Raw genomic sequence first — 111,689 nt, 5'->3', positions numbered from 1 at the left:
GCTCGCCACCGAGGCCAGATTGTGGTGCTCGGCAAGCCAGTAGCGGACAAAGCCGAGGCCATCGACATGGCGGGCCAGATCGATGCTGTTCTGCAGCGCGTGGGCCGGCCGGGTGCCTGTGGTGACGACGGAGAGGTCGAGGACTGAAAGCGGGATCATCGCGCTAAACTAGTGCGACACGCGAGGGCTACAAAGGCCTGGTCGGCGCAGAGCAGGCCCGCGCCTGTTGGGAAAGGGAGCGGCAGAGCATACCCTTGAGTGGGACAAGATATAACAATTTCACTACACTCTCTTCTTGCCCACTAGCCACAACGCCACTTGCGGAAACCATTACACCACTAACTATATGAATAAAATTACAAAAATTACTAAAGCGCACCGCCCACCGCTATTCTTTTGAAGTCTATATTTCACACAATTTTGCACCTATTGGGCCATTTCCCACGGCCGATGGGCTGTTTGGCCGGCCCCGTTTGGCCTATTTTAGATCCTCGTTGCTAGGCCTGATGCCTGCCCCTCCTTTCGGAGCTTTGTGAAGTGCCATGACCGAAGTTACGCCCCCTGCCTTCGACGGCCATCGCGCGCTGCATTCACCCAGGATTTCCTTCGAGTTCTTTCCGCCCAAGACGGAAGAGATGGAGCGGAGCCTGTGGGAGACGATCAACCGGCTGGCGCCGCTGACGCCGAATTTCGTCTCCGTCACCTATGGCGCCGGGGGCTCGACCCGGGAACGTACTCATTCGACCATCGCCCGCATCCTGAGAGAGACAAGCCTGACACCGGCCGCGCATCTGACCTGCGTCGGCGCGCCGAAGGACGAGATCGACGACGTGGTGGCGCGCTATCACGAGATCGGCGTCCGCCACATCGTCGCGCTGCGCGGCGATCCCACCACCGGCATCGGCACCGCCTACCGCGCCCACCCGGACGGCTATCAGACCTCGCCCGACCTGATCGAAGGCATCAAGAAGCGCTATCCCGATATCGAAATCTCGGTCTCGGCCTATCCCGAGAAGCACCCCGAGAGCCCCGATCTGGATGCCGATATCGACACGCTGAAGGCCAAGGTCGATGCCGGCGCGACGCGTGCCATCACGCAGGTGTTCTTCGATAACGACCTCTACTTCCGCTACCTCGATCGTGTCCGTGCCCGTGGCATCGATATCCCGGTCGTCCCCGGCATCATGCCGATGCATAATTTCAAGCAGGCGCGGAACTTCGTGACCCGAGCCGGCACCACCGTGCCGACCTGGCTGGCGGACAAGTTCGACGGCCTCGACGACGACGCCGAGACGCGCAAGCTCGTCGCCGCGACCGTCGCGGCCGGCCAGGTGCAAAAGCTCGCCAAGCACGGCGTCGATACCTTTCATTTCTACACCATGAACCGCGCGGACCTCGTGTTCGCGATCAGCCATCTCCTGGGAATTCGTCCCAATGGCGCACAGAAAGCCGCCTGATCCGATGACCGCCAAGATTTCGCACAAGCGCACCGCGCTGCTCGCTGCCGCCCGCGAACGTATCCTGGTGCTCGACGGTGCCATGGGCACCATGATCCAGGGCCTGCAGTATGACGAAGCTGCGTTTCGGGGGCAGCGCTTTGCGGATTTCCATCGCGATGTCCGCGGCAACAACGATCTTTTGATCCTGACGCAGCCGAAGGCGATCGAGGACATCCACGCCGATTACCTGCGCGCCGGCGCCGACATCGTCGCGACCAACACGTTCTCCTCGACCTCGATCGCGCAAGCCGACTACGACATGTCGGACCTCGCTTACGAACTGAACCGCGACGGTGCAAAACTCGCCCGCGCCGCCGCCGAGCGTGTCAGCGCTGAAGACGGCAAACCGCGTTTCGTTGCAGGCGCGCTGGGCCCGACCAATCGGACGGCTTCGATCTCGCCCGACGTTTCCAACCCCGGCTATCGCGCCGTCACCTTCGACGATCTGCGTAAGTCCTATGGCGAACAGATCAACGGCCTGCTCGACGGCGGCGTCGACATGCTGCTGGTCGAAACCATTTTTGACACGCTGAACGCCAAGGCGGCGCTGTACGCGATTTCGGAAATCACCGAGGAACGCGGCATCGACGTGCCCGTGATGATCTCGGGCACCATCACCGACAAATCCGGCCGCCTGCTGTCGGGACAATTGCCGGAAGCGTTCTGGAATTCGGTGCGGCACGCCAAGCCGATCACCATCGGCTTCAACTGCGCACTCGGCGCCGAAGATTTGCGCGCCCACATCGCGGACATCGGCCGCGTCGCGGATACACTCGTTTGCGCCTATCCGAACGCCGGCCTGCCCAATGAGTTCGGCCAGTACGACGAGAGCCCGGAATACATGGCGCGCCTGATCGGCGAGTTTGCCGAGTCCGGCCTCGTCAATGTCGTCGGCGGTTGCTGCGGCACCACGCCGGACCATATCGCAGCGATCGCCGCCGCGGTCGCCCCGCACAAGCCGCGCGCGATTCCCACGATCGAGCCGCGCCTGCGACTGTCGGGGCTCGAGCCGTTCGAACTGACGCCGGCAATCCCGTTCGTGAACGTCGGCGAGCGCACCAACGTCACCGGCTCGGCGAGATTCCGCAAGCTGGTCACCGCAGGCGATTACACCGCAGCGTTGGCGGTGGCGCGCGACCAGGTCGAGAACGGCGCACAGATCATCGACGTCAACATGGACGAGGGCCTGCTCGACTCTGAAGCCGCGATGGTGACCTTCCTCAACCTCGTCGCTGCCGAACCCGACATCGCGCGCGTGCCCGTGATGGTCGATTCCTCGAAATTCAAGGTAATCGAAGCCGGCCTGAAATGCGTTCAGGGCAAGCCGGTGGTGAACTCGATCTCGATGAAGGAAGGCGTGGAGAAATTCATCCACGAGGCCCGCATCGCGCGCCGCCATGGCGCCGCTGTCGTCGTGATGGCGTTCGACGAGGTCGGACAGGCGGATACGTTTGCGCGCAAGACCGAGATCTGCAAGCGCGCCTACGACATCCTGGTCGACCAGGTCGGTTTTCCGCCTGAGGACATCATCTTCGATCCGAATATCTTTGCGATCGCGACCGGGCTGGAAGAGCACAATAATTACGGCGTCGACTTCATCGAGGCGACGCGCTGGATCCGCCAGAACCTGCCGCATGCGCACATCTCCGGCGGCGTCTCCAATCTCTCGTTCTCGTTCCGCGGCAACGAGCCGGTGCGCGAGGCGATGCATTCGGTGTTTCTCTATCATGCCATCAAGGCCGGCATGGACATGGGCATCGTCAATGCCGGGCAGATGATCGTCTATGACGACATCGACCCCGAGCTGCGGCAGGTGTGCGAAGACGTCATCCTCAACCGCGACCCCGGCGCATCCGAGCGGCTGCTGGCGCTGGCGGAAAAATTCCGCGGCAAGGAGAAGCAGACCAGGGAGCAGGATCTCGCCTGGCGCGAATGGCCGGTCGAAAAGCGACTCTCCCACGCGCTGGTGCACGGCATCACCGAATTCATCGAAGAGGACACCGAGGCCGTACGGCTGACGGTAGAGCGTCCGCTGAACGTGATCGAAGGCCCGCTGATGGCCGGCATGAACATCGTCGGCGACCTCTTCGGCGACGGCAAAATGTTCCTGCCGCAGGTGGTGAAGTCCGCCCGCGTGATGAAGCAGGCGGTCGCCTATCTGATGCCGTTCATGGAAGAAGAGAAGGCGCGCAACCTTGCCAATGGTACGGCTACCGACGGCCGCAACGCCGCCGGCAAGATCGTGCTCGCCACCGTGAAGGGCGACGTCCACGACATCGGCAAGAACATCGTCGGCATCGTGCTGCAATGTAACAATTTCGAGGTGATCGACCTCGGCGTCATGGTGCCCGCCAGCAAGATCATCGAGACCGCCAAAGCGGAAGGCGCTGACATCATCGGGCTATCCGGCCTGATCACCCCCTCGCTCGACGAGATGAGCTTTCTGGCTGGCGAAATGGAGCGGCAGGGCATGAACATGCCGCTGTTGATTGGCGGCGCTACGACGAGCCGCGTCCACACCGCCGTGAAGATCGACCCGAACTACAAGGGCGGGCCGGTGGTGCACGTCAACGACGCCAGCCGCGCCGTCGGCGTCGCGTCCTCGCTGCTCTCACCCGAGCGGCGCGAGGCCTATGCCGCCGACATCCGCGCCGAATACGCCAAGATCTCCGCGGCACATTTCCGCGCCCAGGCCGACAAGAAACGGCTGAAGCTGGCCGACGCCCGCGCCAACGCGGTGAAGGCCGACTTTGCGAAAACGCCGCCGAAGAAGCCGGCATTCCTCGGCATCAAGAGTTTTGACGCCTACGACCTGGCGGAATTGGCCGAATACATCGACTGGACACCGTTCTTCCAGACCTGGGAATTGACCGGACGTTTCCCGGCCATTCTCGACGATCCCAAGATCGGCGAAGTCGCGCGTTCGCTCTATGACGACGCGCGCAAGATGCTCGCTCTCATCGTCAAGGAAAAATGGTTCACCGCGCGAGCCACCGTCGGCTTCTGGCCGGCCAATGCCGATGGCGACGATATCGCCGTCTATGCCGACGACAGCCGCAAGAAGAAAATCGCGACCTTCCACACGCTGCGCCAGCAACTGGAGAAGCGCGAAGGCCGCTTCAACGCCGCGCTGTCGGATTTCATCGCGCCCGCGTCGTCCGGCGTGCCTGATTATATCGGCGCCTTCGTGGTCACGGCCGGGATCGGCGAGGACGTGGTCGCCGACCGTTTCAAGAACGCCAACGACGATTACTCCTCGATCCTGTGCAAGGCACTGGCCGATCGTCTCGCGGAAGCCTTCGCCGAGCGGATGCACCAGCGCGTCCGCAAGGAATTTTGGGGCTACGCGCCGGACGAGGCGTTTGTCCCGGATCAACTGATCCTCGAACAATATGCCGGCATCCGCCCGGCGCCCGGCTATCCCGCGCAGCCCGATCACACCGAGAAGGCGACGCTGTTCCGCCTGCTCGATGCCGAGAACACCGCGGGCGTTGTCCTGACCGAGAGCTTTGCGATGTGGCCGGGCTCGTCGGTGTCGGGGCTTTATTTCTCGCACCCCGAGAGCTTCTATTTCGGCGTCGGCAAGATCGAGCGCGACCAGGTCGAGGACTATGCCGCGCGCAAGGGCATGAGCGTCGCCGAGACCGAGCGCTGGCTGGCGCCGGTGCTGAATTATATTCCGGCGCAGGAACCGGTTGCGGCGAAGGCGCCGGTGGTGGTCGAGGTCGTACCGGCCAACGACGCCACCTCGCATCCGCCCGGTTGCACCTGCGCTGTGCACCTGGCCTGGCGCAAGAAGGCGGTGGGGGCGGGCTAGGTCTCGCCTCAATAAGCGTAGCCCGGATGAAGCAAAGCGTAATCCGGACTGCCGGCCAAATCTGAGTTATCCCGGATTGCGCTGCACTCCATCCGGGATACGAAGATGAGGCCGCCATCGTTCAGAAGCGATAGTTGACACCCACCCGGCCGATTTCGCCGCTGACCCGCGTATTCACATTCAAGAACGGCACACCGACAAATGCGAATGCCGGCGACGCCTCGATCGCCCTATAGGAGACACTGCCGAGATCGTAATGCAGATATTCGACCTTTACCGTCCAGTTGCCGGCAAATGCATGTTCAATGCCTGCGCCGGCAGTCCATCCGACGCGGGTGGCGGAGGCATTACCAACCGCACAAAGCGAATTGTTGGCGCAGCTTGAGACCCCCATCGGCGCGATATCTACCGATGTCTTGATTTCGCCCAGCGCAAGGCCGCCCGTTACGAACAGCAATGTTTGCGGAGCCGCGAGCATACCGATCCGGCCTCTCAAGGTGGCGAGCCAATCGGTGCGGGTTTCGGCCGTGGTTTTGATCGCCGGGAAGAAGCAGCACGGAGGGAGCGTCGTTACGCTGGTGGCCTTCAATCCCGTCCAGCTCCAATCGCCCTCGACGCCGATAACGATGTTGCTGCGCTGCCAATTATATCCAAGCGTCACCCCACCGAGCGCGCCCGCACTGTTCTGTGACGTCGACCTGGCCATCACCCCGAAGTCCAGCGCAAAACCAAAAACCGTGAAGCCAAGGCCGGGATCATAGTCTGTGTAGTCGTTGCGGGCTCGCTGCCATGCGCCGCCGGCCGTACCGCCGACATACAGGCCGGTCCAATTATAGACCGTCGCGACAGGCGACTTGGTGTAGGCCAAATCAGCCGCCGACACATTCAGCGCGGGTGCGGCGAGGAACGCCGCGGCCGCCGCCATCACAAACCTGATCCGTTTCATTTCGATTGCGCTCCAGGGTTCGGCACAGGGGCCTTTGTTCGATGCAATCTGGCCGATCCGCTTTTGACCGTCTTGGCCGCCGGGGAGCCCGGATTGAACCGAGCAGCGCCCAGCCATTTCTCCGCCCGGTTGTGTCCGGATCGACACAGTTCGATATTGGCGGAAGAGGCGGCGGGAGCGTAGCAGCCGCTTTCTTCCCTTCTCCCATCGAAGTCGGATTTATCCGACTTCGACAATTGAGATACCTAACTCGGGTAAACCCGAGTTAGGGTGGGAGAAGGTGCCTTGCCGAAGGCAAGGCGGATGGGGGGTTCTCTCCGCGGAGACAGACCTCTCATCCGTCTCAATCGTGCGTCGCACGATTGATCCACCCAAGAGCGAGCTTCGCTCGTCTCGCTCCCACAAGGGGAGAGGGGAAGAGAATGCGGGGGTGCCCATGAAATTCTTTTCGTTCTGGCGATCGCTGGCGAGTTTTCGCGTGCGCATCGCGCTCAATCTGAAAAATGTGCCGGCGGAGGTGATCTTCGTCGACCTCGACGCCAATGCGCATCGCGACCCCGCGTATCGCAAGATCAATCCGCAGATGGCGCTGCCGGCGCTGGTCGAGGATGACGGCACCACGCTGTTCCAGTCGCTCGCCATCCTCGAATATCTCGACGAGAAATACCCCTCCCCGCCGCTGCTGCCCGCCGACATCAACGGCCGCGCCCGCGTCCGCGCGCTGGCGCTGATGGTGGCCTGCGAGGGCCATCCGCTGCTGACGCCACGGGTGCGGCGCTATCTCGACCACGAACTCAATCTGCGCGACACGCAACAGGCGGCATGGCGGCGGCACTGGATCGTGGAAACGCTGGCCGCGCTGGAGGGACATCTGGCTGATAACAAGGACACCGGCCGGTTTTGTCATGGCGATACGCCGACGCTGGCAGATATCTGCATGGTGGGGCATGTCACAGTCGCGGTGACGCAGCAGATCGATTTGAAAATCTATCCCACCGTGAAGCGCATTTTCGAAACCGCGATGGCGCTGCCGGAATTTTCAAAAGCGCATCCGCTGGCGCAGCCGGATACGCCGGAGGCGATGCGCAAGAAGTAGGCTGGCCTCGTGGGTCGCCCGGTCCATCCGCGTCATTGCGAGCGAAGCGAAGCAATCCATCTCTCGGCACGAAGAAAGAATGGATTGCTTCGTCGCTGCGCTCCCTTGCGCAAACGCTTCGCGTTTGTCGCAGGCAATGACGGTGGGAGGCAGCAGCTCAGCCAGGCGTAGGGCGAGCAAAGGCGCGTTGGGCCGTGCCCACCATCTTTCTTCAATCATGCCGAACGGTGGGCACGCTTCCGCCTTCGCTCGTTGAGCTACGGCGAGACAAGTCGCTTTGCCCACCTTACGAAATCCCCTCACCCCTTCGGCGGCGCCAGCGGCTGCACGATTTCCTTGAACGGCGCCAGCGCCTCGCAAGCGGCGGAATGCGCCTTCAGTGCGGGATAGCCTGCGCCGAACAGCGCGGGATGCGCCTCGCCGGTGAAGCGCAGCACGCAGGCGACCGCAATATCGGCGTGACCGATGTTTTCACCGGACCAATAGGGCGTCTTGACCGCGGCGCGCTCCTTTTCCAGCACCTCCAGCACGCCCGCGATCTGCGACTTGCAGCGCTCGACCCACAGATCGAGCTGCTTCTCCTTGCGCAGCACGCGCTCGTAAAGCAGGCTGACGCCCTTGTCGCCGAGCCCCATCGCCAGCGCGCATATCCGCAAATGCCGCCGCCGCGCCTCGCCGCTCCGCGCAATCATCGCTGTTTCGGGGCCGACGACATCGTCGAGATAATCCAGGATCATGGCGCTCTCGATCAAGGCTTCACCATCGTCAAGCACCAGCGTCGGCACCCGCCGCAGCGGATTATAGGGCGCGATCTTGTCGGCATCGCCGAAGGTCGACCACGGTCTGTGCTCGAAGGCGATGTCATAGAGCCGCATGGCAATGGCGACGCGGCGGACGAAGGGGGAGTCGTATTGGCCGATCAGGATCATTTTAAAATCATCACTCTTCGAGGCGGACGGATCGTCAGTGTAACGGACTGTCATACTCCGCGAAAGCGGGGTATCCAGTACGCTGCGGCCTCTCGGTTTTATCACCGCTAGCTCTGGAATACTGGATCACCCGCTTTCGCGGGTGATGACGATGGGAGTCAAACGTATGCGACATCTGCTAATTCTCGTCGGATTGCTCATCACTTCACATCCGGCACACGCCCAATCCGGCCCGACCGGCTTCCAGTCGCCATCCAAAAACATCGCCTGCCAATATTTCGACTACGACAAGCAGAACGTGCTCCGCTGCGACATCAGCGCCATGGAAACAAAGCCGCGACGGCCCGCCGATTGCGAGCTCGACTACGGCGGCGCCTTCGAGATTAAGGCCAAGGGCCCCGCCACGCGCCTCTGCCATGGCGACACCGTGATGGATGGATCGCTGCCGGTGCTGAGCTATGGCGAGGTGTGGCAGCGTGGAGGGTTTACGTGCAAGTCGGAGCAGGCGGGCGTGACGTGCTTCAACGTGGATCGCCGCGGGTTCTCGCTGGCGCGCGGGAAGCAGGAGATTTTCTAGACAAGCTCACCAATTAGCGGCACATGCCTCGCGACACCACGCGGCACTGTGCCATCGAGCCGCGGATCGTTGACCACCTCGACCTGCCGCCGGAATGGACGAAAGCCTGAGCGCCGGTAGAACGCTAGCGCTGAAGGATGATCGAAGGTGCAGGTGTGCAGCCAGACGCGTGTCACCGGCCGCGACCAGGCGATTTCCAGCGCGCGGTTCATCAGCCAGCGGCCGGCGCCGGTTCCGACGAGTCTTTCGGTGACCCCGAAAGAGACGAGTTCGCATCGCCCGGGCTCGCGAAAATCCAACTCGAGCAAGCCTTCGTCGCGCCCCTCATGCGCCAGTGCGTAGATCTCCATCAGCGGCGATCGAATGATCGCGGCCAATTCCGCGTCGGGCATTCGTATCCTTGAAATCCACAGCCACTCCTCGCCGACGCGGCGATAGAGATCGCGAAACCAGTCGAGCGGCGGCATCTCAACCCGCCGCAGCGTCCATGCACCAGCGGGATCGGGACGCGGCGCGGGGCGCGCGGTCATCTCCAGGTGCGTGACGACGGCGGCGATCTTGCCGGCCGGGATGTCAGAATAACCGTCGGGGACGATCATCCGGCGCTATTCCCCTTCATCGCTCGCCAGCACGCCCTTCACTGCCCTCGCCCATCCGGCAAGCTTCCGCTCCCGTGTCGCCTTGCTCATGTTCGGCTTGAAGCGATGTTCCAGCCGCCAGTTGTCGGCGAACTTTGCGGGCTCGGGATAGACGCCGGCCTGCAGCCCCGCGAGATAGGCGGCGCCAAGTGCGGTGGTTTCCTGGATCATCGGGCGATCGACGGGGGCGTCGAGCAGGTCCGCGAGGCGCTGCATGGTCCAGTCCGACGCCGTCATGCCGCCGTCGACGCGCAGCACGTTGGCGGCCTTCTCTCCGGGCCAGTCGGCGCGCATCGCCTCGCGAAGATCTGATGTCTGGTAGCAGACGCTTTCCAGTGCGGCGTGCGCGAGTTCGGCGGGGCCGGTGTTGCGGGTGAGGCCGAACAGCGCGCCGCGGACGCGGGGATTCCAGTAGGGCGCGCCGAGGCCGACGAAGGCCGGCACCAGATAGACGCTCTGCATGGAATCGGATTTGTCGGCGAGCGGGCCGGTCTCGGAGGCCTGCTTGATGATGCCAAGGCCGTCGCGCAACCATTGCACGGCGGAACCTGCGACGAAGATCGAGCCTTCCAGCGCATAGGTGCGTTTGCCGTTCAATTGATAGGCGATGGTGGTGAGCAGCTTGTTTTTCGAGGCGACCGGCGTGGTGCCGGTGTTAAGGAGCGCGAAGCAGCCGGTGCCGTAGGTCGACTTGATCATGCCGGGCGTGAAGCAGGCCTGGCCGATGGTCGCGGCCTGCTGGTCGCCAGCGATTCCGGATATGGCGACCGGGCCGCCGAACAGGCTCGGGTCGCTGTCGCCGAACTTGGCGGAAGAGTCTTTTACCTCGGGCAGCATCGAGCGCGGCACGCGCAGGAGCTTCAGGAGTTCGTCGTCCCACTCGCCGGTGTGGATGTTGAACAGCAGCGTGCGCGAGGCGTTGGTGGCATCGGTGGCGTGCACACGGCCAGCGGTCAGCCGCCACAGCAGATAGCAATCGACGGTGCCGAACATCAGCTCGCCGCGGCCGGCGCGTTCGCGCGCGCCGGGCACGTGATCGAGGATCCATGCGACTTTGGTGCCGGAGAAATAAGGATCGATAATGAGGCCGGTCTTGGCCGAGATCGCCGGCTCGTGGCCTTCATTCTTCAGTTTGGCGCAGACGTCGGCGGTGCGGCGGTCCTGCCAGACGATGGCGCGGTGCACCGCCTGCCCCGTGGCGCGGTCCCACACCACGGTGGTCTCGCGCTGGTTGGTGATACCGATCGCGGCGATGTCCTTGGCCGTCAGGCCGGCTTTTTCCAGCGCCTCGCGGCAGACTGCGACCGTCGAGGTCCAAATGTCCTCGGGCTCGTGCTCGACCCAGCCCGAGGCCGGGAAATGCTGCGGGAATTCCTGCTGCGCCGTGGCAGCGATGGAAATGTCTGATCGGAACACGATGGCGCGCGAGGACGTGGTGCCCTGATCGATGGCCAGCACAAAGGACATTGGCGTTGCTTCCCCGGGAGGTTTTGGTTGCGGGAGAGGCAATCCGATTGGGGATGGTTCGTCAATATGAGACGCGATGCCTTCCTTACCCTCCCCTGGAGGGGAGGGTAAGAGATCACGTCGCTGCCGTCGTCACGCCGCCGTCGACCACAATCGTCTGACCGGTCATGAAGGTCGACGCGTCGGAGGCCAGGTACGCCACCGCGCCGGCGATTTCGTCGGGTTCGCCGATGCGGCGCAGCGGGGTGCCGGCGGTGCGGCGTTTGAGGTTTTCCGGATCTTCCCACAGCGCCTTGGCGAAATCGGTTTTCACCAGGCCCGGCGCCACGCAATTGACGCGGACACCTTTCGGGCCCCATTCGCCGGCGAGGCTGCGGCACAGCGCAAAGTCGGCGGCTTTCGAAATTCCGTAGGCGCCGATCACGGTGGAACCGCGCAGGCCGCCGATGGATGAGATGATCACCACCGAGCCGTTGCCGCGTTCGGCCATTTGCGGGATCGCCAGCGCACAGAGCCAGATGTTGCTCTTGACGTTGCTGCCCATGATCTTGTCGAAGGCTTCGTCCTTGATGTCGAGCAGCGGGCCATAATAGGGGTTCACCGCGGCGTTGCAGACGAGGATGTCGACCTTGCCGTAATGCTTCGTGGTGCCCGCGACCAGCGCCTCGACTTCCTCGCGGCGCGATATGTTGCAGGGAATGACATAGGCGTCGCCGCCGGCCTTCTTGATGCCTTCGGCCACTTCGTGACAGGCGTCGGCCTTGCGGCTGGAGATCACGACCTTTGCGCCGAGTTTGGCGAGCAGCTCCGCCGAAGAGCGGCCGATGCCGCGGCTGGAGCCGGTGATGATGGCGACTTTTCCGGTGAGATCGAACGGGGTGTTTTTCATTGTTGTTGGCTCCCTGTTTCCATTCATTCAGTCGTCATCGCCCGGCCTGACCGGGCGATCCAGTATTCCAGAGACGGATGAGCGAGAGCAGATAGGCCGCGGCGTACTGGATCCCCCGCTTTCGCGGGGGATGACAGTCAGCGGGTGTCAAACCAGCCCGCCCGCGTCGGTGACGCGGCGGAGGTGGTAGTCGGTGTCGCCAAAGGTGTTTTCGATCATGGTCAGCCGCTTGAAGTAGTGGCCGATCTTGGCTTCCTGGGTCATGCCGATGCCGCCGTGAAGCTGGATCGACTGCTGGCCGATGAACTTGCCGGATTTGCCGATCTGCACCTTGGCGGCGGCGACCGCGGTCGCGCGCTCCTTGGCGCTGTCGAAATCGGCAGCCATGGTCGCGAACATCGACATGCTGCGGGCCTGTTCGAGGGCAACAAACATGTCGGCGGCGCGGTGCTGCAGGGTCTGGAAGCTGCCGATCGGCACGCCGAACTGTTTTCGCGTCTTGAGATACTCGACCGTGCTCTTCAGCGATTCATCCATCGCGCCGACCGCTTCCGCGCACATCGCGGTGCGGGCTTCGTCCACCACGCGCTCGATCAGCGCAAGGCCGTTCTCGGGATCGCCGATCGCGGCATCGGCGCCGACCTCGACGCCGGTCAGCGTGATGTCGGCGGCATGCAGGCCGTCCTGGGTCGGATAGCCCTTGCGGGTGACGCCCTTGGCAGTCGCCGGGACGAGGAATACGCCGATGCCGGTCTTGTCACGCTGGCCGCCCTTGGTCCGCGCGGTCACGATCAAAGTGTCGGCGTTCTCGCCGTTGAGCACGACGAATTTTTCACCGTCGATGACCCACCCTGCGCCCTTCTTCTTGGCGGTAGTCGAGACATCGCCGAGATCGTAGCGCGAGTTCTTCTCGAGCTGCGCGAACGCAAACGTCTTGCTGCCGTCGATGATACCGGGGATGTGCTGGGCTTTCTGCTCGGCTGAGCCGCCATGGCGCAGGAAGCCGCCGCCGATCACGACTGTCGCCAGATATGGCTCCAGCATCAGCGCCTTGCCGAGCGCTTCCATCACGATCATGGTCTCGACCGCGCCGGCGCCAAAGCCGCCATCGGCTTCCGCGAACGGCAGGCCCAGCAAGCCCTGCTCGGCGAGCTTGCCCCAGACGGCCTTGCTCCAGCCGCCCTTCTCCTTCTGGTACTTCTTGCGCGCATCGAAATCGTAGGAATCCGTCAACAGACCGTCGATGCTTTCCTTGAGAAGGCGCTGCTCCTCGGACAAATCAAAATCCATGTTCTTTACTTTCTCCAGAATTCAATTCGGGCAACCCCGTTGCCGAGCTTTCAATCGTCATCCCCGCGTAGGCGGGGATCCAGTAATCGCAGGTGCGTCGTGAGCCATAACCGCCGCGGCGTACTGGGTCCCCCGCATTCGCGGGGGACGACAGGTGTTGTTGTGGCTACAACCCCAGCACCGCCTTGGTGATGATGTTGCGCTGGATCTCGTTGGAGCCGCCGTAGATCGAGACCTTGCGGTTGTTGAAGTAGCTCGGCGCGATCTGGGCGGTCCAGTCCATGGTCTCGTTGGAGCCGTCGTCGCCATGCACGTCGTAGGGCGCGGCGAACGGGCCGATTACTTCCATCAGAAGTTCGGTGGTGGTCTGCTGGATTTCCGAACCCTTGATCTTCAGCACGGAGGACGCCGGGTTGGGCTTGCCCTTGCCGTGCTTGCCTTCGTCGGCGACGACGCGGAGCTGGGTGAGTTCGAGCGCCTTCAACTCGATCTCGCAGGCCGCGAGCTTTTCGCGGAAACCCTGGTCCTCGATCACGGGCTTGCCGTTCTGTTCGACCTTGGAAGCGAGATCCTTGATGCGGCGCAGCCGCTCCTTGGAGACGCCGACACGGGCGATGCCGGTGCGCTCGTTACCGAGCAGGAATTTTGCGTAGTCCCAACCCTTGTTCTCCTCGCCGATCAAATTCTCGACCGGCACCTCGACATCATCGAAAAACACTTCGTTGACCTCACGGCCACCGTCGATGGTCTCGATCGGGCGCACGGTGACGCCCTTCGACTTCATGTCGAACACGATGAACGAGATGCCCATCTGCTTCTTCGCATTGGTGTCGGTGCGGCACAAGCAGAAGATCATGTCGGCGTGCTGCGCCAGCGTGGTCCAGGTCTTCTGGCCGTTGATGATGTACTTGTCGCCCTTGCGCTCGGCCTTGGTCTTCAGCGAGGCGAGGTCCGATCCCGAGCCGGGCTCAGAGAAGCCCTGGCACCACCAGTCGTCGACATTGGCGATGCGCGGCAGGTATTGCTGCTTCTGCTTCTCGTTGCCGAACGTATAGATGACCGGCCCGACCATGCTGACGCCGAAGGCGAGCGGCGCCGGCGCCGGATGCATCTGCAGTTCTTCGTTGAAAATGTAGTGCTGTACCGAGGTCCAGCCCGTGCCGCCATATTCCTTCGGCCAGTGCGAGACGCCCCAACCCTTCTTGTTGAGGATGCGCCACCAGGCGATCATCTCGTCCTTGGAGAGATGACGTCCCTCCACCAACTTGCGCCGGGTTTCCGGCGGCACGTTGTCACGGAAGAAGGCCCTGACCTCCTCACGAAACGCGATTTCTTCCTTGCTGAAAGCGAGATCCATCGGATCCTCCTGTGAGCGAATTAGATTCCAGGCTAAGCGACGTTCTTACCGTTGGCAGCTTGCGACGACTCCTGCTGCTTGCGCAATTCGTGGCGCGACAGCTTGCCGACCGGCGTGCGCGGCAATTCCTTGACGAACTCGACGGCGGTCGGCAGCTCGTGCTTGCCGAGCTTGCCCGCGAGGAAGCTGCGCAGCTCATCGATGGTGAACGGCTGAGCGCCCGCGCGCTGCGTGATGAAGGCTTTCGCCGACTCGCCGCGGTAATCGTCGGGGATACCGATCACGATGACTTCCTGCACCGTCGGATGGGTGTAGATCGCCTGCTCGATCATCTGCGGATAGACGTTGAAGCCGCCGGAGATGATCATGTCCTTCTTGCGGTCGACCAGGTAGAAATAGCCGTCGGGATCCATGTAGCCGACGTCGCCGGTCAGGAAGCGGTCGCCCACAAAGGACTCCGCGGTCTCCTTCGGCTTGTTCCAGTAACCCTTGGTGACGTTCGGGCCCCTGATGCGGAGTTCGCCGGACTCGCCGACCGGCAGCACCTTTGTCGGATCCTCCATCGATACGATGTCGATCTCGATGCCGGGCAGCATCACCCCGACCGAACCCGGCTTGTCCGGTCCGTTCTCCGGATGCGCCGTGCCAGCCGGGGACGTCTCGGTCATGCCCCAGCCGCTCCGCAGCTTCATGCCGACCTTGCGCTCAAAAATCCTCGCGACTTCCATCGGCAACGAGGCGCCGCCCGAGCCGGCGCTGCGCAACGATGAGAAATCCCGCTTGTCGAGATCGGGCAGCGCGGCGATGGCGATCCACATCGTGGGCACGCCGGGAAAAACGGTGGCGCGCTTCACCTCGATGTCGCGCATCACAGCCTCCACATCGAAACGCTGGTGCAGCGAGACCAGATGGCCGCGGCGCAGTGAGGAAAGCAGCACCACGGTCAGCGCGAAGATGTGAAACAACGGCAGTACGCAAATGACGCGCTCGATCGCATTGCGCTCCAGTCGCGCGTGCCTGCCCCAGACATCGTAGATCGACACGGCGGACGTGAAATTGCCGTGGGAGAGCATAGCGCCTTTCGGCAACCCGGTGGTTCCGCTGGTGTATTGCAGCAACGCGACGTCCTCGACGTCGATAGAAGGCCAGGTGGCCGGCCTGGTCACGCCATCGACGAACTGCTTGTAGGTGATGATCGCGGGGTTTCTGGGCAGCGGCGTTTGCGGCGCGCCGACCGCGCCCCAGTCGTCGTCCTCGCAGACGACCAACCTGTCGATCAGTCCCTTGTCGAGAAACTTCAGCGCGGTCGGAAGCAGCGCGGATAAATTACTCGTGACGACGATGCGCGCACCGGAATCGGTGAGCTTGTGCGTCAGGGCGATCTCGCCGTCGAGCGGCGACAGATGCGCGACGCGCGCACCCGCCTTCAGCGCGCCAAAGAAATTGACCGGGTGATCCGGCGAATTGCCGAGGAACAGGGCGACCGAACTGTTCTTGCCGTAGCCGGCGCGCAGGAAGGCACTGGCCGCTGTCTCCACCAGCGCTTCGAGTTCGCTGTAGCTGATCGGCCGGTCGCGGAATTCGATCGCGGGCCGCGATCCGAATTCGGCGGCCGCTGCCGACAACAGGTCGGGCAGCGTGCCGCGCGGAAGCGGATCGTCCCAGCGGACGCCTTCCGGATAGAACTGCTCTCCGGGATGCCGCATCAAGCCGCCTTCGACTGCGCGGCCAGCGACGCGAAGGTCTTGCCTTCGGCGGCGAGGCGCTTGAGCAGGGCTGACGGCTCCAGCGAGGGATCGTTGGTTTCCTTGGCGTAGTAGGACAGCCGGTCGGCGATGTGCTTGAGGCCGACCTGGTCGGCATAGAACATCGGGCCGCCGCGATAAATCGGCCAGCCGTAGCCATAGAGCCAGATCACGTCGATATCGCTCGGACGCGCCGCGATGTTCTCTTCGAGGATGCGCGCGCCCTCGTTGATCATCGGGTACATCATGCGCTCGAGGATCTCGTCGTCGCTGACGACGCGCTTCTTGCGTCCCAGGCGCAGCAACGTCTCGTCGATCAGCTTTTCGACTTCCGGATCGGGCAGCGCCGCGCGCGAGCCGGCCTCGTACTTGTAGTAGCCCTTGCCGGTCTTCTGGCCGAAGCGCCCGGCCTCGCACAGCGCGTCGGCGATTTCCGACTTGATGCCGCGGTCTTTCCGCGAACGCCAGCCGATGTCGAGGCCGGCGAGATCGCTCATCGCGAACGGGCCCATCGGCATGCCGAACTTCGTCACCACGGCGTCGACCTGCTGCGGCAATGCGCCCTCGAACAACAGCTTTTCGGACTGCTTACCGCGCTGCGCCAGCATGCGGTTGCCGACGAAGCCGTCGCAGACGCCGACCACGGCCGGCACCTTTGCAATCTTGCGCGCGATCGACACCGCCGTCGTCAGCGCATCCGGCGCGGTCTTGTCGGCGCGCACGATCTCGCACAGCTTCATGACGTTGGCCGGCGAGAAGAAGTGCATGCCGAGCACGTCCTGCGGACGCTTTGTCACCTTCGCGATCTCGTCGATGTTGAGATACGAGGTGTTGGAAGCCAGCACCGCGCCCGGCTTGGCGTGCTTGTCGAGCGCCTCGAACACTTCCTTCTTGACCGCCATGGTTTCGAACACGGCCTCGATCACAAGGTCAGCATCCCTAACGTTCTCCAGACCGACCACGCCCCTGATCAGCCCCATGCGCTTGGCCGGGGCATCCGCCGGGATACCGCCGCGCGCGGCAGTCGCCTCGTAGTTCTTCTGCATCACGCCGAGGCCGCGCTTGAGCTGCTCTTCGCCGGTCTCGATCAGCGTCACCGGAATACCGGCATTGGCGAACGACATTGCGATACCGCCGCCCATGGTGCCGGCGCCGATGATGGCGACGCGCTCGACGGGACGCGCCTTGGTGCCCTCAGGCACGCCGGCGATCTTGGCGGCTTCGCGCTCGGAGAAGAAGGCGTAGCGCTGCGCTTTCGACTGGTCGCTTGAGACCAGCTTGAGGAAACCTTCGCGCTCCTTCTTCAACCCTTCGTCGAACGGCAGCTCGATCGCGGCGCGAACGGCATCGGCGGCGGCAAAGGGCGCTTCGAGCCCACGCGCCTTCTTGGTCAGGGCTGCGACCGCATTGGTGAAGATCGAAATATCGGCCTTGGCCGCAGCGAGCTTGGCGTCGTCGTCGCGCAGCTTGCGCAAGGGGCGCTTCTCCGCCAGCACCTTGCGGGCGAAGGCCTCGCCGCCTGAGGCCGGGCCTTCGACGATTTCCTCGATCAGGCCGTTCTTGAGCGCGTCCGCCGCGCCGATCGGATCGCCGCTGACGATCATCTTGACCGCGAGTTCGGGGCCGACCGCGCGCGGGAGCCGCTGGGTACCGCCGGCGCCCGGCAGCAGGCCGAGCTTCACTTCGGGCAGGCCGAGCTTGGCTTCCTTGGTCGCGACGCGATAGTGGCATGCCAGAGCGACTTCGAGGCCGCCGCCGAGCGCCGTGCCGTGAATCGCGGCAATGATCGGCTTCGGCGAGTTCTCCATCAGGACAAGCACCTCGGCGAGCCCCGGGGGCTTCGGCGGCTTGCCGAATTCGGTGATGTCGGCGCCGGCGATGAAGGTTCGGCCTGCGCAGGTCAGCACGATTGCCTTAACTTCCGGGTCCGCAATCGCGCTCTTCATGCATTCGAAGATGCCGCCGCGCACCGCGGCGCTCAGCGCGTTGACGGGAGGACTGTTGACCGTGACGATGGCGATGACGTCATGACGCTCGAGTTTTACCACTTCGCTCACGGGACTCTCCCTGGATCGTTTGTTCTCTGGATCGTTTGTTCTTGGATGCCGCCCAACTTGCGTTGAGTAGCTAGGGTCGATTTTGTCAGTTTCGCACTGCGAAATTTAATTCCACATCTTGACACGGAGGGTTATTTTGAAGCACGTCCCTTGTCAACGAGCTCATCAGCAGTAGCGGGCAATGAAGCGTCCAGGGAAAAAGGTGGCGACTGATCGCAGCTTCGTCGTCGCGCTTTCCCGCGGACTTGATGTGTTGCGCGCATTCCATCCCAACGACGGGCTTCTCGGCAATCAAGAGATCGCCGCCCGTACTAATTTGCCGAAGCCAACCATTTCCCGGCTGACCTACACCTTGACCAAGCTGGGCTATCTTACACCCGTTCCGCGGTTCGAGAAGTATCAGCTCGCGCCATCAGCCATGGCGCTGGGGTATGCCGCGCTGGCAAATCTCGGCGTTCGGCATTTGTCCGAACCCTATCGTGAAGAACTGATGCGCGAGACCGGCGGCGCCGTCGCGGTCGGCGGACGTGACCGTCACAGCATGATCTATTTCGGGCAGAGCCGTAACGGGCTGACGCTCGGCGTACAGCTCGACGTCGGGTCGCGCGTACCGATTGCGACTTCGGCGATGGGACGGGCCTATATCTGGGCACTGCCCGACGACGAACGCGCCTCTTTGTTGCGCGACCTGCGCGACCATTACGGCAGCCGATGGGCACGGATGCGCGACGGCATCGAACGCTCGGGCGAAACGGTGGCGAAATACGGCTTCGCGATTTCCGCAGGTGAATGGCAGAACGACGTGCACGCGGTAGGTGTGGCGCTGAAGCTCAATGACGGAACCGGACCGTATGCCTTCAATTGCGGCGCGCCGGCATTCCGCTTCACGGAAGAACGCTTGATGAGCGACATTGGACCGCGCCTTGTGACGATGGTAAGGAACATCGAGGCAGCGCTGGGCGGCGCAGCACCGCAATCCAAAAAAGCAGACAACAAAAAACTAAAAGCAGGAGGGAAAGTTGCACGTTTGGCCGAGGGGATCAGATAGCCTTCACCATGACCGGCGAGAATTTTTGTCCGGTCATTCCCGCTCCGCGATCAGCGTGGGCGAGACGAGATGACGCAGGCACAGCTCGCGCAGGGAAATGCCCCCCTGCTCGCGGTTCGCGACGTCAGCGTCGTGTTCGGCGGCATCATCGCGCTGAATGGCGTATCCTTCGACATGCACAAAGGTGCAATCCTCGGCCTGATCGGACCGAACGGCGCCGGCAAGACCACGTTGTTCAACTGCCTCTCCAGACTCTATCAGCCGTCTTCCGGCGATATCCTGATGGAGGGCGCGAGCATCCTGACGCGTCCGCCGCACCGGATCGCGGAAATCGGCATCGGCCGAACCTTCCAGAACGTCGCGCTGTTTCCCAATCTTTCAGTGCTCGACAATGTTCGCGTGGGCACGCACTCCCGCACCTCCAGCGACATCGTCAGCGACTCGCTGAAGCTCGGCAAGGTCCGCCGCCTCGAGGCCGAAATCAACCAGAAGGTCCACGAGATTCTGGATTACCTGGATCTCAATGACGTCGCCCACACCGTGGTTTCCGGCCTGCCCTTCGGCACCCAGAAGCGCGTCGAACTGGCGCGTGCACTCGCCGCCGATCCGAAGATCCTGCTGCTCGACGAGCCCGCCGGCGGCCTCAACCACGAAGAAGTCTATGTGCTCGGCGACCTGATCCGCCGGATTCGTGACGAGCGTCACATGACGGTGCTGCTGGTCGAGCATCACATGGGTCTGGTGATGTCGATCGCCGACCACGTCGTCGCCCTCAACTTCGGCCGCAAGCTCGCCGAGGGAACCCCGGCCCAGGTCCAGGCCGACCCGGATGTCATCAAGGCCTATCTCGGGAGCAAGGACCAATGACCGCGATGCTCAACATCAAGGATCTCCGTGCCTATTACGGCCAGGTCCAGGCGCTTCACGGCCTGAGCTTCTCACTCAATGAGGGCTCGCTGACCACGCTGCTCGGCGCCAACGGCGCCGGCAAGACCACCACCTTGCGCGCGATCTGCAACATGGTGCGTTCGACGGGTGCGATCGAGTTCGAGGGCAAGCCGCTGTCCGGCAAGTCGACCGAAAACGTCGTCCGTCTCGGCATCGCGCATGTGCCGCAGGGCCGCGGCACCTTCACCACCATGACGGTGGAGGAAAACCTGCAGCTCGGCGCCATTACCCGCAGCGACAAGAAGAACATCGTTGCCGATATCGAGCGCATGTACGAGCACTTCCCGGTGCTGAAGGAACGGCATACCCAGCAGGCGGGCACGCTTTCAGGCGGCGAGCAGCAGATGCTCGCGGTCGCGCGTGCGCTGATGCTGCGGCCGCGCCTGATGCTGCTGGACGAGCCGTCGTTCGGCCTAGCGCCCCTGATCGTGCGCGAGCTGTTCAAGATTCTCGGCAAGATCAACCGCGAGGACAAGGTCACCATTCTGGTGGTCGAGCAGAACGCGCAACTGGCGCTGGAACTCGCCGACCAGGCCTATGTGATCGAAACCGGGAAGATCGTGATGTCGGGCAACGCCAAGGACATCGCGACCAACGAAGACGTCCGCAAATCCTATCTCGGCTACTGAGGAGCTGGCCATGGAACTGTTTACAAACCAAGTCCTGGCCGGCATCGCCACGGGCGCGATCTACGCCTGTATGGCGCTCGCGGTCGTGATGATCTACCAGGCGATCGACCATCTCAATTTCGCCCAGGGCGAAATGGCGATGTTCTCGACCTTCATTTCCTGGCAATTGATGCAGTGGGGCATCCCCTACTGGTGGGCCTTCCTGGCCACGCTTATCATCTCCTTTGCCGGCGGCATCCTCATCGAGCGGCTGCTGTTCAAGCCGCTCGCCAAGGCGCCGGTTCTGACCAACGTCGCCGGCTTCATCGCGCTATACGGGATCATCAACTCGGTCGCGGGCCTGATCTGGGACTTTACCATCAAGCAGTATCCGACGCCGTTCGGATCATCGCCGTTCCTCGGCAGCCAGCTGATCTCGACCCACCAGGCCGGCATGATCGGCGTTACCGTGCTGCTGCTGATCCTGCTGTTCCTGTTCTTCCAGTACACGCGGATCGGTCTTGCGATGCGCGCCGCCGCAGCACTCCCTGAATCGGCGCGGCTGGTCGGCATCAACACCTCCTGGATGATCGCGCTGGGCTGGGGCATGGCCTCGGCGATCGGCGCGATCGCCGGCATCCTGATAGCGCCCGTCGTGTTCCTGGAGCCGAACATGATGCTAGGCGTGCTGCTCTATGGCTTCGCGGCGGCCGTGCTCGGCGGCCTGACCTCACCGCTCGGCGCTGTCGTCGGCGGCTTCCTCGTCGGTATCTTTGAAAATCTCGCCGGGACCTACATTCCCGGTGTCGGTAACGAGTTGAAACTCCCGATCGCGCTTGCGCTGATCATCACCGTCCTGGTCTTCAAACCCGCTGGCCTGTTGGGCCGGCCCATCGTGAAGCGAGTTTGATCATGAGCGCTGTCGAAGACGTCGTCACAGAAGCACCGGCCGTCGAGGCCGTTCCGAAGCGCGCCATGACGCTCGGCCTGGGCACCTCGCTGGTAGTGCTCGCCGCGCTGGTCCTGGCTCCGCTGTTCGTCAAGAACTTCATCATCTTCCAGATGACGATGCTCCTGATCTACGGCCTGGCGGTTCTGGCGTTGAATATCCTGACCGGCGGAAGTGGCCAGTTCTCGCTGGGTCAGAGCGCGTTTTACGCGGTAGGCGCTTACACGTCGGCGATCCTGATGGAACATGTCGGGATGAACTACGCGCTGACGCTGCCAATCGCGGGGTTGATCTGCTTCGGCTTCGGATTCCTGTTCGGCCAGCCGGCGCTGCGGCTTTCCGGCGTCTATCTCGCGCTGGCGACGTTTGCGCTTGCCACCGCGATGCCGCAGTTGCTCAAGCTCGGCTTCTTCGAGCACTGGACCGGCGGCGTGCAGGGGTTGGTCGTGACCAAGCCCGACGCGCCGTTCGGCCTGCCGATGTCGCAGGACATGTGGCTGTATTACTTCACGCTCGTGATCACGATCGGCATCTACATCGCCTCGGTCAACCTGCTGCGGTCGCGCTCGGGCCGCGCCTTCATGGCGATCCGCGACAACGAGATCGCGGCGTCAGCGATGGGTGTCGACGTCGCGCTGTACAAGACGCTGGCGTTCGGCGTCTCGGCCGGCATCACCGGCATTGCCGGCGGTCTCGGCGCCATCGCGGTGCAGTTCGTGGCCCCCGACGGCTACACCATCGTGCTCTCGATCTCGCTGTTCCTCGGCATGGTCGTCGGCGGCGTCGGCTGGCTGCCGGGCTCGATCGTCGGAAGCGCCTTCATCATCTTCGTGCCGAATATCGCCGAGGGCATCTCCAAAGGCCTCTCCGGTGCCGTATTCGGTGTGCTTCTGTTCCTGGTCATCTTCCTCGTGCCACACGGCGCCAGGCAGGTCGCGATAGTCGCCCAGCAACTGATCGGCAAACTGAAGAAGTAACCTCAGGAGAAAAAATGCGTTCGGCAACAATAAGAAGCGCCGCCTTCTGGACGGCGCTCATCACTTTCGCTGCCACAAACGGCAGCGCACTCGCCCAAAAGAAGTACGACACCGGTGCGACCGATACCGAAATCAAGATCGGTCACATCGTGCCCTACAGCGGTCCCGCCTCCGCCTATGGCATCATCGGCAAGACCGAAGAAGCGTACTTCAAGATGATCAATGAGAACGGCGGTATCAACGGCCGGAAGATCAAGTTCATCTCGTATGACGACGCCTACAGCCCGCCGAAGGCCGTCGAACAGGTGCGCAAGCTCGTCGAGAGCGACGAGGTGCTGGTGGTATTCAATGCGCTCGGCACGCCATCCAACACCGCGATCCAGAAATATCTGAACTCCAAGAAGGTGCCGCAACTGTTCGTCGCCACCGGCGCTACCAAGTGGAACGATCCGACGCACTTTCCGTGGACCATCGGATGGCAGCCCAGCTATCAGAGCGAAGCGCGCATCTACGCCAAGGTCCTGATGAAGGAAAAGCCCGACGCCAAGATCGCCGTGCTCTACCAGAACGACGACTTCGGCAAGGACTACCTCAAGGGCCTGAAGGACGGCTTCGCCGGCAAGGCATCGACAATCATTGCCGAGGAAAGCTACGAGGTCTCGGAGCCGACGATCGACAACCATATCGTCAAGCTCAAGGCCAGCGGCGCGGACGTCCTGATCAGCATCACGACGCCGAAATTCGCGGCGCAGACCATCAAGAAGATGGCAGAAATCGACTGGAAGGCGCTCCAGATCGTGGCCAACGTCTCGACGTCGGTTGGCGCGGTCATGAAGCCGGCAGGCTTCGAGAACGGACAAGGTGTCCTTTCGGCGCACTACGCCAAGGACGCCGGCGATGCGCAATGGAAAGACGATCCCGGGATGAAGAATTTTCTCGCCTTCCTGGACAAGCACTATCCCGACGCCGACCGCTCGAACAGCCAGGTGATCTATGGTTATGGTGCAGCCCAGACCCTGACCAAGATCCTCGAGATGTGCGGCGACGACCTGACCCGCGCCAACATCATGAAGCAGGCCGCAAACCTGAAAGACTTCACGGCCGACACGCTGTTGCCAGGCGTCAAGATCAACACGTCCGCCACCGACTTCGCGCCGATTGAGCAGCTTCAGATGATGCGCTTCAAGGGTGAGAAGTGGGAGATGTTCGGCGACGTCATCAGCGGCGAGGCTGTAACTCATTAATATTCCGTCCCGCGGGCAGTTGCCCGCGGCATCCGACTAAATATCGCCCCCCGTGACGCCGTCGCGGGGGGCTTTTTGTTGCTGGACGGGGCTGAAAGGTATTCAATGCCCTCAAGAGCCGCCAAGCGCTCCAAACAAAAAGAAGATGACACATCCATCCTGATCCTAGGGAGATCAAAATGCCCGTTATCAACTTGCGATTGGGGGCCTTTGCGGCTGCCCTCGCACTGCTCGCCGCGACCAGCAGCGGCGCACTGGCACAAAAGAAATACGACACCGGCGCCACCGACACCGAAATCAAGATCGGCAACATCATGCCGTATAGCGGGCCGGCCTCCGCCTACGGTGTGATCGGAAAAACCGAAGAGGCCTATTTCAGGAAGATCAACGCCGAAGGCGGCATCAACGGCCGCAAGATCAACTTCGTCAGCTATGACGACGCCTACTCTCCGCCGAAGACGGTGGAGCAGGCCCGCAAGCTGGTAGAGAGTGACGAGGTGCTGATCGTCTTCAATTCGCTGGGCACGCCGCCGAACACGGCGATCCAGAAATACCTCAACTCCAAGAAGGTGCCGCAACTGTTCGTCGCCACCGGCGCCACCAAGTGGAACGACCCGAAGGAATTTCCCTGGACCATGGGCTGGCAACCCAACTACCAGAGCGAATCGCAGATTTACGCAAAGTACATTTTGAAGAACAACCCGAACGGCAAGATCGCCGTGCTTTATCAGAACGACGACTACGGCAAAGACTATCTGAAAGGCTTCAAGGACGGGCTCGGCGCCAAGGCGGCCTCGATGATCGTGATCGAGGAGAGCTACGAGGTTTCCGAACCGACGATCGATTCCCACATCGTCAAGATGAAGTCGACCGGCGCCGACATTTTCTTCAACATCACCACGCCCAAGTTCGCGGCGCAGGCGATCAAGAAGAACGCCGAGATCGGCTGGAAGCCGCTGCACTTCCTCAACAACGTCTCGGGCTCGATCGGCAGCGTGATGAAGCCGGCCGGTTTCGAGAACGGACAGGACATCATCTCGTCGCAATACTTCAAGGATCCGACCGACGCGCAATGGAAGGACGATGCCGGGATGAAGGGCTGGAACGAGTTTCTGGACAAGTATTATCCGGAAGCCAACCGCGCCGACGCATCGGTGATGTACGCCTACATCGTTTCCCAAGGCCTGGTGCATGTGCTGAAGGCCTGCGGCGACGACCTGACCCGCGCGAACGTCATGAAGCAGGCCGCCAGCATCAAGGACCTCGAACTCGGCGGCCTGTTGCCGGGGGTCAAGGTCAACACGTCAGCGACCGATTTTGCGCCTCTCTCGCAACTGCAGTTGATCAGGTTCAAGGGCGACACCTGGGAACGCTTCGGCGAGATTCTGAGCTCCGACACCGGCGGCTAGCGCTTCAAAGCCGCCTGCCAAGGATACCGCCCCTGCGGCTCTGCCGCAGGGGCTTTTTGTTGTGAGGCTTCCGGCAAAATGTTAATCACGACGCGGTCAAAGAGCTTCGCTAAAGGGGCCTGACGGATACAACTAACAAATGAAAAGGGAGAGACAGAAATGTCCAAAATGAAAAGACTTGCGGTCGTTTCGGCCGCGCTTGGATTACTCGCCGCAACTTCGAGCAGCGTTCTTGCACAGAAGAAATACGATCCCGGCGCGAGCGATACCGAAATCAAGATCGGCAATATCATGCCTTACAGCGGACCGGCTTCCGCCTATGGCGTGATCGGCAAGACCGAAGAGGCCTACTTCAAGAAGGTCAACGCGGAGGGCGGCATCAATGGCCGCAAGATCAACTTCATCAGCTATGACGACGCGTACTCTCCGCCGAAGACGGTGGAACAGGCGCGCAAGCTGGTCGAGAGCGATGAAGTGCTGCTGATCTTCAATCCGCTCGGCACGCCGCCGAACAGCGCGATCCAGAAGTACCTGAACACCAAGAAGGTGCCGCAACTGTTCGTCGCCACCGGCGCCACCAAGTGGAACGATCCGAAGAACTTCCCTTGGACGATGGGCTGGCAACCCAACTACCAGAGCGAAACCCAGATCTATGCGAAGTACATCCTGAAGGAGAAGCCGAACGCCAAGGTCGCGATCCTCTACCAGAACGACGACTACGGTAAGGACTACCTGAAGGGCTTCAAGGACGGGCTCGGCGCCAAGGCCGCGTCGATGATCGTTATGGAGGAAAGCTACGAGGTCTCCGAACCGACCATCGACTCCCACATCGTCAAGCTGAAGTCGACCGGCGCCGACGTGTTCATCAACATCACCACGCCGAAATTCGCGGCGCAGGCGATCAAGAAGAACGCCGAGATCGGCTGGAAGCCGCTGCACTTCCTCAACAACGTCTCGGCCTCGATCGGCAGCGTGATCAAGCCGGCCGGCACGGAAAACGCCCAGGACATCATCTCCTCGCAGTATCTGAAGGATCCGACGGATGCGCAGTGGAAGGATGACGAGGGCATGAAGGCCTGGAACGAGTTCCTGGACAAGTATTATCCGGAAGCCAACCGCGCCGACGCCTCTGTCATGTTCGGCTACACCGTCGCACAGGGTCTCGTGCATGTGCTGAAGGCCAGCGGCGACAATCTCACGCGCGAGAACGTCATGAAGCAGGCGGCCAGCATCAAGGACCTCGAACTCGGCGGTCTGCTGCCGGGCATCAAGGTCAACACATCGGCGACCGACTTTGCCCCGATCTCTTCGGTGCAACTGATCCGGTTCAAGGGCGAGACCTGGGAACGCTTCGGCGAAATCCTCTCCGGCGACGCCGGCGGCTAGTCTAGTCTCCAAAAACCAACAACCGCATCAGGCCCCCTGCAACACCGTCGCGGGGGGCCTTTTTCATGAGCCTTCTGCTATCGCCCGATCGGAAAACCCGATTGGCCAGCCAAACCGCTTACACTTCGGCGGATCATGCGCTAGGTATCGGCTTGGCACCCCCACAAGAAGCCGCAGCGCCTGTTCCCGTTGGGCGCGGAAGAACAAGGAGTTTTGCAAAATGCCCCTGCTGACCCGACGCCGTATCGCGACCACCCTGCTCGGCCTCGCGATGGCCACGAGCGCCACCGCCGCACTGGCGCAGAAGAAGTACGACACCGGCGCCAGCGACACTGAGATCAAGATCGGCAACATCGTGCCCTATAGCGGCCCGGCGTCGGCCTATGGTGTGGTCGGCAGGGCGATGGGCGCCGTGTTCAAGAAGGTCAACGACGAGGGCGGCATCAATGGCCGCAAGATCAATTTCATCTCCTATGACGACGCCTATTCGCCGCCGAAGGCCGTCGAGCAGGCGCGCAAGCTGGTCGAGAGCGACGAGGTTCTGCTGCTGTTCGGCACGCTCGGCACCCCCTCCAACACCGCGATCCAGAAATACGTCAACGGCAAGAAGGTGCCGCAGCTGTTCGTCGCCACCGGCGCCACCAAGTGGAACGACCCGAAGGCGTTTCCCTGGACCATGGGCTGGTTGCCGAGCTACCAGAGCGAGTCACGCATCTACGCGAAATATCTCACGAAGGAGAAGCCGGCGACCAAGATCGCCGTGCTCTACCAGAACGACGACATGGGCAAGGACTATCTGAAGGGCATCAAGGACGGCCTCGCCAAGGATACGTCCCGCATCGTTGCGGAGGAAAGTTACGAGGTGTCGGAGCCGACCATCGACTCGCATGTGGTGCGGATCAAGTCGTCCAATCCGGATGTCGTGGTGTTCTTCACCACTCCGAAGTTCGGTGCGCAGGCGATCAAGAAGCTCGGCGAGATGAGCTGGAAGCCGGTCACCATCATCTCCAATGTCAGCGCATCCACCGCGACCGTGATGCGGCCAGCGGGGCTGGAGAATTCGCAGGGCGTGATCTCGGCCGCCTACGCCAAGGACGCCAGCGATCCGCAGTGGGAGGGCGATGCCGGCATCAAGGCGTTCGACGCGCTGCTGGCGAAATATTTGCCGGATGTCAATCGCGTCGATTCCTCGGCCATGACCGGCTACAATATGGCGACCACCATGGTCGAAGTGTTGAAGCGTTGTGGCGACAATCTAACCCGCGACAACGTGATGAAGCAGGCTGCGAGCCTGAAGCAGTTTCCGCAAGGCGGGCTGCTGCCGGGCGTCACCATCTCCACCGGGCCGGACGACTTTCAGCCGATCGAGCAATTGCAATTGATGCAATTCAAGGACGGGCGCTGGCAGTTGTTCGGCGATGTCATCAGCGGCGAACTCGCTCACTAGGACAGGATTGCCATGACCGACCGACGCCCCTTCCTGCGTACGATCTTTGATGCGGCGGTTGCGGCCGCGCATCCCGACATCGTGCTATCGGCCCATCTGCGGCCCGCACCGAAAGGCCGCGTGATCTGCCTTGCCGCCGGCAAGGGCGCGGCAGCGATGGCGGCTGCAGCCGAACGGCACTACCTCGATACGCTGGGGCTCGATCCGTCGCGACTGCAAGGCCTTGCCACCACGCGCCACGGCCACGGCGTGCCGACGCGGCAGATCCGAGTAATCGAGGCCGGCCATCCCGTGCCCGACGAAGCCGGGCTGAAAGCCGCCGACGAAACGCTGCGTCTCGCCGCCGAGGCAACCGCTGATGATCTGCTGCTGGTGCTGTTGTCCGGCGGCGGTTCCGCGAACTGGATCGCACCGGCCGACGGCGTTTCGTTCGCACAGAAGCAGCAGGTGAACCGCGCATTGTTGCGTTCGGGTGCGCCGATCGGCGAGATGAATATCGTCCGCAAGCATCTGTCGCGGATCAAGGGCGGCCGGCTGGCCCGCGCCGGACAGCACGCCGCCGAAATCGTGACGCTGGCAATCTCCGACGTGCCGCATGACGATCCGTCCGCGATCGCATCGGGACCGACGGTGCCGGATCCGAGTACGCTGGCGGACGCCCGCGCGCTGGTGGCAAGGTATAATCTCACGGTCGACGATGCCGTCAGGCGCGCCCTCGAAGATCCCAGAAATGAGAGCTGCAAGCCCGGCGATGGCGCGTTTGCCCGCGCGCAATTCGAGATCATTGCGAAACCGAAGGCTTCGCTCGACGCGGCCATCAAGGTCGCAAAGGACGCCGGCTACGAGGTGATCGGCCTCGGCGCGGATCTCGAAGGCGAGGCGCGCGATGTTGCGGCCGACCATGCGCGCCTGGCGCTGAAGGCACAGAGCGAAGGCAAACGCATCGCAATCCTTTCGGGGGGCGAGCTCACGGTAACCGTGCGCGGCAATGGCCGTGGCGGCCCCAACCAGGAATATGCGCTGGCGCTGGCAGACCTTCTGAAGGACACGTCGGGCATTGTGGCGCTGGCCGCCGACACCGACGGGGCCGACGGCGGCGCCGGCAGCGCGACCGATCCGGCCGGCGCCGTGATCGACCAGACGACGTTTGCGAAGATGAAGTCACTCGGCCTCTCACCCGCGGCCTACCTCGCCAACAACGACGCCACCGCATTCTTTTCAGTCACCGGCGACCTCCTGCTGACCGGTCCGACGCTCACCAACGTCAATGACGTCAGGGTGATTTTGGTGGATCCCGCTTAGGTTTTCCGACCCGGTGCCGGCATTCTGTACGTGCTAAAACGGCGTTAACGCTTTGTTGAGCAAGTTGCGAAGAACCGGCACGCATCTGCCGGTGTCGAAGGGGCAATTCACCAGCTTGGGCGTTTAATGGCCGTTCTCCTGGGGGAGGAGAGCCGCCGATAGCGGCTGGGGAAACGCTATATGACGGATCACGGCCAGATCACCGCCCGGCGGTCAGCGCCCTCGAGTGCGCGGCTCGAAGAGGCGATCAACCATTTATCGCTCGGGATCGTCATTTTCGACGAGAAGCGCGAAGTCGTTTTCTGCAACGAGCGTTACAGGGAAATGTACGGGCTGTCGCCTGAGCAGGTGAAGCCGGGCACACCCACCAGTGAACTGATCCGGCATCGGCTGGATCTCGGCCTTAAGGTGCCGGTGGCGCCCGATGATTACATCCGCGAGCGCGTCGGCCGCAACATCGCACTCGACACCACCGTGCAGCAGTTCGCTGACGGCCGGATCATCGCCTACACCGTCTACCCGGTGCCCGGCGGCGGCGGGATGGCGACCCACGAGGACATTACCGAGCGTGAAGCGCTCAATGCCCGGCTGAAGAAGCAATACGAACTCGGCAGGGAGCAGGAAGAGACGCTGCGCGTCAGGAACTTCCAGTTCGACACCGCAATCAACAACATGTCGCAGGGGCTTTGCTTCTTCGATTCCGACCACCGCCTGATCGTGTGCAACGATCGCTTCGTCGAGATGTACGATATCGCGCCCGAGTGCGTCAGGCCCGGCATGTCGCTGATCGAGATCGTCGACCTCAGGTTCGAAGCCGGCAGCTTCCCCGCCATGACGCGCAATGAATATCTTCACTGGCGCACCAACGTGGCAGTTTCCAACGAGGCGAAAGACAGCATCGTCGAATTGATGAACGGGCGCACCTTCAAGATCCGGCACCGCCCGATGGCCGGCGGCGGCTGGGTCGCCACGCATGAAGACATCACCGAGCAGCGGCAATCGGAGGTCAAGATCGAATACATGGCGCACCACGATGCGCTGACGGATTTGGCCAACCGGGTGCTGTTGAACGATCGGCTCGAATACGTGCTGGGCCGGGTTCAGCACGGCGAAATGGTGGCCGTCCACCACCTCGACCTCGATCAGTTCAAGGCCGTGAACGATACGTTCGGCCATCCCTGCGGCGACAAGCTGCTCAGGATCGTCGCCGAGCGGTTGCGCGGACTCGTCGGCGAGGCCGACACGATCGCGCGGATGGGTGGCGATGAATTCGTGATCGTGCAGGCCACGATCGCGGACCCCGCCGACGCCACTTCACTGGCGCAGGCCGTCATCGACGCGTTGAGCGAGCCCTATGACATCATCGACGGCCAGCAGGCCGTGATCGGCGTCAGCATCGGCATTTCGGTCGGTCCCGGCGACGGATCTAGCCCCGACAAATTGTTGCGCAACGCCGACCTCGCGCTCTACCGCGCCAAGAGCGACGGCCGCGGCACGTTCCGCTTCTTCGAACCCGTGATGGACCTGCAGATGCAGACACGCCGCATCATGGAACAGGACCTGCGCAAGGCGCTGCCGGCAGGCGAATTCGAGCTGCACTATCAGCCAGTCGTCAACCTGGCGAGCAAGGAAATCAGCGGTTTCGAGGCCCTGATACGCTGGAATCATCCGGGCAAAGGGATGATCTCGCCGGCCGACTTCATTCCGCTGGCCGAGGAGATCGGCTTTATCGTCCCGATGGGCGAGTGGGTGATCCGGCAGGCCTGCGCCACCGCCGCGCAATGGCCCGACGACCTTCACGTCGCCGTCAACATTTCAGCGATCCAGTTTCGCAGTCCCGGCCTGATGCAGGTGATCGTCAGCGCGCTCGCCGCTTCCGGCCTCGCGCCCACGCGGCTGGAGATCGAAATCACCGAGAGCGTCCTGCTCCACAACAAGGAAGCGACGCTCGCGGTGCTGCATCAATTGCGGGCGCTCGGGATCCGGATCGCGATGGACGATTTCGGCACCGGATACTCGTCGCTGACTTACCTGCAGAGCTTTCCGTTCGACAAGATCAAGATCGACCGCTCGTTCGTCAAGAACATCACCGAGGATTCGAGCTCGCTCAACATCGTTCGGGCGGTTGCCGCGCTCGCTAATGGCATGGGCATGACGGCTACCGCCGAGGGTGTGGAAACCGCGGAGCAGCTCCACAGCATCGCTTCGGAAGGATGCACGGAGATGCAGGGCTTCCTGTTCTCCCGGCCGCTTCCCGTCGCCGAGATCGAGCGGCAATTCCTGTCGGGACGCCGGCCGCGTGAGGCTCAAGGCCGTATCGTCGCGGCCTGACCGCGCCGCTCAGAATTCGGCTGCGATCTTCGACAGCATTTCGAGCAGGGCTATACGGTTGGCGGGGCCCAGCAATTCGTTGAGCCGCGCCTCGTGCTTGCTGGCAACCAGCTTCTTGGCGCGCGCCAGCACCGCCCTTCCCTTGTCGGTCAGAACCAGGATGTGCGAGCGTCGGTCGTTGGTCGAGCGCATCCGTGTACAAAGCCCGCGGCTCTCCAGCGCATCCAGCATCGATACGAAATTCGGTCTGAGGATGCCGAGCGTGTTGGCGATTTCGGTCTGGTTGCGTCCGGGATTGCGGTCGAGCAGCAGCAGCACCGAAAATTGCGCCGGCGTCAGTTGCAGCGGCGCGACGCAGCGCAGGAAGTCCTCGAACACCTTGAGCTGCGCACGCTTGAGCGAATAGCCGAGCAGTTCAGCCAGCTCGCCCAGTTGCAGCCCGGCATTATCAGCCGCGCCGTCGCCAGGTTCCTTGCCGCCGGCGCGAGAAGGCTTGACGGCATCGGTTGCTGCCTTGGAAACTGTCATCGGATAAAGCTCGTCGTCCGGAAAGAAGGTCCCGCCGGTGGCCGGGCCTTGATGTTATATTTGATAATTGTTATGGAGTATATCAAATATCGACGTCTTTCAACTGCCGAGATGGGGACGACCGGCTGACCGCATGAGGTCCAGACCGGCGACGCTTTAGGGGGAGCGCCAGTCTTGAACACGACGATCATGCTGTTCCTGCTGCAGGACGGCATTACCAATGGCGCGATCTATGCGCTGCTCGGGCTTGCGCTGGTGCTGGTGTTTGCCGTCACCCGCGTCATCTTGATTCCGCAGGGCGAATTCGTCACTTTCGGCGCGCTCAGCTACGCCGTGCTGGCGACCGGCAAGGTGCCGGGCACCGCGTGGCTCGCAATGGCCATGGGCGTGGTGGCCTTTGCCCTCGACCTGTTCGACGCAAGGCGATCGCTGCGTCTGACGCGGGTCGCGCGCTCCTTTGCCCTCAACATCGTTCTGCCGGCCGGCATCCTGGCATTGGCTTTACGCGCTCGCAGGCCCCAAGACCCCGATCGCGGTCAACATCGCGCTGTCGCTCCTGATCGTCGCGGCGATCGGATTGTTCCTCTACCGCGTCGCGTTCCAGCCGCTTGCCCACACGTCGGTGCTGGTGCTGCTGATCGCCTCCGTCGGCTGCCATCTCGCTTTGCAGGGTTTGGGCCTGGTGTTCTTCGGCGCCGAGGGTCTGCGCGGACCGGCGCTGTCCAGCGCGGCGCTCACGATCGGTCCCCTGCGCTTCACCGGCCAGAGCCTTGCGGTCTACGGGCTGACGATTGCCTTCATCATTGCGCTGTGGCTGTTCTTCGGCTTCACGCTGATGGGCAAGGCGCTGCGCGCCACCGCCGTCAACCGGCTCGGCGCCCGCCTCGTCGGCATCCGCACCACGTTGTCGGGACAGATCGCCTTCCTGCTGGCGTCCCTGATCGGTGCGATTTCCGGCATCCTGATCGTGCCGATCACCACGCTCTATTACGACACCGGCTTCCTGATAGGCCTGAAAGGTTTCATCGCCGCGATCATCGGTGGTCTCGTGAGCTATCCGCTGACCGCAGTGGCGGCCTTGATCGTGGGCAGCGTCGAGGCCTTTTCCTCGTTCTACGCCAGTAATTTCAAGGAGGTCATCGTCTTTACGCTGATCCTTCCCGTGCTGGTGCTGCGTTCGCTCGCAGCGCCCGCGGTCGAGGAAGAGAAGGACTGACGGCAATGCATCAGCGGCTTCCTGTCCTCATCTTCGCACTCGTCATGGCGGCAATCCCGTTCATTCCGGGCGTTCCGCCGTTCTGGATCGTGCTGCTCAACAATATCGGCCTCGCCGCCCTGGTGGCGATGGGGCTGGTGCTGCTCACCGGCGTCGGCGGCCTCACGTCATTCGGCCAGGCAGCCTTCTGCGGCTTCGGCGCTTACACCACAGCGGTGCTGACCACTGCCTACGGTTTTTCGCCGTGGCTGACGTTGCCGCTCTCGCTGCTGGTCAGCGGCATCGCCGCCGTCCTGCTCGGGATCGTCACGGTGCGGCTATCCGGCCATTATCTGCCGCTCGGCACCATCGCCTGGGGCATCGGGCTGTTCTACCTGTTCAGCAAGCTGGAATTCCTCGGCCGCAATGACGGCATCTCGGGGATCCCGCCACTCTCGATCGGTAGCCTCCGGATGCTCGATCCCGGCTCGATCTATTTTGCGATCTGGATCGCGGTGCTGATTTCGGCGCTATTGACCATGAACCTTCTGGACTCCCGCACCGGTCGCGCGATCCGCGCGCTGCGGCGCGGGCATATTGCCGGCGAAGCGTTTGGCGTGCAGACGCCGCGCGCCAAGCTGCTGGTGTTCATCTATGCGGCGGTTCTCGCCGGCCTCTCCGGCTGGCTCTATGCGCATTTCCAGCGCGCCGCCAACCCGACGCCGTTCGGCGCGCAGGCCGGCATCGAGTATCTGTTCATCGCCGTGGTCGGCGGCGCCGGCTACGTCTGGGGCGCGGTGCTCGGCGCCGGAATTGTCGTCATCCTCAAAGAGGTGCTGCAGAGCTATCTGCCGTATGTCTTTGGCGGCCAGAGCCAGCTCGAAACCATCGTGTTCGGTATCCTGCTGGTCGTCTTGCTGCAACTGGCGCCGACCGGGGTCTGGCCCTGGCTGATGGCGCGTCTGCCGATCAAGCCGGGCCGCAAGGTGCCCGACACGTCGCTTCCCCTTGCCAAGCGCGAGCGCGCGCCAGCCTCGGCTGCCGTGCTGCTGCAGATCGAGAAGGCGCGAAAACAGTTCGGCGGCGTGATCGCCGTCAACGACGTTTCATTCGAGGTCCAGGCGCGCGAGATCGTCGCGCTTATTGGTCCCAACGGCGCCGGCAAGAGCACGACCTTCAACCTCATCACGGGCGTGCTGACGACGACCGGCGGCACCATCTCGGTGCTGGGCCACAAGGTCGACAACGCGCCGCCGCAGGAAGTCGTAAAACTCGGCGTCGCGCGCACCTTCCAGCACGTCAAGCTGGTGCCCGACATGACCGTGCTGGAGAACGTCGCAATCGGCGCGCATCTGCGCGGGTCTTCGGGCGCGATCTCAAGCATGTTCCGGCTGGACCGCGCCGACGAGGCGAAACTGCTGGCGGAAGCCGCGCGCCAGATCGAGCGCGTCGGCCTCGGCGACCAGATCGACCAGCTGGCGGGAAGCCTATCGCTCGGCCAGCAGCGCATCGTCGAGATTGCGCGTGCGCTGTGCGTCGACCCGTTGCTGCTGCTGCTCGATGAACCGGCCGCAGGCCTGCGCCACATGGAGAAGCAGCGGCTCGCCGCACTGCTCCGTCAATTGCGCGACGGCGGCATGTCGGTGCTGCTGGTCGAGCACGATATGGGTTTTGTGATGGATCTCGCCGACCGCATCGTGGTGCTGGATTTCGGCACCAAGATCGCCGAGGGCCCGCCGGCCGCGATCAAGACCAATCCCGACGTGATCAAGGCCTATCTCGGAGCCACCGCATGAGCGCGCTGTTATCGGTCTCCGACGCCCATGTTTCCTACGGCAAGGTCGAAGCCGTGCGTTCGGTTTCGCTCGATGTTGCCGACAACGAGATCGTCACCATCATCGGCGCCAACGGCGCCGGCAAGACCACGCTGCTGAACGCCATCATGGGCGTGCTGCCGCTCAAGGGCGTCACCGCCTTCGCAGGCCTGGACATGGCCCCGTTCGACATCGAGGACCGCGTCGCGGCGGGCTTGTGCCTCGTGCCCGAGCACCGCGAATTGTTCGGCACTATGAATGTCGAGGACAATCTGGAGCTCGGCGCCTTCCGGATTCCGAAGGCCACCGCAGCAAGATCGTTCGAAAAAGTCTACACGCTGTTTCCGCGGCTGAAGGAGCGGCGCAAACAACTGGCCGGCACGCTCTCCGGCGGCGAGCAGCAGATGCTCGCGATGGGCCGCGCTTTGATGGGCGCGCCAAAGCTGTTGATGCTGGACGAACCGAGCCTTGGCCTCGCGCCAATCATCGTCGCCGATATCTTCCGCACCATCGGCGAACTGCGCGCCGCCGGCGTCTCGGTGCTGCTGGTCGAGCAAAACGCGCAAGCCGCCCTGAAGATCGCCGACCGCGCCTATGTGATGGAGCTCGGCGAGTTCATTCTCTCCGGATCGGCAAAGGATATCGCCAGCAACCAGCGGGTCGCGGCGAGCTATCTCGGATTCCAGCACGAGGGCGCGAGCGAGATCTAGGTTCGGTCCGCTCCTTTGACTAACGAAATCTTAAGCATGATATGAATTCCGCCGGTTCCGTGTGAGTTGCACAACTACCTGAACACCCGCGGCCTTCTACTTTGCGCTACTGCGGCCACTTTGCGCCCGATGCCGGGCGCCGACGGTGGCTGCCGTTCACAAGGTCAGACGATGCGCGCTTCCGATTTCCCCACGATCGACACCACCGAGTTCTTGCTAGCCGCGCTCGAGCAGGCGAGCGAGGCGATCGTCATCGTCGATAGCGATCTGTGCATACGCCATTTCAACGCCGCTGCCGAAGCGATCTGGGGCGTGCGGCGCGCGGAGGTCCTCGGCTGCGATGCACGCTGTCTTGGCTTCAATGAATGGCACAATGGCGCCGATTCCGAGATCACGATCCGGCGCAGCGACAACAGCCGGATCCGGGCTCAGCTATCGGTGTCGGGTGTCGAGATCGGCGGCCGAGCCAACTACATGGTCTTCGTTCGTGACACCACCGCGGAGGTCGAACGACGTGAAAGGATCGCGCTGCTCAATCTGGTGGCCGACAAGACCAACCGCGCGGTCGTCGTCACCGATCGGAAGCTACGGATCATCTATACCAACGCTGCGTTCTCCGGACTGTTCGGATACTCACCTGAAGAAGCGCAAGGACGGCAGGCGCAGCACTTGCTTGGCGGCCGATTCACCGATCGCAAGACGCTGGGAAAGCTGCCCCGCCGAATCTTCGATGACAGCGGCGCTGAAGAGGAAATCCTGGCCTACGACAAGAACGGCGATGAAATCTGGGTCTCGGCCATGGTCAAGCCGTTCCGCAGCGCGCGGGGACGGGTCAAGTACATCTTCGCCCTGTTGACCGATATCAGCGAGAACAAGCAGCTGAGGTCGCTGCAGCAACTGATCATGGGCGCGCTGGCCGACGAACTCCCGATCACCGATATTGCCGACCAGCTTTGCCGGCGCGTCGAAGCCATTGCGCCTGATGTCGTCGCTTCGGTGCTGCATGTCGATTCCGACGGGCTGGTGCACCCTCTCGGTGGACCCAGCCTGCCTGACGACTACTCCCGCGCGCTTGAAGGCATCGCCATTGGTCCCGACGTCGGCTCTTGCGGGTCGGCGGCGTATTACGGCAAGCCTGTGCTGGCCGAAGATCTCGACACCGATCCGCGCTGGCAGCCGTACAAGGCGCGGCCGCTCGAGGTCGGCCTGAAAGCCTGCTGGTCGACGCCGATCAAGGCCAAGGACGGCCGCGTGATCGGGACCTTCGCCTTCTATTTCAGGGAGGCTCGGGCGCCGAGCCGCTGGCATCAGCGGATTGTCGACGCCTGCGTTCACCTCGGTGCGCTGGCGATCGAGCGAAAGGAAGCCCGGGCCCAGATCGCGCGGCTCGCCTACCATGACATGCTGACCGGGTTGCCGAACCGCGCGCAGTTGCGCCAGTTGGTCAACCAGGCGATCGACGATTGCAGGGGCGAGCAACTCGCGCTGATATTTCTCGATCTCGATCACTTCAAGGACGTCAACGACACGCTCGGACATTCGGCCGGCGACGCGCTGCTTGTTGAATTTGCAAAACGGCTGCGCGCCCGCATACAGCCGTCCGACCTGCTGGGACGCCTGAGCGGCGACGAGTTCGTCATCGTGCTGCCGAACTGCGATCCGGCCCGCGCCTCGCTGGTCGCCTCCAACATCACCGCAGCGCTGACGTCGCCGCTGTGGATCGACAACCGGCAGGTACCGATTTCCGCCAGCATGGGCATCAGCATCTATCCCGACAACGCCACCGATATCGATGCGCTGATGCAGCAGGCCGATGCGGCGATGTACAAGGCCAAGCAGGCGGGACGCTCCACCCATCGCTTCTTCAGCGCTGACATGAACCGGCTCGCCGAGCAGCGGCTCGTCTTCAGCGCGGCGCTCCGTCAGGCCATCGCCAATGACAAGTTGAAGCTCGTCTATCAGCCGCAGACCCGAACCGTCGACGGCGCCCTCTACGGCGTCGAAGCGCTGGCGCGCTGGAACGATCCTGATCTTGGCGAAGTCCCGCCTTCGAAATTCATCCCGCTGGCCGAGGAAGTCGGCCTGATCGAGCAGATCGGCCTATGGTCGATCCGCGAGGCGTGCCGGCAAATGGCCGCGTGGCGCCATGCCGGACTGGACATCCCCTGCGTGGCAGTCAATCTGTCGCCGCTCAATTTCCAGAACGCGAAGCTCGCCGCCGTGGTGGCGGAGACCATCGCGGCCAACGGCCTTCCGCCCCACACGTTGATGCTCGAGATCACCGAAGGCGTGCTCCTGAACGAACGTTCGGCGGCGATCGAGACCATGAATGCGATACGCAAGCTCGGCGTCGGCCTGTCGCTGGACGATTTCGGGACCGGCTATTCTAGCCTGAGCCGGCTGGCGCATCTGCCGATCCGCGAATTGAAGATCGATCGCAGTTTCATGCGCAATATCGAGCGCGACGCCAGCGCGCTCGCGATCGCCACCGCCGTCGTCCGCGTCGGCCAGAGCCTGAAAATGGCTGTGGTCGCCGAGGGCGTCGAGACCGAGGGACAACGCCAACTGCTGGCCGGGCTCGGCTGCGACGTCGTGCAGGGCTATCTCTGCGCGCCTGCGATGTCGCCCGAAGCGTTCGAGCGATGGCTGCCCGACCATGTTGCCAAGCAGGCGCGGATTCTGCTGCTGCGAAGCGTCGACGAGGCCCGTTCGCAACCGACGCCATCGTTCCTGATTGCGTCCACGGGCGGCTAGTGGCTGCGACCGACTTCCGCAAAAGTAGGGTGGGCAAAGGCGCGCTTGCGCCGTGCCCACCATCTCTCTTGTTCGCCGATCTATGGTGGGCACGCTGACGCTTTGCCCACCCTACCGACCTGCGCGGCGACCTTCCCCCTCCAGGGGAGGGTAAGAAAAAGCCGCCCCCCTAAGTGAGGACCGGCTTCCATTTATTGACAAGCGGAGAGGTTGGTTTCCTCACTTCGCCGGAACGTACTTGCCGTCCTTCACCGTCAGGATGATGCGCGAGCGGTCGTCGAGGCCGTAGCGATCCTTTTCGGTGAAGTTGTAGACGCCCTGACTGGCCGCGATCTCCTTCTCGGACATCAGCGCCAGGCGGATCGCCTCGCGGAATTCCGGCGTTCCCGGCTTCGCCGTCTTCAACGCCACCGGCACCACGCGCTTGAGCACTTCAAAGGCGTCGTAGGAATGGCCGGCGAACTGGCTGCGGCTGTTGGCACCGTACTTGGCTTCATAGGCGGTGTTGAGCGCCAGGCCCGGCTTCTTGGTCAGTGCGCTGTCGGGCTGGGTTTCCGGCGACATCACCGGACCCGACGCCATGATCACGCCTTCGGCCGAGGGACCTGCGATACGGATGAAGTCCATGCTCGCGGCGCCGTGGGTCTGGTAGATCAAGCCCTTGTAGCCGCGCTCGCGCAACGTGGTCTGCGGCAGCGCCGCGGCGGTGCCGGAGGCGCCGACCAGGATCGCGTCGGGATTGGCGGCGAGGAGCTTTAGAACCTGCCCCGCCACCGACGTATCCGGGCGTGCAAAGCGCTCTTCGGTCGCCAAGGTCATTCCCATCGGTACAGCCTGGGCCTTGAAGTCGTTGACCCAGAGGTCGCCGTAGGAATCGGAGTACCCGATGTAGCCGACGGACTTGATGGCGTGCGCCTTCATATGCTCGTACAGCACCTTGCCCATGATCGGGATCGGCTGCGGCATGGCGACCGACCATTTGGCGCGCGCTTCGTTGATCGGGAGCGGCGCCAGGGCGAAATGCGGGATCCCCGCCTCGTTCGCGACGGTTGAGACCGCAATGGTGGGAGGTGTCGTCGACGAGCCCATGATGATGTCGGCCTTGGATTCGGTCACGAACCGCCGCGCATTGGTCGTCGCTGCGGTCGGGTCGCCGCCGTCGTCGAGCACGATGACCTTGATGGGGACGCCGCCGATCTCTTTCGGTACGAAATCAAGCGCGTTGCGCTCGGGGATTCCGAGCGCCGCCGCGGGTCCAGTCGTAACGACCGTGATGCCGATCGTGATCTCGTTGGTCTGCGCCAGCGCCGGCGAGCCCGGCAGGGCGAGGACCGCTGCGAGAGCCGCAGCGGACAGAAAAGTCTTCTTCATTCATTCCTCCCTGGATTACCTATTTATGGTTTTAAGCAAGAACCTGCGGCCAGTTCAGCCCCTTCTTTAGTCATGCGGGAATGCAAGTCAGTCCCGCATGAATCGCTCGATGATCTCCGGCGGCATCGGTGCCGATTTCAGCTTCGCGGGGTCGTCCGGATGCTTGCCGACCAGCACGCGGGTCTCGAACGCCTCGATCGCCAGCGCCTCGCCCTTGAACACGTTGTGGACCACCTCGAAAGAGGATCGCTTGAAACTCTCGATCCGGCTTTCGATTCTGATCCAGTCCCCATGGGTGGAAGGGATGTGGAATTTCGCCCTTGTGTCGACCATGGGGATGCCGACCAGGCCATATTTGTGGATGATGTCCTGTTTCGAAAAGCCGGCGGCTTCGAACATGATCGAGGTCGAATCGTCGAACATTGCGAAATAACGCGGGTAGTAAACGATGTTGGCGGGGTCGCAGTCGCCCCACTGGATCTGAACGTCGCGCCGGTTGACGAACATGACCTGCAATATCCTAGCGCGGCGCCATGCGAAGCGCGGCATCGAGCCGCACCACTTCGCCGTTCAGATAAGGGTTGTCGATCATGTGCAGCGCCAGCGAGGCGAACTCGTCGGCCTGACCGAGCCGGCGCGGGAACGGGATCGAGGCCGCGAGCGAGTCCTGCGCTTCCTGCGGCAGGTTGGCGAGCAGCGGCGTCAGGAACAGGCCGGGCGCAATCGTCAGCACACGAATGCCGAACTGCGCCAGTTCGCGCGCGATCGGCAGCGTCATGGCGACGATGCCGCCCTTCGAGGCCGAATAGGCGGACTGCCCGATCTGGCCGTCATAGGCCGCAACCGAGGCGGTGGAAATCACAACGCCGCGCTCGCCGGTCGCCAGCGGCTCCAGCTTCGACATGCCAGCCGTCGCCAGCCGCAGCATGTTGAAGGAACCGATCAGGTTGACCTTGATTACCTTCTCGAAATCGCCGAGGCCCATCGGGCCTTCCTTGCCGATCACCCGCTTGGCGACGCCGATGCCGGCGCAATTCACCAGCACGCGCGCCGGTCCATGCGCCGCCGCGGCCTTGGCGATCGCGGCTTCGGCCGAGGCGGCATCGGAAACGTCGCAGATCACGGCGGTGCCGCCGATCTCGGCTGCAATGGTTTCCGCAAGTGTTGCGTTGAGATCGCAGACCGCGACCTTGGCGCCCTGCGCGGCGAGCCGCCGCGCGGTTGCGGCGCCCAATCCCGATGCGCCCCCGGTGACGATGGCGGCCTGGTCCTTCAACTGCATGGTGTTCTCCCTGACAACTCTTGTTCGAATTTACTAAAGCGTAATCACCTGCGCCGGTGGCGCGGGCGAATAAATTTCCTCGATCAGCGCGCTGCGATTTTCCAGCACTGCGCGCTGGTTGATCGAGCCCTTGTCGGTGACCTCGCCGCGATCGATCGACAGCGGTACATCGAGCAGCACCGCGCGCGTGATGCGGGTCGACGAGCCGGTTGCGCCAGCGACAACCGCCTGGAAGCGTTCGTGGAAGGCCGCAACGATCAGCGGATCGGACGCCGCAGCGGCCAGATCGTCTGATGGAAGCGTTGGATTGATCAGGCGGCAGCCGTCGAGGTCGAGCACCACCAGCGCCGATATTTCGTCGCGGTTGATGCCGGCAATGACGACGTCACGCACCAAGGGCGCACAGGCGGCAACGAAGCGCGCGCGCAACGGGCCAACGCTGACCCAGGTTCCGCTGGCGAGCTTGAAATCCTCGCCGGTGCGGCCGTCGAAGTCGAACCCGGCGTCGAAATTATCGGGGTCGACCGGTTTCAGCGCATCGCCCATCTTGTAGAAGCCCTCCTCATCGAAGGCCTTCGCGGTCATGTCAGGTTGACGCCAATAGCCGGGCATCACGTTCGGTCCCTTGGCGCGAACCTCCAGCTTGCCGTTGTTGGGCACGAGTTTCGCATCATTGCCCAGCACCGGCAGCCCGACATGGCCGGAGCGGCTGGTCTTCGGATTGACCGACATGAAGAACGGCGCGGTCTCGGTGGCGCCGAGGCCGGTCAGCATCGGCACCCGATAACCGGTTTCCCGAACCGAAAGTTCGTCGAGGCTGTTCCAGACGAAGGCCGACAGCGCGGCACCCGAGAAGAACATCGCATGGAGGCGCGCAAAGAATTTCTTCCGCAAGGCCCCATCGTCGCGCAGATAGGGCAGCAGCGATTCATAGCCCTTGGGCACGTTGAAATAGACCGTCGGCGAAATCTCCTGGAGATTGCGCACGGTCTCTTCGATGCCGCCGGGCATCGGCTTGCCCTCGTCGAGATACATCGAGCCGCCATTGTACAGCGTCAGCCCGATATTGTGATTGCCGCCGAACGTGTGATTCCACGGCAGCCAGTCGACGATGACAGGCGGCTCGTCCTTCAGGAACGCCAGCGTTTCACGGAGCATCACCTGGTTGGCGCAGATCATGCGCTGGGTATTGATGACCGCCTTCGGGTTTCCGGTCGAACCCGACGTCAGCAGGAATTTTGCGATCGTGTCCGGGCCGATCGCCGCGTGCACCGCGTCGAGGCGCGGGTGCAACGGCGCAGCCATCAGATCCGCCAGCGTGGTGATGTCGCGGCCGGGCACGGCGCCGCGCGACGCCGCGATTTCGGTGCCAAAGGAGACGTTGGCAGCCAGCGCATCGGCGAATTTCGTGGCGTCGTCGGCGAACACGAGGCCGGGCGTCAGCAGCTTCATCAGATAGCCGAGCTTGCCGTAGTCGCGCGACACCAGCGAATAGGCCGGCGATACCGGACAGAAGGGAATGCCGGCATAGAGTGCGCCGAACGCGATCAGCACATGATCGATCGAGTTGCCGGAGAGAATGACGACCGGCTTCTCGGCCGAAAGGCCGCGCGCCAGCAGCGCAGATGCGATGTGCCGCGACGACGCAAGCAGCTCCGCATAGGTGATCTGCCGCCAGCCCCGTGCCGCGTTCCGCTCCGCCATGAAGACCCGATCGGGCACAGCCGCGGCCCAATGATGCAGGCGGTCGGTGATGCGCACGGGATAGTCGCGCAACTGCGCTTTCGGGCGCAGATAGATGGTGCCGTCGCCGCGGCGCTCGACATGCACCGCGGGCGTGCCGAACGAGATCGGGCGCAGCGGATGATCGGCGCGCGCGGCTTTGTCGGTCGAGGCGGACATGTTGGGCTTTGCGCTCATGTCAGGTCGGCTTCACCTTTGCGGTCTTGTGATCGAGAAACGCGCGAATCCGGCGCTTTGCCTCTTTGTCGCTCTGCGCCACCGTCGCCATCAGGGATTCCATCAACAGGCCGGCCTGCGGGTTGGCCTCCGCGATCATCGGCAACGCCTGCAGCACGGCGAAATTGGTCAGCGGCGCGTTCGCAGCCACTCTTTCGGCCAGTTCCAGCGCCTTCGGCAGCGCGCCGTCGGCCTCCGTGAGATATTGCGAGAAGCCATAGGCCGAGCCTTCGGTCGCCGAATAGACCCGGCCCGTCAGCATCATATCGATCATCCGCGCCACGCCGATCAGCCGCGGCAGCCGCACCGATCCGCCGCCGCCGACGAAAATGCCGCGCTGGCCCTCAGGCAGCGCGAAATAGGCTGACGGTTCGGCGACGCGGATGTGAGCCGCGCAGGCCAGTTCCAGGCCCCCGCCGATAACCGCGCCCTTCAGCGCCGCGATCACGGGGACGCGGCTATATTGGATTCGGTCAAACACCCGGTGCCACATCTGGGAGTGCCGCAGGCCCTCGGTGGCGTCGTGCTCGGTCAGTTCGGACAGGTCGAGGCCGGAGGAGAAATGGTCGCCGACGCCATGGATGACCACGGCGCCTGTTCCCTCGGGCAGATTGGAAAAGCAGTCCTGGATTGCCAGGATGATGCCGTCGTTCAGGGCATTGCGCTTGGCCGGGCGGTTGAGGCCCACGGTCAGCACCGCGCCCTTCTGCTCGATCTTGAGCAGGTCGGATTGACCCGCGGCGGCGGTGGAGGCGTTTCCCATGGGCGTATATTACTTCCTGTGCAGAATAGTTATATTTTATAACGATTTTGGGCGGAGTCAATATGGATCTGTGGGCCCCTGCCGGCGCCACCGTCATTGCGAGCGAAGCGAAGCAAGCCATCTTTCCGTGCGCGAGGTGACAATGGGTTGCTTCGCGGAGCCTGTCATCACTGTGCGAGCGCAGTTGCGCTCGTCGCGGGGCGGGCATTCGCGACCCGTTGGCTCGCAATGACGTGGCTCCGACCGAACATGACCTCTCGTTCCCCTGACTGGACATGCCGCAGAGATGTCAAACTCGACGCGATTGACTGACTCACAACGGACATCAGGACTTGCGACAAGCGACTCGAAGCCAGCCCCTATCAATGCACTCAGTTGGCCTGATACGATGCCCCGCTGGGGATTGACCGTCCACCGGCGCTGACCGAAGGCGTCATCCTGCAAGGAGGGCCCCTGGAATGAAGAGGACATTTGCTGCCTTGGTCGCGGTGGCTACGATCGTGGGTTCGCTCGCCGCGACGCCCGCAAGCGCGCAGCGTGGCGGCGCCGCGGCTCCGGACCGCTATTCCTGGCCCGCCCCTTACGGAGCAGGTCGCGGGCCATACGACGATTTTGGCAGTTGCGAATGGGTGACCCAGCGTTTCTGGGACGGCCATGGCTGGCGGGTCCGCCGGGTGCGGGTCTGCGGCTGATCCGCGATTTTGGCGAGACTGAACGGCTCGTAGCGGCCATCGACGTCGAGCGGGGGCCGTCGGATCCGTCGGGGGACTTCGGCGCTATCAAGTCGCGCGCCTGGATGTCGATTGACCTGACACCCTCTTGAACGCTGAGTAGATGGACGGTTCACGAGCCATGGAAGAGTCTGAAAAGGTTACCAAGTTAAATCGATAAGGTATTCTGCGCTTCGGCGACCCGAGAGATGCTTCGATTCGGAGCGGTTTGGCATCAGCAGGAGAAATTGAAATGCGCAAGTCCATTGGAGCCGCAGCGTTTGTAGCCATGGTGTTCGCAGCGCTATCGGCATCTGCTCAACCCAGCGATCCCTACGATTATCCCTATTGCCTGCAAGGCAGAGATTACGGCTACCCGGGTTTGTGTCGGTATACGAGCTACCAGCAGTGCCAGGCTTCGGCCTCCGGAACATTTTCGTATTGTGGCGTGAATCCTCGATTTGCATACGGGTCGCAGCAGCGCGGCTGGCGACCTTACCAAGCGCGATGATGTCAGTTGTAACATGCCGAGGTCATTTCAGAATTCGCGCACGTAGCAAAAGTCCATTTCGATTCAATGATAGCTGCGCGCCCCTGCAGGGCCGGAAAGTCACAGCACCTGGTGCACGTCGATCACGACGCGATCGGCGTGGCGGGCGGCGGAGCCGATGAACAGATTTTCCATCAGCCAGCGGTATTTTTCACTACCGGTCTCGAACCGCGGCACGGTGCGGAAATAGATCAGCTTTGGATCGACCGGCTCGCCACGCTTCAGCTTTTGCAGCAAGTCGACCGGACCGAAGCGCAGGCCCTTGTTCTCGACATAAACCACCGCGCCGTCATCGGTCTCGAAGGCGTATTTGGCCTCCAGCTCGATCAGTTCGTTGGGCCGGATGATCTGGAAGTCGGCGCCGAACGGGCAGACCTTGCCATTGATCCCCTCGCCTTTCACCTCCCCGCCGATGATGGGAATGATCCGGCGCACGCCGGTGCCGATCTCGCCCGCTGAAGTCACGTCGCCGATCCGCGCGGTGATCGTGAAAACATACTTCGTCGCAAGCTGCGGGGTCATCGGGCCATCCTATCCGGCCATGCGTTGCGGCAGCCACAGCGCCAGGATCGGAAATGCGATCAGGATCACCAGCCGGACCAGGTCCGTGACCACGAACGGAATCACGCCGCGGAAGATGGTCGAGAACGACACGTCCTTCACCACGCTCTTGATAACGAACACGTTCATGCCAACAGGCGGATGGATCAGGCCGAGTTCGACCGTCATCACGATGATCACGCCAAACCAGATCGGATCAAAGCCCAGGTGCATGATGACCGGGAAGATGATCGGCACGGTGAGGATGATCATCGCCATCGCATCCATCAGGCAGCCCAGCACCAGATACATCACCATGATCAAAGCGAGGACGCCGTAGGGGCCGAGACCGAGGCCGGTGAGAAGCTCCGTGACCTTCTGCGGGGTCTGCGTCACGGTCAGGAAATAGCCGAAGATCAGCGCGCCGATCAGCACGGTGAACACCGCGGCCGCGGTGCGGGTCGCCTGCAGCAGCGAGTTCAGGATTTTTTCCTTGTCGAGCCGCCCGGTGAGCACGCCGATCAGGAACGCGCCGGTGGCGCCGACGCCGCCCGCCTCGGTCGGCGTAAAGCGCGGCAGGAACGGCAGGCCGTAGAGCCCGCCGATCACGAAGATGAACAGCAGCACCGGCGCCCAGATGTTCTTCAAGCCGCCGAAGCGCTCGCGCCAGGTGGTCTGGGGTCCGGTCGGCAGGAAGTTCGGACGGAACCAGCCGATCAGCGCGATGGTGATCATGTACATGGTCATCGCCAGCAGACCCGGAATGATGCCGGCGATGAACAGCTTTCCGATGTCCTGCTCGGTGATGATGCCGTAGACCGCAAGCACCGTCGACGGCGGCAGCATGGCGCCCAGCGTGCCGCCGGCCGCGATCACGCCGGTGGCGAAGGATTGCGGATAGCCGAAGCGGCGCATTTCCGGATAGGCGACCGCAGAGAAGGTCGCAGCTGTCGCCACCGACGAGCCGCAGATCGCGGCAAAGCCGCCGCAGGCTGCCACGGTGGCAATGCCGAGCCCGCCACGCAGATGGCCGACAAAGCCGTTGGCGGCGCGGAACAATTCACGGCTCATGCCGGAATTGCTGACGAACGTTCCCATCAAAAGGAACATCGGGATCACGCCGAAGGTGTAGTCGGTGACCGTGCGCATCGAGGTCTGCCCGACCAGTTTCAGCGCCGGCGCGAAGCCGACGAGATAACCGAAGCCGCAGACGCCGACGAGGCCCATCGCCATGCCGACGGGCACGCGCAGCAGCATCAACGCAAACAGCGCGACAAATCCGAGGACGGCGACGGCGTCGGTACCCATGCGACCTACTCCACCGTCTTCACTTTGGCATCATGGATGTCTTCGGGATGGAAGATCAGCCGATAGGTGCGGATTGCGATCAGGAGCACCGCGGCGCCGTCGCCGGCCCAGGCGATGGCGAAGAACGGCCAGGTCGGCATGTGCATGTCGAAGGTGAGGACGTTGTCGTTGTAGGTGGTGCGCACCTTGTCGAACAGCGTCCAGGTCTGCACCGACACCACGAACAGCAGCACCAGGGTAGCGAACACGTCGATCATGCGCTGGTACTTTGGACCGACATTGGCCCAGATCAGGTCGACCGTGATGTGGCCGCCGCGATAGCTGGTGGCGGCGATGCCCCAGAAGATCAGGATGCCGAGCAGCATGCGCCCGATGTCGAACGAATCCGGGATCGCATAGTTGAGCGTGTTGCGCAGCAGGACGCCGATGAAGATGTTCAGCGCCACGATGCCGACGAAGCCGGCGGCGATCCATTCGATGGTGTCGATGAAACGATCCATCCACGCACGATTCATGTCCGCTCCGAACGGCTGGCGATAGGAAAGAGAGGAACGGCGGCAGGAGATCCCTGCCGCCGGAGGATGTTTACGCGTCTACTGCGCGAGCGCGTTGTACTTGGTGAGCGAAGCCTTGAGTTCGGCCAGCGCCGCGTCTGGGTCGCCGCCGTTCTTCTTGACGCCCTCGCCCCAGGTCTTGACCAGCGGCTCGGCCGCCTTCTTCCAAAGTCCGATCTGCTCGGGCGTGAGCTTGTAGACCTCGTGGCCGGACTCCGCCTTGATCTTCTCGATCCCGGCGTCCTCCATCTTGCCCCAGTGCTCGCCGACCTTGCCGGCGGTCTCGGTGTTGCAGTTGTTGTCGATCGCCTTCTTCTGCTTGTCGGACATCTGGTTGTATTTGTCCTTGTTGATCACGAAGGCGAAGGTCGTGACATAGAGCGGCGCCTCCATGTCGTACTTCGTCACCTTGTCGATGCCGAACAGCAAGAGCGAGCCCCACGGAAAGGTGACGGCGTCGGCGACACCGCGCTCGATGATGTCACGGACCTCAGGCGCGGACGATTGCACGTTGGTGCCGCCGAGCTGGGTGACGAAATTGGCCATGGTGGCATGGGCGGGACGGATCTTCATGCCCTTGATGTCGTCGGGCACGACGATCTTCTTGGTCCGCGAATGAAACGACGATGGCGAATGGACGAAGGCGAGACAGAACTTGATGTCCTTCATCTCCTTCTCGGCATATTTCCGGTACCAGGCGTCGAGCCCCATCGAGCCGCCCTTGGCGTCCGACATCAAGAATGGCAGCTCACCGGCGCCGATCAGCGGGAAGCGCCCGGGCTGGTAGCCGGGGTTGACATAGGTGACGTCGGCAATACCGTCGCGCGCCATGTCGTAATGATCGAACGCCTTGCCGAGCTGCTGGGCCGGAAACACCTTCGACTTGATGGTGCCGCCGGAATCCTTTTCGACCGCGGCCGCCCAGTCCTCCAGCGACTTCTGCAGGGGATGCGAAGCCGGCACCCAGTGCGAAATCTTCAGGTCGACGTTTTTTTCCTGCGCCAGCGCAGGCGTCACACCAGCTGCCAGCAGCAGCGCCAACAACGCTCTTCTCATGGACATTCTCTCCCTTGAAAGTTCTTTTGGCATGACAGGCCTTTTTAAATGGGCGGCCCCGTTAGTTAACATGTTATCTAGTCCGCCCGCTTTTTCAAGACGGACATGCCGCCGCACCTTTTTTGCGGTGCGGCGAAATGCGTTTTGCGGTTTTTCCCGCAACGCGCTTTGCCAAGACTGTTATATGATATAATCATCAAGGCAAGTTCGCGGGCCGCGACCCGCAGACTACAGCAATCATGGAGCCGGTCTTGAGGACAAAAGTAGCAATCATAGGCGCAGGTCCGGCAGGATTGTTGCTTGGGCAACTATTACGCCTTTACGGCATCGAAAACATCATTCTCGAGCGCCAGACGCCGGAATATGTGCTCGGCCGCATCCGCGCCGGCCTGCTCGAGGAAGGCACGGTGGCGTTGCTCGACGAGGTCGGCGCCGGCGAGCGCGCCCACGTCGAGGGGCTGGTCCACCATGGCGTCGAACTCGCGTTCGGCGGCGCACGGCACCGCATCAATATGCATGCCGCCACCGGCAAGACCGTCATGATCTATGGCCAGACCGAGGTGACGCTCGACCTGATGAATGCGCGCAAGGCGGCAGGCCTCGTCACCGTCTATCAGGCCGCCGACGTCAAACCGCTCGATTTCGATACCGACCGACCGCGCGTCAGCTACGTCAAGGATGGGGTCAGCCACGAGATCGAATGCGACTTCATCGCCGGCTGCGACGGCTTTCACGGCGTCAGCCGCGCCAGCGTCAAGCCGTCGGCGATCCAGACCTACGAGCGGATCTATCCGTTCGGCTGGCTCGGCATCCTGTCGGAAACCCCGCCGGTCAGCCCGGAGCTGATCTATTCCAACCACGCCCGCGGATTTGCGCTCTGCACCATGCGTTCGACCCGGCGCAGCCGCTATTACGTGCAGTGCCCGCTCGACGACGATATCGCGCAGTGGCCGGATGAGCGGTTCTGGGACGAACTGAAGCGCCGGATCGACCAGAAGGCGGCCGACGAACTCGTCACCGGCCCCTCGATCGAAAAGAGCATCGCGCCGCTGCGCAGCTTCGTCGCCGAGCCGATGCGCTTTGGCCGGATGTTTTTGGCCGGCGACGCCTCCCACATCGTGCCGCCGACCGGCGCCAAGGGGCTGAACCTCGCCGCCAGCGACGTGCATTATCTCTCGCAGGCATTCCGCGAATATTACGATGAGAAATCATCTGCCGGCATCGACGGCTATTCGGCGACGGCGCTGGCGCGGGTCTGGAAGGCGGTGCGCTTCTCCTGGTGGATGACCTCGATGCTGCACAAATTCCCCGACGAGGGCGAGTTCGGCGCGCGCATTCAGCTCGCCGAGCTGGATTATGTCGTCAACTCGAAGGCGGCTTCGGCGTCATTGTCGGAGAATTATGTCGGGTTGCCGTTTTAGGTGGGCCGTAGGGTGGGCAAAGGAGCGAAGCGACGCGCCCACCATCTATCATCGAGCACGCCGAGAGATGGTGGGCACGCTTCGCTTTGCCCACCCTACGAAGTCTGAGCGCGCCAGCGTCATCCCATTTCAAACACCCAAGCAAATCCCGTTTAAAACTTTGTAGGCGGTGACTTCGCGCAGCCTGTTGCGTTCAATGACGACAAACATCATTGCAATGCGAGCCGCACATGACCGCCCCCGACATCCCCGAAGGTTTTGAGCGCCACACCCGCAAGAGCCCACTCACCGATCCCTGGGAGCCGCTGTATTCAAAGCGGACCGACAAGGCCGTCATCCTCGGGCTGCGTCTTGCAAAACCGCACACCAACGGCCGCGGCCTGATCCATGGCGGGCTGATTGCAGCGCTTGCCGACAACGCCATGGGCCATAGTTGCGGCCACGTCATGGGCGGGGTGTCGTCGCTGGTGACGATCGGACTCGCGGTCGATTTCGTCGGTACCGCCGAAGTCGGGCAATGGCTCGCGGTGGAGAGCGACGTCGTCAAAACCGGCAGAACGATCTGCTTCGCGCAAAGCCTGATCAAGGCCGATGGCGTCGTGATCGCACGCGCCAACGCAACGTTTCGCGTGGTGCCGAAGAAAGCGCCGGTGTCCTAACCAAAATGCCAGTCGGCCATCTCGGTCACGAGATCGATGAAGGTCCGCACCTTGGCCGACAAGAGCCGCGACGTCGGATAGACAAGGTGGATCGGCATCGCCGGCTGTTCGAACGACGCCAATACGATCCTAAGCCGCCCCGCCTTGAGCGATTCGGCGGCCTGATAGGCCATCACCCGCGTCAGCCCGCCATCCGCTTCCGCATACTGAATCGCGGCATCCGAGCTGTTGGTGGCGAATCGCGGCGTGCTGCCGACGCGGATCTCGCGGCCGTCCTCGACGAATCGCCAGTCGAGCGCCGCCGTCATGGCGCCGAACTGGATGGTGTCATGCGCGGAAACTTCCTGTGGCTGTTTTGGCTCGCCGCGTGCCTTGAGATATCCTGATGAGGCCACCACGATCCGCCGCATCTCCCCGACATGGCGCGCCACCAGGGTCGAGTCGGGCAGATGGCCGATCCGGACCGCGAGATCGACACCGTCCTCGACGAGGTTGATCATACGATCCGACAAGCGGAGGTCGACGCCGACATCGCCATAGCGCTTCAGGTAGGCGGTCACGAGTCTGCTGACATGCAGCCGGCCGAACCCGACCGGCGCCGAGATGACAAGCTGTCCCTCCGGCCGCGTACGCTCGCCCTCAACGGCGTCTTCAGCCTCCCCGACATCGGCCAAAATCCGCCGCGCCCGCTCCAGGTAGCGTGAGCCAGCGTCGGTCAGCATCACCTGCCGCGTGGTCCGTTGCAAAAGCCGCGCGCCGAGACGGTCCTCCAGCGCCGCAATCAGCCGCGTGACACCCGAAGGCGACAGCCCAAGCTTGCGCGCCGCGGGGGCAAAGCCCCGCAGGTCGGCCACGGCAACGAAGGCCTGCATGGCATCGATCCGGTCCATCGGACTATTGCATAGTCTGCAATAGTGAAGTGTCAATACCTCTGATTGTTCAAGATATAGAAATATCTATTTTGGAGGGGCGAGGACGACCATTTTGGCGCCCCGTGACGGAGGCTCAGATGTCTGACGTTCACACCTATTCCAGCGATGTCGCCTTCACCCCGGCGGTGAAGGCGATCCAGACCCGCAAGGGCTCGCGCGAGGCCTATGCCCATGTCGAGGAGCGCGGCGGCTGGCGCACCGAGATCGACGAGAATCTCGCCGGCTTCCTCGCGGAGACCAACAGTTTCTTTCTCGCTACGGCTGCCGCGGACGGCCAGCCCTACATCCAGCACCGCGGCGGACCCAAGGGTTTTGTCAAAGTTCTCGACAAGAACACCATCGCGTTTGCCGATTACAGCGGCAATCGGCAGTACATCACCCAAGGCAATCTGTCGGAGAATCCAAGAGCGCATATTTTCGTGATGGACTATGCGCATCGCCGCCGCGTCAAGATCTGGGGCGAGGCGCGCGTGGTGGAGGACGATCCCGCTCTGACCAAATCGCTGATGCCGCAAGGCTACAAGGCGCGGCCGGAACAGGTCGTCCTGTTCAAGATCTCCGCGTGGGATACCAATTGCCCGCAGCACATCCCGCAAAAATTCGACGCCGCTGACGTCGCGCAGGCGCTTGCCGTGCGCGATGCCCGCATCGCCGAACTCGAAGCGGAGCTTGCCGCTTTGCAGGGCCAGTCCGCGCCATAATCAGGCGGCAGCTTGTTGCTGCACCGGCGTCCAGGCGAATTCCGGATAGTACAACAGCATCATCCGGTCGACATAGGCGGTGAGATTGGCGAACTGCTCCGTTCGCTGTCGCAGCGCCGATTCGAAGAACGGCGTGAGGATTCCGGCGAGGGCGCCAAAGGCGGTGGCGTCCATGCCGCACGGCGTTTCACCCATCAGAAAGGGCTTGTCGCCAAGCTGCACCGACAATGCAAACAGTGAGCGAACGGCAAGATCGACATCCTCTTCGGGTGCGTGGCGGCCGAGGCCGCTGAGCAGGTAATTCTCGGCGACGCGGAACTGGGCGTCCTCACGCAGTTTTTCGCGCAAATGCAACGGCGCGCTGTCAAAGAAATGCGCAGGTCCCTTGGCAAAATTGTCGCCATCGACCCAGCGCGCGCCGACCAGCGCCCAATAGACATGGTGCTCGATCATCCGCTCGAAGGCCCAGGCCTGCGCCCGGGCCTGCAGGCTGAGCGGCGCGTCGAAGTCGAAGCCGTATTTGGCCTCCAGATGCGCGCGAATGAAGGTTGAATCGGCGATCGTCTCGGCGTCATCGACGATGTAGGGCAACTGCCCCTTCGGCGAGGCCGGCGGCTTGGCCTTCTCCTTGCGGTAGGCAAGACCGGCCATCTTCAGCTGGACCTCGGTTTTGGCCACAAAGGGGCTGATCTCCGGCAGGCCGAAACCGGCGCCGAAGCCATAAAGGGTAATCATGCAGGTCTCCCGATCTTCCTAAACGTGCCCGAGGCTAGCGGCCCCCCTGCTGCCACCATGGTGTCAGCAGCAGCAATGCTGGCCGCGGCCCTCTTCGGGCCGCGGCGTGCGGGCCTTGCGCGCCCACGAGACAAGCCGCCCTTGCGCAAAGGCGCACATTGCTGTGAATGAACGCCACGCCAGTTCGACCATCGCCCAGCGCAGGTCTGACGTGACGCACTGGATGGAGACCAGCTGTTCCAACGCAAATCCCTGGGCATTCACGAGAGGTTCGCGGCTTCCTAGGGTGCCGAGTTCGCTAAAAATCGTCATGGACAAATTCCCTTCACTTGAGGTGTTGTCCCGATATACCCACCCCCTGCTGCCAACATGCTGTCAGCATCGGGCAGGTGCTTTTAGAAAAGAGAACGAGCCATGCGACGGGCCGACCGGCTGTTCCAGATCATTCAGGTGCTTCGGCGCACCCGGAAGCCCATGACGGCGGACGCGATTGCGGCCGAACTGGAGACCTCGAAGCGCACCATCTACCGCGATATAACGACCCTGATCGAACAGCGGGTGCCGATCCGCGGCGAAGCCGGCGTGGGCTACATCCTGGAAAAGGGATTCGACCTGCCGCCGTTGATGCTCACCCCCGATGAAATCGAGGCCTGCGTGCTTGGCGCGCAATGGGTGGTCGGCCATGCCGATCCCGCGCTGGCGCGCGCCGCGCAGGACCTGATGGCCAAGGTCGCCGAAACCGTGCCCGAGCGCCTGCGGCCCTTTGTGCTGGAGCCGGCCAGCCGCGCCCGATCGGCATGGAACAGGGAGCCCGACCGCATCGACATGGTGCGGACACGGACGCAAATCCACGAAGGCAAGAAAATCACGCTGAACTATCGCGATGAGCACGGCCGCGGCAGCCAGCGCACCATCTGGCCGATCGCGGTCGGCTATCACGAGGCCGTGCGGATACTCGCGGCGTGGTGCGAGCTGCGCAAGGATTTCCGTAGTTTTCGCACCGACCGCGTCGTCGACGCGGTCTACCACGACGAAAAATATCCCGAGCGGCGCGACATCCTGCGGGCGAAATGGCGGCGCAGCCTGGTCTGGGAAGCGCCCAAGGATACATGAGGGCTGGCCGCGACCGTCATTTGGAGCTAAACGCAGGCATGCCGCAAATCGTCGCCGATAACGAAAGCCCCTGCCAGGCCTGCGGTGCCTGCTGCAGCTATTCGGCCAATTGGCCGCGTTTCACGATCGAGGACGATGCGGCGCTCGACCTGATCCCGGAAAGATTCGTCAACGAAAGACTGTCGGGAATGCGCTGCGACGGCGACCGCTGTTCGGCGCTGTCAGGCAAGGTCGGCGAGGCGACGGCGTGCCTGATCTATGCGGTGCGGCCGGAAGTGTGCCGCACCTGCATGCCCGGCGACGTCGAATGTGCGATGGCGCGGAAGCGGCACGGACTGCCGGTGCTGGGTTAACACCGGTGTCGTTCCTGCGAACGCAGGAACCCCCGCGTGAGCGTCCAGCGCTCATCTCGATACCGCGCGATCTATCGATAAGGCAGAGTGGCTGACGCCTTCCATAACCTCCAGGCCGGTGGCTATGGGTCCCTGCGTTCGCAGGGACGACGGGAGAGTCGAACCAGCTTACGCTGTCACCGCTTCAGCCAAATCTTCGTCGTCGATCTCGTCCTCGATCGGCTTGAAGGTCGAGAGCGGCTTGGTCGAGAGCGTGATCGGCTTGCGGCCACCGTGGGATGACGACGAGGCGGAACGCGCGGCGGGCTCGCGCGACAGCGCGTAGAGCGTGGAACCCACCCGGCCGCCCAAATGGACCAGATCGCGTTCGGTGCAGCTCGCTGCGATGGCAACCGCCAGCGCGTGCAGGTGGCTGCGCCGATAGCAGAATAGCGCCAACATGGCGCGGACCTCGGACGAAACGCTCTCCACCAGAAGCGGCAGGCCGTTTGCATTGGCGCGATACATCTCGCCAAGCAGCTCGTCGCGGACCGGACAGAAATCGTTCTCGAAGGCGTCGCGGCTTGAAAACATTGCGGGTTCTCCCTTTCCGGAAGATGCAGTGCAATACTCTAATGAAAGGTTAACCACGCCTATCAGTAGTGTTCCGGGGAGACTTGCCAGCCACGACTGAATTGGAACCAGGACGTGATTCGCATCAGCCCGGATGCGCGGCATCCGATCTCGGAGGAAAATTGAAACAGGCAGGCCGATTGGCGCTGGTCGCGCGGGGTCAGTTCGCCGCCATGAAGATCGACAGGCCGAAACCGGTGAGATGGTGCAGCGCCTGGTCGACGCCGATCAGCGTCCAGAACCACGGATGCTCGTTCTCCATCGTCACGCCGAAGCGGGAAGCGAAGATCCCCTTGATACGGTCGACGGTGATGTGAATGGCGAAGTCGATGAAGGCGACGAACCAGAATCGCGGCGCGACGATCACGATCAACGCCATCGCGACCGCGAAGTGGACGAGGCAATGCGCCAATAGCGGCAAGGCCCAGCCGGTCTTTTGATCCTTGCCGATCGCCATCCAGGAATTCTGCAGCATGAAATCGGCAATGATGTGCTTCACCGTGAGAAGCAGCATCCATCCTATCAGCGCACCAACCGGGACCGAGGACGACATCGAAGGAAACAACAAAGCTGACGCCCTTTTCTGGGACTGGAGAGTTAGCGAAAAAACCGGGACCTAGGCTGTCAGCGCAATGTTCTTGTCAAACCCGGACTTGTTCGAACGTTGTCTTTATTTATGACATCTCCCGGGCCGGAATGCACCTGTGGGTAGTCTGAAAATCGCACGGTGTGGCGGAACTGCGATACTGCGGCAGCTTGGTACGCGGGGGTAAGGTTACCGGCCGGCGCGGTTTGCAATCCCATAGGAGCGGGCTATCATCGGCCGGCGGGCAAAATTATCGTTCTTTTGTAGGCATTTACGAATTCATTTGGACGGCCTGCGGCCTGCTTGGCGGCGACGCGTCCCTGACCTCCGGGTACGAGCCATGAGTGCTGAAGCCCCAACGCCGCATTCGGAAATGCCGCATCGCCGTTCGCGGGTCGTCAAAAGCAACCGGACCCAGATCCTGCTGTTTTCCGTCCTGACCCTGATCCTGACCGCCGCCGTGGTGTGGGGTGGCCGGACCTGGGTGCGCAATTCGGAGACGCTGGTGTTCGCCGTCGGCGAGGCCAACGGCCCCGAGGCGCGCTTCGCCGCCCGGCTGGCGACAGTGCTGAAGAATAATTCCTCGCGGCTGCGGCTCAAGATCGTGCCCAACGGCGACAATGCCAAGGCGTTGTCGCAGTTCGATCGCAAGGAGGCAAACCTGGCGATTTTGCGCACCGACGCCAGGATCCCGCCTCGCGCCCGCTCGCTCGCCATTCTCGATCATGACCTGTTCCTGCTGATCAGCCCCGGCGGCAAGAAGATCAAGACCATTGCAGACCTGAAGAAAAAGAAGATCGCGGTCATAGCCGACAGTGAGAGCAGCGTCGTGCTGGTACGCAACATTCTCGAACTCTCGGACACCCCGGAGGCGGCGGCCCGGATCCAGATGGCCCCGCCCGGCTCGACCTTCGACAAGCTGTTCGCCTCGGGCTTCGGCGCCGTGATCAAGGTCGCGCATGCCTCGCACATCGTGAAGGACAAGAGCTACGAGCAAATCGCCGGGCGCGGCGGCTTCACCCTCAATGCGATCGATTCGGCGAAAGCAATTGCCAGGAAGAATCCGGCCATTTCCGAGGAAACGGTGGCGACCGGCATGCTGTCCGCTTCGCCCGCCCTGCCTGAGGAAGACGTCGACACGATCGGGCTGGAATGGTTGCTGGTGGCGCAATCCAGGCTCTCGACCACGACCGTGAGCGACCTCGCGCGGATCATCTACGAGAACAAGGCCGAGCTTGCGCTTGCCGACGGCTTCGCCTCCAAGATCGAGCCGGCAGCGACCGACAAGGACGCCTTCATCGTGGCACATCCGGGCGCCGCCGAATACATCAACGACGAGATCAAGTCCTTTGTCGAACGCTACAGCGACCTGATGTATGTTGCGCTCGCCGCGCTCAGCATCATCGGCTCGATCTTCGCCGCCATCTACACCAAGGTCACCCGGACCGCGCCGGAAAAGGCCAGCCAGCTCGCGACCGCCATTCTCGATATCGGCGAGCGCATGGAATACGCCAAATCGCTGGACGCTCTCGACGAACTTCAGGATGAACTGGAAACGGTCCTGCGCGGCGTGGTGATCGGGTTGCGCGACGGCACCATTTCAAGCGACGGACTGGACACCTTCAAGCTGGGCTATGAATTCGTGCGTGACGAGATCGGCTTGCGCCGCGAACATCTCAAGCGGCACCCGCCGTCCCAGGACGACAAGGTAGTGGCCGTGAAGACCGCGCAGAGCGCCTGACGCCCTCATGGTGAGGACTGGCTTCGGGCCACATACGAGGCAGCAGTCGCCCGCGCGCGGATTTCGGCGATCTTGCGCTTGAGCGCGGACTGCCGCGGGTCGGGCAATGCGGCCGCTCGCGCCTCGGTCACCGCGCTTCCGAGATCAGGCAGCGCCAGCACGCCGTCGAAGGTCGGCTTGACCAGGCCGTCGATGATCGCGTTCCAGTCCGCCAGGCCCTGACGATAGACCTCGCCATATCCCTCGATCATGGTCGCGGTCTGCACGATCGCGGGCGCCGCCTGGGGCTGCTTGGTCAGGCTGCGGTCGATCATGTGCAGCCAGCGCTCGACCAGGACCCGCTCCTTGGTGTAACGCACCGAAAGCAGCCGCCATCGCCGCAGTCCCGCCTCGATCTTGAGGCGGCGGACGCCGAACCGGCTTGCCGTGCTGAAACGGATGGAAACCCGTTTGTTCTTCCAGCCTGCCCAATCGAGTGCATCGAGCAAATACTCGGCGATGACAGCGGGAAGCGCGCCGATCAATTCATCGAGCGTGAATTTCCTGACATCGACGGCAGGCCTGGCAGGGTTGCCGGACGCCTGATCCAGTTCGGCAAGCTTCAGTTGCGCGATCCGGATCGGATCTTCGTAGGCCATGCGCACCGCCATCAGGCGGGCAATTTCAGTCAGCATGGCGTCGTCGACGCCTTTTTTGCCGACGAACCGCTGCAGCCGCTGGACGTAAAGTTCGGCGTAGCTGGTTCCTTGATAGTCGATCAGGAAATGGATGGCGTCGCTCGCCGTCGCCATGACCGGCGCCGGCAGCCCTTCGGGCAGGAACGGCGGCGTGACGTCATCCTCGCCGATGAAATCCGCGAACAGATAACGCAACGACGACAGGATACCGCGGTCTGACACTCCCTTGGGCTCCGGCCTCTATGCGGGCTTCGGCGCCGCGGCGGCCGCCGTTTGCTGGTTCAACTGCTGCTGCAGCGTCTCGAGGTTCTGAAACAGCCGCGAGCTGGAGAGGCGAAGGTAATAGAAGCCGAAAGCCGGATTCTGCACGTAGAGCTCCTCGACCTTGCTGTAACTGACGCTCAGGACGAGGCCGGCTTCCACGCATTCCAGCGTCTGGGTTCGCTGGTTCGACGGCGACAGCATGCCGAGTTCACCGACGATGGCGCCGACCGGCAGCACGATACCCGACTCGACCAGCTTGAACTTGCCGCTGACGATATAGAGCATGTCCTCGGCTTTTTCGTCCTTGTAGAACAGGATCTCGCCGGCCGCGCATTGACGCTCGGTCATGAACGGCTTCAGCCATTCCATCGAGAGGTCGCTGTTGACGGATTTCTTCACGTCACGCACCAGCTGCAGCATCTGGTGCAGGCGATAGGAGTTGACGAACAGCATGACCAGTTGCACCCCCATCACCAGGAAATTGTGGGTCGGGATCGCGGTCACGATCAGAACGACGTTGGCGAGGATGCCGAACACCCGCAACGGGATCATGGTCTTCATCGTGGTGGTGGCGACCACGAAGATCGATGCGAACAGCGCGCCCGCGGTTCCTGCATGTTCTGCCAGATGAGACGTATCCATCGGAAACCAACCAATATCTAAACGTGTGCGTTTTCACGATTCTGTTGCAGCGCCCGCTAGCGTAATGTCCGCGGGGCCATTTTGATATACGAGGAAAGAACGACGATTTGTCGGGATTCTCACCATTCCCGGGTTAAATTCGGGCTCACCCGGCCGGCCCGGCCGCCCCAAAGACGCGTCGCGCCGTGTGAAGGCCGCCGTTGACGGCCTCCCCGCAGGCAGGCACTTTGCGGCATCGGTCACGCTGCGGCTTGACCGTTATCCCAGCTTTTATTGCACCCATCAGGCCCCTTCTTATCCGATGTCCAAGCGGCTCGTTCTCTCGGCACTGGCTCAGTTCACCGCCAAGACGGCCGGCCGCAACATGACCAAGGCGGCCTATGCCGCGGTGGCGGCCGGCGTCGCTGCGATGGTGGTGCTCACCACGCCCCCTGCCTACGAGGTGGCGCACCATTGGGTCGACGCGGTGCTGTGGATGTGCCTGGTCTATTTCGTGTTCGAATGGCTGGTGCGGCTGCGCCACATGGCAAGCCAAGGGCGGCTGTCGCTCTACGCGCTTTCCGCCAGCGGGGTCGTCGACGCGATCGGCGCCCTCGCCGTGCCGGTCGCGCTGCTGTTGGGCATCGAGCCCAGGACGGCGTGGCTGCTCGGCATCCTCTGGGTGCTCAAGGTCGTTCCGGGCATCCCGGGGCTGCGGCAGTTGCGGCGCGTGCTGGTGCTGGAATCGGGGCCGCTGCTCAGCGTGCTCGTGATCTTCCTGATGGTGGTGTTTCTGGCGTCGGTCGCGGAATATTTCCTGGAACGCGACGTGCAGCCGGGAACCTTCGGCAGCGTGCCGGCGGCGCTGTGGTGGGCGGTGGTGACGCTGACCACGACCGGCTATGGCGACGTGGTGCCGATCACGCCGCTCGGCCGCATGGTCGCGGCGCTGGTCATGATCTGCGGTCTCGGCGTGTTCGGGCTCTGGACCGGTATTCTGGCGACCGGCTTTGCCGCCGAGACGCGCCGCGACAATTTCCTGAAGACGTGGGAGACCGTCAGCAAGGTGCCGTTCTTCGCAACCCTCGGCCCGGCCGCGATCGCCGACGTCACGCATATGCTGCGAACCATGGACCTGCCGGCGCGCACCATGATCATCCGCAAGGGCCAGCAGGGCGACTGCATGTATTTCATCGCCGCCGGTGAAGCCGAGGTTGAATTGCCCGGCAAGAAGGTCGCGCTCGGCGAGGGCGCGTTCTTCGGCGAGATGGCGCTGCTCGGCAACAATGTGCGCGGCGCCAATGTCACGACTACGAAGGTGACGCGGCTGCTGGTGCTCGATCTCGTGGATTTTCGCCTGCTGATGGCCCGGCATCCCGATCTGGCCGAGACCATCGATGCCGAGGCCCAGCGGCGCGCGCAAGAAAACAAATAGAACAAACAAGAACAATGGAGAACAACATGCGTGAAGCAGCCGAGGCGGCAAGCGCGCCGATACTCGAGATCAGCGGCGCACGCGCCACCATCCGCCTCAACCGGCCGAAGCATCTGAACCGGCTGCAAAGCGAAGATCTCGGCGATCTCATAAAACTGTTCGACCGGATCGAGGCTGATCCTGCGATCCGCGTGCTGGTGCTGACCGGCACCGGCCGCGCCTTCAGCGCCGGCTACGATCTCAACTCGGTGGCGGACCGCGCCACCAGCGCGACCGCGCAACCGAGCGCGGGATCGGCGTTCGAAGCGGTGGTCGACCGCCTGGAGGACCTTGGCGTGCCGACGATCTGCCGGCTCAATGGCGGCGTCTATGGCGGCTCGACCGACCTGGCGCTGGCCTGCGACTTCCGCATCGGCGTCGATACCGCTGAAATGTTCATGCCGGCGGCGCGGCTCGGCCTGCACTATTACAAGAGCGGCATCGGCCGCTATGTGTCGCGGCTCGGCGTCGACAACGCAAAAATGCTGTTTCTCACCGCGCAGAAAATCACGGCGCCCGAAATGCTGCGGATCGGCTACCTCACCGCGATGGTGCCGGAGGAAGCCCTCGACGAAGAGGTCGACCGCCTCGCCAACATCCTGGCCGGCAACGCGCCGCTTGCGATGCGCGGCATGAAACGTGCCATCAACGAATTCGCCCGCGGCAAATTCGACGAGGAAGCCGCCGATCTCCGCCACCGCGAGAGCATGCGCAGCGCCGAGATCAAGGAAGGCATCAAGGCGTTTGCGGAAAAGCGCCCGCCGAAATTCTAACCGGAAAAACTCAAGCCCGCTTCGTTCGCATCGCCCGGACCTGCTTGATACCGGGATCTCGCGCCAGCGCCTGGTAGCGCTTGCTGTCGATCGGATAGATCGCGACGAGCCCCTCGGCATCGGCATGCACGCCCCAGCCGAAGCGCTTGCCAAGCCCCGATGCTCTCAAACACGCCTGCCCTTTGGAGAAAAATTCGTCGCGGGCAAGACTTCGCTCCTTCTTCGTCGCCTTCTCATCGAGCTGCCGGCCCTGGGTGGAGGTTGCGAATATCACGTCGTCCGACGTGTACTTGTAGGGCGCCTCCGCAATCATCTTGTATTGCAGGCCGGCTACCGTCGGATTCCCCGCGCGCGGCGGCGGTTCCTCGCCGGTGCGCGCGGGACAATCCTCCGCGACCTGGATGAAGGTGTCGAAGCAGTTGGTCGTGTGAACTGTCTTTGTCATCCAGCAATCCAATGCTCGTGGCGCCTCACCCGCCGCAGGCTGCGGCATGCTGCGCGGCCATTTCGTCATCGGCAGCGTTGATCCGCTGGAAGGCCGGACGCGACGTGATGCGCTCGGCATAGGCCGCAAATACGTCCGTTCGCGGCACGAGGCCAAACATCATCGTCCAACTGAACGCCACGCCCCAGAGAATGTCGGCTGCCGTGATGCGTTCTCCGAGCAGATAAGGCCCCTTGGAAAGCTGCGCCTCCAATGCACCAAGCATGGTCTCGTAATCGGAATATGGCGAATGCGACACAGGCGTCGGCTCGCGCTTCATGAACTTGTCGATCAGGGCGGGCTCGAAGGAGGAACCGTAATAGGCGATCCAGCGCAGATACGGGCCGCGGCTGGGATCGTCGAGCGCGGGAGTCAGCCCGGCTCCCGGAAACAGGTCGGCGAGATGGATGTAGATCGCCACCTGCTCGGTCACCAGCGCCTCACCGTGGCGGATCGCCGGCACCTTGCCCAGCGGGTTGATGGCGAGATAGGCCGGTTGGCGCTGCTCGCCCGCCTTCATGTTCAGGACATGGAGATCGTAGGGGGCTCCCAGCTCCTCCAGCAGCACCCGCGTGCCGGTCGCACGGCTCTGCGGCGAATAATAAAGCGTGATGCGGTCGTTGCTGGTCATTGGCAGTCTCCTTTTGAACCCGCTGCTTTGAACCCCGCGGGCAACCGGACCTTGTATGCCCGACCATACCTGACATCCTGTGTCAGGTATGGTTTAAAGGATCATGCGCGCGAGCCGGCTGCTTTCGATCCTCACCACCCTGCAGGCGCGGGGACAGGTCACCGCGCCCGAACTCGCGGAAGCCTGCGAGGTTTCGGTGCGCACCATCTATCGCGACATCGATGCGCTCGCCGCGGCCGGCATTCCGGTCTATGCCGATCGCGGCGCGGAAGGCGGCTATCGCCTGCTCGACGGCTATCGCGTGCGGTTGAACGGACTGTCGCAGCCGGAGGCCGAGGCGCTGTTCATGACGGGACTGCCGGGGCCTGCAGCCGCGCTTGGCCTCGACGCTGCGATGCTGGCGGCGCAGACCAAGCTGATGGCGGCATTGCCGGCCAGTCTGCGCCCGAACGCCGGCCGGATGCAGGAACGCTTTCATCTCGACGCCCCAAGCTGGTTCGGGGAAGCCGAGCATCCGAAGCATCTGCGCGCCATTGCCAGCGCGCTCTTGCGCGAGAGTCTGGTCGAAATCCGCTACCAAAGCTGGAGGGCGGAGAAACGCCGCCGCGTCGCGCCGCTCGGTCTCGTGCTGAAGGGCGGCAGCTGGTATCTCGCAGGGCACGTCGATGGCAGCGTGCGCACCTATCGGGTTGCGCGCGTGCTCGACTGCAACGTTCTGGAGGAGCGCTGCGTCCGGCCCGCCGATTTCGATCTCGCCGCCTATTGGCAAGCCGCAACGATCCGGCTCGAAGCCGAGATGCATCCGAACTTCGCCACCGTGCGGCTGTCGCCGTTTGGCGTAAAACTGCTTAACGCATTGAGCCAGCCTTATGTCAGGACGCGCACCCGCATCGAGGAGACCGCGGATGCCGCGGGCTGGCGGATCGCGGTTGTGCCGATCGGAAAAACAGTGTGGCACGCGGCGGCCGAACTGCTGCGCCTTGGCGCGGAGGCCGAGGTGCTGGCGCCGGCCGAGCTGCGCGACAGGATGGCTGAACTCACCCGGGCCATGGCCGCACGCTACCGGACAGCGCGGGATGGTTACCAGGATGACAAGGATATCCGCCGATCTCGCACCACGAAACATTTCTGAAACACGATTCTCCCCGACGCGCATGAACGCAAGACGTCGTCGGCCCGACTGATGGGCAGGGACGAAACAACGGCCTCGTGCCCATCAACTGGAGAATATTTACGATGTTTCGCAAGATGACCCTCGGACTGATCGCCGCCGCCTCGCTCACCATTGCCGCTGCAGCGCCCGCTTCCGCCGGCGGCTTTTACCACGGCCATCATCACTGGGGACATGGATATGGCTGGGGTCCCGCCATCGGCGTCGGCTTCGGCGGCGTCTACCTCGACACCGGTTTGAACGGTTGCCTGCAACAGCGCTGGGTCGAAACCCGCCGCGGCATGCGTCTGCGCACCGTGAACGTCTGCGCCTACTGATCGAACATTCCTGCAATAATCCCGGCCGCGGCAAGCGGCCGGGATTTTCTTGGTCGGAATCGCGAGGTATCCGGCCAATTTGACCATCGCCTGCGCTGGCCATATTGTAGGACTTGCGGTGCAAGCCGTTCCCGGGCCCGCGGGAAGGGTTGAACCCACTTGCAGCTTTCGAGCGACATCTAGAGCCTTTGTGCAGCCGGTATTGCGGGCCGTCGGCGATGTCATGCACGGAGGTGTTTGATGAACCCGCTCCCCGATCGATTGAATCTCGATCATCTGAAGAAGCAAGCCAAGCAATTGATCCGCCTCTATCGAGCCCGCGATGCGGTGGCGATGGCGCGGTTTCGCAGCACGCTGCCGGCAACGGCGGGCCTCAGCGATGAGGACCTTTCGTCCCGGGGACTGCGCCTGCACGATGCGCAATCATGCATCGCGCGCGAACACGGTTTTGCATCCTGGCCCGACTTGAAGCGTTACGTCGAGGTGCAGGCGGTCGCGCAGAAGGAGCGCGCCGTTCGCGTCCTGCAGTGGGCGCAGCTGGTTTATTCCGGCGACGTCAGCGGCACGGTCAACCGCGCGAACCCGCGCGTCGCGTTGCGGATTCTGGCCGATGATCCCGACCTGATCGCGGGCGACCCCTATCTTGCCTGCGCGATCGGCGACGAACGCGCGCTGCGGCAGGCGATGCAGGCCGACCCGGCATGGGTCAACACGTCGGGTGGTCCGCTGCGGTTGCCGCCGCTCTTCGCGATTGCGCATTCGAGCCTGCTGCGCGTGGAAGAATTTCGCGAGCGGCTGCATCGCTGCGCGGCATTGCTGATCGCTGATGGCGCCGACGTGAACCAGCACATTCACAGCCGCTGGCAGCCGGGATCGCTGAGCGAGCCCGATCAGCGCTATCCGCTCTCGACGCTCTACGGCGCGGCCGGAAGCAACCATGATCCCGCCTTGACGAAATTGCTGCTCGAAGCCGGCGCGAACCCCAATGACGGCGAGTCGCTTTATCACTCGCTGGAGAATCCGGCATGCACGCGCCTGCTGCTGGAGCACGGCGCGCGTATCGCAGAAAGCAATGCGATCTATCGCGCCATGGATCTCGACGACGATACCGCGCTGAAACTGTTGCTGGCGCACGGCGGCGATCCGAACGAACCGGCGCGAAATCCACCGCTGACCGATTGGGGTTCGCCGCTGGCATGGGCGATTCGGCGCCGACGGCCACGGCATGCGAAGGCCCTCCTGGATGCCGGCGCGGATGTTTCGCGGCCCGCCTCCGACGGTGCCAGCCCCTATCGGCTGGCGCTCCGGTTCGGGCTTCCTGACATTGCCGCTCTGCTGCGTGCGCGAATCGAGGTGCCTGATGTCCCGGACGAGGAACGCTTCGTGGCAGCCTGCGCGCGCGGCGACGAGGCCGAAGCGCGGATGATCCGCGCCAGCCGGCCCGATCTGCCGGCCTCGCTGTCGCCGGCGCAATTGCGATTGCTTCCGGACATGGCGGCGGAGGGCGCCGACCACGTCGTGCGGCTGATGGTCCGTCTCGGCTGGCCGATCGCCGTGCGCGGCGGCGACTGGGATGGGTCCGCGCTCAATCACGCAATCTTTCGCGGCGACGCCGGCCTGACGCGCTTTCTGCTCGAGCACGGCGCCAAATGGACGGAGCAGCATGGCTTCGGCGACAACGCCTGCGGCTCGCTGTCCTGGGCGTCCCTCAACGAGCCGGTCGACGGCGGCGACTGGGTTGGTTGCGCGCGCGCCCTGCTCGATCACGGCATGCCGGGCGCCACGATCATCCCTGACGATCCCGAGCGGGTGCTGATTGCCGGCAAACGAAAGCGGTTCTCCGACGAGGTCACCGAAGAGTTGCTGGGCTAGCCGACGCGCGCGCCGGTCGGATCATGGCCGGCGCAGGCAATTGGATTAAGCCCGCCCCTACACCCTGCCCTTCAGCGCGTCGCCGATTTCATCGAGCACCTTGGGGTCCTCGATGGTAGCCGGCATGCTCCAGCTCTCGCCGTCGGCGATCTTCTTGATGGTGCCGCGCAGGATTTTTCCCGAGCGCGTCTTCGGCAATCGCCCAACCGTGATCGCGAGCTTGAACGCTGCGACGGGCCCGAGCTTGTCGCGCACCAGCGCCACGATCTCGTTCTCGATCTCGGCAGGCTGGCGCGTGACGCCGGCCTTCAGCACCAGGAAACCGCAGGGCACCTCGCCCTTGATCGCGTCCTTGATGCCGAGCACCGCGCATTCGGCGACGTCGGAATGCGAAGCCAGGATTTCCTCCATGCCGCCGGTGGAGAGCCGGTGGCCGGCGACATTGATGATGTCGTCGGTGCGGCCCATCACCCAGACATAGCCGTCGTCATCCTTGTAGCCGGCGTCCGAGGTCTTGTAGTAGCCGGGAAACTCCGTGAGGTAGGCTTCCCTGAAACGCGCATCCTGCTCCCACAATGTCGGCAGGCAGGCCGGCGGCATCGGCAGCTTGATCACGATCGAGCCCATGGTGCCCGCAGGCACCGGCCTGGACGCCTCGTCCACCACGTCGACCTGATAGCCCGGCATCGGCACTGTCGGCGAGCCGTGCTTGACCGGCAGCTGGCCTAGCCCCACCGGATTGCCGGCGATGCACCAGCCGGTTTCGGTCTGCCACCAGTGATCGATCACCGGCACCTTCAACTGCGCTTCCGCCCATTCCACCGTCGGCGGATCGGCGCGCTCGCCGGCCAGGAACAGCGTGCGGAATTTCGACAGATCGTATTTGCGGATGAACGCGCCGTCGGGATCCTCCTTGCGGATGGCGCGGAACGCGGTCGGCGCGGTGAAGAGGGCCACCGCCTTGTGCTCTGAAATCACGCGCCAGAACGCGCCGGCGTCCGGCGTGCCGATCGGCTTGCCCTCATACATGATCGAGGTGGCGCCATGAATCAGCGGGCCGTAGACGATGTAGCTGTGGCCGACGACCCAGCCGATGTCGGAGCCGCACCACCAGACTTCGCCGGGTTTGACGCCGTAGAGGTTGAACATCGACCATTTCAGCGCGACCAGATGCCCGCCATTGTCGCGCACGACGCCCTTCGGGATTCCCGTGGTGCCCGACGTGTAGAGAATGTAGAGCGGATCGGTCGCGAGCACCGGCGTGCACGGTGCGGCCTTGCCGGCAGCGAGCGCCGCGCTGCGGAGCGCCGCCCAATCGTGATCGCGGCCGGGGGTAAGTTCGCAAGCCTGCTGCGGCCGCTGCAGGATGACGCAACCCTGCGGCTTGACGCTGGAAAGCCTGATCGCCTCGTCGAGCAGCGGCTTGTACTGCACGAGGCGGCCAGGCTCGATGCCGCAGCTCGCCGAAAAAATCAGCTTCGGCTTGGCGTCCTCGATGCGCGTCGCGAGCTCTTTCGCGGCAAAACCGCCGAACACCACCGAATGCACCGCGCCGATCCGCGCGCAGGCCAGCATCGCAAACACCGCTTCCGGCACCAGCGGCATATAGAGGATGACGCGGTCGCCCTTGGCAACGCCGAAATCGACCATCACCGCGGCGAGCGTCTGCACCTCCTTGAGCATCTCCGCATAGGTGAATTTCGAGATCGAATTGGTGAGCGGCGAATCGTGGATCAGCGCCACCTGGTCGGCCCGGCCGTTCGCGACGTGGCGGTCGAGCGCGTTATAGCAGGTGTTGACCACGGCGCCGGCGAACCAGCGGCCATACGCGCCCATCGAGGGATCGAAGATTTTCTTTGCGGGCTCGATCCAGTCGATCTCGCGCGCCGCCTCGGCCCAGAATCCTTCCGGGTCTCTCAGCGAGCGGGCATGGACCTCGTGATAGCGGCTTTTGTTCTGAACGTTCATGGCGCACTCCCGCTCGTTCGCCTGATATCGTCATGCCCGGCCTTGTGCCGGGTATCCACGTGCTTGCTTTGCTTTTAGAACAAGGCGTGGATGGCCGGGACAAGCCCGGCCATGACGGCTGGGCAAGCATCTTGTTTCAGGCATTGTCACGGGAAGTTGCGCCAGATCAAGCCGAGAATGGCTCGTCCGTTCGGCTAAAATCCTACTGCCGGGCGATCGTATTGAGCTTCTCCAGCCGGTCCTCCATCGCCTGACGGAGGTCATAACCACGCTTGCCGAACGAGCTGTTGCGCTTTTCGATGAAGTCGCGCTGCTGCCGAGTCAGCGCCAGCGCGGCGCGATGGCTGTCGGATTCCGCACTCGCGATCACCCGCAGGAACACGTCGTTGATGTTGCGGTCGAGCTGGGCGAGGCCGGGGTCGGCGCAGATGGCCTTTTCGACCTGGCGTTTTGCGGTGGCGCAATTGAAGCTCGGCAAATTCTTCTGGTACGAAAGCGAGCCCAGCCGTTCGATCTCCTGCGCGATGTCCTTGTAATTGACGGCGGCGGTGCTGTCGGACGGATTGAGACGGACGGCTTCCGCATAGTCCTGCAGCGCACGGCCGCGGTCGCCCTTCTTGACCCAGGCCGCGCCGCGGTTGTTGTAGGCGCGCTGGAACTTTGGATCGATCTTCAACGCCGCGTCGTAGTCCGCGATGGCACGATCGTAATCCTTCCGCGCCTGATAGGCGTCGCCGCGGTTGGTCAGGAATTTCGGCTCGGGGCGGATCTTGATCGCTTCGTCATAGTCGGCAATCGCGCGGGCATAATCGCCATTGCCGGCAAGGTCGAGGCCGCGATTGTCGAAGAATTCCGGCTGCGTCGGATCGATCCGGATCGCCGTGGTGACATCCTCGATCGCTTTTTCCGTTCGGCCCAGCTTGCGGTAAGCCGCGGAACGGTTGCTGTAGGTGCGCGCGCGGTGCGGCTCGAGACGAAGTGCCTCGTCGTAATCGGCGATCGCCTTCTGATACTCACCCATGAAATACCAGGCGGCGCCGCGGTCGGAAAACACCTGCGCAAGATCAGGCTTCAGCCGCAGCGCCTCGTTATAGTCTTCGATGGCCCGATCGTATTTTTTGGCGTTGTTGAACGCGTTGCCGCGGTTGGCGTAACCATTGGCATTGTCCGGCTCGAGCCGAATGGCCTGATTCAACGCCTCGAACGCGCCTTCCATCTTGCCGGTCTGGCGAAGGATTTCGCCGCGGGCGCGGAAGGCGCGGGCACGATTCGGGTCCTTGGATATGACGGTATCGATTTCCGCCAGAGCCTTGCCGGTCTGACCGCTGTTATGCAGTGCGGCGGCGCGGGTAATCGTGGCGTCAAGACGATCGCTTTCCGGCGTCGCCGGATTGTCGATCAGCGCGGTGCAAACCTCGATCAGCTTCGCCGGCTCGGCGGCCGAAAGCGCCGCGCAGGTCACCGGCGGTTCGGCGGCCGGCTGGGCCAGGGCGCCGAAGGAGGTCAGGATTGCAATGGCAAAGGCCGCACTTGCGGCAAATGGCGAAACAAAGGATCGCATAACCGGCTCTTCAAAATGACTGAAGGACGCGCGGCAACGCCGCGCCCGATCACTTGGTCGCCGCTGATCTTCCCAAGGTTCGAAGGCGCGGGCATCTCCCCCTTATCGGGCCAATACGGCCCAGGCTCAGGACATTAATAGATCGGGGTCCGAGCATCTTGTCGTCATTCACGCGGCGCTATGTGTTGACCTGCATCCGTCCATAGCCTAGGGAGATTTCCATGAAACGCACGATGATCATTGTCAAACTTTGGTGGCTGGCCTTCTGACAGGGCGGCCGGACGTTTCATCGCATCTGGGGCCGCCGCAAGGGCGGCCTTTTGTTTTGATGATCCCCCATGCGGTGTTCCCCCTCAGCTCACGAGGACACCTCATGACCAGACCCGTTATTCTGACAGGCGACCGCACCACCGGCCCGCTGCACATCGGCCACTATGCCGGATCGTTGCGCAACCGTCTGCGATTTCAGGACAGCCACGAGCAGTTCCTGCTCCTGGCTGATACGCAAGCCCTGACTGACAATGCTCACGCTCCCGACAAGGTGCGGCTCAATGTGATGGAGGTGGCGCTCGACTATCTTGCCGTCGGGATCGACCCGGCCAAGACCACTATCTGCCTGCAATCCCACCTGCCCGCGCTGGCCGAACTGTCGATGCTCTATTTGAACTTCGTGACCGTTGCGAGGTTGGAGCGCAACCCCACGATCAAGGATGAGATCCGCGGCCGCGGCTTCGGGCGCGACATCCCGGCAGGCTTCCTGTGCTATCCCGCGGCGCAGGCGGCGGACATTACCGCGTTCAAGGCAACCGTCGTACCGGTGGGCGAGGATCAGGCGCCGCTGATCGAACAGACCAACGAGATCGTGCGCCGTATCAACACCACCGCCGGACGGGCCATCCTGCCGGAAGCGCAGGCCGTCATTCCGCAGTCGGGGCGACTGCCGGGCGTGGACGGGAAAGCGAAAATGTCGAAATCCGCCGGCAATGCCATCGCCCTTTCGGCCTCGCCGGACGAGATCGCGGCGGCGGTGAAGGCGATGTTCACCGACCCGAATCATCTGCGGGTCCAAGATCCCGGGCGAGTGGAAGGCAATGTCGTCTTCACCTATCTGGATGCCTTCGAGGAGGACCGCACCACGCTGGAAGAACTGAAGGCGCAGTATCGGCGGGGAGGTGTCGGCGACAGCAAGATCAAGCGCCGCCTCGAAGACATCTTGCAGGCGCTGATTGGACCTATGCGAGAACGAAGGACGCAACTCGCCAAAGATCCGATCTATGTGCTCGACGTGATCCGCCGCGGTACGGAAAAGGCGCGTGGCCGGACCGAAGCAACGAAGCGGGAAGTCGTCGAAGGCCTCGGGCTGTTCATGTTGTAAACTAGTACCCGTCGATCCCGTTGATCTGTTGCAGACGGTCGCGCATCGCCTTTTTCAGATCGTAGCCGGGCCGGCCGTATTCCGCCTTGCGGCGGGAGATATATTCTTCCTGTTCGCGACGCAGAATGCGCGCCTGGCGCGGGGTCATTTTCTCAGCGGCTGCCCTGACATAGGAGCCGTGGACCTCGCGATCGAGATCGGCAAGCTCGGGGTTGGCGCAGATCGCCTTCTCCACCTTGCGGCGGGCGGTCGCGCAATCGAAGCTCGGCTTGCCGGCGACCGCCTTCAGCGCGCCCAACCGCTCCAGCTCCAGCGCCAACGCACGGTGGTTGGCTCTGGCCGCAACGTGGTCCGGGTTCAGCTTGATCGCCGCAGCAAAATCGGCCACCGCCTTCGGCAGGTCGCCCTTCTTGCGCCAGAGTTCGCCGCGCGTGTTGTGGATATCGGCGAGTGAGGGATCGAGCCGCAGCACGCCGTCATAGTCGGCAATGGCGCGCTCGGCCATGTCCTTGCGCTCATAGGCGGCGCCGCGCGCGATCAGCGCCTTGATGCGGTCGGCCTTTTCGGTCTTTGCGTTGTCGATCAACGCGCCGCAGGCCGCAACCGTCTTGTCGTCGTCACGCGCCAGCGCGGCGGCCAGACAGAGCGCGGGATCGACGCGCAAATCCTTGGCCGGTTCGACACCGGTCGCCGATACGCCCTGCACGAACGCGATCCATAGCAAGGAAGCCGCGACCAGCTTTCGGATGTCGGAATAGAATCGCATCAATTGATCCGGGAAGCCTTGTGTCCGGGAAGCGTTGGATTGTCGCGCGATCCTAGCAAGCCGTCCGCTTTTTCGACAACGCTCGCGTGCGCGTATCCGTTTTCATACGGGGACAGATTCTGGCCGAAACGTGACACGCGCGAAAACACCGTCGTCCGCACGCAAACGGATAGGCTTGGTCACAAAATTTGTCGTGAACCTTTTACAGGTCTCGCGGACTCAATATCCATGACCGCATTGACCGACTTCAATCCGCCGCGCGCCATCGCGCAATCCCAAACAGGTTACTTCTATTTCTACATGGCGCTGGCCTGCACGGCTGTCGCCTTTCTCGGCTTCGCGCCGACCTACTGGCTGCCACTGGCGAAGCGATCGTTCTCAGCCTCGCCTGTCGTCCATTTTCACGGCCTGTTGTTCTTCGCCTGGTCACTCTATTTCGCATTCCAGAGCTGGCTCGCCGCTTCCGGCAAGGTCGCCCCGGCACCGCACCATCGGCATGATCGGAGTATCGCTGGCGACCGCGATGACGATTTTCGGCTTCCTGGTGGCTGTCAATGCGATGAAGCGCTCCGCCGCGGCAGGATTGGCCGATGACGGAATTGCGTTCGCGATCGTTCCGCTAAGCGGAATTCTGTTCTTCGCCGTGGTGTTCGCGCTGGCGATTGCCGCCATCCGCAAGCCTGAGACGCACAAGCGGCTGATGCTGCTGGCCGGCATCTCGCTGCTGGACGCCGCGGTCGCGCGCTGGTTTCTGACCTTCCTGGCCCCTCCCGGCCCCGTCGGTCCACCGCCGGTCCCGGTGACCATCCCGCCGGCCTTCGTCGCCTACCTCCTGCTGGTTGCCGCCATCGTCTACGACTGGCGCACGCGCGGCCGGCCGCATCCGGTTTATGTCTATGGCGGCATTGCGCTGATCGCCGTCAAGCTGCTGAACTGGCCGATCAGCACCACGCCGCTCTGGCATTCCTTCGCCGGCGGCATATTGGCGATGGCGCAATAGACTTGCCGGTTTTGGTGCTAGATTGATGGCGACATCGATCTCGACCGGCAGGAATCCCAGATTTGCTAGCATTCGAATGGATTATCGGGCTGCTGCTTGGCGCGGTGGTGCTGTCCGCGCTGGCGCGGCGGCTCAAGGTGCCCTATCCGACTTTTCTTGCGATCGGCGGCATGTTGCTCGCCTTCGCGCCAGGAAGCCCCTCGTGGACGCTGGAGCCGGAACTGGCGCTGGCGCTGTTCGTGGCGCCGGTATTGCTCGATGCGGCTTTCGATACCTCGCTGCGCGACCTTCGCAACAACTGGCTGCCGGTCTCGACACTGGTGCTGGTCGCGGTCGGCGTCACGACCACCGCCGTGGCTGTCGTCGCGCACTGGCTGCGCCCGGACATGCCATGGGCGGTGGCGATCGCGCTCGGCGCCATCGTGGCGCCGCCCGACGCCGCGGCGGCCACCGCGATCCTGCGTCAGGTCAACCTGCCTTACCGCATCCAGAAGATCCTCGAGGGCGAAAGCCTGCTCAACGATGCCAGCGCACTCCTGATCTACCGCGTCTGCGTCGGCCTGGTTGCCGCCGAGCACATGAAGGTGCACGAGTTCGTGCCATCCGTTGCGCTGGCGCTGTTCGGAAGTCTCATTGCCGGCTTCCTGTTCGCGCGGGTCTGGACGCAGATCACGCGCCGCATCACCGAGGCGCCGAGCGCGATCATCACGCAATTCGCCGGCACCTTCATGGTGTGGATCGTCGCCGAGCATATCGGGCTGTCCGGCATTCTCACCATCGTCGCCTATGCGATCACGATCGCCCGCACCGCGCCCGAGCGTACCCCGGCGCGGCTGCGTGTGGCCTCCTATGCGGTGTGGGAAACCGTCGTGTTCGTGCTCAACGTGCTGGCGTTCATTATGATCGGCATGCAGCTCAATCCGATCTGGTCCGGGCTCGATGACGAGGTACGGTTCAAATATTGCAGCTTTGCCGCCACCATCCTCGCCGTCGTGGTCTTCGCCCGCATCGCCTGGGTGATGCCATATGGCGCCTTCCTGCGCGCCTTGAACGCCCGCGGCCTGCTTCCTTCGCATGTGTCTCCCGCAGTACCGACTTTGGAACGCGGCATCATCGTGTCCTGGTGCGGGATGCGCGGCATCGTAACGCTGGCGGCCGCCTTCGCCTTGCCCGAGAGCTTTCCGTACCGCGATTTAATCCTGCTGACGGCCTTTGCCGTGGTGCTGGGGACGCTCGTGGTCCAGGGCCTGACGCTGCGGCCGGTGATCCTCGCGCTGAAATTCGAGGAGGACGATCCGGTTGCGCGCGAGGCCGCTCAAGCCCGCTGCATCGCCTATCGCGCCGCGCTCGAGGCGATCGAGTCCGATCCGTCCGAGGAGGCCGAGATCCTGCGGCTGGAATACCGCGCCGTGCTGCTGCGCGCTGAAACCGAACCCGAACTCGGCATCGCGAGCAGCGAGTTGCCGGCCGATCCGCTGCGCCGCCGCGCCATCGGCGCGGCACGCGAGGCATTGTTGAGGATGCGTCATCTCGAGGAGATCAGCGACGACGCCTTCCACCAGGTTGAAGAAGAGCTCGACCGCGCCGAATTGAGCGCACAGGCATAACGGGATTCACGCGCCCGACTTCACCGTAATCCCGCCGTCGACGATCAACTCGATCCCGGTGACGTATTTCGATTCATCGGACGCCAAAAACAGCGCGGCGTTGGCGACGTCCCAGGCGTCGCCCATGTGGCCCATCGGCACCTGCGCGTCGCGCGCCCGCCACATCGCCTCGACATCGCCGGCCGAATAGCTCGCCGCCAGCCCCGTCGAGTGCTCAACCATCGGGGTCTTCATCAGGCCAGGCAAAATGCAGTTGACCCGAACATGGTCGCGCGCGAATTGCACGGCGGTCGTCTTCGTCATCTGGTTCATCGCCGCCTTGGAGGCGCCGTAAGTGACGTAGGAAATCCCGAGATGGCGGATCGAGGCGATCGACGAGATGTTGATGACCGAGCCGCCACGCTGCTTCTGCATCACCGGAATGACGTGCTTCATGGCGAAATAAGCGCTCTTGAGATTGACCGCGAAGACGTGGTCCCAGCTCGCCTCGTTCACCTCCACGACATTTCCCATTTCCGCGATGCCGACATTGTTGTCGAGCACGTCGATGCGGCCATAGGCCTTCAGGCACGCCGAAACCATCGCCTCGACCTCGGCTTCACGCGAAACGTCGGCGGTGAAAGCTACCGCCTTGCCGCCCTCGCCCGTGATGATGTCGACGGTCTCCTTGGCTGCCGCCGCATTGCGATCGACGCAAAACACCTGCGCGCCCTCGCGTGCAAAGGTGGCAGCGGTCGCCTTGCCGTTGCCCCAGCCAGGACCGATCGAGCCTGCGCCCACCACCATTGCCGTCTTGCCCTTGAGCCGTTCCATCGACTTCTTCTCCCAGTGAGTTTCTCATTTGCTTGTAGCCCGGGTGAAGCGAAGCGCAACCCGGGAATCCCGGTCGGCGGTTTCCCGGATTTCGCTTCACGCCATGCGGGCTGCGGTCAACCTATCCGATAAGCTAAAAAGAGACCCCCGGCATGCGCCCACAAGGCCCTTGCCACGGTTACCCAAATTGGACTGAATGCGCCCGCGAAGGGCCCGGGGGACACCGGGTCTGGGAGTTAACGGGGCCCCGGGGAAAGCATGGCAGAAGACAAGACAACGCCGCCCAATGACGAGGTCGTCGCGGTATCGGACGAAGCCCTGCAAAAGGCAGAATCCTTCGTCGAGGCAGAGGAAGGCGCGGCTAACCGCCTGATGGGATGGGCGGGGAAAATCTCGACCACGATTGCCGTGGTGATGAGCCTGTTTCACCTCTACGCGGCCTACGCCATCGTTCCGACCCAGGAACTGCGCTACACCCATGTCGCGTTCACGCTGGTCCTGAGCTTCCTGCTGTTTCCGCTGGCGACACGCTTTCGCAACCGGGTGCGCTGGTGGGACATCGTTCCCGGCATCGTCGCGGTCGCGACCATCGTCTATGCACTGTGGGGCGGCGAGGATTTCACCGATCGCGCCACCACCCCCGACCGCTGGGACGTGATCGTCGGCATCGTCTTCATCGTGCTGCTGCTGGAGGCGACGCGGCGCACCACCGGCGCGATCATGCCCGTGGTGTCGCTGCTGTTCATCGCCTACGCCATGCTCGGCCCGTATCTGCCCGCCCCTTGGACCCATCGCGGCTACGATGTGGCCCGGCTGGTCGGTCACCTCTTCATTACGCTGGAGGGTATTTTCGGCGTAGCCGTCGACGTATCGGCGACGCTGATCATCCTGTTCACCATCTATGGCGCGTTCCTGCAGCAATCCGGCGCGGGAAAATTCTTCATCGATTTCTCGCTGGCTTTGATGGGCGGAAAGCCGAACAGCGCCGGCCGCACGGTGGTGCTGTCGTCGTTCCTGCTCGGCGGTCCCTCCGGATCGGGCGTCGCCACGACCGTCATGATCGGCACCGTGGCCTATCCGATGATGGCCAAGGCGGGCTTCGAGAAGAACGCCGCGGGTGGCTTGCTCGCGGCCGGCGGACTGGGCGCGATCCTGTCGCCGCCGGTGCTTGGCGCCGCTGCGTTCCTGATCGCCGAGTTTCTCAAGATCAGCTATCTCGACGTGATCTGGATGGCGACCATCCCGACCTGTCTCTACTACATGTCGCTGTTGTTCATGGTCGAACTGGATGCCAAGAAGTTCGGCGCGAAGGACGTCAACTTCAAGCCGGAAATGACGCTCGGCCAGATGACGATGCGCTATGGCTTCCACTTCGTCTCGCTGCTCGCCGTTGTCGTCTTCATGGTGATCGGCTACTCGCCGACGCTGTCGGTGTTCTATGCCACGGTCGTCACCTTTGCATTGAGCTTCCTGCGCAGGGAGACCGCGCTGATGCCGACCAAGCTGGTGAAGGCACTGGCCGACGGCTCGATCGGCGCGCTCAATGCCGCGACCACCTGCGCCTGCGCCGGCATCGTCGTCGGCGTCGTGACGCTGACGGGCCTTGGCCTGAAGTTCTCGGCGATCGTCATCAGCTATGCCGGCGGCAGCCTGCTGCTGACCGCGATCTATACCTCGCTGATCGTCTGGATCATCGGCCTCGCGGTGCCGGTAACGGCTTCCTACATCATCTGCGCGGTCATCGCAGCGCCGGCGCTGATCAAGCTCGGCGTGCCCGATTACGCCGCGCACATGTTTATCTTCTATTATGCAGTGCTGTCGGAAGTTTCGCCGCCGACGGCGCTTTCACCGTTCGCAGCCGCCGCCATCACCGGCGGCGATCCCTACAAGACCACGCTGCAATCCTGGAAATACACGCTGCCGGCGTTCCTGGTTCCGTTCGTGTTCGTGCTCGACCCGCAGGGCGTGGGGCTCTTGCTGTCGATCCCGAAGGGCGGGTCTTGGGTCGATATTGTCGAGATCACGATCAAGACGACCTTCGGGCTGCTCGCGCTGGCCGCCTTTGCCCAGAACTGGGCGCTGCGACAAAATACGCCGGTGGAACGCGGCCTGCTTCTGCTATCGGGGTTGCTGCTGGTGTTCCCAAGCCTGATCGAGGCGATCGTCGAATGGATCATCGGCCGCGATATCAGCTACACCTATGTGCCGGGCCTGATTATCGGTCTCGGCGTGGTGTTGTGGCAGGCCAGAACGCGGGCGCCAACGCGACCGGCGCTCACAACTTAGTCAGGAAGCGATTGAGGATGAAAAAAATGAAGAAGACCGTAGCCATACTGGCCATGACGATTTCCGCGTGCCTCGCCTTCGCGGGCGCGGCCCACGCCCAGCAGAAGACCATGTCGATCGGAACCGGCGGCACAGGCGGCGTCTACTACCCGCTCGGCGGCGCCGTCGCCAACGTGCTGTCGAAGAACCTTCCCAACGTACAGGCCACCGCCGAGGTCACCGGCGGCTCGGTCGACAATCTCAAGCTGATCGGCGCAGGCAAGAGCGAGCTTGGCTTCACCATGGCCGACGCCGCGCTCGATGCGCTCAAGGGCGAGGACAAGTTCAAGAGCGGCAAGCTGCCGTTACAGGCATTGCTCGTGGTCTATCCCAACCGCATGCATGTGGTGACGGTGGAAGGCGCCGGCATCCAGACCATGGCCGACCTGAAGGGCAAGCGCGTTTCGACCGGGTCGCCCGGCAGCGCCACCGAAGTGATGGCGTTCCGCGTCATCGAGGCCGCCGGCCTCGACAAGGACAAGGACATGAAGCGCGAGCGGCTCGGTGTTTCCGAATCCGTCAACGCGGTCAAGGACCGCAAGATCGACGCGTTCTTCTGGGTCGGCGGCATCCCGACTGCCGCCGTGACCGATCTTGCGGCGACGCCCGGCATCAAGATGAAGCTGATCGACCATGGCGACCTGGCCGAGAAGATGAACGCCAAATACGGCAAGCTCTATGCGCCGAGCAAGATCAAGGCGGGCTCGTATCCCGGCTACGACAAGGACAATTCCATCACCGAGGTCTGGAACCTGATCGTCACCGGCGACAAGATGAGTAACGAGGATGCCTACAGCATCGTCAAGACGCTGGTGGAGAAAAAGGCCGACATCGTCGCCGTGCACAAGGAAGCCGAGAGTTTTTCGCTCGATAACCAGGTGCAGGAACGTTCGCCAATCCCGTTCCATCCCGGCGCGCTGAAATACTTCAAGGAGAAGGGTATCGGCGGCTGAAGCAGAGCCACCGGGTCGCGCGAATGCGCGCCCGACGACGAGCGCAATTGCGCTCGCGCCGTGATGACAGGCTCAGCGTGCCCACCATTTGCATGATATCGATGGAGATGGTGGGCACGGCGCTGACGCGCCTTTGCCCACCCTGCGGGAACCGAACAGTTCGAATAAAGTTGCCTCACGGCCACAACTGCGCGTGAGACAGATTTGATCAATGGCAAGAAACCAGGCGTCGAGCGGGCACTGGATGCGCTGAATTTCTTTCTCGCCGACGTACGGGACGGCCTCGGCCCCTATCTCGCGATCTACCTGCTGACAGAACAGAAATGGGACGAGGCCTCGATCGGCATCGTGATGTCGGTGGCCGCGCTCGCCGGCATCATCGCCCAGACGCCCGCGGGCGCGCTGATCGACCGCTCGACGGCCAAGCGTGCGCTGATGGTGACGGCGGCTATCCTGGTCACCCTTTCCTGCGTCGCCTTGCCTCTGGTCAACCAGTTTGAACTGGTCGCGGCAACGCAGGCGATCGCCGCCGCCGCGGGTGCGATTTTTGCTCCTGCGATTGCGGCCGTGACGCTCGGCATTGTCGGCCCGCGCGCCTTTGCCCGCCGCACCGGCCGCAACGAAGCCTTCAACCATGCCGGCAATGCGGTGGCCGCCGCCATTGCCGGCGTCACCGCCTACTCGTTCGGGCCCATCGTGGTGTTCTGGCTCCTGGCCTTGATGGCGGTCGCGAGCATCTTCGCCACGCTGTCGATCCCATCGGACGCGATCGACCATCATGTCGCGCGTGGTCTCGACGGCACGGTGGAGAACGGTGGCGGCCGGCACGACACGCCGTCCGGCTTTCAGGTGTTGCTGGCCAGCAGGCCGCTGCTGATTTTTTCCGTTGCGACGGTCGCGTTTCACTTCTCGAACGCAGCGATGCTGCCGCTGGTCGGGCAGAAGCTGGCGCTCGTCAACCGCGACCTCGGCACCACGCTGATGTCGGTCTGCATCATCGCCGCCCAAATGGTGATGGTGCCGGTCGCGATGCTGGTCGGACGCAAGGCGGACGTTTGGGGACGCAAGCCGATCTTCACCTTCGCGTTGGCCGTGCTGATGCTGCGCGGCATGCTTTATCCGCTCTCCGACAACCCCTACTGGCTGGTGTCGGTCCAGTTGCTCGACGGCGTCGGTGCCGGGATTTTTGGGGCGCTGTTTCCCCTCGTCGTCGCCGATCTCACGCGCGGTACCGGACATTTCAATATCAGCCAGGGCGCGATTGCGACCGCCGCCAGTCTTGGCGGCGCACTCAGCACGGCGGCCGCGGGCCTGATCATCGTCAAGGCCGGCTACAGTGCGGCATTCCTGTTTCTGGCGGCGGTGGCCGGTGCGGGGCTGATCGGATTTGCAACCATGATGCCGGAGACATTGCGAAATGCGCCGCGAGGCGACGCGTAGACGACGACGCGCTCAAGCCGCGAACATCGCGGCGCCGGCAAGCGACCACAGGCGTTAACAGGCCGTGCTGTTCAAGTATTGAACGGGCGCGGCATCAGTGCACTGCAGCAACCGTTGCACCCAGTGAAAAGTCAACGGATTGGCTTGTCGACCACGGCGGCGTGCCCTGAAGCCTGAGATTTCTCTAAAATTTTATTCGTGTCGGCGGCTTTAACCCTACTGAAGTAATCATGTGAGCTCCCGAAAAATTCCATCATTGCGACCTCAAGGCGGATGTACCAATGGCGTCGGGGTATCTGTCGGAGGGGCGGCCATGGAGCAGATCAACTTTAGTGAGCACTCACGCGCAGCGCACTTCGGGCATCGGAAGCTGACGCCCAGAGCCTGCGTGGTCGATAGCAAAAAGCACCTTCGTTTGTTCCTTTCCGACGCTCTCGAGGATCTCGGCTTCGTGACCTGCGAATGCGGTCAGGCTGGCGATTTGGCAGGCGTGCTGCAGGCGGAGCAGCCGGGCCTGATCGTGCTCAGCGTATGTGTCGACGGCATCAATGTGGGCGAAATTCTCGAGGTCATTGTCCGCAAGAATTTCGGCGGCAAGGTCCTCGTCATCGGTCAACCCGACTCGATTATGGTAAAGGCGGTCAGGCAAATTGGCGACGAATACGGCATTGCCATGCTGCCCTCGCTGCAGACGCCGTTCGGCGCGGCGAGCCTGCGCGCCAGCGTGGCGGAGCTGCTGCCAGCCGAGCCGGCGCCAAGCCCCGCCGTCGATGTCGCCGAGGCATTGAAGGCCGGCTGGCTGGAATTGTGGTACCAGCAGAAGATCAACACCCGCACGCTGGTGCCGAGCGGAGCGGAGGCGCTGGTCCGGATGCGGCATCCCGCCTGGGGCGTGGTCCCGCCGGCCTATTTCATTCCCGACGACAAGGATCCGCATTTTCGCAAGCTCTCCGAATTCGTGGTCGGCCGCGCCATCGAGGACTGGCGCTATCTGCTGGAGAGCCAGGGCCCGGTCGACCTCTCGATCAACCTGCCGGTATCGTTCTTCGGCAATGCCGCGGGGGTGCGCGATTTGTGCCGCGCCATGCCGGCCCACCCGGCCTTTGGCGGACTTTTAATAGAAATCAACAGCAGTGAGGTGATCGACCATCCGGACCTGGCGGTGGACGCCGCAAGACGTCTGCGCCTGCACAATATCGCGATCGCCATCGACAATGTCGGCGCCGAATGGCCGTCTCTGCTGGAGCTTCGGAGTTTTCCGTTCGCCGAGCTGAAGGTCGACCAGCAATATATCAACGGCTGCGCGGATGACCGGCTGAAGCAGACGGTATGCCGGCGCATTGTCGAGCTGGCCCGGGACAACGGCGCCCGCGCCATCGCTCAGGGCGTGGAGACCCGCGCCGACTTTCTCGCCACGCTCGACATGGGGTTCGATCAGGTTCAGGGCTACCTGTTCGGCAAGCCGGTGGCGGTGCGGAAATTTGCCCGCTCCCGCCCTCAGCTCGCATCCGGCACCGACAAGCCGTCCTGAGCCAGGCTCACTCGAACTTCATATCGATGCATTTGGCGATGTCGGAGCCGAGGCCGGACGAGATGATGATGCAGCCGCGCACCTTCGGCGCATTGTTGTCGCTGGCCCACACCGCATAGCCGCCGGGTCCGAAGAACGAATTGGTGTTCGGCGCTTCGGTCTCGGTGGCATCGAACGAATAGTTCGAATCGGTATCGAAGATACGCGGCTTCTTGGTGCAGCCGCCGTCGGCCTGCACGTTGATGACTTCCTTGTTGTCCCGCGTCAGCGCCAGCGAGACCTGACAGCGGAAATATTCCGAGGTCTTGACGTTGAACACGTAAGCATAGGATTTGCAGGTCGAGGTGTTGAGCTTGCCCGCGCTCAATCCCCGACTACAGGCAATCCGCTGGTTGTTGGAGAGCCTGAAATCGTCGGCCTGTGCCGCCTGGGCCAGCGTCATGAATGACAGCGCAACACCAAGACCGATCTTCATGACGTGGTTCATCCGAATCATCCCCATGACGTTTTTCGCAATGCATGCTTGTAGCCGGAAAGCCGAACATAGTCGCGAAGTCGAACGCGGGAAATCACAAAGTCTCAAGGGTGGCGTGATGCGTCGAAGGTGCCAATTGACGGGATAATACCGTTCGTGATTTGTTCAAAGGGCAAGAGGCCGGATGGCTGCGGGGAGGATGGATGATGACGAGCATTTCAACGAAGACGGTTTTGACGGTGGCCGTCCTGGCGGGGTTTTCGACTTGCGCGTTTGCCCAAGGCGCTGCGGATCCCTGGGAGCTGAAGCCGGACATGGGTTATGCCTATGGCAAGGACGGCAAGACGCTCTCCTACAAGATGGGCACCAATAATGCCGGCACGCTGCTCAAGGGCGCCAAGAAGGTGCCGAGGGGGACGTTGTTCTTCGTCGGCGAGAATGGACAGCTCTACATGCGGACCGGCCCCTATCTCGAGGACGACGGCAGGTTCAAGTTCGGGTCGAATTGAGGGGCGATCAGCCACAGGCAGGATGTCATCATCCGCGAAAGCGGATGATCCAGTACGCCGCGCCGTCCGCGATTTCACTCTGAAAGTGCCGATTACTGGATGCCCCGCCTTCGCGGGGCATGACGGTTCGGGGTCGCGGCTCAACTAAAACGCCGACGCCAGCTCTTTCGCGCCGGGCTTGCCGGAGTTGAAATCCATGCGCTCGTCGGTCACCGCCAGCAGCTTCGCCACCGTGTTGTGGCGGATCGCGACCGGGTTGCGCTCATAGCCGCCGCGCTGGAAGAAATTCGAGGTCGGCACCTGCTCGCGCATCGCCTGGGGCATGGTCACCATGTCGAGGCCGGTGCCGTCGCCCGTCAGGTTCATCATTTCGAGTTCGGCGGCCGAGAGCGGGCGATTGTAGCCCTTCGCGCGCGCGAAGATCACCGACGTCAGGAGCTTGTGGGTCTGCAGCATCGGCCCGACGTCGATATCGAGAACCATGGCGTGCACGGCCCAGCCCTGCGCCGTATTGGCGAGCTTCTCATGCTCGGACCACGTGTCCGGCACGCTGCGCGCGAACGCCACCATCTTTTTCAGCACCGCAAGCTTCTGGTCCATCGCCTTGCGCGGCGCGCCTGACAATGTCGCGGCCCTCGCCGCCAACTCCTTGATGAATTCGTGGCCCTGTTCGGCAAACAATTCGACGCTGTTGGTGGTGAGCAACTGGTTGTAGCCGATCGCGGTCGAGATCGCGCGGGAGCCCGGCCGCGAGGCGCTCAAGCCCGACTGCATGTCGTAATTGCCGTTGCCGCCGGTCTCGAACGAATAGACCCGCACCGCCTGCTCGCGCGTCAGGCCTGCGGCCAGCGCGTAGCGGGCATAGGCGCGCTTGAAATCGACTTCGGCGGCCGGTCGCTGCGGCGTGAACTGGAACTGCTCGGCGGCGGCTTTCAGGAAATCCGCGACCACCGGCAGCGGCTTGCGCTCGCGCGGGGGCTTCTCTTCCTCCGGCTCCGGATTCGCCGGTCGTTTCGGACCGCTGTAGACCGGTGGCTGCGTCAGCACATAATCGTCGAGCGCAATGGTCTGGCGTTCCCGCCGCTTGGCGTTGCGGCCCTTTCGTTTCTCCGAGATCGAAGACCAATAGGCGTCCGCTTCCTCTTCGAACGCGGCGCGCACTTCCTGGTATTCTTTCAGCTTGCGGCGATATTCGGCGATCGCCTGCGGCGAGGCTGCTTGCGCCATCGCATCGGCGGTTGAGGGAGGGAGTATGTCCGCATCCATCGCCATTGCAGGCGTGCCCGCGAACAGCGCGAGCGCAACAAATCCGGAACCCATGCGAATCAATGGCAGGCGCATGGCTCCGTTGTAGCAAGCATGCCCGCGAAGTCAGCCCCGAAAGGATGTGACTTTTTTTCCTTCTCCCCTTGTGGGAGAAGGAAAACGGTACGCCCTACTCCTGCTCGACGCCACTCGCTTTCACGAGCTGCGACCACTTCTTCTCATCCTTGTCGATGAAGTCGGCATAGTCTTCCGGCGTGCCGGGCGTGATTTCGGTGCCGTCATTGCCCAACTGCTTCTTCACCTCGTCGGAGGCGAGCGCGTCGCGCAGCGCCTTGTTGAGCTTGTCGATGATCGGCCGCGGCGTGCCTGATGGCGCGACGAGGCCGTAATAGAGCGATGCGTCGAAGCTGGACAGGCCCGCTTCGATCATCGTCGGAACGTCGGGCAACAGGCCCGAGCGGGTGATGCTGGTCACCGCGAGCGCGCGCAGCTTGCCGGCGGACACGTTGGGATGCGAGGCCGGGATCGGTGCGAATGCCATCGGGATGTGGCCGCCGAGGAGATCGGTCAGGGCCGGCCCAGTGCCCTTGTAGGGGATGTGCACCAGCTTGATGCCGGCGGCGCGGGCGAAATATTCGCCGGTGATATGGCTGGCCGTGCCGGCGCCGGCCGAGCCAAAATTGACCTTGTCGGGATTGGCCTTCGCATAGGCGATCAGTTCGGCGACGCTCTTCGCGGGGAACGACGGATGCACCACCAGCGAATTCGGCGCATTGCCGATCAGGCCGATCGGCGCAAAATCCTTGCGCGGATCGTAGCCGGGATTCTTGTAGAGCGAGGGACCGATTGCGAGCGTGCCGGTGTAACCCAGCAGCAGCGTGTAGCCGTCGGGATCGCTTCTGGCGACCGCCTTGGTGCCGACCGTACCGCCGGCGCCGGGGCGATTGTCGACCACCACCTTCTCGCCGAGCAGTTCGCTCATCTTGTCGGCAATGGCGCGGCCGACGATCGAGGTGCTGCCGCCGGGCGCGAATGGAATCACAAGCGTGATCGCGCGGGCGGGATAGTTTTGCGCTTGAGCTGAATCGACGGCTACGCTCGCACCGAGCAGTGCGGCGACGACACAAAAGCTCTTGATCCACGTGGACATGATGCGCGCGCTCCCAGGACTGTTCTTATTGTCGGCGCAGCCATGGTCGCTGAAACGATCCGCATTCGCAAGCTGACTTCCGAATGAGGCGTCCACGTCGGCACTGCACCGCATCTCACATCGTGAGATGGATGCGCGATCCTACCTCCACGCAAATACCGGCTGTTCCAGTTCCGCCACGCGGGTGTTTCTTCCCGCCAGCACTTCGGCGAATTGATAGATCAGCGCCGCGGTCGGCGCATGGATATGCTGACCGGCATGGCGGAAGCGGATCACGCGCCGCGTGCTTTCAGGAATTGTGGTGAAGCTGAAGGCCTCGCTTCGTTCGATATCGGCGAGCGCGACGCGATGCACCGAGGCGACCTCCGCGGGGTTGGGCACGAGATCGGCGCTGGTGCTGACCCAGACCACGACAGGCGTGATGAGATAGCCTGACCGCGTCGGGTAATCGTCGAGCAGGCCGAGCACATCGCCCTCGCCCAGTCCGACGCCGAGTTCTTCGTGAAGCTCGCGCAACGCGGCCTGCGCCTGCGTCTCGCCATGGTCGCAGCGCCCGCCCGGCAGCGCCCATTGGGCGGCGTGGGAACGCAAGGTCGCAGCGCGGCGGGTCAGCAGAAACGTCGTCCCCCCGCCGGCCTCGGCTTCCGTCAGCGCGATGGCCACGGCGGCGCGTTTCAGCTCAGGCCCCGTGTCGCGCGAGGGCGTCCGCGTGAACGCCTCGCAGAGGCTTGCAATATTCCGCCGGGTGGTATCGTCAAATGACCGGACCATCCCGCTTGACTACAACACAAGCGCATCAGATGAAATGACCCGGATCGCATGACAACCCGCAGAAAACGGAAAGCACGACATGACAGCCAAGGCCGCGGACAAACTCAAATCCGACGGCTGGAAGATCGTCGAAACGTCAGGTTTCCTGCACCTGATCGGCCCGCTATGGCAACGCGTGGTCGACGGCACGCACGAATACGCGCTTGCCACCGAGGACAAGCACCACAACCGCCGCGGCCTGGTGCAGGGCGGCGTGATCATGACCTTCGCCGACCGCACCTGCGGTATGACCGCCCGCTTTGTCTCGGGCAAGCCGACGCTGGCCACGGTGCAGCTCGATACGCACTTCGTGGAAGCCGGCAAGATCGGCGAGGTTTTGGTGTCGAAGCCGCACGTGGTGCGCTCCACCCGTAGCCTCATTTTCATCACGACGGAAGTGACAGTCGACAAACGCTGTATCGCGATGGCGAGCGGTGTGTTCAAGATATTGAAGAACGAGACGTAGGCCGTCATTGCGGCCGTCATTGCGAGGACCCACCCGATGCAATACCGTAACCTCGGCCGCAGCGGCCTGAAGATTTCGCCGATCTGCCTGGGCACCATGATGTTCGGCGGGCCTACCGACGAGGCGACGTCGGCGCGCATCGTCGCAAGGGCGCGCGAGGCCGGCATCAACTTCATCGACTCTGCGGACGCCTATAATGGCGGGCAGTCCGAGCAGGTGGTCGGCCGCGCCATCTCGAACAACCGACACAACTGGATTCTCGCCACCAAGCTCGCCAACCAGATCGGCGACGATCCCAATCGCGGCGGGCTGTCGCGGCGCTGGGTGCTGCAGGCCGCCGACGAGAGCCTGAAGCGGCTCGGCACCGATCACATCGACATCTACTATCTGCACAAGGAGGACCACGCGACGCCGCTGGAGGAGACGGTGCGCGCGATCGGCGACCTGATGCGCCAGGGCAAGATCCGCTATTTCGGCGTTTCGAACTACCGCGCCTGGCGCGTCGCCGAGATCTGCAACATCTGCGACAACAACGGCATCGACCGCCCGATCGTCAGCCAGCCCTATTACAACGCCATGAACCGCATGCCCGAGGTCGAGCACTTCCCGGCCTGCGGCTATTACGGCCTCGGCATCGTGCCCTATAGCCCGTTGGCGCGCGGCGTGCTGACCGGCAAGTACAAGCCGGATGCGGCGCCCGACAAGGAGACACGCGCCGGCCGCGCCGACAAGCGCATGATGCAGACCGAATGGCGGCCGGAATCGCTGCAGCTCGCGCAGGAGATCAAGCAGCACGCCGAGGCCCGCGGCATCACCGCCGGGCAGTTCGCGGTGTCATGGGTGCTGAATTCGTCGTTCGTCTCGGCGGTGATCGCAGGTCCCCGCACCGAGCAACAATGGGACGATTACCTGAAGGCGCTCGACTATCGCTTCACGGCGGAGGACGAGGCGCTGATCGACCGGCTGGTGGTGAGCGGCCATCCCTCGACGCCGGGGTTCAACGACCCGGCCTATCCCATCGAAGGGCGGCGGGCACGGACGGACGGCCAGACCCGATGAGCTGACGGGCGGCCCTGCGGCAATTTACCACTTAGCGTTGAGCTGGATCTGGTACGTTACAGTAACAGGATAGTAACCTCGCGGGCCGAAAACCTCCCTGTTCAGGCGGAGATCCAGGTGGTGGACGAGCACCGAATAGCACCACGGCGGCGGTTCTTGAAGGCGGGCAGGATTTCGTTTGGCGGCGGCGCTGCCTTCGACTGCACGGTCCGCAATCTTTCCGAAACCGGCGCTGCGCTCGAGGTGACCTCCCCTGTCGGCATTCCCGAACGCTTCACGCTGGTGATCGAAGCCGATGACCTCCATGTGCCGTGCCGCGTCGTCTGGCGAACAGAAAAGCGGATCGGGGTTCATTTCGAAACCTGACGCCGCCGCCCCACAGGTGGACTATAGATCGCAGCGGATCCGGCCTCATCGTGACCGGCCCCGCCGCGAATGATCGCTCCCGCGAGCCCAAAGCGTCAGTGTTTGGATTCGAGGCTGACGATAACGCCGGTGGGCTCGGGCTCGTGCGGCGACAGTTTCGTCAGCGTCTCATCGCTCCAATAGGCCAGGTTTACGATCATGCCGACGGGCGCTTCCGGCTTGGAGGCCCCGGTCGGCTCCAGGACATTGAGCCCGCCGCTGTCGATGAAGAACGTGTGATCGCCAAACATGCTGGCGAGTTGCGGGACCACCGGATGATCGTCGGGAAGCGCCTGGGCCTCGAATTGCATCAGCGCGCGTTCCACCTGTGCCGAGTTCAATTTCATGCACGACTCCTTACATGGCTTCTGGGTTGGTTGAGGGCCGCGTGGGTGGTTAAAGCCGCACGCGGCTGCTTCCTGCGAGGGATACGAAAGACATCAAGGTTGTCGGATCCTGATCGCTCGTCCCACCAGCACAGCGCGCTGGTTCGCAAGTTCGCCTTCAATCCGCGAGCGCCGCGAATTGAACACGGGACAGTGGTGTCTCTTTGCGCCCGTTCAAGCCGGCAACGAAGTTAAGTTCGCAATGTTCCGCAGAAAGCCATGCTCGAATCTGCCGCGCGGAACCCTGCGGAACACGCCAGGCAACGGCGCGGCCTGCTATCTCCCGTCGGGAATCGGATGCCGCCTCGCCAATTCGTCGAGCGGCAGATGCGCCTCCGCATCATCAAGCGTGAAACGGACAATGACGTCCTGACGGCCGACCTGCCCCCAGAGCCCGTCCGACGACCATTTCTGCGGCACGGGCCCGCGCAGACCTTCGACCCAGACAAAATACCATTCCGTCATCGAACACCTCCTGGCCCGGAACCAGATGCGTGATTGCCGGCAAGTGCGCGCACCAGCATACACCACTGCGATCCCTGGGGCGGAAGTTCACGCCGATCGCGTCATGCGAATTGCGCGAGGCCGTGACCGACGGACCAGTTCTCTTTCGCGGATTCGAGAACGTTCACGAACACGTTCTCCGGCCGGATACCGGGGTTTTCGCCGAGCAGTTCCGCGGTGCGCCGGAACAGCGCTTTCTTCTGTTCGGCGGTGCGGGTGTCGAACACGGTGATCTGGATGTACACGACATCTTCGCTCCGGCTGACTCCATAGCAGGACGCGCTGTAGCGGAAGTTCGCAGCGTCATGCTCGGTGATGGTCATGAACTGGTCGTCTTCGGGCACGCTGAGCGTGTCGCGCATCGCGCGGTAAAGGCTGTCGAAGATCGCCTGCCGGTAGGCTTCCGGCTTTCCGGCGCGCAGTGAGATGCGAATGAGCGGCATCGCGGATCCTTGTCTGAAACCGGTGAGGCGGACGCCATGGCGGCGCCTGCACGGGTGGTTCACCCCGTTGACGAATTGGGCTATCAATAGTTTTTGACACGTTGTCGAAATTGATATCTGCCATTCTTGACGCCATGTCAAATACTTTTTGGCCGGCGCTAGGCGGCGTTGGACATGTCGCACCCAGGAGGGAAACGTGAGGCCGCGAGAGTTTGACAACGACGACGTCCTGCGCATCGCGTTCGATCAATTCTGGCGCAAGGGCGTGCGGGGCACGTCGCTCTCGGACATCGCGCGTGACGCGGGCGTCCAGCGCGGCAGTCTCTACAATGCCTTTGGCAGCAAGGAAGCGCTGTTTCTCTGCGCCTACGAGCGCTATGCGAGCGACTATGTGAGCTCCCTTCAAAAGGCGCTCGGCGCGGGCACGTTGCGAGAGCGCCTCACGGCGTTTTTCGAACTGACAATCAAGAATTTTCGTTCCGGCTCGCCGCCCCGGGGATGTCCGACCACGCGGGGACTGATGGAGCTGACGTCGGTCGAAGGCGAAGGGCTGGACGAAAACGCGCGCAAAACCTTCGCGGATCTGGTGGCGCGCATCGCTGGTCTGGTTCAGGAAGCTTTGTCAGAGGGTGCTGCGCGAGGCGAGTTCAAGGCAGACCCCGAGAGCGCTGCATTGCACATCGTCACCGTGACCCGCGGATTGGCCGTGCTCGAACGCGCCTTCGGTGATGAGGCCCAGCTTCGGAAGATTGCCGCTCACACGGTCGATCTCATCCTCGGCAAGGAAAGCCGCTAGGCAAAGCCGCGCTTGTTCCTTTCATCCTCCCTGCAAGCAGACGTCACGGAGCATTGCGAAGGTTCGGCTCGAACCCTTTCCGCTCCCGCGACGACAAAATCCGCATCATCGCTTAGGGAATTGCCCGTCATGAATTCGCCACAGCCAGCCGTCCGGCCAGCATCGAACAACAGCCCTGCCCGCCGCGTCGCCGTGGCGGTCCTCCTGAGCGGGCTGGTGTTTACCGTGCTGTGGATCATGGTGTTCAGCATGGTCACGTCGCTATTGATCGGCGCCGGTTGCTGCGTCGTGATCGTTGCCGCCAGCTCCCTGTCGGATCTGGTCGATATGCTGCTCGATGCGGTGGCTACCGTGATCTTCGGTGTGCTGGCTGTCATCGCGGCGATCTTCGGGGCGATCGTCAGCGTGTTCGGGTTTTAAGTCCGCCGCGCAGATCGTGCGACGACCGAAGGATGTGGGCGGCCATGGAGCATGCCTCAACCGATCGAAAGGGACCATGCCATTGCTTTTCGTATGGGCCCCCATATAGTTCCAGGGCCCTGTTGAAGGGTGACTACGAGATTTTGATTTTTGATTGCTGTTTCGTTGGGCGCCTGTCGAACGTTGCGATAGCTCAACGGATGTGACGACCACTCAGGGGGGGCCCAGCTGTGAAAAAATCGTTGATTCTGGCGGCGTTCATGATCGTTGCCGCCACGTCCACCTCGTTCGCGGTTTCCTGCACCGCGCAGGGACAGACTTGCCAGGCGTGGGCACGCGGGCAAGGCAACGAGGCGGCCGGCTACATCGCTGCATGCAAGGCCGAAGTGCCGGCCTGCATCAGCCGGTGCAAGGGCGGCACGAAGGCTTTCATCGGCGTGAGCCGGGGTGCCGGCGGTGGCCAACATTACCCGATTGACGAGTGCAAGTAGCGCACGGATGCGATCGCCGCACTGCCTCTGCGGATAGCGATTTGTCCGGGACGAGCCCTTGCTCGGCAAGGTGCCCGCAATAGCGTTGGCTGCAAGCGACTAAAAACCTCGGGAGACACCATGGCGAAATTCATTTTCAGCCTGTTGGCGACTTTCGCGATCATTATTGCAACCTCACTGCCATCGTTCGCACAATCGAATAGCTCAGGGGTGCGACGCATGCCGACCGGCGTCATGTGCGCTCGCTGCACCATGCAGTGCACTATGTGCGGCTTGGGCGACAAGTGCAAAGCCACCTGCAACGCCAACGGCAACGGGTGGGTAAAGTACGGCAGGAACTACTGCACCAATTGGTTTGACGGTTGCAACGACGGCAAGTGAGCCTGTCCAGTTACGGTGACAGTTCACATATTCATTGATTTAACATTCGACAAACATGCGACCCGTTTTCGCGACGTTCTGACAGCAAGTAGCCCGTATGAGCGACTTGTCCGCCGTAGCTCAACGAGCGTAGGCGGACGCGACATGCGGGAAGCGGCACCAACCAAAACCCGGATATCGCCTCGCTCATCCGGGCTACGCCTGCTGGATTTAGCCCTGGCGAGAGGTTAGGATTAGAACGGCCCGCGCCTTTATCAGGAGGTCCGATCATGACACGGCACCTTTTTTTCGCGATTGCGCTCATAGGCACCGGAGTGCTCCTCAACTCACCTTCCGAAGCACAGCATTGGCGATGTGAAGACAGAGCCGCGAATTGCTTGGGCAGGTGTACCGACAGGCTAGCGGGGATAAGCGACTGGGGACGCCTGGACAAATGTTGGCGCTGCGACCGCCAAGTGATCAAATGCATGATCAACGCGAACATGCGCCGGTATAGTTATTACTGAATCCGATGGCTTGCCCGTGCGGGCGCGCTTGGAGGCGGTATGAGACCCTGGACCGCAAGTCTCCTCGCAGTCTTGCTGGTGGCCTCGCCTGCCGTTGCGGACGCGCAACCGAGTTGCGAGGCGATACCTCGCGGACCGGCACGCACCGATTGCTACCTCGCCCTAAGTCAGTACTACCGTGCGCAATCAAATCTTGCCGCTGACAGAGCGCTCGCGCAATCAGACGCCGCGTGGTATCGGGCCATTACCGGAACAGACCCTCCGCAACCCAAACCACGTCGGCGACGATAAAACAGCAGGTAGCCCGCATGAGCGAAGCGACATGCGGGAATGGGCCCCAACCAAAGCCCGGATATCGCTTAAGGCTGCGCTTGCCTGTTTGGGAGGGACCATTTCCAGTATGCTTGGATCGTACGCCAACAGAGCAGATGCGGTCAGCGAATGCAGTGGTATGTGATCTTGATTTCGGTCGCCACGACCGGCGCATTTGGGTGGTTTGCGCTCGAACTCATTGGTCGGCCGATTCGAAATTTCGTCGATCTAAGACGGTCCGTGCGCCATCAATTGCCGTTTCTGGCGAACGTCGCAGCACCACAACCTCGCGAGACCTGCGTTACATCCGAGCAGATACGGCAATACGATACAGACTTGAAAAATGCGCGCGAGGCACAACGCATTCTGCGCGATTTGGCCTCTCAAATGCTGGCCTTCGCCGAGAGTGAAAGGGCGGCTTGTATTGCAATCAGGCCGTTTGGTTTTGATCCCTCGTCGGCTGGCAGCGGCCTGATCGGACTTTCGAACACGCTCGACCGTCGTGGCACCGACCGCGCCGGCTTTCGCAAAAATGTCGAACGGGCGCTGCGGTTTCGCTAGGCCGCCTGCTAATCCTATTTCTTCTCTGCGCGATCTTTCAGGATGACAGCTAACGGATTCGGTGTCGCCGCCCCAACAAGCTTCAAGGTGTTGGTGTCGTGATGATTGAACGGGAGGTCTCTTCCCTTCACCAGAAGCTCGGTTTCAAGGACATAGGTCCAGCTTCCGTCGTCGTTGAAGGTGATGTCGCATCGATAACTCTCCGTGCGGAAAGCCTCTTCCAGGAAATCCGTTGAGCAGATTCCGTAGCGCGTATCGCCACGCTTCGCCGTGACGGATATCCGCTTGTCACCCGGCTTCGCGTGGCCCGCTGCGAGCAAAACCTGGCCTCGCGGAATTGTCACGCTTTGCATGATCAAGCCGGTTGCCGGCTCCCAAAGCCAATAGCCGACCTGATCGTGGAAGGTGATGTCTTCCTCAGGGGTGTTGATGTGGATGTGATAACGCAAACCATAAAAGAGCTGCGGTCCATTAGCCTGCGGATCGATCGGGTCCATCCGGATATGCTCTCGAAAAATCCGACGCTCCGGGCCCTGGGCTTTAGGGTTGACATCCACGCCCTTGTCCGCCTGCCAAACACCCGCCAGATGACGCAGGGGTCCGAGATTAGCCAGGCCGTCGGGGGATACGTTGTCGGGCTCGGTGAAGATGTCGGCGGGTATGGGCAGCATACGAAAACCTCGCGTGATCGCGGTATCGGCAATCCTATGCTGACTGACAGCGGGGAGTCACCTCAATCATGCGACTTGTGCGGCGTTCTGTTTGAGTTGGGCGTCCTCAAGAGTTGGGTAGCAAGTAGCCCGGAAGCTTTGGTTGATACCGATCCCCGCGAGCTTTCTAAAAAGCGCGATGGTGTACCGTGGAGGCCTTCATTGAACTAAGAAACGGCAGCGAATTGCAGCGAGTGAGTTGACGGCGCGCAGGGGCGAAATTTCGCGCCAGTAAAATCATTGAATAAAGCCCGGTCTGGTGAATGTCCTACCCAGATTGGTACCCGCAAATTCGTCGACTGCGGTGAAGCACCATAGATGGCATGCTTCTTGGGTCGATCAAATGCGCCGTATGAACGGCTTTGGTGCCGGCGGAGCTTCCTCTTTCTTTTCAGGCGCAACTGCGATGCTTGCGAGGTCGCCGATCGTCAGATCCGCCAGCTTGATCTCCCCAAGCATCTTCTTCTTCAACTCCGGCGCGATGATGAAGTCGTACTTTTCGATAATCTCCGGTGTCAGTTCGCGCCCGATTGCGTTTTGAAAGAGCTCCGCGACGTCCTCTTTTGTGAAATTCACTTCGATCCGGTAGTCGCCCGTCAGCTTCAATTTCTTGTGCCAGTGAATGCCAATACCGTCGTGCAGCTTAAAAACGGCCGAGCCTTCATATCTGAGATATTGGTTAGGATCAGAGCTCGGGATGTACTCCTTGAGGTCGTACTCCGCGAGTATCCACGCGCCCATATTCCTACTCCAACCACGGGCAGTCACTTTCATCGCAATCTCCCTAAGCTGTTTATGAGGGGAATATTGACCCAGAATGAGCCGAATTTTGGACACCTTCGCAGCCTAAGAAGATTTTGTTTGAAATATTATTTCTAGAATCACGAGAGTGGGTCCAGAATAACGGTGCGGCCCGCTGGAGTACTATTAGCGAGGGTTGTTGCAGGAAGTTGGAAACCCTATAGTTGCAAGCATTTTCCGATTCATGGATGGTCTTAATGAGTACGGATTTGAAAGCGCTGGTGACTGGACTCTACGATCTACTTGAGCCAGCAGAACCCGGTGAACGAAAGAAGGCAATCAAGGCTGCGCTCACGATGTTGGGCGACGACACGTCGGTTGCAAATGAGAAGGGTGAGAAAAGCAACCCAAATAGCGACGAAGACGTCGTTGAAGGCGACTTCAACGCTAAGACGCGAACGTGGATGACGCGCAACAAGGTCACTGCTGAGCAGCTCAACCAAGTATTTCACATCGACGGCGAGACGGTGGACATCATAGTCGATAGCGCGCCGGGCAAGAACCAGAAGCAGCAGACGATCAACGCGTACTTGCTTACTGGCATCCGCGAGTTCATCAAGACAGGCGAACCCAAGCTCGACGATAAATCCGGCAGAGAATCTTGCGAGAGAATGGGTTGCTACGGCCCAACCAACCACGCGACCTACATGGGTAAGCCAGGCAACGTGCTGAGCGGTTCGAAGGACGGCGGCTGGTCGCTGACAGGTCCGGGCATGAAGGCTGGCGCGGATCTTATTAAAGAGATGACGACGGGTGAGCCTTGATCCCAACAAGTTGCTAGCTGCGATTCCCGCCGGACTGCGCGATCCGTTGTTCGAAACGTACCGTGAGATTGCATCGAATTTTGCTGAGCATCGCTGGGAGCCATCCGAGCTTAACGGCGGAAAGTTCTGCGAGTGCGCCTATTGGATTTGCCACGGTTTCGTGACTGGCACGTATGCTGCAATTCCCTCGAAGCCACCGAATATGCGCGACAATTGCCGCGACATCGAGCGACTGACGAACTCCGGCAAGCCGGGCGACCATAGTCTCCGTATTCTTATCCCAAGAATGCTTCCGGCGCTGTATGACATCCGAAACAATAGAGGTGTCGGGCACGTTGGAGGTGACGTTGATCCGAACTTCATGGATGCCACCGCTGTCTACTCGACAACGAGCTGGATCTTGGCAGAATTGGTCCGCGTCTTTCACAACGTGAAGACAACGGAAGCCCAGGCTGCGGTTGATGGCCTTGTCGAACGCAAGACACCACTAATCTGGTCAGCCGGAATTGCGAAGCGCGTGCTGGATGACAAGATGAGCGCGGCGGAGCAAACACTCCTCTTGCTGCACCAGGCTCTTGCGTGGGTCTCGGAAACGGACCTATTGAAATCAATCGAATACAGCAACCCGAGCGTATATCGAAGTAAAGTGCTCACACCGTTGCACAAGGCACGAAAGATTGAATTTGATAAAGTAGGTCAACGTGCCCATATTTCACCGAAGGGCAGCGCATTCGTGGAGGAAAAGATTATCGCGCCACGAGCAGGTTGGAAAAATGGCTAGTCGTCAATGATTTCCCACGGCGAGGCTAGACCAGCAAGCTCTCCCTTGCACGAGAGAAGCTGTTTCCCACATCGCTTACTGCCCCGCCGTCAACAAAACATCACGCCCGAGACTGGAATCGAACCACCGACATTTGGTGGTTAGAAGTCATGGTGCCCAGGGGCGGGATCGAACCACCGACACTGCGATTTTCAGTCGCATGCTCTACCAACTGAGCTACCTGGGCATGTCCCGGCGCGGAGCAGGGAGCGCCGGTTTATAGTCAGGCAGGGCGGCTGTGTCCACCCGCCTTCGCCTTCGGCTTCGGCGTGGCGGGCCCGGCTTCGGTGCTATCCACAAACTACTGGGAATAAACGTTATTTCGCGTTGAGATGGATGTTCCCGGGGTCGGGGCAGGCGCAATGGGGATCGGGCCGAATGGCGATCCCGAAGGGACTGCGCTCCCTCCCCGGCTTTGCGGGTGGGGGTGAAGACGCTCAGTTCTCCACCTTGATTCTGGCGTCCCGGATCACCGGGCCCCATTTGTCGATTTCCGATTTCAGGAAGGCGGCGAGCTGGCCCGGCGTGGTGCCGCGCGGGGTGGCGCCGAGGTCGTCGAAGCGCGGCTTGACGGATGCGTGCGCCAGCGCGGCGTTGGTGTCGGCGTTGAGCTTGGCAATGATCTCCTCTGGCGTCCTCACCGGCACGAAGAAGCCGAACCAGCTCGAGACATCGAAGCCGGGCACGCCGGCTTCCGCGATCGTCGGCAGATCCGGCACGACCGGGACACGCTCCTTGGTCGTCACCGCGAGCGCGCGCACCGCACCTGCCCTCACGTGGCCGATGATCGAGGGCATGTTGTCGAAGGAGACGTCGACGCGGCCGGGGAGCAAATCGTTGATCGCCAGCGCGCCGCCGCGATAGGGGATGTGCGTCATCTCCACATTGGCCATCCGCTTGAACAGCTCGCCGCTCAGATGCAGCGTGGTGCCGTTGCCGGACGAGGCATAGGTCACCTTGCCCCTGTTGTCGTTGCAATAGGCGATGAACTCCCTGACCGATTTCGCCGGTTTCGAATTCGGCACGCACATCACGTTGGGCTGGGTGATCAGCAGCGTCACCGGCGCGAAGTCGCCGATCGGGTCGTAGCTCAACGACGGATACAGGAACTGGTTGGTGGCCAGCCCCGGCCCGACGATGAAGATGGTGTAACCGTCGGGATCGGAATGCGCGACCATTTCGGAGGCGATGTTGCCGCCGGCGCCGGGCTTGTTCTCGATCACCACCGTCTGGCCCCACACCTCCTGCAGGCGGTTGCCGACCAGGCGCGCGGTGATGTCGGTCGAGCCGCCCGGCGGGAACGGCACCACGATGCGCACCATTCTGGTCGGCCAGTTTGCGCCGAGCGCGCGCGAGACAAGAATGGACGGCGCGGCGATGGCAGCGGCCGTGAGACCGACGAAACGACGGCGATTCAACATGGGGCCACTCCTCCACATATGATCGCCCGATTGGCTCGGGTCGTCGTGTTGTCCGGAGTGTGGGGACAGGGGCCGGTAAAATCAATGTACGTAGAAGCGCGTCCTTTACCCTCCCTGAAGGGTGAACAAGTCGCCGCGCTTTTCCTGAGCACGCCCTATTCGGCGTCTTCCGGGTCCGTCTCGCGGCCGGGGATGACGTAGCTGCCGGATAGCCAGCGGTTCAGGTCGACGTCGCGGCAGCGCGGGGAACAGAACGGCGCGGTGGCCGGGCTCGCCGGCTTGCCGCATTCCGGGCAGGGTTTTGATGGCGGCCTGGTGCCGCCGGAGCCCTCATCCTCGGGGCTCTTAGCTGGCATTGAGCCAGCCGAACCGGACCGGAAAGCCCTCGCCGCCCATCAGCGTGGTCGATTCGTAGAGCGGCAGGCCGACGACATTGGAGTAGGAGCCGACCATCTTGACCACGAACGATCCGGCGATGCCCTGCACGGCGTAGCCGCCGGCTTTGCCGCGCCATTCGCCGGAACCGATATAGGCCTGGATGTCGTCCTCGCTTAAGCGCTTGAAGCGGACGCGGGTTTCGATCAGGCGCTGGCGGAACGCCTCCTTCGGCGTCACCAGGCAAATGGCGGTGTAGACGCGGTGGTTGCGCCCCGAGAGCAGCCGCAGGCACTGCGCGGCTTCATCCACCAGGTTGGCCTTGGGGAGAATGCGGCGGCCGACCGCGACCACCGTATCGGCCGCGAGGATGAAGGCGCCACGCAGTTCGTCATCGAGCTGGACGGATTTCAGCGCCGCGTCGGCCTTGGCGCGGGCCAGCCGGTTGGCGCAGGCGCGCGGCAGCTCGCCCCGCTTCGGCGTTTCGTCGACATCAGCCGGGCGCAGCGCGTCGGGCTCGATGCCGGCCTGATTGAGCAGGCTGAGCCGTCGTGGCGAACCGGAAGCAAGAACGAGTTTGGGACGGCCAAGCATGCGGGATGTGTCGCGGAAAAAGGATTCGGAAGGGGGCGCGCGCGGAACCTATCGGAAGGCACTCCATTCCACAACCGGGGAACAAGTGGTTGTTGTCATTACGAATCTTTCGTCGTCCCTGCCTAGTGCGCAATTGCGCACGGGGCGCAGGGACCCATAACCACAGGCTTTTGTCAGGGAAATGACAAGGGCGACTGGCGCTGCTTCAAATCGCACGGCCGCAGCGTATGGGCCCCCGCGTTCGCGGCGACGGCGACCTGTTCACCCCCCAGCGACATTCAGCGCACCGGTTCGATCGGCGTGGCCACGCCCAGGCGGGCCTCGATGGCCTCGGCCGCTTCAAGGCACAAATCCTCGCGCAACCGCTGCCCGGTGATCAGCACGCCGATCGGCAACCCCGTCGCCTCGTCACGCCCGGCCGGCACGCAGGCCGAAGGCAGCCCGAGCAGATTGGCCGGAACCACCGGGCGCATCAATTCCTTGGTCGCGGCCGCTCCGGCCGGCGTCGCCGAATCGAAACCATGCTCGAACGGCAATTGCGTCCAGGTCGGCGACAGCAGCAACGGCCGGTCGGCCATGAAGGTCGACCATGCGCGCCCGATGCCGTCGCGTTCGGCCATCAAATGCGACCATGCCGCCGCGTCGGCCAGAGGCGGGATGTCCTCATTGAAGTTGTTCAGGAAGACCATCGCATCAGGGCCCATCATCGGGGACAACAACGCCAGCACCGAGCCGAAATCACCCATGATCAGGCGGCGCCAGCAGCCGATCGCGTCGGCGTAGCGTGGCGGGCAGGCTTCTTCCACGACATAGCCGGCATCAGTGAGCGCCTGTGCGGCACGCCGCACCACAGCCGCCACCTTTGGATCGGTGCCGCCGCCGGGCGGCTCGGGCAATACGGCAACGCGAATTGGCCGCGCCAGTGTCAGTCCCTCGAACGGGGCATCGATCGACCAGGGGTCGCGCTGGTGCGCGCCCATCAGGACACGCAGGCCGAGGCGCACATCCGCCACGCGGCGGGCCATCGGCCCCTGCACGTTCATCAACTGCACCGCCAGCAAGCGGTCTTCGGCCGGCACATATCCCGCATCGGGCACGCGGCCGGCGGATGGACGGATGGAAGCGATGCCACAAGCATTCGCGGGGTTTCGCAGCGAGCCGCCGATGTCGTTGCCAAGGCCGATCGGGCTCATGCCGCTGGCCAGCGCGGAGGCCTCGCCGCCGCTCGAGCCGCCCGCGGTGCGGCCGGCATGCCAGGGATTTCGCGTCAGGCCGTGAAGCGAACTGTCGGTGTGCACGCGCAGCGCCATGTCAGGCAGATTGGTGCGGGCGATCGGGATGGCGCCGGCGGCGCGCATGCGTTCGACGACCGGCGCATCTACCGGCGCCACCGCCTTGGCGAGCGCGGGCACGCCCCAGGTGGTGGGCAGGCCAGCCATGTCGATGTTTTCCTTCACCGTGAAAGGCACGCCGTGCAGCGGGCCAATTGTTTCGCCGGCGGCCAGCTTCTGATCGGCCTTGACGGCGGCCGCGCGGGCCTCGTCGGCCAGCACGCGCACGACAGCATTCAGCGCCGGGTTCACCGCATCGATGCGCGCCAGATGGGCATCCACCACTTCAACCGAACTCAGTTGCCTGCGCGCAATGCGCTGCGCCAGCTCAGTGGCCGGAAGTTGCCAGATCTCGCTCATCGCTTACTCCAACATGAAATGCGCAACGAAGTTGTGCGCAGGCGCCCCCACCCGTCGGGCGAATGTAGTATCGCACCTGCCCGATGTCGACGGTATGACCAGCGCTCACCCGCTCGCCGCGCCCGCCTTTGCAAAGCGGCGGCGGATGCGCATCGACAGCCCGTCGCAGACCTCGCGATAGGCGGAAAGCTTCTGCTCGCGGTTGCCTTCCATGCCAGTCGGATCAGGTGTCGGCCAGTATTCGACATCGGCGGCCATGGTGCGCGTCAGCTCCAATGCCTTGTGATGGGCTTCCGGCGACAGCGTGATGATGAGATCGAAATTGAGCCCTTCCCAGTCCTCCAGCTCCTCGAACGTCATGGGCTTATGGCCGGAAATATCCTGGCCGAGTTCGGCCATCACGGCGACCGCGAACGGATCAAGCTCGCCCTTCTTGGCGCCGGCGGATTTCACGTAGAGCGCCTTCGGGAACATTTGCCGCAACAAGCTCTCCGCCATCGGCGAACGCACGCTATTCAGGCCGCATGCGAACAGCACGGCCTGCGGATTGCGCGCGCGGGGCGCATCCATGCGATCAGGCTTCTCTTGTTTGGAGCGAGACCTCGCTGCGCTTCACCGTCATGCGTCCTGCCCCTTCCAGTGCAGGACACAGATCAGCGTGAACAGGCGGCGGGAAGTTTCGAAATCGATTCGCACCTTGCCCTTCAGTCGTTCCTGCAGCGTGCGCGAGCCTTCGTCATGGATGCCGCGGCGGCCCATGTCGATCGCCTCGATCTTGTCCGTGGTGGCTGTGCGGATCGCCTGGTAGTAGCTGTCGCAGATCATGAAATAGTCCTTCACGATCCGCCGGAACGGCGTCAGCGATAAGAGATGCGCCACGACCGGCGCGCCGTCCTCGCGACGGATGTCGAACATCAGCCGGTTGCCTGTTATCGCGAGATGCAGCGTGAACGGGCCCTCGCCCGCCCCTTCCGGCGCGAACAGGTTCTGCTCGATCAGATCGTAGATCGCAATAGCCCGCTCGTGCTCGATATCGGGCCCGGAACGCCCGATCGATTCCTCGTCGAGTGTCACCGCGACGATGCGGTTGTGCTGGTCATCGTCTGGTGGCGGTTTGTTCATGGCAAATTGAGGCGCAATCCGACCGAGCGTGAATGGGCGTCCAGACCCTCGGCCTTGCCCAGGGTCATCGCGGCAGGTCCCAGCGCGCGCAACTGGTCCGGCCCGCATTTGAGAATCGAGGTGCGCTTCATGAAGTCTAGCACGCCGAGCCCCGACGAAAACCGCGCCGAACGCGCCGTCGGCAGCACGTGATTGGAGCCACCGACGTAATCGCCGATCGCTTCCGGCGTATGGGGGCCGAGGAAGATCGCGCCGGCATTGCGGACTTTTGCCGACAAGCCTTCCGGATCCGCGGTCATGATTTCCAGATGTTCGGCGGCGATCGCATTCGCCAGCTCCACCGCCTGGTCGAGGTGGCCGACCATGATGATGGCGCCGAAATCGTTCCACGAAGCCCGCGCGATATCGGCGCGGGGCAGCGTGGCGAGCTGCGATTCCACTGCGCGCGCGACGTCGGCGGCGAGGCCTGCGCTGTCGGTGATCAGGATCGACTGCGCGCTCGCATCGTGCTCGGCCTGCGCCAAAAGATCGGCCGCGATCCAGCCGGCGTTGCCGGTGTCGTCGGCGATGACGAGCACCTCCGAGGGACCTGCAATCATGTCGATGCCGACCTTGCCGAACACCTGCCGCTTGGCGGCGGCGACATAGGCATTGCCGGGCCCGACGATTTTCGCGACCGGCGCGATCGTCGCCGTGCCGTAGGCCAGCGCCGCCACCGCCTGCGCGCCGCCGACGCGGTAGATCTCTGACACGCCGCCAAGCCGTGCGGCCGCCAGCACCAGCGGATTGAGCTTGCCGTCGGGCGACGGCACCACCATGACGACCCGCGGCACGCCGGCTACCCGGGCCGGCACCGCATTCATCAGCACCGAGGACGGATAGGCGGCGGTGCCGCCGGGCACGTAGAGGCCGACCGCATCGACCGCGCTCCAGCGCCAGCCGAGCTCGACGCCGAGCGCGTCGGTGAAGCGCTCGTCCTTCGGCAATTGCCTCTTGTGAAACGCCTCGATCCGGTCACGGGCGAATTTCAGGGCATCGAGCGTGGCGGTGTCGCAAGCCCCGACCGCCGCGTCGAGCTCGGCCGCGGTCACGCGCAGGCCGGGGGCGTCCGTGTCGAGCCGGTCGAATTTCCTGGTCGCCTCGAGCAGGGCGGCGTCGCCGCGCGCGGCCACGTCATCGACGATGGCGCGGGTGGCGCGCTCGACATCGGCCGAAACCTCGCGCTTGGCAGCGAGGAATTGCTTGAATAACGGGCCAAAATCGGCGCTGCTGGTATCCAGGCGAACGGGCATGGTGGCTTTCTGAGAGACAGCGAAAGGCCCCTGCTCAATGGCGCGGCGGCCAAGGGCCGTCAACCCTTGCCGCCCCGGAAACCGGCCCCCACCCGGCGGTCTCCCTGCCAGACCTCATCCTGAGGAGCCGCGGGAGCGGCGTCTCGAAGGATGAATGGCACCAGTTGGGGCCTACATGGTTCGAGACGGCGCCAAAGGCGCCTCCTCACCATGAGGGATTGACGGGTTACGCCCGGCGCGGCACCGGATTCACCCCTCCGGCCCCAGCGGGGCCATCGCGAGGTCGCTGGTGCCGAGGTCGTCGGTACCGAGGTCGGTCAGCTCGCATTCCAGGCATTCGACGTCCAGCCGCAGCGCCTCGCCATGGCTGAACAGCAACAGCGCGCTGCCGCCCGGGGCCTCGCCGGGATGGAATTCGATCCCGATGAGTTCCAGCACCGCACTCGGCTGCGCCAGATCGATGTTGCGCGACTTGCAGGCCAAAACGCGGTCGAAGCGCAGCGCCGCGATCGAACGGCGCGGCTCGGTTCCGCCCGACAGCGTCTGCTCCCAGTCCAGCCTGAACATGCCGACCACCAGGCGCTTTTCGTCCTGCCGCCAGACGATGTCGGACGCCTGGACGCGGGCGTCCTGCACATGGGCCGATATGACGGCGAGATCATCGGCGTCGAGCGCAATCAATTTGAGCGGATCGGGCGCCGGCATGAGGTCCTCGGTTATCCCTGAGATCATGATGCGATTTAACAAAATCGCATCATGATCTCATCTCTGTGTGTGGGGGCATGATCTTGTCGGAAAACCGGTTCCCACTTTTCCGGATCATGCCTTCAATCGCTGATGCGCTGGATCGACGCGCCGCAGCCTGAGAGTTTTTCCTCAAGCCGTTCGAAACCGCGATCCAGGTGATAGATACGATTGACCATGGTTTCACCCTCGGCGGCAAGCCCCGCGATGACCAGCGACACCGAGGCGCGCAGATCCGTCGCCATGACAGGCGCGCCGCGCAGCGTGGCGGTGCCGTCGATGGTCGCGGTTTCGCCGTCCAGGGATATACGCGCACCGAACCGCGCCAGTTCCTGGACATGCATGAAACGGTTCTCAAAAATAGTTTCGGTGATCTGCGAGGAACCGCCGGCGCAGGCCATCAGCGCCATCAATTGCGCCTGCAGGTCGGTCGGAAAGCCCGGGAACGGCGCGGTCGACACCGTCACCGGGCGGAGCCCGGCGCCGTTCCTGGCCACCCGGATGCCGTCATTGTTGACGGAGATAACGGCGCCGGCCTCCGTCAGGACGTCGAGCGCCGACTGCAGCAATTCGGGACGGGCGCCGGAAAGTTGCACGTCGCCGCCGGTCATGGCGACCGCCATCGCATAGGTTCCGGTCTCGATCCGATCCGGCAATACGGTATGCCGCGCGCCGTGCAGTTTCTCGACACCCTCGATCACGATCCGCGCCGTGCCGGCACCGGTGATGCGCGCGCCCATCTTGTTCAGGCAATCGGCGACGTCGGCGATCTCGGGTTCGCAGGCGGCGTTGGTGATGATGGTCGTGCCCTTCGCCAGCGTTGCCGCCATCAGGGCTACATGGGTGCCGCTCACCGTCACCTTGGGGAAATCGATTGCCGCGCCGCGCAGGCCGCCGGGCGCCTTCGCCACCACATAGCCGCCGTCGATGGTCAGCTCGGCGCCGAGCTTTTCCAGCGCCATGATCAGGAGATCGACCGGCCGCGTGCCGATGGCGCAGCCGCCCGGCAGCGAGACTTTGGCCTCGTGCATCCGCGCCAAAAGCGGCGCGATCACCCAGAAGCTGGCGCGCATCCGCGACACCAGATCATAAGGGGCCGTGGTGTCGATAATGTTGGCTGCCGAAATATGCAGGGTCTGGCCCTGATAGGCGCGGTCGCCCGGCCGCTTGCCCGCGGACATGATGTCGACGCCATGGTTGCCGAGGATGCGCTGCAACTGCGCGACGTCGGCAAGCCGCGGCACGTTGTCGAGGACGAGCGTTTCCTCGGTCAGCAGCGCCGCGATCATCAGGGGAAGCGCGGCATTTCGCGCCCGAGATGGCGATGGTGCCATTGAGCTTGCTGCCGCCGACGATACGAATGCGGTCCATGCCACCCCCCTTGCCATGCACAAATCATGCGCGCACGTTCACAGCAAAGGCGGTGATATTTGCGGCTATTTGATGGGGTGCGCCGTCATTCCGGGGCGCGCCTAAATAGCGTTGATATCCGCGCTCTCCAGTATCGGCTTCGGATAACCATCGCGCGCCACCTTGATCATGGCGCGGCCGAGTTGCTCGCTCGTCGTCATGTGGTTCGGCGTAGCTCGCACCATCCAGGACAGCAGCGGCGCGGTGACAGCATAGACCGCGTTCACCCAGGCGGTCTTCGACCTGACGCCGTGCAGCGGCTGGATGCCGGACGGCCGGAACATGTACGCCGCCTTGAACGGCAGCTTCAAGAGATCGTTCTCGGTCTTGCCCTTGACCCGCGCCCAACGCAGCGAGCCCTGCTCGGTTGAATCAGTGCCTTTGCCGGTGACGTAGGTAAACACCATGCCGGGGTTGAGCCGCGCCAGCGTTTTTGCCGCCGCCATGGTGACGTCGTAGGTCTGGTGCCGGTAGCGCTCCGGGTCCATGCCGATCGAGGAGACGCCGAGGCAGAAGAAGCAGGCGTCAAATCCGGCAAGTTGGGATTCGATCTTGGAGAAATCCGTGAAATTATCGTGCAGGACTTCACGCAGCCTGGCGTGCTGCACCCCGGTCGGGCTGCGCCCGACCGCCAGTACTTCCGTGACACTGGCATCGATGAAGCATTCGCGCAGGACACCCTGCCCGACCATGCCGGTGGCGCCGAAAAGGATGACTTTCATGTCAGCTGCTCATCCCTTGATGAACGCGAGCAGATCGGCGTTGATCGTGGCCGCTTCCGTGGTCGGCATGCCGTGCGGAAAACCCTTGTAGGTCTTCAGCGTGCCGTTCTTGAGCAGCTTCGCCGACAACGGCGCGGAATCGGCATACGGCACGATTTGATCGTCATCGCCATGCATCACCAGCACCGGCACGGTGATCTTCTTGAGGTCCTCGGTGAAATCGGTCTGCGAGAAGGCGACGATGCCATCGTAATGCGCCTTGGCGCTGCCCATCATGCCCTGACGCCACCAGTTCGTGATGACGGCCTCCGAGGGCTTGGCGCCCGGCCGGTTGTAGCCATAGAACGGACCCGCCGGGAGGTCGCGATAGAACTGCGTGCGGCTGGCCGCGAGCTGCGCCTGGAGTCCGTCAAAGACTTCCTTGGGAAGCCCGCCGGGATTGGCCGCCGTCTGCACCATCAGCGGCGGCACGGCGCTCAGGATCGCCGCCTTCGCCACCCGGCTCTCGCCGTGGCGGGCGATATAATGCACCACCTCGCCGCCGCCAGTGGAATGGCCGACGTGAACAGCGTTCTTCAGGTCGAGATGCGCGGTGACGGCCGCGAGATCGTCCGCGTAATGATCCATGTCATGGCCGTCGGCCACCTGGCTGGAGCGGCCATGGCCGCGGCGGTCATGCGCGATGACCCGGAAACCGTTGTTCAGGAAGAACAGCATCTGCGTGTCCCAGTCGTCTGATGACAGCGGCCAGCCATGGCTGAACACGATGGGCTGACCCTTGCCCCAATCCTTGTAGAAGATCTCGACGCCGTCTTTGGTGGTGATGGCGGGCATGGGAATTCTCCTCTTGCTCGATTGCGGTCAACGGCACGCGGTTCGGCGAACTGGCGTTCGCCGAACGGCAGGTGACATTCCGTAGAGTTCGGTCACGCGGGGCGGAAGCGCCGCCATACGCCGATGATCATGACGACGAAAAATACCAGCACGATGCCCTGGGCCACCCCGAATACCGGCCCCGAGGGCGGGTTGCCCGGCGCCAGCGCCGTCAGCGCCGGCACCTTCAGGAAGCTCTGGATGACCAGCACGAACACGTTGAAGTAAAGCGACAGCAGCGCCGTCAGCACATAGATCCAGCGCCACGGCCCGGACAGCTTCATGACATAGAGCGCGATGCAGGCGATCGCCAGCAGCACCAGCGACAGAATGCCGATCATGTGCGACGGCAACAGCTTCTCGGACAGCAGGGGTGGAATCAGAAAGCCGGTGGCGCTGGTCAAAATCGTGAACAGCAGGAAGATCGCGGTGAGGCCGGGCTGACGGTTCGAGCCGAGCATTCCAAACATCACGACCAGACCCGCGACGATGGCGATCAAACTGATGATGACATGTACGAGAACAAATGTGGCCAAACTCATACCCAAAATCATGACGCCCCCCTCGTTGGAAACCTTCTAAAGGTTACGCCGCGTCACGGAAAATTTCCACACGCATCGCGTGCGGCGACGGCAATGCAGGCATGTGCGTGAATGAAGACACATCAACGAAAGTTGTATGATGCCCGAAATATTTGCACTGCCGTCACAAATGACGGCAGTGCTTCGCTCGAGTTCTAACGATTAAGAAATTCAACCAGCTTGGGAATCACCTGGTCGGGCGCCTCTTCCATCAGCCAATGTCCCCGGCCCTGCACCAGCACGCCTTCGACGTTGGACGCGACCATCTTGCCTTGCTCGATCAGGAACGGACCGCCGGCTTTCTCGCCTGATAGCACCAGCATCGGCATCGACAGCTTGGTCTTCGCAAGGTCCGCAAACTCGACGGCGTCCTGCGGAAAGGCGCGGAAAACCTCCATCCCGGCCTTCATGTGGCCCGGCCTGGCATACTCCTTGGCATAGAATTGGCGGTCGGCCTCGGAGACGGATTTCGTGGCATCGGCGGCGAAATCGTTCCAGAAATGTTCGAGATAAACGCGCTCGCGGCCGGTGACCAGCGCAAGCGGCGTCTTGCCGAAGAAGTGGAAGTGCCAGAGATCGCGCAGCAGGAAGACGTTATTCCATTCGCCAACACCCGGCAGGAAGGCTTCCATCAGCACGATCCGATCGACTTCGCTCGGGTACTGCGCCGCGTAGGCGTAGGCGACCATCAGGCCGATATCGTGGCCGACCAGCCGGATGCGGTCGTATTTGAGGCCTTTCACCAATGCGTGGATGTCTTGCGCCATCGCCTTCTTGGTATATCCGCCTTCCGGCGTCGACGACTGGCCAAAACCGCGGAGATCAGGCGCGATCACGGTGTGCTTGTCGGAGAGCTGTGCGATCAGCGGCCGCCACATATGGCTGGTTTCGGCAAAGCCATGCAGCAACACCACGGGATCACCCTTGCCGGCGACCAGATAGTGCAGCTTGACGCCGTTGACGTCGGCAAATTTGCTCTGGGGCGCAGATTTGCCATGAGGTGACTGTGCGAACGAACCGCTCGAAGAGATCAATGCGACCGATAATGCCATCCACGTGATAGAAGCGATGGCGCGCAGCGTTCTCGGTACGCATTGCATGTGAGATTCCTCATTCTTCGTTGAAGAGGAATCAGTAGTAGCGCGGTATCGGCCCGTTGTGTGGCGTTTTTCGCGTCGACAGATCGAACAGCACTTCGTCGACATAGCACCAGCCCCAGCCTTCCGGCGGATCGTAGCCTTCGATCACGGGGTGGCCGGTGGCATGGAAATGCGCCGTCGCATGCTTGTTCGGCGAATCGTCGCAGCAGCCGACATGGCCGCAGGTGCGGCAGATCCGCAGATGCAGCCACTCGCTTCCGCTTTTCAGGCACTCCTCGCAGCCGAGCGCGCTCGGCGTCACCGTTTGAATGCCGGCGATATGGCTGCAGCCTTTGGACATCCTGACATCCTTTTTCAGAGCGACGGTTTCGCGGCATCGCCGAGAAAGCCGTGCAGCGCCGCCACCACCTGTGCACCCTCGCCGATTGCGCCGCCGACGCGCTTGACGGAGCCAGAGCGCACGTCGCCGACCGCGAACACGCCGGGCACTGAAGTTTCCAGCGGCGGCACCGGGCGGCCGAGATTCTGCTCGGACTGCGCCCCCGTCACCACGAAGCCCGCCCGGTCGAGCGTCACGCCGCAGCCGTCCAGCCATTGGGTCGCCGGGTCGGCGCCGACGAACAGAAACAGGTTTCGGACATCGAAACTGTGCTGCTCGGGCGCCAGCCGGCTCCTCCAGCGCACGCGTTCGAGCGATCCATCCCCGCTGCCTTCGACCGCAATCACCTCGGCGTTGAATATCAGTTCGATATTGGGCGCCGCTTCGATGCGCTCGATCAGATAGCGCGACATGCTGGCCCCCAGCCCGCCGCCGCGGATGATCATGTAGAGTTTGCGCGCGTGGCCCGACAGAAACACCGCGGCTTGCCCTGCGGAATTGCCACCACCGACCAATACGACGTCCTGGCCCACGCACAGCTTGCCCTCGATCGGCGAGGCCCAGTACCAGACGCCGCGGCCTTCGAAGGCGTCGAGATTTTCGATCTCCGGCCGCCGGTAGCGCGCCCCGCTCGCCACCACGATGGATTTGGCGCGCAACGACTGCCCGCATTCGGTGGCCAGCGCGAACGCGCCGTCGCGCTGCGAGCAATCGAGCGACTGGACCGAAACCGGAATCAGCATCTCGGCGCCGAATTTCTGCGCCTGATTGTAGGCGCGCCCCGCGAGCGCCTGCCCAGAGATGCCGGTCGGAAAACCCAGATAGTTTTCGATGCGCGCGCTGGCGCCGGCCTGCCCGCCGAACGCGCGCGCGTCGAACACCGCCACCGACAACCCTTCGGACGCGGCATAGACCGCGGTGGCGAGACCGGCGGGACCGCTTCCAACCACCGCGACGTCATAGAGTTTCTCATGCGCATGATTGGTGATCATGCCCACCGCCAGCGCCAGCGAGGTCTCCGACGGATTGCGCAGCACGGTACCGTCAGGGCACACCACCAGCGGCAGATCGGCGCGCGAGGCCGAATAGCGCGCGACAAGATCGGCGGCGTCCTTGTCGGCTGCTGGATCGAGCACGTGGTGCGGCTGGCCGTTGCGCGCCAGGAAATTCTGCAGCCGCGCCGTGTCGCCGAGGGAGGGCGGCCCGATCAGCACCGGGCCACCGACGCCGCCCTGGATCAGGTTGACCCGGCGCAGGATCAGCGCGCGCATGATGCGCTCGCCCAGTTCGGCTTCCGCGACCAAAAGCGCGCGCAATTGATCCGGCGGAATCAGCAGCGTTTCAACCTCGCCCTCGGCATGGCCGTCGACCAGTGCGACGCGGCTGGAAAGCTGGCCGATCTCGGCGAGAAATTGTCCCGGGCCCTGGTCGATGATCGGCGTGACATGGCCGAGGCCGTCGCGCTGGGTGATCGCGACATGGCCCGACAGCACCACGAACATGCCGGGACCTACCTTGCCGGTCTCGAACAGGGCTTCGCCGTCCTTGTAGCTTCGCAACTCCCCGAACCGGCGCATGCGCTCGATTTCGTGATGGGTCAGCGTCGGGAACGTCTGCTCGTGACGGGGAAACGCGGTGAAAGTCGCGCCGGTCGCCGGACCGGCCGTGATGTCTGCACTCATTTTAACCGCCTAAAAAAGAAACAGAACCGTGCAGAGAGCGAGCCATGCCGCCCGGCGAGCAAGATTTCTCTACGCTACTGGCTAAGGCTTTTCTCTGCTGGCGTCATCTAGGGAGGCGTCGGCGTTTTCGGAAGGTGCATCGGCATCGCTGCGGCCCCGGGCCTGCGACTTTCGCCGCTTGAGATTTTCGCGCAGCGCCAGCTTCAGCCGGTCCCGTCGCGAATCCTTCACATCCGCGTTGCTCTTTCCCGCAGGCCTATCTTGATTGTCCTTCATCGTCAGTCCGCCGAACATGCCTTGATCGAAGCGACGCCAGGGGATGCCGTCGCCGGAAAGAATGGTAGGTTTCGATCATCCATACTGCATTCATGCGCCCGGCACATCGGCCGCCGCCCAAACCGCCTGCCTTAAGCAGTGCAAGTCGCGATTCGGCGGCTTGGGGGCGAGATTGGGAACCGGAGTGCGGCCCAAAGTTGCCGAATTGTCGCGCCTCGCGATCATCAGCGCCGATTTTTGACGATTTTGAGCCCTTTCCAACCTGCCCGCGTGCTTGCGCCAGAGTGGCCCTTGTGGCAAGAACCGCCCGCCTAGTGGGCGGCCATTTGGGCCGATTCCCTCAATACCGGGCATGCTGCCGTAGCTCAGTGGTAGAGCACTCCATTGGTAATGGAGAGGTCGACAGTTCAATCCTGTCTGGCAGCACCATTTATCCCATTGGATGCATTGATTTTATTGGAAATTCGGTCCTGAGTGCCACACAAGAGTGCCACACAGACCATGGTTTCCTTGAACTTCTCAATGTCCATACGCGCCAGATCCAGCGTCCCCCAATTCCGCGTCCGCGTCCCTGCCAAGGTCGTTGCTCAGCTACGCGGCCGGCATATCCTGCTCAGCCTTGGTAACGAACGGCCCTTCATCAAGACGGTGAGGATCGGGAGTGATGTTTCGTTCAGCCTGGAAACGGATGACCGGCTCATTGCAGAGTCGCGGCAGGCAAACGCACTGGATCATCTTCGCCGGCTCTTTGAACTGACGGAAGCCGAACCGGTCACTCTCTCGCACCGGGCGCTGGTCGCGTTGTCGGGCGAGGCCTACAGGATCTATCAGGAAATCCACAGCGATAACCCCGGTGAGCCGGGACCATGGTCATTCCACAAGGCGCTGAGCCGGGCAGCGCTTCAAGGTCGCATAGAAAATCCGCCACCGGCCGCGCTGATGCCGAACGAAACGGACGCCGCGATAGAGTTGTTCGGTACTGGCGATTTGACAGCGGCGATCGACGCGCTGCCAGCCGATCAGCATGACGGACTCGAAGGGAGGTTCGGGTTGATCGCGGACTGGACTCTGATCCGACAGCGCATCCACCTTGCTCAGAGTGACCGTCGCCGGTTCCTGCAACTTGTCGGGGTCGCCAGCTTGGATGCTGGATGGGCGCTACGCCGCGCTGCCGAGGGCGACTATTCGCCTGATCCAAAGGCGCTTCGCTTCCCTCCAATCGAAACCGTCACAGCGCTCAAGCCCAAGCAGACAATCACTAGCCTGTTTCATGCGTGGTGGACGGAAGCAAAAGCCATCGGCCGATCGAAAAAGACTCACGACGTTTACGCGGGCGCAATAGCCCGGTTGGTCAAGCACCTTGGTCATGACGATGCTGGCCGCGTGACCGAGGAGGATATGATTGGCTTCAAGGAAGCCCGGCTCAAGGTGGTGACCGTCAAGTCCTTCAAGGATGGCGATCTGCCTGGGATAAGATCGGTGCTCGGATGGGCCGTCGATAATCGGAAGCTGACCAAGAACCCGGCCGATGCCATCAAGGTCAAGGCGGAAAAGAAAAAGAGGACTAGGGGGAAAGGCTTCACCGATGCGGAGGCCACGGCGATATTCAAGGCCTGCATTGGATACGTGCGGAAGCCGAAAGAGGACGCCCGGACTGCGGCGGCCAAGAAATGGGGACCGATCATCGCGGCGTACAGCGGCTGCCGGATCGCTGAGGCGCTACAGCTTCGGAAGGAAGATGTCCGCAAGGAGTCTGGGCATCACGTTTTCGATTTGAATCCGCTGGCCGGGTCCATCAAGTCCGGAAACTTCCGGCTGGTGCCAGTGCATCGGCACCTGATTGACCTAGGCTTCCTGCGTTTCGTC

106 protein-coding genes, 2 tRNA genes and 3 pseudogenes (2 of these 111 running past the window's edge) are annotated in these 111,689 nt (G+C 62.8%); 52 read left to right on the top strand and 59 right to left on the bottom strand.

The window, feature by feature from the left end:
- Positions 1-159 carry the start of an LLM class flavin-dependent oxidoreductase gene (locus ACVWVY_RS10305; protein ID WP_456626276.1) on the bottom strand. It extends 861 nt beyond the left edge of the window, so the window shows 159 of its 1,020 coding nt (coding positions 1-159); the start codon lies at positions 157-159; its stop codon lies beyond the left edge, outside the window.
- 383 nt (positions 160-542) lie between these two features.
- On the opposite strand from ACVWVY_RS10305, the gene metF reads away from it, so the two are divergent.
- Both metF and metH read left to right on the top strand, forming a co-directional pair.
- A complete protein-coding gene (gene metF / locus ACVWVY_RS10300; protein WP_456626275.1) occupies positions 543-1,457 on the top strand; it encodes a methylenetetrahydrofolate reductase [NAD(P)H] in 915 nt (304 codons plus the stop codon).
- Positions 1,458-1,461: 4 nt separating this feature from the next.
- Positions 1,462-5,316, top strand: a complete 3,855-nt coding sequence (gene metH, locus ACVWVY_RS10295) for a methionine synthase (RefSeq protein WP_456632162.1) — start codon at positions 1,462-1,464, stop codon at positions 5,314-5,316.
- A 121-nt stretch (positions 5,317-5,437) separates the two neighbouring features.
- On the opposite strand, the gene ACVWVY_RS10290 is transcribed toward metH, so the two are convergent.
- Positions 5,438-6,262 (bottom strand): outer membrane protein, encoded by an 825-nt coding sequence (locus tag ACVWVY_RS10290; protein ID WP_456626274.1) that lies wholly within the window; start codon positions 6,260-6,262, stop codon positions 5,438-5,440.
- Between the two features lie 436 nt (positions 6,263-6,698).
- Between ACVWVY_RS10290 and maiA the strand changes: the two genes are divergently transcribed.
- Complete coding sequence (gene maiA / locus ACVWVY_RS10285) at positions 6,699-7,358, top strand: maleylacetoacetate isomerase (protein ID WP_456626273.1); 660 nt, start codon at positions 6,699-6,701, stop codon at positions 7,356-7,358.
- 299 nt (positions 7,359-7,657) lie between these two features.
- Here maiA and ACVWVY_RS10280 read toward each other — a convergent pair whose 3' ends face one another.
- A complete protein-coding gene (locus ACVWVY_RS10280; protein WP_456626272.1) occupies positions 7,658-8,287 on the bottom strand; it encodes a glutathione S-transferase family protein in 630 nt (209 codons plus the stop codon).
- Between the two features lie 166 nt (positions 8,288-8,453).
- Here ACVWVY_RS10280 and ACVWVY_RS10275 point away from each other — a divergent pair, with 166 nt between their 5' ends.
- Positions 8,454-8,864 (top strand): DUF6636 domain-containing protein, encoded by a 411-nt coding sequence (locus tag ACVWVY_RS10275; protein WP_456626271.1) that lies wholly within the window; start codon positions 8,454-8,456, stop codon positions 8,862-8,864.
- Here the strand turns inward: ACVWVY_RS10275 and ACVWVY_RS10270 are convergent.
- The 7 genes from ACVWVY_RS10270 to ACVWVY_RS10240 form a co-directional block, all read right to left on the bottom strand.
- On the bottom strand, positions 8,861-9,463 hold the full coding sequence (locus tag ACVWVY_RS10270; RefSeq protein WP_456626270.1) for a GNAT family N-acetyltransferase: 603 nt from the start codon (positions 9,461-9,463) through the stop codon (positions 8,861-8,863). The genes ACVWVY_RS10275 and ACVWVY_RS10270 overlap by 4 nt on opposite strands.
- A 6-nt stretch (positions 9,464-9,469) precedes the next feature.
- Positions 9,470-10,969: a glycerol kinase GlpK gene (gene glpK, locus ACVWVY_RS10265; RefSeq protein ID WP_456626269.1), complete on the bottom strand. Its 1,500-nt coding sequence runs from the start codon at positions 10,967-10,969 to the stop codon at positions 9,470-9,472.
- A 115-nt stretch (positions 10,970-11,084) separates the two neighbouring features.
- Positions 11,085-11,858: an SDR family NAD(P)-dependent oxidoreductase gene (locus ACVWVY_RS10260; RefSeq protein WP_456626268.1), complete on the bottom strand. Its 774-nt coding sequence runs from the start codon at positions 11,856-11,858 to the stop codon at positions 11,085-11,087.
- A 147-nt stretch (positions 11,859-12,005) separates the two neighbouring features.
- The gene (pimD, locus tag ACVWVY_RS10255) at positions 12,006-13,148 is read right to left on the bottom strand and encodes a pimeloyl-CoA dehydrogenase small subunit (protein ID WP_456626267.1); all 1,143 of its coding nucleotides are present in this window, start codon (positions 13,146-13,148) and stop codon (positions 12,006-12,008) included.
- Between the two features lie 166 nt (positions 13,149-13,314).
- Positions 13,315-14,505: a pimeloyl-CoA dehydrogenase large subunit gene (gene pimC, locus ACVWVY_RS10250; protein ID WP_456626266.1), complete on the bottom strand. Its 1,191-nt coding sequence runs from the start codon at positions 14,503-14,505 to the stop codon at positions 13,315-13,317.
- 32 nt (positions 14,506-14,537) lie between these two features.
- The gene (gene pimA, locus ACVWVY_RS10245; RefSeq protein WP_456626265.1) at positions 14,538-16,211 is read right to left on the bottom strand and encodes a dicarboxylate--CoA ligase PimA; all 1,674 of its coding nucleotides are present in this window, start codon (positions 16,209-16,211) and stop codon (positions 14,538-14,540) included.
- Positions 16,211-18,307 (bottom strand): 3-hydroxyacyl-CoA dehydrogenase NAD-binding domain-containing protein, encoded by a 2,097-nt coding sequence (locus ACVWVY_RS10240; protein ID WP_456626264.1) that lies wholly within the window; start codon positions 18,305-18,307, stop codon positions 16,211-16,213. The genes pimA and ACVWVY_RS10240 overlap by 1 nt, the downstream gene beginning before the upstream one ends.
- A 181-nt stretch (positions 18,308-18,488) precedes the next feature.
- Between ACVWVY_RS10240 and ACVWVY_RS10235 the strand changes: the two genes are divergently transcribed.
- The 11 genes from ACVWVY_RS10235 (at position 18,489) to ACVWVY_RS10185 (ending at position 31,956) form a co-directional block, all read left to right on the top strand.
- A complete protein-coding gene (locus ACVWVY_RS10235; protein WP_456626263.1) occupies positions 18,489-19,355 on the top strand; it encodes an IclR family transcriptional regulator in 867 nt (288 codons plus the stop codon).
- Between the two features lie 69 nt (positions 19,356-19,424).
- The gene (locus ACVWVY_RS10230; RefSeq protein ID WP_426532007.1) at positions 19,425-20,222 is read left to right on the top strand and encodes an ABC transporter ATP-binding protein; all 798 of its coding nucleotides are present in this window, start codon (positions 19,425-19,427) and stop codon (positions 20,220-20,222) included.
- Entirely contained in the window at positions 20,219-20,932 is a 714-nt protein-coding gene (locus ACVWVY_RS10225) for an ATP-binding cassette domain-containing protein (RefSeq protein ID WP_025588372.1), read from the top strand. Before ACVWVY_RS10230 ends, ACVWVY_RS10225 begins: the two co-directional genes overlap by 4 nt.
- A 10-nt stretch (positions 20,933-20,942) precedes the next feature.
- Positions 20,943-21,821 carry a branched-chain amino acid ABC transporter permease gene (locus tag ACVWVY_RS10220; RefSeq protein WP_025588373.1) on the top strand — a complete coding sequence of 293 codons (879 nt, stop codon included), beginning with the start codon at positions 20,943-20,945 and terminating at the stop codon, positions 21,819-21,821.
- 2 nt (positions 21,822-21,823) lie between these two features.
- Positions 21,824-22,837 carry a branched-chain amino acid ABC transporter permease gene (locus ACVWVY_RS10215; protein ID WP_334390950.1) on the top strand — a complete coding sequence of 338 codons (1,014 nt, stop codon included), beginning with the start codon at positions 21,824-21,826 and terminating at the stop codon, positions 22,835-22,837.
- Positions 22,838-22,851: 14 nt separating this feature from the next.
- Positions 22,852-24,081, top strand: a complete 1,230-nt coding sequence (locus ACVWVY_RS10210; RefSeq protein WP_456626262.1) for an ABC transporter substrate-binding protein — start codon at positions 22,852-22,854, stop codon at positions 24,079-24,081.
- A gap of 179 nt (positions 24,082-24,260) precedes the next feature.
- Positions 24,261-25,490: an ABC transporter substrate-binding protein gene (locus tag ACVWVY_RS10205; RefSeq protein WP_456626261.1), complete on the top strand. Its 1,230-nt coding sequence runs from the start codon at positions 24,261-24,263 to the stop codon at positions 25,488-25,490.
- Positions 25,491-25,649: 159 nt separating this feature from the next.
- A complete protein-coding gene (locus tag ACVWVY_RS10200; protein ID WP_456626260.1) occupies positions 25,650-26,876 on the top strand; it encodes an ABC transporter substrate-binding protein in 1,227 nt (408 codons plus the stop codon).
- 220 nt (positions 26,877-27,096) lie between these two features.
- Positions 27,097-28,323 (top strand): ABC transporter substrate-binding protein, encoded by a 1,227-nt coding sequence (locus tag ACVWVY_RS10195; protein WP_456626259.1) that lies wholly within the window; start codon positions 27,097-27,099, stop codon positions 28,321-28,323.
- Positions 28,324-28,335: 12 nt separating this feature from the next.
- A complete protein-coding gene (locus ACVWVY_RS10190) occupies positions 28,336-29,625 on the top strand; it encodes a glycerate kinase type-2 family protein (RefSeq protein WP_456626258.1) in 1,290 nt (429 codons plus the stop codon).
- 180 nt (positions 29,626-29,805) lie between these two features.
- The gene (locus ACVWVY_RS10185; RefSeq protein ID WP_456626257.1) at positions 29,806-31,956 is read left to right on the top strand and encodes a sensor domain-containing protein; all 2,151 of its coding nucleotides are present in this window, start codon (positions 29,806-29,808) and stop codon (positions 31,954-31,956) included.
- A gap of 9 nt (positions 31,957-31,965) precedes the next feature.
- Here the strand turns inward: ACVWVY_RS10185 and ACVWVY_RS10180 are convergent, their stop codons facing one another.
- On the bottom strand, positions 31,966-32,484 hold the full coding sequence (locus tag ACVWVY_RS10180) for a MarR family winged helix-turn-helix transcriptional regulator (RefSeq protein ID WP_456626256.1): 519 nt from the start codon (positions 32,482-32,484) through the stop codon (positions 31,966-31,968).
- Between the two features lie 174 nt (positions 32,485-32,658).
- On the opposite strand from ACVWVY_RS10180, the pseudogene ACVWVY_RS10175 reads away from it, so the two are divergent.
- The 4 genes and pseudogenes from ACVWVY_RS10175 to ACVWVY_RS10160 all read left to right on the top strand — a co-directional run bounded on the left by ACVWVY_RS10175 (position 32,659) and on the right by ACVWVY_RS10160 (position 38,957).
- Positions 32,659-33,700 (top strand): annotated as a pseudogene (locus ACVWVY_RS10175) (branched-chain amino acid ABC transporter permease).
- Positions 33,701-33,705: 5 nt separating this feature from the next.
- A complete protein-coding gene (locus ACVWVY_RS10170) occupies positions 33,706-35,475 on the top strand; it encodes a branched-chain amino acid ABC transporter ATP-binding protein/permease (protein WP_456626255.1) in 1,770 nt (589 codons plus the stop codon).
- A complete protein-coding gene (locus ACVWVY_RS10165) occupies positions 35,472-36,203 on the top strand; it encodes an ABC transporter ATP-binding protein (protein ID WP_456626254.1) in 732 nt (243 codons plus the stop codon). Before ACVWVY_RS10170 ends, ACVWVY_RS10165 begins: the two co-directional genes overlap by 4 nt.
- Before the next feature lie 171 nt (positions 36,204-36,374).
- Positions 36,375-38,957, top strand: a complete 2,583-nt coding sequence (locus ACVWVY_RS10160) for an EAL domain-containing protein (RefSeq protein ID WP_456626253.1) — start codon at positions 36,375-36,377, stop codon at positions 38,955-38,957.
- A 219-nt stretch (positions 38,958-39,176) separates the two neighbouring features.
- On the opposite strand, the gene ACVWVY_RS10155 is transcribed toward ACVWVY_RS10160, so the two are convergent.
- From ACVWVY_RS10155 to ACVWVY_RS10135, 5 genes are all read right to left on the bottom strand, one after another.
- Complete coding sequence (locus ACVWVY_RS10155) at positions 39,177-40,328, bottom strand: ABC transporter substrate-binding protein (RefSeq protein WP_456626252.1); 1,152 nt, start codon at positions 40,326-40,328, stop codon at positions 39,177-39,179.
- 87 nt (positions 40,329-40,415) lie between these two features.
- A complete protein-coding gene (locus ACVWVY_RS10150; protein WP_456626251.1) occupies positions 40,416-40,835 on the bottom strand; it encodes an acyl-CoA thioesterase in 420 nt (139 codons plus the stop codon).
- Between the two features lie 13 nt (positions 40,836-40,848).
- Positions 40,849-41,610 carry an SDR family NAD(P)-dependent oxidoreductase gene (locus tag ACVWVY_RS10145; protein ID WP_456626250.1) on the bottom strand — a complete coding sequence of 254 codons (762 nt, stop codon included), beginning with the start codon at positions 41,608-41,610 and terminating at the stop codon, positions 40,849-40,851.
- Positions 41,611-41,643: 33 nt separating this feature from the next.
- On the bottom strand, positions 41,644-43,530 hold the full coding sequence (locus tag ACVWVY_RS10140) for a feruloyl-CoA synthase (protein WP_456626249.1): 1,887 nt from the start codon (positions 43,528-43,530) through the stop codon (positions 41,644-41,646).
- Position 43,531: 1 nt separating this feature from the next.
- Complete coding sequence (locus ACVWVY_RS10135; protein ID WP_456626248.1) at positions 43,532-44,332, bottom strand: crotonase/enoyl-CoA hydratase family protein; 801 nt, start codon at positions 44,330-44,332, stop codon at positions 43,532-43,534.
- A 458-nt stretch (positions 44,333-44,790) separates the two neighbouring features.
- Here ACVWVY_RS10135 and ACVWVY_RS10130 point away from each other — a divergent pair, with 458 nt between their 5' ends.
- Positions 44,791-45,024, top strand: a complete 234-nt coding sequence (locus ACVWVY_RS10130; protein WP_456626247.1) for a hypothetical protein — start codon at positions 44,791-44,793, stop codon at positions 45,022-45,024.
- Positions 45,025-45,295: 271 nt separating this feature from the next.
- A complete protein-coding gene (locus tag ACVWVY_RS10125) occupies positions 45,296-45,553 on the top strand; it encodes a DUF3551 domain-containing protein (protein WP_456626246.1) in 258 nt (85 codons plus the stop codon).
- Positions 45,554-45,652: 99 nt separating this feature from the next.
- Here the strand turns inward: ACVWVY_RS10125 and ACVWVY_RS10120 are convergent, their stop codons facing one another.
- The 4 genes from ACVWVY_RS10120 to ACVWVY_RS10105 all read right to left on the bottom strand — a co-directional run bounded on the left by ACVWVY_RS10120 (position 45,653) and on the right by ACVWVY_RS10105 (position 49,050).
- Positions 45,653-46,114: a DUF3237 domain-containing protein gene (locus ACVWVY_RS10120; RefSeq protein ID WP_456626245.1), complete on the bottom strand. Its 462-nt coding sequence runs from the start codon at positions 46,112-46,114 to the stop codon at positions 45,653-45,655.
- A 9-nt stretch (positions 46,115-46,123) separates the two neighbouring features.
- On the bottom strand, positions 46,124-47,440 hold the full coding sequence (locus ACVWVY_RS10115; protein WP_456626244.1) for a TRAP transporter large permease: 1,317 nt from the start codon (positions 47,438-47,440) through the stop codon (positions 46,124-46,126).
- A gap of 5 nt (positions 47,441-47,445) precedes the next feature.
- Positions 47,446-47,955 carry a TRAP transporter small permease gene (locus ACVWVY_RS10110; RefSeq protein ID WP_456626243.1) on the bottom strand — a complete coding sequence of 170 codons (510 nt, stop codon included), beginning with the start codon at positions 47,953-47,955 and terminating at the stop codon, positions 47,446-47,448.
- 78 nt (positions 47,956-48,033) lie between these two features.
- A complete protein-coding gene (locus ACVWVY_RS10105) occupies positions 48,034-49,050 on the bottom strand; it encodes a TRAP transporter substrate-binding protein (protein ID WP_456626242.1) in 1,017 nt (338 codons plus the stop codon).
- Between the two features lie 251 nt (positions 49,051-49,301).
- On the opposite strand from ACVWVY_RS10105, the gene pobA reads away from it, so the two are divergent.
- A complete protein-coding gene (gene pobA / locus ACVWVY_RS10100) occupies positions 49,302-50,471 on the top strand; it encodes a 4-hydroxybenzoate 3-monooxygenase (protein WP_456626241.1) in 1,170 nt (389 codons plus the stop codon).
- 230 nt (positions 50,472-50,701) lie between these two features.
- Positions 50,702-51,130, top strand: a complete 429-nt coding sequence (locus ACVWVY_RS10095; RefSeq protein WP_456626240.1) for a PaaI family thioesterase — start codon at positions 50,702-50,704, stop codon at positions 51,128-51,130.
- Here ACVWVY_RS10095 and ACVWVY_RS10090 read toward each other — a convergent pair.
- Positions 51,127-52,020 (bottom strand): LysR family transcriptional regulator, encoded by an 894-nt coding sequence (locus ACVWVY_RS10090; RefSeq protein ID WP_456626239.1) that lies wholly within the window; start codon positions 52,018-52,020, stop codon positions 51,127-51,129. The genes ACVWVY_RS10095 and ACVWVY_RS10090 overlap by 4 nt on opposite strands.
- A 119-nt stretch (positions 52,021-52,139) precedes the next feature.
- On the opposite strand from ACVWVY_RS10090, the gene ACVWVY_RS10085 reads away from it, so the two are divergent.
- Positions 52,140-52,763: a pyridoxamine 5'-phosphate oxidase family protein gene (locus ACVWVY_RS10085; protein WP_456626238.1), complete on the top strand. Its 624-nt coding sequence runs from the start codon at positions 52,140-52,142 to the stop codon at positions 52,761-52,763.
- Here ACVWVY_RS10085 and ACVWVY_RS10080 read toward each other — a convergent pair whose 3' ends face one another.
- Both ACVWVY_RS10080 and ACVWVY_RS10075 read right to left on the bottom strand, forming a co-directional pair.
- A complete protein-coding gene (locus tag ACVWVY_RS10080; RefSeq protein WP_456626237.1) occupies positions 52,764-53,498 on the bottom strand; it encodes a glutathione S-transferase family protein in 735 nt (244 codons plus the stop codon).
- Positions 53,499-53,561: 63 nt separating this feature from the next.
- Positions 53,562-53,810 (bottom strand): hypothetical protein, encoded by a 249-nt coding sequence (locus tag ACVWVY_RS10075; RefSeq protein ID WP_456626236.1) that lies wholly within the window; start codon positions 53,808-53,810, stop codon positions 53,562-53,564.
- Positions 53,811-53,912: 102 nt separating this feature from the next.
- Here ACVWVY_RS10075 and ACVWVY_RS10070 point away from each other — a divergent pair, with 102 nt between their 5' ends.
- Both ACVWVY_RS10070 and ACVWVY_RS10065 read left to right on the top strand, forming a co-directional pair.
- On the top strand, positions 53,913-54,611 hold the full coding sequence (locus tag ACVWVY_RS10070; protein WP_456626235.1) for a helix-turn-helix transcriptional regulator: 699 nt from the start codon (positions 53,913-53,915) through the stop codon (positions 54,609-54,611).
- Positions 54,612-54,649: 38 nt separating this feature from the next.
- Complete coding sequence (locus ACVWVY_RS10065) at positions 54,650-54,964, top strand: YkgJ family cysteine cluster protein (RefSeq protein WP_456626234.1); 315 nt, start codon at positions 54,650-54,652, stop codon at positions 54,962-54,964.
- 168 nt (positions 54,965-55,132) lie between these two features.
- Here the strand turns inward: ACVWVY_RS10065 and ACVWVY_RS10060 are convergent, their stop codons facing one another.
- Positions 55,133-55,537 (bottom strand): hypothetical protein, encoded by a 405-nt coding sequence (locus ACVWVY_RS10060; protein WP_456626233.1) that lies wholly within the window; start codon positions 55,535-55,537, stop codon positions 55,133-55,135.
- A gap of 199 nt (positions 55,538-55,736) precedes the next feature.
- Positions 55,737-56,090 (bottom strand): DUF3307 domain-containing protein, encoded by a 354-nt coding sequence (locus tag ACVWVY_RS10055; protein ID WP_456626232.1) that lies wholly within the window; start codon positions 56,088-56,090, stop codon positions 55,737-55,739.
- A gap of 412 nt (positions 56,091-56,502) precedes the next feature.
- Here ACVWVY_RS10055 and ACVWVY_RS10050 point away from each other — a divergent pair, with 412 nt between their 5' ends.
- Entirely contained in the window at positions 56,503-57,903 is a 1,401-nt protein-coding gene (locus tag ACVWVY_RS10050) for a TAXI family TRAP transporter solute-binding subunit (RefSeq protein ID WP_456626231.1), read from the top strand.
- Between the two features lie 5 nt (positions 57,904-57,908).
- Here ACVWVY_RS10050 and ACVWVY_RS10045 read toward each other — a convergent pair whose 3' ends face one another.
- On the bottom strand, positions 57,909-58,802 hold the full coding sequence (locus ACVWVY_RS10045) for a DUF6537 domain-containing protein (RefSeq protein ID WP_456626230.1): 894 nt from the start codon (positions 58,800-58,802) through the stop codon (positions 57,909-57,911).
- 18 nt (positions 58,803-58,820) lie between these two features.
- A complete protein-coding gene (locus tag ACVWVY_RS10040) occupies positions 58,821-59,486 on the bottom strand; it encodes a Crp/Fnr family transcriptional regulator (protein WP_456626229.1) in 666 nt (221 codons plus the stop codon).
- Between the two features lie 301 nt (positions 59,487-59,787).
- On the opposite strand from ACVWVY_RS10040, the gene ACVWVY_RS10035 reads away from it, so the two are divergent.
- Both ACVWVY_RS10035 and ACVWVY_RS10030 read left to right on the top strand, forming a co-directional pair.
- Positions 59,788-60,900 (top strand): cyclic nucleotide-gated ion channel, encoded by a 1,113-nt coding sequence (locus ACVWVY_RS10035; protein ID WP_456626228.1) that lies wholly within the window; start codon positions 59,788-59,790, stop codon positions 60,898-60,900.
- A gap of 26 nt (positions 60,901-60,926) precedes the next feature.
- On the top strand, positions 60,927-61,712 hold the full coding sequence (locus tag ACVWVY_RS10030; RefSeq protein ID WP_456626227.1) for an enoyl-CoA hydratase/isomerase family protein: 786 nt from the start codon (positions 60,927-60,929) through the stop codon (positions 61,710-61,712).
- A 10-nt stretch (positions 61,713-61,722) separates the two neighbouring features.
- Here ACVWVY_RS10030 and ACVWVY_RS10025 read toward each other — a convergent pair whose 3' ends face one another.
- Both ACVWVY_RS10025 and ACVWVY_RS10020 read right to left on the bottom strand, forming a co-directional pair.
- Positions 61,723-62,157: a DUF6157 family protein gene (locus ACVWVY_RS10025; protein ID WP_456626226.1), complete on the bottom strand. Its 435-nt coding sequence runs from the start codon at positions 62,155-62,157 to the stop codon at positions 61,723-61,725.
- Between the two features lie 25 nt (positions 62,158-62,182).
- A complete protein-coding gene (locus ACVWVY_RS10020; RefSeq protein ID WP_456626225.1) occupies positions 62,183-62,827 on the bottom strand; it encodes a glutathione S-transferase family protein in 645 nt (214 codons plus the stop codon).
- A 103-nt stretch (positions 62,828-62,930) separates the two neighbouring features.
- On the opposite strand from ACVWVY_RS10020, the gene ACVWVY_RS10015 reads away from it, so the two are divergent.
- The 3 genes from ACVWVY_RS10015 (at position 62,931) to ACVWVY_RS10005 (ending at position 66,187) form a co-directional block, all read left to right on the top strand.
- Positions 62,931-63,959 carry a helix-turn-helix transcriptional regulator gene (locus tag ACVWVY_RS10015; RefSeq protein WP_456626224.1) on the top strand — a complete coding sequence of 343 codons (1,029 nt, stop codon included), beginning with the start codon at positions 62,931-62,933 and terminating at the stop codon, positions 63,957-63,959.
- Positions 63,960-64,063: 104 nt separating this feature from the next.
- Complete coding sequence (locus ACVWVY_RS10010; protein ID WP_456626223.1) at positions 64,064-64,315, top strand: hypothetical protein; 252 nt, start codon at positions 64,064-64,066, stop codon at positions 64,313-64,315.
- A gap of 240 nt (positions 64,316-64,555) precedes the next feature.
- Positions 64,556-66,187 carry an ankyrin repeat domain-containing protein gene (locus ACVWVY_RS10005; RefSeq protein WP_456626222.1) on the top strand — a complete coding sequence of 544 codons (1,632 nt, stop codon included), beginning with the start codon at positions 64,556-64,558 and terminating at the stop codon, positions 66,185-66,187.
- A gap of 57 nt (positions 66,188-66,244) precedes the next feature.
- On the opposite strand, the gene ACVWVY_RS10000 is transcribed toward ACVWVY_RS10005, so the two are convergent.
- Positions 66,245-68,155 carry a propionyl-CoA synthetase gene (locus ACVWVY_RS10000; RefSeq protein WP_456626221.1) on the bottom strand — a complete coding sequence of 637 codons (1,911 nt, stop codon included), beginning with the start codon at positions 68,153-68,155 and terminating at the stop codon, positions 66,245-66,247.
- Positions 68,156-68,357: 202 nt separating this feature from the next.
- The gene (locus ACVWVY_RS09995) at positions 68,358-69,716 is read right to left on the bottom strand and encodes a tetratricopeptide repeat protein (protein WP_456626220.1); all 1,359 of its coding nucleotides are present in this window, start codon (positions 69,714-69,716) and stop codon (positions 68,358-68,360) included.
- A 373-nt stretch (positions 69,717-70,089) separates the two neighbouring features.
- On the opposite strand from ACVWVY_RS09995, the gene trpS reads away from it, so the two are divergent.
- Positions 70,090-71,091, top strand: coding sequence for a tryptophan--tRNA ligase (trpS, locus tag ACVWVY_RS09990; RefSeq protein ID WP_456632161.1), 1,002 nt, complete (start codon positions 70,090-70,092; stop codon positions 71,089-71,091).
- A 1-nt stretch (position 71,092) separates the two neighbouring features.
- On the opposite strand, the gene ACVWVY_RS09985 is transcribed toward trpS, so the two are convergent.
- Positions 71,093-71,857: a tetratricopeptide repeat protein gene (locus ACVWVY_RS09985; protein ID WP_456626219.1), complete on the bottom strand. Its 765-nt coding sequence runs from the start codon at positions 71,855-71,857 to the stop codon at positions 71,093-71,095.
- Positions 71,858-72,085: 228 nt separating this feature from the next.
- Here ACVWVY_RS09985 and ACVWVY_RS09980 point away from each other — a divergent pair.
- Positions 72,086-72,857: pseudogene (locus ACVWVY_RS09980) on the top strand (hypothetical protein).
- Between the two features lie 62 nt (positions 72,858-72,919).
- The gene (locus tag ACVWVY_RS09975) at positions 72,920-74,464 is read left to right on the top strand and encodes a cation:proton antiporter (RefSeq protein WP_456626218.1); all 1,545 of its coding nucleotides are present in this window, start codon (positions 72,920-72,922) and stop codon (positions 74,462-74,464) included.
- 6 nt (positions 74,465-74,470) lie between these two features.
- Here ACVWVY_RS09975 and ACVWVY_RS09970 read toward each other — a convergent pair whose 3' ends face one another.
- The gene (locus tag ACVWVY_RS09970; RefSeq protein WP_456626217.1) at positions 74,471-75,277 is read right to left on the bottom strand and encodes an SDR family NAD(P)-dependent oxidoreductase; all 807 of its coding nucleotides are present in this window, start codon (positions 75,275-75,277) and stop codon (positions 74,471-74,473) included.
- A gap of 258 nt (positions 75,278-75,535) precedes the next feature.
- On the opposite strand from ACVWVY_RS09970, the gene ACVWVY_RS09965 reads away from it, so the two are divergent.
- The 4 genes from ACVWVY_RS09965 (at position 75,536) to ACVWVY_RS09950 (ending at position 81,526) form a co-directional block, all read left to right on the top strand.
- The gene (locus ACVWVY_RS09965) at positions 75,536-77,563 is read left to right on the top strand and encodes a TRAP transporter permease (protein ID WP_456626216.1); all 2,028 of its coding nucleotides are present in this window, start codon (positions 75,536-75,538) and stop codon (positions 77,561-77,563) included.
- Between the two features lie 26 nt (positions 77,564-77,589).
- A complete protein-coding gene (locus tag ACVWVY_RS09960) occupies positions 77,590-78,555 on the top strand; it encodes a TAXI family TRAP transporter solute-binding subunit (protein ID WP_456626215.1) in 966 nt (321 codons plus the stop codon).
- Between the two features lie 204 nt (positions 78,556-78,759).
- Positions 78,760-79,995 (top strand): MFS transporter, encoded by a 1,236-nt coding sequence (locus ACVWVY_RS09955; RefSeq protein WP_456626214.1) that lies wholly within the window; start codon positions 78,760-78,762, stop codon positions 79,993-79,995.
- 313 nt (positions 79,996-80,308) lie between these two features.
- The gene (locus ACVWVY_RS09950; RefSeq protein WP_456626213.1) at positions 80,309-81,526 is read left to right on the top strand and encodes an EAL domain-containing protein; all 1,218 of its coding nucleotides are present in this window, start codon (positions 80,309-80,311) and stop codon (positions 81,524-81,526) included.
- A 7-nt stretch (positions 81,527-81,533) separates the two neighbouring features.
- On the opposite strand, the gene ACVWVY_RS09945 is transcribed toward ACVWVY_RS09950, so the two are convergent.
- On the bottom strand, positions 81,534-82,013 hold the full coding sequence (locus ACVWVY_RS09945) for a hypothetical protein (protein WP_456626212.1): 480 nt from the start codon (positions 82,011-82,013) through the stop codon (positions 81,534-81,536).
- A 194-nt stretch (positions 82,014-82,207) separates the two neighbouring features.
- Between ACVWVY_RS09945 and ACVWVY_RS09940 the strand changes: the two genes are divergently transcribed.
- Positions 82,208-82,510: a hypothetical protein gene (locus ACVWVY_RS09940; protein ID WP_456626211.1), complete on the top strand. Its 303-nt coding sequence runs from the start codon at positions 82,208-82,210 to the stop codon at positions 82,508-82,510.
- Positions 82,511-82,654: 144 nt separating this feature from the next.
- On the opposite strand, the gene ACVWVY_RS09935 is transcribed toward ACVWVY_RS09940, so the two are convergent.
- From ACVWVY_RS09935 to ACVWVY_RS09925, 3 genes are all read right to left on the bottom strand, one after another.
- On the bottom strand, positions 82,655-83,851 hold the full coding sequence (locus ACVWVY_RS09935; protein ID WP_456626210.1) for a hypothetical protein: 1,197 nt from the start codon (positions 83,849-83,851) through the stop codon (positions 82,655-82,657).
- A gap of 94 nt (positions 83,852-83,945) precedes the next feature.
- Positions 83,946-84,926 (bottom strand): Bug family tripartite tricarboxylate transporter substrate binding protein, encoded by a 981-nt coding sequence (locus ACVWVY_RS09930; protein ID WP_456626209.1) that lies wholly within the window; start codon positions 84,924-84,926, stop codon positions 83,946-83,948.
- Between the two features lie 141 nt (positions 84,927-85,067).
- Positions 85,068-85,697 (bottom strand): NUDIX hydrolase, encoded by a 630-nt coding sequence (locus ACVWVY_RS09925; protein WP_456626208.1) that lies wholly within the window; start codon positions 85,695-85,697, stop codon positions 85,068-85,070.
- A 79-nt stretch (positions 85,698-85,776) separates the two neighbouring features.
- Between ACVWVY_RS09925 and ACVWVY_RS09920 the strand changes: the two genes are divergently transcribed.
- The 3 genes from ACVWVY_RS09920 to ACVWVY_RS09910 all read left to right on the top strand — a co-directional run bounded on the left by ACVWVY_RS09920 (position 85,777) and on the right by ACVWVY_RS09910 (position 87,627).
- On the top strand, positions 85,777-86,202 hold the full coding sequence (locus ACVWVY_RS09920) for a PaaI family thioesterase (RefSeq protein WP_456626207.1): 426 nt from the start codon (positions 85,777-85,779) through the stop codon (positions 86,200-86,202).
- A 36-nt stretch (positions 86,203-86,238) separates the two neighbouring features.
- Positions 86,239-87,261 carry an aldo/keto reductase gene (locus ACVWVY_RS09915; RefSeq protein WP_456626206.1) on the top strand — a complete coding sequence of 341 codons (1,023 nt, stop codon included), beginning with the start codon at positions 86,239-86,241 and terminating at the stop codon, positions 87,259-87,261.
- A 120-nt stretch (positions 87,262-87,381) separates the two neighbouring features.
- A complete protein-coding gene (locus tag ACVWVY_RS09910; protein ID WP_456632160.1) occupies positions 87,382-87,627 on the top strand; it encodes a PilZ domain-containing protein in 246 nt (81 codons plus the stop codon).
- A gap of 95 nt (positions 87,628-87,722) precedes the next feature.
- On the opposite strand, the gene ACVWVY_RS09905 is transcribed toward ACVWVY_RS09910, so the two are convergent.
- The 3 genes from ACVWVY_RS09905 to ACVWVY_RS09895 form a co-directional block, all read right to left on the bottom strand.
- Positions 87,723-88,013, bottom strand: a complete 291-nt coding sequence (locus ACVWVY_RS09905) for a hypothetical protein (RefSeq protein WP_456626205.1) — start codon at positions 88,011-88,013, stop codon at positions 87,723-87,725.
- A 315-nt stretch (positions 88,014-88,328) separates the two neighbouring features.
- On the bottom strand, positions 88,329-88,517 hold the full coding sequence (locus ACVWVY_RS09900) for a hypothetical protein (RefSeq protein ID WP_456626204.1): 189 nt from the start codon (positions 88,515-88,517) through the stop codon (positions 88,329-88,331).
- A gap of 101 nt (positions 88,518-88,618) precedes the next feature.
- Positions 88,619-88,999, bottom strand: coding sequence for a tautomerase family protein (locus ACVWVY_RS09895; protein WP_456626203.1), 381 nt, complete (start codon positions 88,997-88,999; stop codon positions 88,619-88,621).
- Positions 89,000-89,195: 196 nt separating this feature from the next.
- Between ACVWVY_RS09895 and ACVWVY_RS09890 the strand changes: the two genes are divergently transcribed.
- The 5 genes from ACVWVY_RS09890 (at position 89,196) to ACVWVY_RS09870 (ending at position 92,466) form a co-directional block, all read left to right on the top strand.
- The gene (locus tag ACVWVY_RS09890; protein ID WP_456626202.1) at positions 89,196-89,795 is read left to right on the top strand and encodes a TetR/AcrR family transcriptional regulator; all 600 of its coding nucleotides are present in this window, start codon (positions 89,196-89,198) and stop codon (positions 89,793-89,795) included.
- 129 nt (positions 89,796-89,924) lie between these two features.
- Positions 89,925-90,215 (top strand): hypothetical protein, encoded by a 291-nt coding sequence (locus tag ACVWVY_RS09885; protein ID WP_456626201.1) that lies wholly within the window; start codon positions 89,925-89,927, stop codon positions 90,213-90,215.
- Positions 90,216-90,445: 230 nt separating this feature from the next.
- Positions 90,446-90,706: a hypothetical protein gene (locus ACVWVY_RS09880; protein ID WP_456626200.1), complete on the top strand. Its 261-nt coding sequence runs from the start codon at positions 90,446-90,448 to the stop codon at positions 90,704-90,706.
- Between the two features lie 120 nt (positions 90,707-90,826).
- Positions 90,827-91,087 carry a hypothetical protein gene (locus ACVWVY_RS09875; RefSeq protein WP_456626199.1) on the top strand — a complete coding sequence of 87 codons (261 nt, stop codon included), beginning with the start codon at positions 90,827-90,829 and terminating at the stop codon, positions 91,085-91,087.
- 947 nt (positions 91,088-92,034) lie between these two features.
- Positions 92,035-92,466 carry a hypothetical protein gene (locus tag ACVWVY_RS09870; RefSeq protein ID WP_456626198.1) on the top strand — a complete coding sequence of 144 codons (432 nt, stop codon included), beginning with the start codon at positions 92,035-92,037 and terminating at the stop codon, positions 92,464-92,466.
- A 14-nt stretch (positions 92,467-92,480) separates the two neighbouring features.
- Here the strand turns inward: ACVWVY_RS09870 and ACVWVY_RS09865 are convergent, their stop codons facing one another.
- Positions 92,481-93,137, bottom strand: coding sequence for an FABP family protein (locus ACVWVY_RS09865; RefSeq protein ID WP_456626197.1), 657 nt, complete (start codon positions 93,135-93,137; stop codon positions 92,481-92,483).
- A gap of 378 nt (positions 93,138-93,515) precedes the next feature.
- Positions 93,516-93,950, bottom strand: a complete 435-nt coding sequence (locus ACVWVY_RS09860) for a hypothetical protein (RefSeq protein ID WP_456626196.1) — start codon at positions 93,948-93,950, stop codon at positions 93,516-93,518.
- 224 nt (positions 93,951-94,174) lie between these two features.
- Between ACVWVY_RS09860 and ACVWVY_RS09855 the strand changes: the two genes are divergently transcribed.
- Together ACVWVY_RS09855 and ACVWVY_RS09850 are read left to right on the top strand one after the other, a co-directional pair.
- A complete protein-coding gene (locus ACVWVY_RS09855) occupies positions 94,175-94,741 on the top strand; it encodes a hypothetical protein (protein ID WP_456626195.1) in 567 nt (188 codons plus the stop codon).
- Positions 94,731-95,522 carry a hypothetical protein gene (locus ACVWVY_RS09850; protein WP_456626194.1) on the top strand — a complete coding sequence of 264 codons (792 nt, stop codon included), beginning with the start codon at positions 94,731-94,733 and terminating at the stop codon, positions 95,520-95,522. Before ACVWVY_RS09855 ends, ACVWVY_RS09850 begins: the two co-directional genes overlap by 11 nt.
- A 150-nt stretch (positions 95,523-95,672) precedes the next feature.
- Here the strand turns inward: ACVWVY_RS09850 and ACVWVY_RS09845 are convergent.
- The 17 genes and pseudogenes from ACVWVY_RS09845 to ACVWVY_RS09765 form a co-directional block, all read right to left on the bottom strand.
- Positions 95,673-95,748: transfer RNA gene (locus tag ACVWVY_RS09845), tRNA-Phe, on the bottom strand.
- Between the two features lie 250 nt (positions 95,749-95,998).
- Positions 95,999-96,982: a Bug family tripartite tricarboxylate transporter substrate binding protein gene (locus ACVWVY_RS09840; RefSeq protein ID WP_456626193.1), complete on the bottom strand. Its 984-nt coding sequence runs from the start codon at positions 96,980-96,982 to the stop codon at positions 95,999-96,001.
- A gap of 155 nt (positions 96,983-97,137) precedes the next feature.
- A complete protein-coding gene (yacG, locus tag ACVWVY_RS09835; RefSeq protein WP_456626192.1) occupies positions 97,138-97,338 on the bottom strand; it encodes a DNA gyrase inhibitor YacG in 201 nt (66 codons plus the stop codon).
- Positions 97,328-97,951, bottom strand: a complete 624-nt coding sequence (locus tag ACVWVY_RS09830; RefSeq protein WP_456626191.1) for a Maf-like protein — start codon at positions 97,949-97,951, stop codon at positions 97,328-97,330. The genes yacG and ACVWVY_RS09830 overlap by 11 nt, the downstream gene beginning before the upstream one ends.
- A 278-nt stretch (positions 97,952-98,229) precedes the next feature.
- Positions 98,230-99,642 (bottom strand): amidase, encoded by a 1,413-nt coding sequence (locus ACVWVY_RS09825; RefSeq protein ID WP_456626190.1) that lies wholly within the window; start codon positions 99,640-99,642, stop codon positions 98,230-98,232.
- A gap of 105 nt (positions 99,643-99,747) precedes the next feature.
- Positions 99,748-100,212 carry an arsenate-mycothiol transferase ArsC gene (locus ACVWVY_RS09820; protein ID WP_456626189.1) on the bottom strand — a complete coding sequence of 155 codons (465 nt, stop codon included), beginning with the start codon at positions 100,210-100,212 and terminating at the stop codon, positions 99,748-99,750.
- A gap of 48 nt (positions 100,213-100,260) precedes the next feature.
- The gene (locus ACVWVY_RS09815) at positions 100,261-100,764 is read right to left on the bottom strand and encodes a UPF0262 family protein (protein ID WP_456626188.1); all 504 of its coding nucleotides are present in this window, start codon (positions 100,762-100,764) and stop codon (positions 100,261-100,263) included.
- A complete protein-coding gene (gene hisD / locus ACVWVY_RS09810) occupies positions 100,761-102,056 on the bottom strand; it encodes a histidinol dehydrogenase (RefSeq protein ID WP_456626187.1) in 1,296 nt (431 codons plus the stop codon). Before hisD ends, ACVWVY_RS09815 begins: the two co-directional genes overlap by 4 nt.
- Before the next feature lie 249 nt (positions 102,057-102,305).
- A complete protein-coding gene (locus ACVWVY_RS09805; RefSeq protein ID WP_456626186.1) occupies positions 102,306-102,761 on the bottom strand; it encodes a DUF2948 family protein in 456 nt (151 codons plus the stop codon).
- A 122-nt stretch (positions 102,762-102,883) separates the two neighbouring features.
- Positions 102,884-104,171, bottom strand: a pseudogene (murA, locus tag ACVWVY_RS09800) (UDP-N-acetylglucosamine 1-carboxyvinyltransferase).
- Positions 104,172-104,272: 101 nt separating this feature from the next.
- On the bottom strand, positions 104,273-104,932 hold the full coding sequence (locus ACVWVY_RS09795) for an epimerase (RefSeq protein ID WP_456626185.1): 660 nt from the start codon (positions 104,930-104,932) through the stop codon (positions 104,273-104,275).
- A gap of 9 nt (positions 104,933-104,941) precedes the next feature.
- Positions 104,942-105,766, bottom strand: a complete 825-nt coding sequence (locus tag ACVWVY_RS09790; RefSeq protein ID WP_456626184.1) for an alpha/beta fold hydrolase — start codon at positions 105,764-105,766, stop codon at positions 104,942-104,944.
- A 92-nt stretch (positions 105,767-105,858) separates the two neighbouring features.
- Positions 105,859-106,359, bottom strand: coding sequence for a hypothetical protein (locus ACVWVY_RS09785; protein ID WP_456626183.1), 501 nt, complete (start codon positions 106,357-106,359; stop codon positions 105,859-105,861).
- A gap of 182 nt (positions 106,360-106,541) precedes the next feature.
- Complete coding sequence (locus ACVWVY_RS09780; protein ID WP_456626182.1) at positions 106,542-107,486, bottom strand: alpha/beta fold hydrolase; 945 nt, start codon at positions 107,484-107,486, stop codon at positions 106,542-106,544.
- A gap of 31 nt (positions 107,487-107,517) precedes the next feature.
- Positions 107,518-107,826 (bottom strand): UBP-type zinc finger domain-containing protein, encoded by a 309-nt coding sequence (locus tag ACVWVY_RS09775; RefSeq protein WP_456626181.1) that lies wholly within the window; start codon positions 107,824-107,826, stop codon positions 107,518-107,520.
- Between the two features lie 14 nt (positions 107,827-107,840).
- Positions 107,841-109,547, bottom strand: a complete 1,707-nt coding sequence (locus ACVWVY_RS09770) for an FAD-dependent oxidoreductase (RefSeq protein WP_456626180.1) — start codon at positions 109,545-109,547, stop codon at positions 107,841-107,843.
- Positions 109,548-109,628: 81 nt separating this feature from the next.
- The gene (locus ACVWVY_RS09765; RefSeq protein ID WP_456626179.1) at positions 109,629-109,841 is read right to left on the bottom strand and encodes a hypothetical protein; all 213 of its coding nucleotides are present in this window, start codon (positions 109,839-109,841) and stop codon (positions 109,629-109,631) included.
- Between the two features lie 336 nt (positions 109,842-110,177).
- On the opposite strand from ACVWVY_RS09765, the gene ACVWVY_RS09760 reads away from it, so the two are divergent.
- Both ACVWVY_RS09760 and ACVWVY_RS09755 read left to right on the top strand, forming a co-directional pair.
- Positions 110,178-110,252 (top strand) — tRNA-Thr (locus tag ACVWVY_RS09760).
- Between the two features lie 72 nt (positions 110,253-110,324).
- On the top strand, positions 110,325-111,689 hold the 5' portion of the coding sequence (locus tag ACVWVY_RS09755; RefSeq protein ID WP_456626178.1) for a hypothetical protein. It continues 297 nt past the right edge of the window; 1,365 of the gene's 1,662 nt are visible here — the first part of the coding sequence; it begins with the start codon at positions 110,325-110,327; its stop codon lies beyond the right edge, outside the window.

It is taken from the genome of Bradyrhizobium sp. URHC0002, assembly GCF_054059515.1.
Note: the sequence above shows the minus strand (reverse complement) of the source record. Positions and strands in the feature narration are given on the sequence as shown.

What these genes read in the sequence shown, in the direction of transcription:
- ACVWVY_RS10135 (WP_456626248.1), bottom strand. Translation starts at nt 44,332, where the DNA reads ATGGGAAACGCCTCCACCGCCGCCGCGGGTCAATCCGACCTGCTCAAG.
- ACVWVY_RS09875 (WP_456626199.1), top strand. Translation starts at nt 90,827, where the DNA reads ATGGCGAAATTCATTTTCAGCCTGTTGGCGACTTTCGCGATCATTATT.
- ACVWVY_RS10025 (WP_456626226.1), bottom strand. Translation starts at nt 62,157, where the DNA reads ATGACAAAGACAGTTCACACGACCAACTGCTTCGACACCTTCATCCAG.
- ACVWVY_RS10085 (WP_456626238.1), top strand. Translation starts at nt 52,140, where the DNA reads ATGTCTGACGTTCACACCTATTCCAGCGATGTCGCCTTCACCCCGGCG.
- ACVWVY_RS10020 (WP_456626225.1), bottom strand. Translation starts at nt 62,827, where the DNA reads ATGACCAGCAACGACCGCATCACGCTTTATTATTCGCCGCAGAGCCGT.
- ACVWVY_RS09935 (WP_456626210.1), bottom strand. Translation starts at nt 83,851, where the DNA reads ATGCGCCTGCCATTGATTCGCATGGGTTCCGGATTTGTTGCGCTCGCG.
- ACVWVY_RS10005 (WP_456626222.1), top strand. Translation starts at nt 64,556, where the DNA reads ATGAACCCGCTCCCCGATCGATTGAATCTCGATCATCTGAAGAAGCAA.
- ACVWVY_RS10210 (WP_456626262.1), top strand. Translation starts at nt 22,852, where the DNA reads ATGCGTTCGGCAACAATAAGAAGCGCCGCCTTCTGGACGGCGCTCATC.
- ACVWVY_RS10055 (WP_456626232.1), bottom strand. Translation starts at nt 56,090, where the DNA reads ATGCTGCTTCTCACGGTGAAGCACATCATTGCCGATTTCATGCTGCAG.
- ACVWVY_RS09795 (WP_456626185.1), bottom strand. Translation starts at nt 104,932, where the DNA reads ATGAAAGTCATCCTTTTCGGCGCCACCGGCATGGTCGGGCAGGGTGTC.
- ACVWVY_RS10230 (WP_426532007.1), top strand. Translation starts at nt 19,425, where the DNA reads ATGACGCAGGCACAGCTCGCGCAGGGAAATGCCCCCCTGCTCGCGGTT.
- ACVWVY_RS10090 (WP_456626239.1), bottom strand. Translation starts at nt 52,020, where the DNA reads ATGGACCGGATCGATGCCATGCAGGCCTTCGTTGCCGTGGCCGACCTG.
- ACVWVY_RS09945 (WP_456626212.1), bottom strand. Translation starts at nt 82,013, where the DNA reads ATGAACCACGTCATGAAGATCGGTCTTGGTGTTGCGCTGTCATTCATG.
- maiA (WP_456626273.1), top strand. Translation starts at nt 6,699, where the DNA reads ATGAAATTCTTTTCGTTCTGGCGATCGCTGGCGAGTTTTCGCGTGCGC.
- ACVWVY_RS10200 (WP_456626260.1), top strand. Translation starts at nt 25,650, where the DNA reads ATGTCCAAAATGAAAAGACTTGCGGTCGTTTCGGCCGCGCTTGGATTA.
- ACVWVY_RS10120 (WP_456626245.1), bottom strand. Translation starts at nt 46,114, where the DNA reads ATGACCCCGCAGCTTGCGACGAAGTATGTTTTCACGATCACCGCGCGG.
- ACVWVY_RS09805 (WP_456626186.1), bottom strand. Translation starts at nt 102,761, where the DNA reads ATGCCGGCGCCCGATCCGCTCAAATTGATTGCGCTCGACGCCGATGAT.
- ACVWVY_RS10000 (WP_456626221.1), bottom strand. Translation starts at nt 68,155, where the DNA reads ATGAACGTTCAGAACAAAAGCCGCTATCACGAGGTCCATGCCCGCTCG.
- ACVWVY_RS10065 (WP_456626234.1), top strand. Translation starts at nt 54,650, where the DNA reads ATGCCGCAAATCGTCGCCGATAACGAAAGCCCCTGCCAGGCCTGCGGT.
- ACVWVY_RS09815 (WP_456626188.1), bottom strand. Translation starts at nt 100,764, where the DNA reads ATGAACAAACCGCCACCAGACGATGACCAGCACAACCGCATCGTCGCG.
- ACVWVY_RS10095 (WP_456626240.1), top strand. Translation starts at nt 50,702, where the DNA reads ATGACCGCCCCCGACATCCCCGAAGGTTTTGAGCGCCACACCCGCAAG.
- ACVWVY_RS09855 (WP_456626195.1), top strand. Translation starts at nt 94,175, where the DNA reads ATGAGTACGGATTTGAAAGCGCTGGTGACTGGACTCTACGATCTACTT.
- ACVWVY_RS10205 (WP_456626261.1), top strand. Translation starts at nt 24,261, where the DNA reads ATGCCCGTTATCAACTTGCGATTGGGGGCCTTTGCGGCTGCCCTCGCA.
- ACVWVY_RS10035 (WP_456626228.1), top strand. Translation starts at nt 59,788, where the DNA reads ATGTCCAAGCGGCTCGTTCTCTCGGCACTGGCTCAGTTCACCGCCAAG.
- ACVWVY_RS09960 (WP_456626215.1), top strand. Translation starts at nt 77,590, where the DNA reads ATGAAGAAGACCGTAGCCATACTGGCCATGACGATTTCCGCGTGCCTC.
- ACVWVY_RS10155 (WP_456626252.1), bottom strand. Translation starts at nt 40,328, where the DNA reads ATGAAGAAGACTTTTCTGTCCGCTGCGGCTCTCGCAGCGGTCCTCGCC.
- glpK (WP_456626269.1), bottom strand. Translation starts at nt 10,969, where the DNA reads ATGTCCTTTGTGCTGGCCATCGATCAGGGCACCACGTCCTCGCGCGCC.
- ACVWVY_RS10160 (WP_456626253.1), top strand. Translation starts at nt 36,375, where the DNA reads ATGCGCGCTTCCGATTTCCCCACGATCGACACCACCGAGTTCTTGCTA.
- trpS (WP_456632161.1), top strand. Translation starts at nt 70,090, where the DNA reads ATGACCAGACCCGTTATTCTGACAGGCGACCGCACCACCGGCCCGCTG.
- ACVWVY_RS09790 (WP_456626184.1), bottom strand. Translation starts at nt 105,766, where the DNA reads ATGCCCGCCATCACCACCAAAGACGGCGTCGAGATCTTCTACAAGGAT.
- ACVWVY_RS10015 (WP_456626224.1), top strand. Translation starts at nt 62,931, where the DNA reads ATGCGCGCGAGCCGGCTGCTTTCGATCCTCACCACCCTGCAGGCGCGG.
- ACVWVY_RS10275 (WP_456626271.1), top strand. Translation starts at nt 8,454, where the DNA reads ATGCGACATCTGCTAATTCTCGTCGGATTGCTCATCACTTCACATCCG.
- hisD (WP_456626187.1), bottom strand. Translation starts at nt 102,056, where the DNA reads ATGCCCGTTCGCCTGGATACCAGCAGCGCCGATTTTGGCCCGTTATTC.
- ACVWVY_RS09985 (WP_456626219.1), bottom strand. Translation starts at nt 71,857, where the DNA reads ATGCGATTCTATTCCGACATCCGAAAGCTGGTCGCGGCTTCCTTGCTA.
- ACVWVY_RS10050 (WP_456626231.1), top strand. Translation starts at nt 56,503, where the DNA reads ATGAGTGCTGAAGCCCCAACGCCGCATTCGGAAATGCCGCATCGCCGT.
- ACVWVY_RS10195 (WP_456626259.1), top strand. Translation starts at nt 27,097, where the DNA reads ATGCCCCTGCTGACCCGACGCCGTATCGCGACCACCCTGCTCGGCCTC.
- ACVWVY_RS09770 (WP_456626180.1), bottom strand. Translation starts at nt 109,547, where the DNA reads ATGAGTGCAGACATCACGGCCGGTCCGGCGACCGGCGCGACTTTCACC.
- ACVWVY_RS10130 (WP_456626247.1), top strand. Translation starts at nt 44,791, where the DNA reads ATGAAGAGGACATTTGCTGCCTTGGTCGCGGTGGCTACGATCGTGGGT.
- ACVWVY_RS10010 (WP_456626223.1), top strand. Translation starts at nt 64,064, where the DNA reads ATGTTTCGCAAGATGACCCTCGGACTGATCGCCGCCGCCTCGCTCACC.
- ACVWVY_RS09885 (WP_456626201.1), top strand. Translation starts at nt 89,925, where the DNA reads ATGAATTCGCCACAGCCAGCCGTCCGGCCAGCATCGAACAACAGCCCT.
- ACVWVY_RS09915 (WP_456626206.1), top strand. Translation starts at nt 86,239, where the DNA reads ATGCAATACCGTAACCTCGGCCGCAGCGGCCTGAAGATTTCGCCGATC.
- ACVWVY_RS09905 (WP_456626205.1), bottom strand. Translation starts at nt 88,013, where the DNA reads ATGAAATTGAACTCGGCACAGGTGGAACGCGCGCTGATGCAATTCGAG.
- ACVWVY_RS09865 (WP_456626197.1), bottom strand. Translation starts at nt 93,137, where the DNA reads ATGCTGCCCATACCCGCCGACATCTTCACCGAGCCCGACAACGTATCC.
- ACVWVY_RS09970 (WP_456626217.1), bottom strand. Translation starts at nt 75,277, where the DNA reads ATGGAACGGCTCAAGGGCAAGACGGCAATGGTGGTGGGCGCAGGCTCG.
- ACVWVY_RS09765 (WP_456626179.1), bottom strand. Translation starts at nt 109,841, where the DNA reads ATGTTCGGCGGACTGACGATGAAGGACAATCAAGATAGGCCTGCGGGA.
- ACVWVY_RS09860 (WP_456626196.1), bottom strand. Translation starts at nt 93,950, where the DNA reads ATGAAAGTGACTGCCCGTGGTTGGAGTAGGAATATGGGCGCGTGGATA.
- ACVWVY_RS10235 (WP_456626263.1), top strand. Translation starts at nt 18,489, where the DNA reads ATGAAGCGTCCAGGGAAAAAGGTGGCGACTGATCGCAGCTTCGTCGTC.
- ACVWVY_RS09785 (WP_456626183.1), bottom strand. Translation starts at nt 106,359, where the DNA reads ATGATTTTGGGTATGAGTTTGGCCACATTTGTTCTCGTACATGTCATC.
- ACVWVY_RS10225 (WP_025588372.1), top strand. Translation starts at nt 20,219, where the DNA reads ATGACCGCGATGCTCAACATCAAGGATCTCCGTGCCTATTACGGCCAG.
- ACVWVY_RS10260 (WP_456626268.1), bottom strand. Translation starts at nt 11,858, where the DNA reads ATGAAAAACACCCCGTTCGATCTCACCGGAAAAGTCGCCATCATCACC.
- ACVWVY_RS09900 (WP_456626204.1), bottom strand. Translation starts at nt 88,517, where the DNA reads ATGACGGAATGGTATTTTGTCTGGGTCGAAGGTCTGCGCGGGCCCGTG.
- ACVWVY_RS10070 (WP_456626235.1), top strand. Translation starts at nt 53,913, where the DNA reads ATGCGACGGGCCGACCGGCTGTTCCAGATCATTCAGGTGCTTCGGCGC.
- ACVWVY_RS09780 (WP_456626182.1), bottom strand. Translation starts at nt 107,486, where the DNA reads ATGCAATGCGTACCGAGAACGCTGCGCGCCATCGCTTCTATCACGTGG.
- ACVWVY_RS10220 (WP_025588373.1), top strand. Translation starts at nt 20,943, where the DNA reads ATGGAACTGTTTACAAACCAAGTCCTGGCCGGCATCGCCACGGGCGCG.
- ACVWVY_RS10105 (WP_456626242.1), bottom strand. Translation starts at nt 49,050, where the DNA reads ATGAGAAGAGCGTTGTTGGCGCTGCTGCTGGCAGCTGGTGTGACGCCT.
- ACVWVY_RS09840 (WP_456626193.1), bottom strand. Translation starts at nt 96,982, where the DNA reads ATGTTGAATCGCCGTCGTTTCGTCGGTCTCACGGCCGCTGCCATCGCC.
- ACVWVY_RS09870 (WP_456626198.1), top strand. Translation starts at nt 92,035, where the DNA reads ATGCAGTGGTATGTGATCTTGATTTCGGTCGCCACGACCGGCGCATTT.
- pimC (WP_456626266.1), bottom strand. Translation starts at nt 14,505, where the DNA reads ATGGATCTCGCTTTCAGCAAGGAAGAAATCGCGTTTCGTGAGGAGGTC.
- ACVWVY_RS09940 (WP_456626211.1), top strand. Translation starts at nt 82,208, where the DNA reads ATGACGAGCATTTCAACGAAGACGGTTTTGACGGTGGCCGTCCTGGCG.
- ACVWVY_RS09825 (WP_456626190.1), bottom strand. Translation starts at nt 99,642, where the DNA reads ATGAGCGAGATCTGGCAACTTCCGGCCACTGAGCTGGCGCAGCGCATT.
- ACVWVY_RS09775 (WP_456626181.1), bottom strand. Translation starts at nt 107,826, where the DNA reads ATGTCCAAAGGCTGCAGCCATATCGCCGGCATTCAAACGGTGACGCCG.
- ACVWVY_RS09925 (WP_456626208.1), bottom strand. Translation starts at nt 85,697, where the DNA reads ATGGTCCGGTCATTTGACGATACCACCCGGCGGAATATTGCAAGCCTC.
- pimA (WP_456626265.1), bottom strand. Translation starts at nt 16,211, where the DNA reads ATGCGGCATCCCGGAGAGCAGTTCTATCCGGAAGGCGTCCGCTGGGAC.
- ACVWVY_RS10165 (WP_456626254.1), top strand. Translation starts at nt 35,472, where the DNA reads ATGAGCGCGCTGTTATCGGTCTCCGACGCCCATGTTTCCTACGGCAAG.
- ACVWVY_RS09965 (WP_456626216.1), top strand. Translation starts at nt 75,536, where the DNA reads ATGGCAGAAGACAAGACAACGCCGCCCAATGACGAGGTCGTCGCGGTA.
- ACVWVY_RS10185 (WP_456626257.1), top strand. Translation starts at nt 29,806, where the DNA reads ATGACGGATCACGGCCAGATCACCGCCCGGCGGTCAGCGCCCTCGAGT.
- metH (WP_456632162.1), top strand. Translation starts at nt 1,462, where the DNA reads ATGACCGCCAAGATTTCGCACAAGCGCACCGCGCTGCTCGCTGCCGCC.
- ACVWVY_RS10170 (WP_456626255.1), top strand. Translation starts at nt 33,706, where the DNA reads ATGCATCAGCGGCTTCCTGTCCTCATCTTCGCACTCGTCATGGCGGCA.
- ACVWVY_RS10110 (WP_456626243.1), bottom strand. Translation starts at nt 47,955, where the DNA reads ATGAATCGTGCGTGGATGGATCGTTTCATCGACACCATCGAATGGATC.
- ACVWVY_RS10150 (WP_456626251.1), bottom strand. Translation starts at nt 40,835, where the DNA reads ATGTTCGTCAACCGGCGCGACGTTCAGATCCAGTGGGGCGACTGCGAC.
- ACVWVY_RS10290 (WP_456626274.1), bottom strand. Translation starts at nt 6,262, where the DNA reads ATGAAACGGATCAGGTTTGTGATGGCGGCGGCCGCGGCGTTCCTCGCC.
- pimD (WP_456626267.1), bottom strand. Translation starts at nt 13,148, where the DNA reads ATGGATTTTGATTTGTCCGAGGAGCAGCGCCTTCTCAAGGAAAGCATC.
- ACVWVY_RS10180 (WP_456626256.1), bottom strand. Translation starts at nt 32,484, where the DNA reads ATGACAGTTTCCAAGGCAGCAACCGATGCCGTCAAGCCTTCTCGCGCC.
- ACVWVY_RS10125 (WP_456626246.1), top strand. Translation starts at nt 45,296, where the DNA reads ATGCGCAAGTCCATTGGAGCCGCAGCGTTTGTAGCCATGGTGTTCGCA.
- ACVWVY_RS09830 (WP_456626191.1), bottom strand. Translation starts at nt 97,951, where the DNA reads ATGCTTGGCCGTCCCAAACTCGTTCTTGCTTCCGGTTCGCCACGACGG.
- ACVWVY_RS10115 (WP_456626244.1), bottom strand. Translation starts at nt 47,440, where the DNA reads ATGGGTACCGACGCCGTCGCCGTCCTCGGATTTGTCGCGCTGTTTGCG.
- ACVWVY_RS10040 (WP_456626229.1), bottom strand. Translation starts at nt 59,486, where the DNA reads ATGGATACGTCTCATCTGGCAGAACATGCAGGAACCGCGGGCGCGCTG.
- ACVWVY_RS10145 (WP_456626250.1), bottom strand. Translation starts at nt 41,610, where the DNA reads ATGCAGTTGAAGGACCAGGCCGCCATCGTCACCGGGGGCGCATCGGGA.
- ACVWVY_RS10270 (WP_456626270.1), bottom strand. Translation starts at nt 9,463, where the DNA reads ATGATCGTCCCCGACGGTTATTCTGACATCCCGGCCGGCAAGATCGCC.
- ACVWVY_RS10030 (WP_456626227.1), top strand. Translation starts at nt 60,927, where the DNA reads ATGCGTGAAGCAGCCGAGGCGGCAAGCGCGCCGATACTCGAGATCAGC.
- ACVWVY_RS09995 (WP_456626220.1), bottom strand. Translation starts at nt 69,716, where the DNA reads ATGCGATCCTTTGTTTCGCCATTTGCCGCAAGTGCGGCCTTTGCCATT.
- ACVWVY_RS09820 (WP_456626189.1), bottom strand. Translation starts at nt 100,212, where the DNA reads ATGGATGCGCCCCGCGCGCGCAATCCGCAGGCCGTGCTGTTCGCATGC.
- ACVWVY_RS09930 (WP_456626209.1), bottom strand. Translation starts at nt 84,926, where the DNA reads ATGTCCACGTGGATCAAGAGCTTTTGTGTCGTCGCCGCACTGCTCGGT.
- metF (WP_456626275.1), top strand. Translation starts at nt 543, where the DNA reads ATGACCGAAGTTACGCCCCCTGCCTTCGACGGCCATCGCGCGCTGCAT.
- ACVWVY_RS09895 (WP_456626203.1), bottom strand. Translation starts at nt 88,999, where the DNA reads ATGCCGCTCATTCGCATCTCACTGCGCGCCGGAAAGCCGGAAGCCTAC.
- ACVWVY_RS10190 (WP_456626258.1), top strand. Translation starts at nt 28,336, where the DNA reads ATGACCGACCGACGCCCCTTCCTGCGTACGATCTTTGATGCGGCGGTT.
- ACVWVY_RS09950 (WP_456626213.1), top strand. Translation starts at nt 80,309, where the DNA reads ATGGAGCAGATCAACTTTAGTGAGCACTCACGCGCAGCGCACTTCGGG.
- ACVWVY_RS10080 (WP_456626237.1), bottom strand. Translation starts at nt 53,498, where the DNA reads ATGATTACCCTTTATGGCTTCGGCGCCGGTTTCGGCCTGCCGGAGATC.
- yacG (WP_456626192.1), bottom strand. Translation starts at nt 97,338, where the DNA reads ATGCCAGCTAAGAGCCCCGAGGATGAGGGCTCCGGCGGCACCAGGCCG.
- ACVWVY_RS10060 (WP_456626233.1), bottom strand. Translation starts at nt 55,537, where the DNA reads ATGTTTTCAAGCCGCGACGCCTTCGAGAACGATTTCTGTCCGGTCCGC.
- ACVWVY_RS10280 (WP_456626272.1), bottom strand. Translation starts at nt 8,287, where the DNA reads ATGATCCTGATCGGCCAATACGACTCCCCCTTCGTCCGCCGCGTCGCC.
- ACVWVY_RS10140 (WP_456626249.1), bottom strand. Translation starts at nt 43,530, where the DNA reads ATGAGCGCAAAGCCCAACATGTCCGCCTCGACCGACAAAGCCGCGCGC.
- ACVWVY_RS10075 (WP_456626236.1), bottom strand. Translation starts at nt 53,810, where the DNA reads ATGACGATTTTTAGCGAACTCGGCACCCTAGGAAGCCGCGAACCTCTC.
- ACVWVY_RS10215 (WP_334390950.1), top strand. Translation starts at nt 21,824, where the DNA reads ATGAGCGCTGTCGAAGACGTCGTCACAGAAGCACCGGCCGTCGAGGCC.
- ACVWVY_RS09920 (WP_456626207.1), top strand. Translation starts at nt 85,777, where the DNA reads ATGACAGCCAAGGCCGCGGACAAACTCAAATCCGACGGCTGGAAGATC.